The 115,343-nt window shown below is 34.8% G+C and carries 80 protein-coding genes, 2 tRNA genes, 3 rRNA genes and 8 pseudogenes (1 of these 93 running past the window's edge); 44 read left to right on the top strand and 49 right to left on the bottom strand.

Translation table 11 applies throughout. The annotated features are described in order from the left end of the window. Nucleotides 1–706: 706 nt before the first annotated feature. The 11 genes from ACPWTF_RS18840 to ACPWTF_RS18790 all read left to right on the top strand — a co-directional run bounded on the left by ACPWTF_RS18840 (nucleotide 707) and on the right by ACPWTF_RS18790 (nucleotide 9,722). Nucleotides 707–1,189, top strand: coding sequence for a M15 family metallopeptidase (locus ACPWTF_RS18840; protein WP_201999889.1), 483 nt, complete (start codon nucleotides 707–709; stop codon nucleotides 1,187–1,189). A gap of 4 nt (nucleotides 1,190–1,193) precedes the next feature. Continuing rightward, entirely contained in the window at nucleotides 1,194–1,655 is a 462-nt protein-coding gene (locus ACPWTF_RS18835; protein WP_427872495.1) for a hypothetical protein, read from the top strand. A gap of 12 nt (nucleotides 1,656–1,667) precedes the next feature. Beyond that, nucleotides 1,668–2,000, top strand: coding sequence for a hypothetical protein (locus ACPWTF_RS18830; protein WP_427872494.1), 333 nt, complete (start codon nucleotides 1,668–1,670; stop codon nucleotides 1,998–2,000). A 221-nt stretch (nucleotides 2,001–2,221) separates the two neighbouring features. Further along, nucleotides 2,222–2,524, top strand: a complete 303-nt coding sequence (locus ACPWTF_RS18825; RefSeq protein WP_201999883.1) for a hypothetical protein — start codon at nucleotides 2,222–2,224, stop codon at nucleotides 2,522–2,524. Further along, nucleotides 2,511–2,813 carry a hypothetical protein gene (locus ACPWTF_RS18820; protein ID WP_427872493.1) on the top strand — a complete coding sequence of 101 codons (303 nt, stop codon included), beginning with the start codon at nucleotides 2,511–2,513 and terminating at the stop codon, nucleotides 2,811–2,813. Before ACPWTF_RS18825 ends, ACPWTF_RS18820 begins: the two co-directional genes overlap by 14 nt. A 198-nt stretch (nucleotides 2,814–3,011) precedes the next feature. Beyond that, on the top strand, nucleotides 3,012–3,155 hold the full coding sequence (locus ACPWTF_RS18815; RefSeq protein ID WP_427872492.1) for a hypothetical protein: 144 nt from the start codon (nucleotides 3,012–3,014) through the stop codon (nucleotides 3,153–3,155). Then, complete coding sequence (locus ACPWTF_RS18810) at nucleotides 3,130–4,065, top strand: hypothetical protein (RefSeq protein WP_427872491.1); 936 nt, start codon at nucleotides 3,130–3,132, stop codon at nucleotides 4,063–4,065. The genes ACPWTF_RS18815 and ACPWTF_RS18810 overlap by 26 nt, the downstream gene beginning before the upstream one ends. A 15-nt stretch (nucleotides 4,066–4,080) precedes the next feature. Further along, complete coding sequence (locus ACPWTF_RS18805; RefSeq protein WP_427872490.1) at nucleotides 4,081–4,743, top strand: hypothetical protein; 663 nt, start codon at nucleotides 4,081–4,083, stop codon at nucleotides 4,741–4,743. Nucleotides 4,744–4,778: 35 nt separating this feature from the next. Beyond that, entirely contained in the window at nucleotides 4,779–7,268 is a 2,490-nt protein-coding gene (locus tag ACPWTF_RS18800) for a fibronectin type III domain-containing protein (RefSeq protein WP_427872489.1), read from the top strand. A 355-nt stretch (nucleotides 7,269–7,623) separates the two neighbouring features. Further along, a complete protein-coding gene (locus tag ACPWTF_RS18795; RefSeq protein ID WP_427872488.1) occupies nucleotides 7,624–8,094 on the top strand; it encodes a phage holin family protein in 471 nt (156 codons plus the stop codon). An 86-nt stretch (nucleotides 8,095–8,180) separates the two neighbouring features. Continuing rightward, nucleotides 8,181–9,722 carry a hypothetical protein gene (locus ACPWTF_RS18790; RefSeq protein WP_427872487.1) on the top strand — a complete coding sequence of 514 codons (1,542 nt, stop codon included), beginning with the start codon at nucleotides 8,181–8,183 and terminating at the stop codon, nucleotides 9,720–9,722. 134 nt (nucleotides 9,723–9,856) lie between these two features. Here the strand turns inward: ACPWTF_RS18790 and ACPWTF_RS18785 are convergent. From ACPWTF_RS18785 to ACPWTF_RS18745, 9 genes and pseudogenes are all read right to left on the bottom strand, one after another. Next, nucleotides 9,857–11,867 (bottom strand): annotated as a pseudogene (locus tag ACPWTF_RS18785) (cytochrome c biogenesis protein CcdA). 245 nt (nucleotides 11,868–12,112) lie between these two features. Beyond that, complete coding sequence (locus ACPWTF_RS18780; RefSeq protein ID WP_427872486.1) at nucleotides 12,113–13,009, bottom strand: M16 family metallopeptidase; 897 nt, start codon at nucleotides 13,007–13,009, stop codon at nucleotides 12,113–12,115. Next, nucleotides 12,981–14,903, bottom strand: coding sequence for an insulinase family protein (locus tag ACPWTF_RS18775; protein WP_427872485.1), 1,923 nt, complete (start codon nucleotides 14,901–14,903; stop codon nucleotides 12,981–12,983). Before ACPWTF_RS18775 ends, ACPWTF_RS18780 begins: the two co-directional genes overlap by 29 nt. Nucleotides 14,904–14,993: 90 nt before the next feature. Beyond that, nucleotides 14,994–15,719: a peroxiredoxin family protein gene (locus ACPWTF_RS18770; RefSeq protein WP_427875773.1), complete on the bottom strand. Its 726-nt coding sequence runs from the start codon at nucleotides 15,717–15,719 to the stop codon at nucleotides 14,994–14,996. Further along, a complete protein-coding gene (locus ACPWTF_RS18765; RefSeq protein ID WP_427872484.1) occupies nucleotides 15,697–16,128 on the bottom strand; it encodes a DUF4369 domain-containing protein in 432 nt (143 codons plus the stop codon). Before ACPWTF_RS18765 ends, ACPWTF_RS18770 begins: the two co-directional genes overlap by 23 nt. Before the next feature lie 105 nt (nucleotides 16,129–16,233). Beyond that, nucleotides 16,234–17,439 carry a redoxin domain-containing protein gene (locus ACPWTF_RS18760; RefSeq protein ID WP_427872483.1) on the bottom strand — a complete coding sequence of 402 codons (1,206 nt, stop codon included), beginning with the start codon at nucleotides 17,437–17,439 and terminating at the stop codon, nucleotides 16,234–16,236. Nucleotides 17,440–17,503: 64 nt separating this feature from the next. Next, entirely contained in the window at nucleotides 17,504–18,907 is a 1,404-nt protein-coding gene (locus ACPWTF_RS18755; RefSeq protein WP_427872482.1) for a RagB/SusD family nutrient uptake outer membrane protein, read from the bottom strand. Between the two features lie 17 nt (nucleotides 18,908–18,924). Continuing rightward, nucleotides 18,925–22,515: a SusC/RagA family TonB-linked outer membrane protein gene (locus tag ACPWTF_RS18750; protein WP_427872481.1), complete on the bottom strand. Its 3,591-nt coding sequence runs from the start codon at nucleotides 22,513–22,515 to the stop codon at nucleotides 18,925–18,927. Nucleotides 22,516–22,735: 220 nt separating this feature from the next. Further along, a complete protein-coding gene (locus ACPWTF_RS18745; protein ID WP_427872480.1) occupies nucleotides 22,736–23,887 on the bottom strand; it encodes a FecR family protein in 1,152 nt (383 codons plus the stop codon). 280 nt (nucleotides 23,888–24,167) lie between these two features. Between ACPWTF_RS18745 and ACPWTF_RS18740 the strand changes: the two genes are divergently transcribed. The 3 genes from ACPWTF_RS18740 (at nucleotide 24,168) to ACPWTF_RS18730 (ending at nucleotide 25,504) form a co-directional block, all read left to right on the top strand. After that, entirely contained in the window at nucleotides 24,168–24,785 is a 618-nt protein-coding gene (locus ACPWTF_RS18740; protein WP_427872479.1) for an RNA polymerase sigma factor, read from the top strand. A 101-nt stretch (nucleotides 24,786–24,886) separates the two neighbouring features. Then, nucleotides 24,887–25,024, top strand: coding sequence for a hypothetical protein (locus ACPWTF_RS18735; RefSeq protein ID WP_379797128.1), 138 nt, complete (start codon nucleotides 24,887–24,889; stop codon nucleotides 25,022–25,024). Nucleotides 25,025–25,036: 12 nt separating this feature from the next. Next, nucleotides 25,037–25,504, top strand: coding sequence for a hypothetical protein (locus tag ACPWTF_RS18730; RefSeq protein WP_427872478.1), 468 nt, complete (start codon nucleotides 25,037–25,039; stop codon nucleotides 25,502–25,504). Nucleotides 25,505–25,517: 13 nt separating this feature from the next. Here ACPWTF_RS18730 and ACPWTF_RS18725 read toward each other — a convergent pair whose 3' ends face one another. Together ACPWTF_RS18725 and ACPWTF_RS18720 are read right to left on the bottom strand one after the other, a co-directional pair. Further along, a complete protein-coding gene (locus ACPWTF_RS18725; protein ID WP_427872477.1) occupies nucleotides 25,518–25,871 on the bottom strand; it encodes a gamma-glutamylcyclotransferase family protein in 354 nt (117 codons plus the stop codon). A 38-nt stretch (nucleotides 25,872–25,909) separates the two neighbouring features. After that, nucleotides 25,910–26,692, bottom strand: a complete 783-nt coding sequence (locus ACPWTF_RS18720; RefSeq protein WP_427872476.1) for an MBL fold metallo-hydrolase — start codon at nucleotides 26,690–26,692, stop codon at nucleotides 25,910–25,912. Between the two features lie 104 nt (nucleotides 26,693–26,796). Here ACPWTF_RS18720 and ACPWTF_RS18715 point away from each other — a divergent pair, with 104 nt between their 5' ends. Next, a complete protein-coding gene (locus ACPWTF_RS18715) occupies nucleotides 26,797–27,672 on the top strand; it encodes a LysR substrate-binding domain-containing protein (protein ID WP_427872475.1) in 876 nt (291 codons plus the stop codon). 252 nt (nucleotides 27,673–27,924) lie between these two features. On the opposite strand, the gene ACPWTF_RS18710 is transcribed toward ACPWTF_RS18715, so the two are convergent. The 30 genes and pseudogenes from ACPWTF_RS18710 to ACPWTF_RS18565 form a co-directional block, all read right to left on the bottom strand. Beyond that, nucleotides 27,925–29,832: a sialate O-acetylesterase gene (locus ACPWTF_RS18710; protein WP_427872474.1), complete on the bottom strand. Its 1,908-nt coding sequence runs from the start codon at nucleotides 29,830–29,832 to the stop codon at nucleotides 27,925–27,927. A 124-nt stretch (nucleotides 29,833–29,956) separates the two neighbouring features. Beyond that, a complete protein-coding gene (locus tag ACPWTF_RS18705; protein ID WP_427872473.1) occupies nucleotides 29,957–30,643 on the bottom strand; it encodes a DUF5597 domain-containing protein in 687 nt (228 codons plus the stop codon). A 15-nt stretch (nucleotides 30,644–30,658) separates the two neighbouring features. Continuing rightward, nucleotides 30,659–31,579: a beta-galactosidase gene (locus ACPWTF_RS18700; RefSeq protein WP_427872472.1), complete on the bottom strand. Its 921-nt coding sequence runs from the start codon at nucleotides 31,577–31,579 to the stop codon at nucleotides 30,659–30,661. Between the two features lie 177 nt (nucleotides 31,580–31,756). Next, nucleotides 31,757–33,964, bottom strand: coding sequence for an endo-1,4-beta-xylanase (locus ACPWTF_RS18695; protein ID WP_427872471.1), 2,208 nt, complete (start codon nucleotides 33,962–33,964; stop codon nucleotides 31,757–31,759). A 15-nt stretch (nucleotides 33,965–33,979) separates the two neighbouring features. Further along, nucleotides 33,980–35,344: a glycan-binding surface protein gene (locus ACPWTF_RS18690; RefSeq protein WP_427872470.1), complete on the bottom strand. Its 1,365-nt coding sequence runs from the start codon at nucleotides 35,342–35,344 to the stop codon at nucleotides 33,980–33,982. A 31-nt stretch (nucleotides 35,345–35,375) separates the two neighbouring features. Beyond that, nucleotides 35,376–37,007 (bottom strand): RagB/SusD family nutrient uptake outer membrane protein, encoded by a 1,632-nt coding sequence (locus tag ACPWTF_RS18685; RefSeq protein WP_427872469.1) that lies wholly within the window; start codon nucleotides 37,005–37,007, stop codon nucleotides 35,376–35,378. Between the two features lie 10 nt (nucleotides 37,008–37,017). After that, entirely contained in the window at nucleotides 37,018–37,362 is a 345-nt protein-coding gene (locus tag ACPWTF_RS18680; RefSeq protein WP_427872468.1) for a hypothetical protein, read from the bottom strand. Between the two features lies 1 nt (nucleotide 37,363). Further along, entirely contained in the window at nucleotides 37,364–40,030 is a 2,667-nt protein-coding gene (locus tag ACPWTF_RS18675) for a SusC/RagA family TonB-linked outer membrane protein (protein ID WP_427875772.1), read from the bottom strand. Nucleotides 40,031–40,051: 21 nt separating this feature from the next. Beyond that, nucleotides 40,052–40,186: a hypothetical protein gene (locus ACPWTF_RS18670; protein WP_427872467.1), complete on the bottom strand. Its 135-nt coding sequence runs from the start codon at nucleotides 40,184–40,186 to the stop codon at nucleotides 40,052–40,054. Between the two features lie 578 nt (nucleotides 40,187–40,764). Further along, a complete protein-coding gene (fsa, locus tag ACPWTF_RS18665; RefSeq protein WP_427872466.1) occupies nucleotides 40,765–41,421 on the bottom strand; it encodes a fructose-6-phosphate aldolase in 657 nt (218 codons plus the stop codon). Between the two features lie 429 nt (nucleotides 41,422–41,850). Further along, entirely contained in the window at nucleotides 41,851–43,176 is a 1,326-nt protein-coding gene (gene xylA / locus ACPWTF_RS18660; RefSeq protein ID WP_129024207.1) for a xylose isomerase, read from the bottom strand. Nucleotides 43,177–43,185: 9 nt separating this feature from the next. Beyond that, on the bottom strand, nucleotides 43,186–44,667 hold the full coding sequence (locus ACPWTF_RS18655; RefSeq protein WP_427872465.1) for a xylulokinase: 1,482 nt from the start codon (nucleotides 44,665–44,667) through the stop codon (nucleotides 43,186–43,188). 2 nt (nucleotides 44,668–44,669) lie between these two features. Next, nucleotides 44,670–45,677: a GntR family transcriptional regulator gene (locus ACPWTF_RS18650; protein WP_427872464.1), complete on the bottom strand. Its 1,008-nt coding sequence runs from the start codon at nucleotides 45,675–45,677 to the stop codon at nucleotides 44,670–44,672. Between the two features lie 541 nt (nucleotides 45,678–46,218). After that, nucleotides 46,219–47,252 (bottom strand): annotated as a pseudogene (locus ACPWTF_RS18645) (glycoside hydrolase family 43 protein). Nucleotides 47,253–47,274: 22 nt separating this feature from the next. Continuing rightward, the gene (locus tag ACPWTF_RS18640; protein ID WP_427872463.1) at nucleotides 47,275–48,708 is read right to left on the bottom strand and encodes an MFS transporter; all 1,434 of its coding nucleotides are present in this window, start codon (nucleotides 48,706–48,708) and stop codon (nucleotides 47,275–47,277) included. A 269-nt stretch (nucleotides 48,709–48,977) separates the two neighbouring features. Next, entirely contained in the window at nucleotides 48,978–50,087 is a 1,110-nt protein-coding gene (locus ACPWTF_RS18635; RefSeq protein WP_427872462.1) for an endo-1,4-beta-xylanase, read from the bottom strand. Between the two features lie 155 nt (nucleotides 50,088–50,242). Next, nucleotides 50,243–52,846, bottom strand: coding sequence for a glycosyl hydrolase 115 family protein (locus ACPWTF_RS18630; protein ID WP_427872461.1), 2,604 nt, complete (start codon nucleotides 52,844–52,846; stop codon nucleotides 50,243–50,245). A 128-nt stretch (nucleotides 52,847–52,974) separates the two neighbouring features. Continuing rightward, nucleotides 52,975–54,060, bottom strand: a complete 1,086-nt coding sequence (uxuA, locus tag ACPWTF_RS18625) for a mannonate dehydratase (RefSeq protein WP_427875771.1) — start codon at nucleotides 54,058–54,060, stop codon at nucleotides 52,975–52,977. A gap of 192 nt (nucleotides 54,061–54,252) precedes the next feature. Next, nucleotides 54,253–54,990, bottom strand: a complete 738-nt coding sequence (locus tag ACPWTF_RS18620) for an SDR family NAD(P)-dependent oxidoreductase (protein ID WP_427872460.1) — start codon at nucleotides 54,988–54,990, stop codon at nucleotides 54,253–54,255. Nucleotides 54,991–55,156: 166 nt separating this feature from the next. After that, nucleotides 55,157–57,308 (bottom strand): annotated as a pseudogene (locus ACPWTF_RS18615) (alpha-glucuronidase family glycosyl hydrolase). A 300-nt stretch (nucleotides 57,309–57,608) separates the two neighbouring features. Beyond that, nucleotides 57,609–58,152, bottom strand: a pseudogene (locus ACPWTF_RS18610) (YbhB/YbcL family Raf kinase inhibitor-like protein). An 86-nt stretch (nucleotides 58,153–58,238) separates the two neighbouring features. Continuing rightward, a complete protein-coding gene (locus tag ACPWTF_RS18605) occupies nucleotides 58,239–59,075 on the bottom strand; it encodes a helix-turn-helix domain-containing protein (protein WP_427872459.1) in 837 nt (278 codons plus the stop codon). 61 nt (nucleotides 59,076–59,136) lie between these two features. Next, entirely contained in the window at nucleotides 59,137–60,168 is a 1,032-nt protein-coding gene (locus ACPWTF_RS18600; RefSeq protein ID WP_427872458.1) for a LacI family DNA-binding transcriptional regulator, read from the bottom strand. Between the two features lie 273 nt (nucleotides 60,169–60,441). Continuing rightward, entirely contained in the window at nucleotides 60,442–60,888 is a 447-nt protein-coding gene (locus tag ACPWTF_RS18595) for a PepSY-like domain-containing protein (RefSeq protein ID WP_427872457.1), read from the bottom strand. A gap of 621 nt (nucleotides 60,889–61,509) precedes the next feature. Continuing rightward, nucleotides 61,510–61,619: ribosomal RNA gene (gene rrf / locus ACPWTF_RS18590) — 5S ribosomal RNA — on the bottom strand. A 181-nt stretch (nucleotides 61,620–61,800) separates the two neighbouring features. After that, nucleotides 61,801–64,684: ribosomal RNA gene (locus ACPWTF_RS18585) — 23S ribosomal RNA — on the bottom strand. A 191-nt stretch (nucleotides 64,685–64,875) separates the two neighbouring features. Further along, a tRNA-Ala gene (locus tag ACPWTF_RS18580) sits at nucleotides 64,876–64,949 on the bottom strand. A gap of 90 nt (nucleotides 64,950–65,039) precedes the next feature. Then, nucleotides 65,040–65,113 (bottom strand) — tRNA-Ile (locus ACPWTF_RS18575). Between the two features lie 126 nt (nucleotides 65,114–65,239). Beyond that, nucleotides 65,240–66,751 (bottom strand): 16S ribosomal RNA (locus ACPWTF_RS18570). The 16S, 23S and 5S rRNA genes sit together here with 2 tRNA genes alongside, the layout of an rRNA operon. Nucleotides 66,752–67,784: 1,033 nt before the next feature. Continuing rightward, entirely contained in the window at nucleotides 67,785–68,801 is a 1,017-nt protein-coding gene (locus tag ACPWTF_RS18565) for an LLM class flavin-dependent oxidoreductase (RefSeq protein WP_427872456.1), read from the bottom strand. Nucleotides 68,802–68,975: 174 nt separating this feature from the next. Between ACPWTF_RS18565 and ACPWTF_RS18560 the strand changes: the two genes are divergently transcribed. The 4 genes from ACPWTF_RS18560 to ACPWTF_RS18545 all read left to right on the top strand — a co-directional run bounded on the left by ACPWTF_RS18560 (nucleotide 68,976) and on the right by ACPWTF_RS18545 (nucleotide 74,244). Continuing rightward, complete coding sequence (locus ACPWTF_RS18560) at nucleotides 68,976–69,491, top strand: DUF2975 domain-containing protein (protein WP_427872455.1); 516 nt, start codon at nucleotides 68,976–68,978, stop codon at nucleotides 69,489–69,491. 2 nt (nucleotides 69,492–69,493) lie between these two features. Next, on the top strand, nucleotides 69,494–69,700 hold the full coding sequence (locus ACPWTF_RS18555) for a helix-turn-helix domain-containing protein (RefSeq protein ID WP_012024053.1): 207 nt from the start codon (nucleotides 69,494–69,496) through the stop codon (nucleotides 69,698–69,700). A gap of 115 nt (nucleotides 69,701–69,815) precedes the next feature. Further along, the gene (locus ACPWTF_RS18550) at nucleotides 69,816–70,700 is read left to right on the top strand and encodes an ABC transporter ATP-binding protein (RefSeq protein ID WP_427872454.1); all 885 of its coding nucleotides are present in this window, start codon (nucleotides 69,816–69,818) and stop codon (nucleotides 70,698–70,700) included. Between the two features lie 4 nt (nucleotides 70,701–70,704). After that, nucleotides 70,705–74,244 carry a M1 family aminopeptidase gene (locus tag ACPWTF_RS18545; protein WP_427872453.1) on the top strand — a complete coding sequence of 1,180 codons (3,540 nt, stop codon included), beginning with the start codon at nucleotides 70,705–70,707 and terminating at the stop codon, nucleotides 74,242–74,244. Between the two features lie 252 nt (nucleotides 74,245–74,496). On the opposite strand, the gene ACPWTF_RS18540 is transcribed toward ACPWTF_RS18545, so the two are convergent. Then, nucleotides 74,497–75,708 (bottom strand): polysaccharide deacetylase family protein, encoded by a 1,212-nt coding sequence (locus ACPWTF_RS18540; protein ID WP_427872452.1) that lies wholly within the window; start codon nucleotides 75,706–75,708, stop codon nucleotides 74,497–74,499. 167 nt (nucleotides 75,709–75,875) lie between these two features. On the opposite strand from ACPWTF_RS18540, the gene ACPWTF_RS18535 reads away from it, so the two are divergent. The 11 genes and pseudogenes from ACPWTF_RS18535 (at nucleotide 75,876) to ACPWTF_RS18485 (ending at nucleotide 89,265) form a co-directional block, all read left to right on the top strand. Further along, entirely contained in the window at nucleotides 75,876–77,219 is a 1,344-nt protein-coding gene (locus ACPWTF_RS18535; RefSeq protein WP_427872451.1) for a sigma-54-dependent transcriptional regulator, read from the top strand. Nucleotides 77,220–77,600: 381 nt separating this feature from the next. Then, entirely contained in the window at nucleotides 77,601–77,882 is a 282-nt protein-coding gene (locus ACPWTF_RS18530) for a DUF7674 family protein (protein WP_427872450.1), read from the top strand. Between the two features lie 160 nt (nucleotides 77,883–78,042). Then, a complete protein-coding gene (gene kdpF / locus ACPWTF_RS18525) occupies nucleotides 78,043–78,120 on the top strand; it encodes a K(+)-transporting ATPase subunit F (protein ID WP_081909388.1) in 78 nt (25 codons plus the stop codon). Between the two features lie 75 nt (nucleotides 78,121–78,195). Beyond that, nucleotides 78,196–79,918 (top strand): annotated as a pseudogene (gene kdpA / locus ACPWTF_RS18520) (potassium-transporting ATPase subunit KdpA). A 272-nt stretch (nucleotides 79,919–80,190) separates the two neighbouring features. After that, on the top strand, nucleotides 80,191–82,248 hold the full coding sequence (kdpB, locus tag ACPWTF_RS18515) for a potassium-transporting ATPase subunit KdpB (RefSeq protein WP_427872449.1): 2,058 nt from the start codon (nucleotides 80,191–80,193) through the stop codon (nucleotides 82,246–82,248). Between the two features lie 123 nt (nucleotides 82,249–82,371). Beyond that, nucleotides 82,372–82,924, top strand: a pseudogene (locus ACPWTF_RS18510) (K(+)-transporting ATPase subunit C). 448 nt (nucleotides 82,925–83,372) lie between these two features. Beyond that, the gene (locus tag ACPWTF_RS18505; RefSeq protein ID WP_427872448.1) at nucleotides 83,373–84,452 is read left to right on the top strand and encodes a porin; all 1,080 of its coding nucleotides are present in this window, start codon (nucleotides 83,373–83,375) and stop codon (nucleotides 84,450–84,452) included. Nucleotides 84,453–84,600: 148 nt separating this feature from the next. Further along, nucleotides 84,601–85,725, top strand: a complete 1,125-nt coding sequence (locus ACPWTF_RS18500; RefSeq protein ID WP_177210613.1) for a sensor protein KdpD — start codon at nucleotides 84,601–84,603, stop codon at nucleotides 85,723–85,725. A gap of 137 nt (nucleotides 85,726–85,862) precedes the next feature. After that, nucleotides 85,863–87,578 carry an ATP-binding protein gene (locus ACPWTF_RS18495; protein ID WP_427872447.1) on the top strand — a complete coding sequence of 572 codons (1,716 nt, stop codon included), beginning with the start codon at nucleotides 85,863–85,865 and terminating at the stop codon, nucleotides 87,576–87,578. 327 nt (nucleotides 87,579–87,905) lie between these two features. Next, on the top strand, nucleotides 87,906–88,667 hold the full coding sequence (locus tag ACPWTF_RS18490) for a phosphatase PAP2 family protein (protein ID WP_250833848.1): 762 nt from the start codon (nucleotides 87,906–87,908) through the stop codon (nucleotides 88,665–88,667). Between the two features lie 76 nt (nucleotides 88,668–88,743). Further along, the gene (locus tag ACPWTF_RS18485; protein WP_427872446.1) at nucleotides 88,744–89,265 is read left to right on the top strand and encodes an exonuclease; all 522 of its coding nucleotides are present in this window, start codon (nucleotides 88,744–88,746) and stop codon (nucleotides 89,263–89,265) included. Between the two features lie 9 nt (nucleotides 89,266–89,274). On the opposite strand, the gene ACPWTF_RS18480 is transcribed toward ACPWTF_RS18485, so the two are convergent. Genes ACPWTF_RS18480 through ACPWTF_RS18470 form a run of 3 tightly spaced genes read right to left on the bottom strand, consistent with a single transcriptional unit; the run spans nucleotide 89,275 to nucleotide 91,062 of the window. Further along, complete coding sequence (locus ACPWTF_RS18480; protein ID WP_427872445.1) at nucleotides 89,275–89,724, bottom strand: GNAT family N-acetyltransferase; 450 nt, start codon at nucleotides 89,722–89,724, stop codon at nucleotides 89,275–89,277. A 13-nt stretch (nucleotides 89,725–89,737) separates the two neighbouring features. Continuing rightward, entirely contained in the window at nucleotides 89,738–90,265 is a 528-nt protein-coding gene (locus ACPWTF_RS18475; protein ID WP_427872444.1) for a hypothetical protein, read from the bottom strand. A 23-nt stretch (nucleotides 90,266–90,288) separates the two neighbouring features. Beyond that, complete coding sequence (locus ACPWTF_RS18470; RefSeq protein ID WP_427872443.1) at nucleotides 90,289–91,062, bottom strand: XRE family transcriptional regulator; 774 nt, start codon at nucleotides 91,060–91,062, stop codon at nucleotides 90,289–90,291. A 90-nt stretch (nucleotides 91,063–91,152) separates the two neighbouring features. Between ACPWTF_RS18470 and dinB the strand changes: the two genes are divergently transcribed. The 6 genes from dinB (at nucleotide 91,153) to ACPWTF_RS18440 (ending at nucleotide 98,992) form a co-directional block, all read left to right on the top strand. Continuing rightward, on the top strand, nucleotides 91,153–92,334 hold the full coding sequence (dinB, locus tag ACPWTF_RS18465) for a DNA polymerase IV (RefSeq protein ID WP_427872442.1): 1,182 nt from the start codon (nucleotides 91,153–91,155) through the stop codon (nucleotides 92,332–92,334). Beyond that, nucleotides 92,334–95,387 carry a DNA polymerase III subunit alpha gene (locus tag ACPWTF_RS18460; RefSeq protein WP_427872441.1) on the top strand — a complete coding sequence of 1,018 codons (3,054 nt, stop codon included), beginning with the start codon at nucleotides 92,334–92,336 and terminating at the stop codon, nucleotides 95,385–95,387. Before dinB ends, ACPWTF_RS18460 begins: the two co-directional genes overlap by 1 nt. 373 nt (nucleotides 95,388–95,760) lie before the next feature. Further along, nucleotides 95,761–97,143 (top strand): exonuclease domain-containing protein, encoded by a 1,383-nt coding sequence (locus tag ACPWTF_RS18455; RefSeq protein WP_427872440.1) that lies wholly within the window; start codon nucleotides 95,761–95,763, stop codon nucleotides 97,141–97,143. 39 nt (nucleotides 97,144–97,182) lie between these two features. After that, the gene (locus ACPWTF_RS18450; protein ID WP_250833855.1) at nucleotides 97,183–97,809 is read left to right on the top strand and encodes an alpha-ketoglutarate-dependent dioxygenase AlkB family protein; all 627 of its coding nucleotides are present in this window, start codon (nucleotides 97,183–97,185) and stop codon (nucleotides 97,807–97,809) included. A 161-nt stretch (nucleotides 97,810–97,970) separates the two neighbouring features. After that, nucleotides 97,971–98,432, top strand: coding sequence for a DUF1810 domain-containing protein (locus ACPWTF_RS18445; RefSeq protein ID WP_427872439.1), 462 nt, complete (start codon nucleotides 97,971–97,973; stop codon nucleotides 98,430–98,432). 158 nt (nucleotides 98,433–98,590) lie between these two features. After that, nucleotides 98,591–98,992, top strand: coding sequence for an MFS transporter (locus ACPWTF_RS18440; protein WP_427872438.1), 402 nt, complete (start codon nucleotides 98,591–98,593; stop codon nucleotides 98,990–98,992). 90 nt (nucleotides 98,993–99,082) lie between these two features. Here ACPWTF_RS18440 and ACPWTF_RS18435 read toward each other — a convergent pair whose 3' ends face one another. Further along, a complete protein-coding gene (locus tag ACPWTF_RS18435) occupies nucleotides 99,083–100,492 on the bottom strand; it encodes an APC family permease (RefSeq protein ID WP_427872437.1) in 1,410 nt (469 codons plus the stop codon). Nucleotides 100,493–100,727: 235 nt separating this feature from the next. Here ACPWTF_RS18435 and ACPWTF_RS18430 point away from each other — a divergent pair, with 235 nt between their 5' ends. From ACPWTF_RS18430 to ACPWTF_RS18410, 5 genes are all read left to right on the top strand, one after another. Continuing rightward, nucleotides 100,728–102,494 carry a T9SS type A sorting domain-containing protein gene (locus ACPWTF_RS18430; protein ID WP_427872436.1) on the top strand — a complete coding sequence of 589 codons (1,767 nt, stop codon included), beginning with the start codon at nucleotides 100,728–100,730 and terminating at the stop codon, nucleotides 102,492–102,494. Nucleotides 102,495–102,502: 8 nt separating this feature from the next. Continuing rightward, nucleotides 102,503–102,901 (top strand): DUF5958 family protein, encoded by a 399-nt coding sequence (locus ACPWTF_RS18425; RefSeq protein WP_427872435.1) that lies wholly within the window; start codon nucleotides 102,503–102,505, stop codon nucleotides 102,899–102,901. A 106-nt stretch (nucleotides 102,902–103,007) separates the two neighbouring features. Beyond that, nucleotides 103,008–103,766 (top strand): methyltransferase domain-containing protein, encoded by a 759-nt coding sequence (locus ACPWTF_RS18420; protein WP_427872434.1) that lies wholly within the window; start codon nucleotides 103,008–103,010, stop codon nucleotides 103,764–103,766. Nucleotides 103,767–104,181: 415 nt separating this feature from the next. After that, nucleotides 104,182–105,606, top strand: a complete 1,425-nt coding sequence (locus ACPWTF_RS18415) for a sensor histidine kinase (protein ID WP_427872433.1) — start codon at nucleotides 104,182–104,184, stop codon at nucleotides 105,604–105,606. After that, nucleotides 105,596–105,985, top strand: coding sequence for a response regulator (locus ACPWTF_RS18410; protein WP_379801245.1), 390 nt, complete (start codon nucleotides 105,596–105,598; stop codon nucleotides 105,983–105,985). Before ACPWTF_RS18415 ends, ACPWTF_RS18410 begins: the two co-directional genes overlap by 11 nt. On the opposite strand, the gene ACPWTF_RS18405 is transcribed toward ACPWTF_RS18410, so the two are convergent. Further along, nucleotides 105,982–107,136 (bottom strand): LysM peptidoglycan-binding domain-containing protein, encoded by a 1,155-nt coding sequence (locus ACPWTF_RS18405; protein WP_427872432.1) that lies wholly within the window; start codon nucleotides 107,134–107,136, stop codon nucleotides 105,982–105,984. The two genes, ACPWTF_RS18410 and ACPWTF_RS18405, sit on opposite strands and share 4 nt — an antisense overlap. A gap of 240 nt (nucleotides 107,137–107,376) precedes the next feature. On the opposite strand from ACPWTF_RS18405, the gene ACPWTF_RS18400 reads away from it, so the two are divergent. The 3 genes from ACPWTF_RS18400 (at nucleotide 107,377) to ACPWTF_RS18390 (ending at nucleotide 110,369) form a co-directional block, all read left to right on the top strand. Next, nucleotides 107,377–108,756, top strand: a complete 1,380-nt coding sequence (locus ACPWTF_RS18400) for a Kelch repeat-containing protein (RefSeq protein WP_427872431.1) — start codon at nucleotides 107,377–107,379, stop codon at nucleotides 108,754–108,756. A 210-nt stretch (nucleotides 108,757–108,966) separates the two neighbouring features. Beyond that, nucleotides 108,967–109,683, top strand: coding sequence for a carboxypeptidase-like regulatory domain-containing protein (locus tag ACPWTF_RS18395; protein WP_427872430.1), 717 nt, complete (start codon nucleotides 108,967–108,969; stop codon nucleotides 109,681–109,683). Between the two features lie 137 nt (nucleotides 109,684–109,820). Then, nucleotides 109,821–110,369 (top strand): hypothetical protein, encoded by a 549-nt coding sequence (locus ACPWTF_RS18390; protein ID WP_427872429.1) that lies wholly within the window; start codon nucleotides 109,821–109,823, stop codon nucleotides 110,367–110,369. A gap of 76 nt (nucleotides 110,370–110,445) precedes the next feature. Here the strand turns inward: ACPWTF_RS18390 and ACPWTF_RS18385 are convergent. Continuing rightward, nucleotides 110,446–112,711 (bottom strand): annotated as a pseudogene (locus tag ACPWTF_RS18385) (aconitate hydratase). A 116-nt stretch (nucleotides 112,712–112,827) separates the two neighbouring features. Beyond that, a pseudogene (locus ACPWTF_RS18380) lies at nucleotides 112,828–115,343 on the bottom strand (bifunctional aconitate hydratase 2/2-methylisocitrate dehydratase); it runs 255 nt beyond the window's last position.

The raw sequence follows: 115,343 nt of genomic DNA, 5'->3' as shown, positions 1-115,343 counted from the left end.
TTATTAACCAATACTATGAAAATTTTAATACGAATATTATTTTTTGTTGGACTTTTTCTCTTTCTATTCAGCTATTTTATTGATCCCTATACTGTCCACGATGGAAACGACATCGTAATTGACGCAGATGTTGTCGGATTTCTAAAATTGCTTTATGCTATCACTAGCATTATTTTTGGATGGTTATCTTATTTATTTCTTAGAACTTTTAAAAATAAAGTCTATCTGATTTTCTCGCTAATTTTATTGATAATCAATTTAATATTTTTAAGTAAAATGTTTTTGTACTTTGACAATTTTCTAGAATGAAAACAAAAGTTGATTTTTAATTTGACAGCTGTTATTAGTGCATTAAAACACTCGTTTTTCTTTCATAGAAATGGGTGTTTTTTTTTGAATTTATAGCATTTTAAAACTACAAACCAAAATAAAAAGCTTTTATTTTCCTACTGAAACTACTGATTTACAAAGTTATATTATTTTTCAAAACCATCATTTGGACATATCTTTACACTGTTCTTAGAAGCATCTGTTTTAGCTAAAATAACAAGTTCAAAAAAGAACCTTTCACGATTTTATTTTGGAACTAATTTCAGTTTCCAAAATAATTTCAAAACACAAATTTATCTTATCTCATTATCAATTCCCTTGGTGTTTTTTAATAACCGAGAAAGTCTTCTGTTCTTTAATCATTAATACATACAATATGGATCAAACAACAAAAAAACACATTGATTTGCTTCATCCCTCAGTCAGAGAAGAAGTTACCAAAATTATCGAACAATGCGATATCGCTTTGAGCGGAAGAGCAAAAGTGCGTATTACGCAAGGTCTTAGAACGTTTCAAGAACAGGAAGATCTGTATGCTTTTGGCAGAACCAAACCAGGAAAAAAAGTAACCAATGCCAAAGGCGGACAATCTATTCATAATTATGGTTTTGCCGTAGATATCTGTTTGATTATAGACGGTAAAACGGCTTCATGGGACACAGCAAAAGATTGGGACAATGATCAAATTTCTGACTGGCAGGAATGTGTAGAAATCTTCAAGAAAAATGGCTGGAATTGGGGCGGAGATTGGAAAACCTTTAAAGATCTTCCTCATTTTGATAAAAAGGGATATAGCGACTGGAAAGTGCTAAGCAAACTCAAACGAGACAGAAAGAATTATGTAATCTTATACAAATAAACCAATGGAACATTTAAAATTAAAACTTGCGTTATTTCTAGCTCTTCTTTTTCTATTTACTTCATGTTCTTCAACAAAAACGGCTCTTTACGACCAATACTCTTACCAAAAAACGGCTGAAATAAAAGTTGAAGCTGAAAAATTAATGAGTGAAGCTACTAGTCCTTACGCACTTCATCAAAAAGAAGTTACAATGCTGTTGCTTGAAATAGAAAAATTGGTGGAATATGAAAAAAACAAGCCCAATAACGAAATCACTTTTGCAATGTGGAAGATGTTGACTAATAAAGAAAAAAATCTTTTAGCGGCATTCTTTAAACGTTGGGAAACCAAAGAAACACTATCTCCGGCTTTTCTTGAGGAATCAAAAAAACAAGTTTTAGATGCTTTTGATTTATTGATTCAATATGAAATTAAAAAGGACAAAGAATCCAAAGATGCTCTTTTAGACTTAATCAACCAATAACAGCTAAAAATCATGGATAACGACAAATTATTAAAAGAGTTAGAAAGCAAATTAAAAAACCTAATAACCGAAAATTACAAAGAGATTAAACCTCAATTGGAGAAAGATTTAAATACATTTTTAGAAAAATCTAAAACAAAATTAGAACGTTGGCTCTTTCTTTTTTCTTCTGGAGATTTGACCGAAGAAGAGTTAGAATGGCTCTTAAAAAGCCAATTGGATTTGGTGTCTTTACAAGGACTTCAAACTGCTGGAATATCAAAAATAAAATTGAACACGATTAAAAACAACATTATCAAAATCATTTTAAATGTGATTATGGGGCTGATTATTCCAACGAGATAAAACGAATTAATCCTTAAATAAAAACCATAATCAATCAATTGATTTAAAACAAGTTAACACTAATTTTAACTTACTGAAACTACTGATTCCTAAGCTTCAAAATCTTGTTTAAAGAGTAAGCATAGCGTATTTTTACAGTATCAAATAAAAGGAAATCTTTTGGGTATGGCGCGCAAATTCAAAAGAAAAAATCAATTTAAATAATAACAAAATAACAACATATGAAAGATTTTATCATGGATGACGACTTGTTAATTGTAACAGATGCTTCTGGAAATGGTGATTTTGCCATTAATGTAGCAGATCAACAAAACATCGAGCATTTACTGTTAAGTCAAAAAGGAAGTTATAAAGAGTTTCCGATACTTGGAGTAGGAATTGAAAAATACATTAACAGTCCAGATGCTACATCTAGACTAAGACTAGAAAACGAAATAGATAAACAATTATCGTATGACAACTTTTATGTAAAAACATTAGATGTCAACGATTTACAAAACATTAAAATCGATGGAAACTATTAGACCACAACAAAATCAGAACATTTTAGACATCTCTTTGCAAGAGTATGGAAGCATAGAAACGGTATTTGATCTTTTAGAAGACAATGATCAATTTAATCTTACTGAAGATATTTCGGTATATGAGGATTTAAAAGTTGGCAGAGAAGCTTTTAAAAAAGATATTGTAGAGTATTATACTTCTCGAAACTTAAAACCCGCAACCGAACTTACTGAAGAAGAACAATTTCTACTAGATAACTTCTCTGGAATTGACTACATGATTATTGAAGATGACTTTATCATTTACTAAAAACTATCTTCTCATTTATCGAAATTATTCACTTTTGAATAATTAACCTTACCTGAATTCTACAATTCTATCTGCTTTTTGTAAAGCTCTGAAAAATAAAACTACAGTCTCGTAGTAATACATAACAAAAACATAAAAAACTAACTATAAGCATATTACATATGTCTTACAGGCTAATCTATATCTAAAAATAAAAATATGGCACGTACAATTGCTGAAATACAGAAAGAAATTCTGGATGAAAAAGATAATTACGATTCCCTAAGCGGCTTAACAGATTCAAAAACTGCGATTTGGAAACTTTGGAACCAACATAATGGCTACTGCGATTTGGATTCATGAAAAAATAGTAGAAAAAAATGCTCTAGTCTCGAGACCGCATACTTTAAACTGGTACAGAGAACAAGCATTAAATTTTCATTACGGCACTCCTTTAAATTCAGATTCGAGCAACAGAATGTCTCTAACATGGCAAAACGGTTCCTATCAATTTGACACAACAGGCCTTACAGAATCGGAGATCGAAGAATCTAAAATTATAAAACATTGCGCTGTAAGCGAAATTGATCTTGAAACAGTTCTTAAACCTGAATCAAAAATTGAAGAAATATTCTCTGATTATTTTCATAATAAAGTTGGAGTTGTTTTTATTAAAGTTGCCACTGTAAAAGACAAAAAAATCTCTAGAATTGATGTTCCTAATGAACTTTTTGCATTTAAGGAATACATTGCTAAGATAAAAGATGCAGGAAATCAGGTTTATATCAGTTCTGATCAAGGTGACATCTTAAAATTAAGCCTGAATGTTTATGTTGATCCTTTGAGCATTTATATCAATCCGCAAGATATTGAATATTATCAATCAAAACTTTTAAACGGCTCAAACGAAAATTCCATTATGCCATTAGCCGCGTACAAGCTTGATCCAAAGAATGGTTCATTGATATCAAATAGCGATGCATTTCCTGTGTTAGATGCCATTACAGACCATTTAAAAAACATCGAATTTAATGGCGCTTTCGTTAAAACGTATTTAATTGATGCTGTTCAAAAAGCACAAGGAGTAAAAATTCCAATCTTAACAAAAGTTCAAACTGGTCCTGCAACAAATCCGAGTGATCAGCCAAATCCATCACTTCCAGATGTGACCAAAATTGAATATTTCATTCCAAGAGCAGGCTATTTTGATATGGACACTCTTGAGATTGAGGTAAACTATATTCCTTATACATTTTATCGAGATAAACAATAGTCTAATTTATATACAATGAATAAATACACCATTTTGAAATGGGAAAAGCTATTATTATGGCTCATTCCCCCTATCCTTAGAAAGCGTACACACGCACAATGGCTGCATGTTTTACTTGCTCCTATTCGTTCGATTTACGAAGAAACGCTTTATAAAATGCAGCATACAGGACAAATAATTTATTTAGAAAAGGTTTTGAATGATGCTTTCAATCCCTATACAAATTACGATCCTAACTTAAGCACAGAACAGAAGCGATTAAACGGGCTAATCTATATTGATGAATCTGTAAAACCTACTTTGCAATATGTATATCTCCATAAAGAATATTACGAACCTGATGTCAATTTGCCAGGCGGTGGTATAAAAAAAGGCGAATTATTGATTCCTCAACTGGAAGTATACACACATGATGAATACAAAAACGGATATAAAAAACCAGTTTATCTAGCTCAACGAAAAGATTACACAACAATCGCTTACGCCAACTTCAGAGTCTTTATCCCCGAAAGTTTAATACTAAATGGAGATATCATTATTCAGTCCAACGGAAATAGTCCTCAATCGTCATCGGCAGCAATCAAAATTGCAAACATTGAATATCATAACCTCTTAAACTTCTATAAACTAGCTGGTAAAAGTTATGAAAGCTACGCTTATACATCAAGTTTAAATTAATAGCACCAAAACAATATACACTTAAATTAATAAAAATGAAACAAATAAATTTTAGTAATCCTGGTGGATTTCCGCTTGAGCAGGAAACTTTAGAAAGACTTCAAGCAGCTTATAGATCAGAGCTGTATGATGCTTTAAAAAGGCATTTAAGCATTAACCCTGGTCAGAATTGCATAATTGCTCATGCAACAGACCAAGCAAAAGGTTGGGTAGTTATTCACCAGCAAGATCCTGCAAAATCAGAAAATACGGTCGGAATTTTATATCCTATTGCAATTGGCACTCAAATGAGTTACTTAAAAAGTATCTGTACCGAAACAAATTTAGTCTATGGAACTGGAGAATCTCAAACAGCTTATTATGATTATGAGGCAGAATATAGTTCCTACAAATATGATGATACTATTATTGTTTCTGAAAATGGAGAAGTGCAAACCATCAGATATTATGATTTAGGAAATTTTGAAACGATTACTGATATTAAAACAATTGATGAAATTTTAAAATCTATTCAATCTAATATTGATGCAATTGAAGGAGATGTAAATAACATTAAATCAGACATCAATCTTATCAATCAATCTTATCTTCCAATCAATGGTTCAAAAGCGATGGAAGGAGATTTGAATTTGGGCCTTTATCACTTATCAAAATTAGACACCAAACAAAACTCGCAAGCAAATGTGAGAGCAAGGGATTTCAGGTTTGGTTCAAGTGATGGAAGAGGAAGATTTTATTCTGGAGATTATTTAGGAAGAGCTTTAGTAGATGATAATACATCGGCTTCCACTACTCTGAATTTAAATTATGAGTCAGACTGGCAAAATACTTCTATTGGCGGAAAACTATATTTAGATAATTTAAAAGCAATCACAGAAAATTACAAGGCTCCTGATAGTACTGAGAATTCCTTATTAGTACTAGATACAGCTAATCAAGTTATTAAAAGTAATAACTTATTAAGTTCATTGCTTGATAGAATCACTAAACTTGAAGATCAAAAATCTACCGCAGTGCCAATCGGAATGGTGGCAATTTGGGGAAAACCAGCGCCATTTCCTGAAGGCTGGGAAGAATATGTGCCTCTTTCAGGAAAAATGCCTGTTGGTTTATTTAATCCATCTCCAGAAATACGAACTGTTCAAATTGGTCAAAAAAATTATTATCAAAATTTAACTTTTTACTATAACGAAAATGGTGATTTAATATGGCCTTTTGAAACACTAGGAGATGAAGGTGGCCATGTCGCAAAAAATCTGAATGTTGATGAAATGCCTAAACATAGCCACGGATTAGGCCTTGGAACAGGTGGAGCTAATGCTGATGGTGGTAGTGACTTTGTAAAAAATAGTACCACAGGAACTACATTTACTACAAAAGAAGCTGGTATAGGAAAAGCTTTTCCTCTTATGAGTCCATATAGAGTCGTTCAGTTTATTGAATACACAGGGCGTCCAAGTGATAAAACACCGCCAACACCACCAACTCTAAGTGTGTCCACTATAGGTTCTACAGAGGTAACTTTAAACTGGACAGCATCAAGTGATGAATATGGCGTTACTGATTATATCGTATACGGAAATGCTATTTCGCCAATTTCAGTAGGTAATGTCTTTACTCGAACTATTTATGGATTAAATCCTGGGACACAATATACCTTTTATGTCGTAGCAAAAGATGATGCAGGAAATACATCAGCGCAAAGCAATACAGTAAGCATCACTACATCAGTAATAGTTGCACCAACTATACCTCAAAACGTAACATGTTATTTACAGGACAGAAATGAAATAATGGTTCAGTGGGATAGCTCTACTAATAATGGTGGATCTACTATTTATTATGAAATATGGAGGAGAGTAAATAATGGAACTTTTAACAAACTCCCTACTTCAGTTACTAATAATTATTATAGTGACACTGGTTTATTATACAATACCACATATACTTATTATATAATCGCCAAAGACGCTGCTAACAATCGATCAGATATGTCTGATTACGCTTCAGAAACAACAGAAACTACTTCTTGTTTCGATGTTGAATCTTTAGTAACAATGGCATCAGGCCAATCTAAAAAATTGAAAAATGTTATAGTTGGAGACAAACTGCAAGGATTGACTTTTCCTAACGAAATTGATGAATCTGAGGGAGATTATATGTTGTGGAATGGATTATTAAGTGAAGCTTCTAGAGCAGAAGTAACAGTAGTTAACAAAATAACAAGCATCCAACCAGATTATTATGAAATTAAGACAGAAGATGCTACGATAAAGGCTACTGGCCAACATCCTTTACTAGTTACTGAAGATGGTGAAAACCTGAAATGGGTATGTATAAAAGATATCGTGCAAAGCATGTTATTAATAGATAAAACCGGAAAAACAAAAGTTATCGAATCAATCATTTTCAAAGAAGAACCTTTAGAAGTAGCGCTTTTAGATGTAGAAACTGTAGATAATTATGTTATTTCAGGAATTGTCGCTCATAACAATAAACCATTAGATCCGCCAACAAATCCATAATCTTAATAACAAAAATGGAAATCATTTGGGGTTTTGAACCCCAAATGATTATTCTACAAAATATTATACAAAATCGGACCCTACTTTTACTTGCATCGATTTGTTCTTTAGGATTTTCACTTCTTTGTTTTATATATCCCGGTTTAAGATAAATCAGACTTTTAAATATCTGAGAAAATTTAGCTTAACAAATGATAGTTTAATAATGCCTTGCTCTACAAATCAATTTGGCATCGTTAGAAAAACCACAATCAACAACTTATGAAAAAACGAGAAAAACAATGCATTATCAATGAAAGCATTGATTTTGATCCTACTTAAAATTCTTTAATAAAAGACCAAAAAACAAAAAACTATGATGCCTAAAATCTCAGAATATTCAAATGAACTAAAATTATTCCTTTATGGAATTTTTATGTACTTAGAAATGGATGTAGAAATTGTTAAAATACTTTTTTACTTAATGGTGATGGATACTTTTCTGGGCATAATCAAAACCATAGTATTAAACAATCCCTTTAGCTTTAAAAAATTAGCTTTAGGATTTGTATCCAAATTAGCCGTTTTACTAATCCCAACCGCTTTAGCATTAATGAGCAAAGGGCTTAACTATAACTTTAAATGGTTTGTCACCATTGTCATGGATTTACTAATTGTTAGTGATGGAATTTCAATCATCAGCAATATAATTGCGATAAAAACCAAAAAAGAAGTTGAAAATTTCGATGCCATGACACTAATTCTTAAATCCATAAGAAGCAGATTAATCCAGTTATTTAAAAAATTCCTCATTACTATAGATCCTAAATACCATATGGAAAAATAACTCCTGCAAACCCCACTGCAAAAACATTATTCTTAATTGCCAAATGCCAATCAACTTAAATTATATCAATTTAAAAAACAATCAAAATGACAAAAAACAATAGTAATAAAACTCTCGAAAAAGAGTCTAAACAAGTCGCAAAACCTAAAAATCAAATAATTAATAAACCGCTAAAGTTAGAAACCGTAAATGAAGGCAGTAATGAAGACGATGTACTTGTACGAGGCACTGATAAAACTGTGAAATTTGTGCCAAGAAGTGAGTTTGGAGGAGAAGAAAAATCTCAGAATTTACAACAGACTTTGGATAATGGTCCTATATGGAAAAATCCAGAAGAATCTAGGTTAATTTCCATTTTTTCTGAATTAGCTCCTGATGATATAAACTTTATTTATACTAGTCCAGAGAAAGTCGCTACTTTTGCTTTAGGTGCTTCTACAGGTATAGCTTTAGCTTCTGGAGGATTAGATGCAATAAGCACCATAACTTTTCAAAATAATAAATTAGAACTAGCGGAAAGAGGGAGGATTGATGGAACAGATGATACCTGGTCTAAGCTAGTATTTGACAGGCCAATAGCTCCCTTTTCAGGAGATGCTGCTACATTTCACATACCTGCAAAGGAAACTGGGGATCATATTTTGGCAACTTTAGATGATATTTCTGCATCAGTTTCCGCAACAACTGCAGGTATTGTTAATAATACTGCTCTACAGGAATTAGGAGGTGCTGATAAATTAATTAACGGAATTAGGATTGGTAAAGGGAATAATAATAAATCAGCCAATACAGCTCTAGGTTTATCCGCTTTAGATGCTAATGCTGAAGGAAATTACAATACCGCTTTGGGTTGGAGTTCTTTAAAGGCTAATACTACAGGGGCTAGTAATACAGCTGTAGGTGTAGCTACTTTATTTTCCAATACCGAAGGCAATTATAATACTGCTTTAGGAAGATTTGCATTATACTATAACACTACAGGACAAAGTAATACAGCTATTGGCTACTCCGCTTTAACGTACAACATATCTGGAATTTACAATACAGCAGTAGGAAGTTCAGCCTTATACAAAAATACAGGATCTCTTAATACTGCTTTAGGTTATAGAGCTGGGGGAGAAATAACTACGGGAAGTAATAATATATTACTAGGGTTTCAGGCAGGTAGAGCTCTAACAACAGGAATTAAAAACTTATTAATTGAAAATACCGTAAATGATGGAGTAAAAACAGGAAGTAGAAATACTATTTTAAATCCTTCCCAAAATGTTACTGGAATTATAGATGGAAATAACAATACTATTATTGGAGGAGTTGTTACAGCTGATGTTACCGATCATATAATTTTGGGAACAGGATACGGAATAATTGGATTCATTAGTGACAATACAGGTTTAACACGAGTACCTAGACAAACTAATGCTTTAATAACAGGCGATACGACAGGAAAAGCTATAATCACAAAAGAATATTTAGCTACGAGCTTGCCTTCAATGACAACGGCAAAAGAAGCTCCAACTTCTGCTACAGCTACTGGTATAAAAGGAGAAATTAGAATTGATGAAAATTATATTTATACCTGTACAGCCACAAATACTTGGAAAAGAAGTGCATTAACAACATGGTAGATTAAGCAATCATTTTAAAGCAAAAATCAAAGCCAGCATCAGATGACAAAAAAATCTTCTTATGCTGGCTTTATTATTAGAAAATAAACTGGAAAAACTTTTGATAACAATTCTTTCTAGATGTTTGTAAAAAACTACTTCCTAAACTTCCCAACCCCATTCCGCAGCCAGCCATAATACTCCTCAATATTCGGATTATAAGCTGACGGCTCTGTCAAATTCGTGCTGTTATGATCTACAATGACATAAAACGGCTGTGCATTTGCTTTGTAGGTTTTAATCTGTAAATCGCTCCATTTATTACCGATTGTTTTAATCTTTTTTCCTGTTGTTTCAGAAACATATTGTTCGTTTTCTGGAAGTTCTTTTTTATCGTCTACATAAAGCGAAATCAAGACCACATCATTGTTCAGAACTCCAAGAACTTTAGGATCTGACCAAACCAGTTCTTCCATTTTTCGGCAGTTTACGCAGGCATATCCTGTAAAATCTAGTAAAACCGGTTTTCCGACTTTTTTAGCATATTCCATTCCTTTATCATAATCATGAAAAGTGATGATATTTTGCGGTCCATGCTCTGCTCCTTCTGGCAACGAACCTGTAATTTTTAACTCGGAATTGCCCGAAACTCCAAGTCCGTTTGGAGATTCGCTGTATTGCATTGGAGGCGGGAATCCGCTAATTAATTTCAAAGGCGCGCCCCAAAGTCCTGGAATTAGGTAAATCGTGAAACTTAAAACGATTAACCCAAAACCTAATCGTCCAACAGATATATGGTTCAAAGGAGAATCATGCGGCAACGTAATTTTTCCAAACAAATAAAAAGCCAGCATCCCGAAAACGGCAATCCAAATCGCTAAGAAAACTTCTCTTTCTAGCCAATGCAATTGCAGAACCAAATCGGCATTTGATAAAAATTTAAAAGCCAAAGCCAATTCCAGAAATCCTAAAACCACTTTTACGGTATTCAGCCATCCGCCCGATTTTGGCAATGCATTTAACCAGCCTGGAAAAGCAGCAAATAATGAAAACGGCAATGCAATTGCAATCGAAAATCCTAACATTCCAACAATTGGCGCGATTCCGCCTTTTGAAGCCGCTTCAACCAATAAAGTTCCTACGATTCAGTCCCGTGCAAGAAAATGAAACAATGGCCAAAGCCAAAGCCATAAAGAAAATCCCTATCATCCCTCCTCTATCGGCTTGCGAATCTACTTTGTTGGCTAATGAGCTTGGTAATACAATTTCGAAAGCACCCAAAAATGAACAGGCAAAAACGACCAATAAAATAAAAAATATTAAATTGAACCAAACGTTTGTCGAAAGTGCATTTAGCGAATCGGCACCAAAAACTGCTGTTACAATTGAACCTAATAAAACATAAATAATTACGATTGAGATTCCGTAAATCATGGCGTTTCTAATTCCCGCTGCCTTGCTTTTACTCTGTTTTGTAAAAAAACTTACCGTCATCGGAATCATTGGGAAAACGCAAGGTGTCAACAATGCAGCAAATCCCGATAAAAAAGCTAAAATAAAAATAGTCAGCAATCCTCTCGATTCCATTTTCTTTGGTGAACTCGTAATTTCTTGTTTTGATTTTTTTTCATCCTGCTGAGAAACCGTTTTTTCTTCTTCAATTACAGAATCTTTTTTTACGATTGAAGTTTCTTCGGCAGAAGCCAATTTCTTTTCACTCGGAATTTTAAAAGTTAATTCTTCTGTAGACGGCGGCAAACAGTTACTGTCGTCGCAAACCATAAAATCGACTTCGGCAGCAATATTCGAAATATCTTCTGAAATGAATTTAATTTTTTGAGTGAAAAGCGCTTTATCTTCAAAATATTTAATTTTCATATCGAAAATCTTATCGACTGTTTCATGTCCTTTATCCTCAGTTGTTTTTCCGATTAATTCGAATTTTTTCGGCTGATTTTTAAAAGTAAATGCTGTTGGCGAAGGTTCACCTTCTTCAATATATTGTCCGTATAAATGCCAGCCCGATTGTATTTTCGCCTGTGCTTTTAAAAGGAATTCTTTATCTGAAATTTTTTCTACAGTTGTCGTCCATTTTACCGGATTGTACATTTGTCCAGACATGGAAACTGAGAGCAATAACAGGAATGTAATTATGGTATTTCTCATTGTTTTTTGATTAGATTTTGAAAAAAAAGAGCTGTTGGCAAACAGCTCTTTTGGTCTTTCACAGAAAATGGCTTACTAATTCAGATTCTAAAATGAAATAATGAAAGACGAACTATTAAAATTTTAGATTTTAGATTGCAGATTTTAGATTTTGTCGCAGTATAACTTTGACAAAGTTGAACTATCTACACCGTAAACTGAGACTGAATACTGAGACTGTAAACTGAAACTGAACACTAAAAAAACTACTTCAACGGATTCCCGTCTTTATCAAGAGAACCCGATTTAATGATAATCATTTTATCCAACTGAATATATTTTTTAATCGCATCGTTTACTTGTTGTAAAGTTGCTTTATCAATATCTTTTGGATACTGATCGATGTAATTTGGCTCTAAACCTCTTTCGATAAAACTTAAAATAGTTCTCGCCATTCCGCTTGTAGTTGACATTCCTACTTTAAAACTTCCGATTAAGTTGGTTTTCTTGTTTTCTAATTCTTCAGCTGTGATTCCGTTTTTTACCCATTTATCAACCTGAACCATTGTCGCATCCAAACCTTTTTGAAATAAATTTGGGTTGAAAGAAGCGTTTACAAACCAGTAACCTCCTGTTTCGATATTTCCGCCTAAACCAGAAGAAATATTATAGGTTAAACCATCATTATCACGAACAGTCTGCATTAAACGTCCAGCAAAACCAGCGCCTAAAGTATAGTTTCCAATAAAAAACGGAATATAATCGGCATCGGCTCTTTTTAAACCTGTAAACTGCCCGACGAATAATTCTGCACTTGGCTTTTCAGGAATTGTAACCACTTCTGTTTTTGATGGAGATTTTGCAGCCTCTTCAAATTTTAATTTTTCAGTAACTCCCCCATTCCAATTTTTAAATGATTTTTTTAGAGAAGCATTTAGATTCGCTCCATCGGTGTCACCCACAATTACCAAACGCATAGATGCCGTTCCGAAATATTTTTTGTGGAAAGCTTTCACTTCATCCAAAGTTGCATTTTGGATATTCGCAATATTGTCTTCTACGGTCAAACTGTAATTTGGATTTCCTTTTGGATAAATCGCCTGAGATAAAGCAATGCTTCCTCTTTCGCCTGGATCATTCAAATCCTGCCTGCGTATTTCCAATAAATTGCTGTTTTAAATTTTCAAATTCTTTAGCATCAAACAACGGATTTCTTAATTCTTCTGAAAATAAAGCAATTACCTGATCTAAGTCTTTTTTCAAACATTTAAATCCGATATTAATTTTAAAACTTGAAGCATTTACATTTAATGAAACTCCTAGTTTTTGAAGTTTTTCAGAAAATTTAAACTTGTCATTCAAAGTTGTTCCTTTTGATAAAATTGATGCTGTTAATGCTGGAATTATATCATTTTTAGTCTCACTGGCATAATTCCCTAACGAAATGCTTGCCGCAACGGTTACAAAATCTTTTGCTGATGTTTTTACCGAAACCACATCAATTCCAGATACTTTTTCTCTTTTAAAAGCCGAAGCCGATTTTTCGATTAAAGTTTCTGCAGAAATTAATTCTTCTGTTGCGTTCTTTGTTGAAGTTGGAATAGATGAAGCTTCTTCGTGACTATGTCCTTCTTCTGAATGCCTGTAATAAAACGGACCATTTTCTGGCATATAATTATTCGCTTTCGCTGAATCATTATTCTGGTTTCCAGATTGTTTCGGAATAAAATATCCTGTTGTACTTTGGTCATCAACTAAATATTTTTGAGCCACACGCAAAACATCTGCTGGAGTTACTTTTTTCAATCTATCAACTCCTGTAATATAATCTGTCCAGTCGCCAGAAGCGATTGCTTCGTTTAATGCTGATGCAATTACTCCAGAACCATCGCGTGCTAAAATAGTTTGTGCACTAATTTTTGCTACAACTCTATTTACTTCATCCTGAGTCACGCCTTCCTTCTGAATTTTAGCCACAACTTCACTGATTTTTGCATCAATATCTTCATGTTTTGAAGTCGTCGGAAAACCAACACCAATTGTAAAAAGTCCAACTTCTTTAAAGTTTGTTGCACTTGCATAAGAATAAATTCCTAAACGGGTATCAACAAATGTTTTGTTTAAAATAGCAGTCGGCCCAACGCCAATAATCTGAGCCAAAATACTCAGGGCTGGAAGATCTTCGTGTAAAGCTCCCGGAATTTTATACGCTTTGTTTACAACGCCTAATTCTCCAGGTTTTTTAACTGTAATTTTGCGTGCGCCATATTGCTGAGGTTCTTGTGTGTATGGCTGTGGCATTGCGTTTGGTGCTTTTGTAATTTTACCGAAATACTTTTCGATCAATTCAAAGACATTCTCTTTTTTGAAATCTCCAATAATGGTTAAAGTTGCATTATCTGGCCAATAATACGTATTATAGAAATTTCTCAATACTTCAATTGGAGCGTTTTCAATATCGGATTTCCATCCAATTGTAGAATGATGATACGGATGTGCAATATAAGCCGCTGCCCAGATTTCTTTATCTAATAAACTATTCGGATTGTTTTCTCCACGCTCAAATTCGTTGCGCACAACCGTCATTTCTGCTTCTTTATCTTCTTTTAACAATAAAGAATTACGCATTCTGTCGGCTTCGATTTGAAGCGCCAATTCAATTTTATCACTTGGCAGCGTTTCAAAATAATTTGTACGATCGTACCAAGTTGTAGCATTTAACTGTGCTCCTGTATTTTGCAGAACATCAGTAATTGTGTTTCCGTTTTTCTTATTGAAAGTTGGAGTTCCTTTAAACATTAAATGTTCTAAAAGGTGAGTCGATCCTGTATTTCCTAAAACTTCATGTTTAGAACCTACGCGATATACAATTTGTACAGTTGCAACTGGAGAAGCGTTGTCCTGCAAAAGCAAAACATTCATTCCATTTGGCTGGTATAAATATTCTTCGATTCCGCCTAATTCTTTTATTTTCTTGAAGTTAACCGATTTGTTCTGCGCTGAAATTAGGGCGCAGAAAGCTAATGAGCAATAGCCCAGAAAGATGTATTTTTTCATTTTTTTGTTGATATTATTTAAGCAGTATTCAGTTTTCAGTCGCAGTTTACAGTTTTCACTGAGACTGTAAACTGCGACTGAAAACTAACTTTATGATTTACTAAAAATTTCTTTCAATTTAGATTGCAATTCAGCTTCTCTAAGATTTTTAGCAACGATTTTTCCGTCAGGCCCAATTAAGTAGTTGGTTGGAACCATTTTTACTCCATACAAAACAGCAGCTTCATTTTGCCATCCTTTTAAATCAGAAACATGCGTCCAAGTTAGACCGTCTTTTTCAATTGCTTTTTCCCAAAGTTTCTTTTTATCGTCCAATGAAACTCCCAAAACATCAAATCCTTTATCGTGATACGTTTTGTAAGCCACAACTACATTTGGATTTTCTTTTCGGCATCGACCGCACCAGCTTGCCCAGAAATCTACCAAAACATATTTGCCTTTGTAGTCTGATAATTTTACCACTTTTCCGTTTAAATCAGTTTGAGAAAATTCGGGTGCAGGAGCACCAACAGCGGTTTTATCATTAAGATCAATAGCCGTTTTTAATTTTTTTCCGTAAAATGATTTTTGAATTTCTGGAGTTAAAATTGCGTAATATTCTTTTACTTTTTCTGGAGTTCCATAAGACACAATTCGGTCTTCAATTACTAATGCGCCTCCTAAATTGTCTTTGTTTTTTCTGATGAATTTATCTGTCAAATCATCCGCGAAAGCGCCAAGATCTTTCCATTTTTTATCCATCATTGTTTGCTGTTCTGGAGTCAATTTTACTTTTCCTCCTTGGGTTAGCGAATCAGATAATTTGTAAATAGGCACCTGCAATTGCTTGTATTTTTTTGAATTCGTTATCGTAGTACGATTTGTAGAATCCGTTTTGTGTAGCTCCAGTTACTTTAGCCTTAAAAACCGAATCTTTTTTTGCTTCAATCGTAATATCTTCATTATCTAAAAGAAAATACGCGCCGTACTCTTGCCCTTTAATTTTAATGGTATGAAATAACGGTTCTACTGTTTTTCCTGTAAAAGTAAATACACCTTCTTTTACCTCAGCAGAATCGATTATTTTTTTATCTCCTTTTTCGTCTGCAGATTCCAGATAAACCATTCCTTTATCTAATCCTGCAATTTTTCCATTAATTTTAAATCCTTCTTTCTTTTCACAAGAAGTAAATGCAGTCGCAATTGCTAATGCGAATAGGCTAGATTTTAATACTGTGCTTTTCATGTTATATTTTTTATTTGTTAGATTGCGATGTTTTTTTTGGGTTTCAATCGGAGTTCCAGTTTACCTTTTTCACTGTGACTGAGACTGAATACTGCGACTAAAAATTTAAGATTTCAAAAGCTCTTTTAATTTCGCTTCCAATTCTGCACCTCTTAAATTGTCACCGATGATTACCCCTTTACTATCCACTAAATAAGTTGCCGGAATTGCTTTTACATTAAATGCTTTACTCACTTTATCATCATCTAGAAGATTGTGCCATTGCATGTTTTCTTGTCCAAGTGCTTTCTGCCAAGCTTTTTCGTCTTTATCAATTGAAACACTTAAAATTTCAAATCCTTTAGGTCCATATTCAGCGTAAGCTGTTTTTAAGTTCGGAATTTCTTTTCGGCATCGACCACACCATGAAGCCCAAAAATCGACCAAAATGTATTTTTTTCCAGCTACAATGTCTTTTGCGCTAGATGATTTTCCATCTTTATCTTTTAAACTGAAATTGGCAATGCTTGTTCCGATTAAAGATTTCGGATTCAAATCTTTATCTAAAATCTGTCCGTAGTAGCTTTTCTTTGCTGCTTCAGAAAACTGATCGTACAAAGGTTTTTGCTCTGGTGTGAAATAACTAAAGTTGGTCATCATGAAAAATGGTCCCCACCAAGTAGCTTTATGTTTTGAGATAACCTCTAATGTTGTTTTTTCTACTTTCGTAAAAAATGCTTTTTCATCAGTCTCAAATTTTTTCCAAACTGGAAGATTTTGAAGTGAGTCTACCGCTTTTGTGTTTTTATCACGTCTTGCGGCACCGATTAATTTACTTAATTCGTCTGAATCTTTGGTATGATAAGCTGCATAATCTTTTTCGAGTTCCTCTCTAAACGCAGTTTCTTTTTTATAATAATCATTTGATTTTGAACCTGTAACCACTACATCTTTAAAAGAAATTCTCTCTCCTTCTTGATCTGAAACCGAACCAGCTGCTGTAATTTTTATTTTTGAATTTTCGACCATTACAGAAATATTTCCTTTGTTTTTACCAAAGACAACATAGAAAAAACGCGGTTCATTTAATTTTCCTGCAAAAGTAAATTTCCCGTCTTTTAAAGTTGTTTCAGCAACTGGCAGTTCAGAAGAATGTGTAGCTCCGGGAATCAATTTTACCTCAGTTCCGTCTGCTAAACCTGTTATTGTTCCTTCAATTGTATAAGAAGAAACTGGTGCTGAAGTTGCTTTTTTCTTTTGTGCCTGAATGTTGATGGAAACTATAAACAGGCACAGACAGAATGCTACTATTTTATTTTGAATTGCTTTCATTTTTGATTGATATTTAGAAAAAGCTTCCCTTTCGGGGAAATCTAATCAGGAAGCTTTTAGATTATTACTTGTCTACATTTTGTGTAATGGTTCCGTTTCCTGGATTTTGCGTTGCTCCTTGTGGGAAAGGCGATGTCCATAAATGAGAATCAGATTTTAATGTGTACGTAATTCCATTTACGACTTTAGTAAAACTAACTTTGTAAATTCCTTCGGCATTTAAACGGCGTGCATCTGCATAAGGAGTAAGGGTTTGCAGCAATTCATTACTTTTTGTTTTGTAAATAGCGTTCAAAGCAGTTGCTTTATCTGTAGTTGCAATATCCTGATAAGATGCTGGAAGAATACGAGTTTTACGAAGCGTATTTAAAATAGCCAATGCTTCAGTAATTTTATTATCACGTGCCAGACATTCCGCCTTAATTAAATAAACCTCAACACTTGTAATTCCGCCAAAATTGTACATTCCTGACAATATCGAATAGTAATACGTATCTGCTCCTACGGTTCTTATTTTCCAACGAGATTTTAATCGTGCATCTCCCGTTTCAAAGCGCGCTGCTCTTTCTACTGGTATGCTTGGCTCTCTCCCTAATGAACGGCTTGAACCGTGTCTAAAAACATAGTTTTCAACGTTGTTATACCCCATTGGCGAAACTGCTGTTGTATAAGAATTTGGCACATCTATAATGGCTTTATTTGCTTCATAGAAAGCTACCCAGTCAAAGAGTTTATTATTTTCTGCTAATGCCAAATCAGCATATTTTAAAGCTTCTGTATAATTATTCATCTGCAGATAAACTCTTGAATAAAAAGCGTAACCAGCTCCTAAATTAGGATGCAAAGCGGTTTGAGCAACCTTAGGCAAATAAGGCAATGCTTCTTTAATATCATTTAGAATAAAATCATACATTTCCTGAATGGTTACTTGTTTACTTGGCGCATTAATATTGGCACTTGTAATTAACGGAACTGATAATTTTGTTGCCGCTGTAGAAGCTACATAAGTATCTGCATAAAAATTAGTTACATAAAAAAAGTTCATCGCACGCATTATTTTTGCTTGTGCCCAAACTGTTCTCTGTTCTTGCTCAGTCGCTTTAGTGGCCGAAAGTGCATTTTCAATAATTAAATTAAAAGCCGAAATTCCGCTATAAGTGGTGTAATAGGTAGATTCGTCTGATACCTTCAATGCAATACGATCTGCATTTTCGTCCCACATATAATTGGCATTATACAACCTATTGCTTGTAAGTGTAGCAGCTGTTACAAATTGATCATTTAGCAAATGTGTAGCTCCTAGGATATCTATTCTTGTATTGTATTCGTCACGCAAAAAAGCTTCATAGTCTGCTAACGTTTCAGGCGATTTTGCTCCTTTTGGCACATCGTTCAAGTAATCATCGCAAGATGCCAAAGTCAATCCTAAAGCCAATAAGCACGCTACTTTTTTATATATATTTTTCATCGTCTAGTCTTTATAAATTAGAAATTAACATTTACACCCATAACAAAGCTTGGAGATATGAAACCGCCTAACATGTATTTGGCATCTCTGCTTTTGGCAAAAGTGTATACGTTTTCTGCGTTCAAATTGAATCGTACTCCGTCTAGTTTTACTCTTTTAATTAGGTCTTTTGGCATTTGATACGCTAGAGAAATGTTGCTTAATCTTAAATTTGATGCATCCAAAATATTAATATCTGCATAAGAATAAATCGTACGAGATTCTGAATTAAAATCTGCTTCATATTCATAAACCGCTCTCGGAACATTAGTAAAAGCCTCATCACCTGGTTGCATCCAACGATTTGCAATATTGTTGTTTACCACTGTAATATCTGTTACATAACCTCCAAGTGCACCATTGTAATTGTTACTCAACATTGGTAAGAATGTATTTCTTACTTTATGTCCTAACTCATAAATGAAAAGAGCCGAAAGTGAGAAGTTTTTGTAATTTGCTGAGGTATTGAAAGAACCGCTGTGTGTCGGAACTGTCGAACCATAATCTTTGATTGCATCTATCTGACCTGGATTGTATTTTACTGCAGTTCCTGAAGCATCATAAACTTGCGGAATTCCTGTATTGCTTAAACCAGCCCATTGGTAACCATAAATGCTGTTAAAACTTGTTCCAACTCTAGGATAAGCCTGTGGATAATCTAACTGTAAATAGTAAACAGGAGCTTTTACATTTACATAATCTACAGTATTTTTATTATAGGCATACAAAATGGCCGCATCCCAAGAGAAAGAAGGCGTTTTTACAATCGTTCCTCTTAAAGTAGCTTCGACACCTCTGTTAGTCATTTCTCCATTATTAAGTGTGTAAGAAGAATATCCGAATCCTTCTGTTGGAATTCCTTGGCTAGTAGCTAACAAATCTTGACCTTTTTTGTTGTATAAATCTAACGTTCCGCTTAATCTACTTTTAAACAAAGAGAAATCAAAACCAATATTGGTTGTTGTTGTTTTTTCCCAAGACAATTCAGGATTTGGACGTTGCCCCACACTTCCATAAGTTCCTCCAACATTCGCATTAGCATAATAATAAGCTGTTAAATAAGGCGCAGAATCTTTGGCAATGTTTCCGGCAATACCATAAGAACCGCGAAGTTTAAGAGCATCAACCCACGCAACATCAAAAAATGATTCATTGTTGATATTCCAGCCCGCACCTACAGACCAAATTGGCTTGTTTTGGTATTTACTGTCTGTTCCCCAAAGGTTAGAACGATCCCAACGAATACTTCCTGATAATGTATATCTTTTGTCATACGTATAACCTCCAGTTGAGTAAACCGAAACGTAACGGTTTTGCAATTCTTTTTCTAATCCAAAGTCGTTTTGTGACATATAACCGCCAAAAACAGATCCATATACTTTTAATAAATCGGCTTGATTTATTGCTGTAAATGTTAAAGCTTGTGAATCGTAACCATAACGAGTGTTATCATTATATTCTTGTTTAGAATGACGGATTTCCATACCTGCAATCGCAGAGAAATCATGCTTTTCTGCGAAAGTCTGATTGAAATTTAATTGCTGACGGAAATTATAAGCATTAGAAAACTGATTGGTTTCTTTGATAATATCTCCATAAGGCAAGTTGTAAACCGCTTTGTTATTCACAATTGTCACCAAACCATTTACTTTGTTTCTCACATAATATGATTCTCTATCAAATAATTGGCTTGCGCGATCTGAAGCAAATTCATATTGGAACATCGCATTATAAGTAAACGCATGGCTGAATTTTACATTGAACTTAGCAAATGTTCTGTTTAAGAAGTTTTTGTTTTCAATTAAGTTTCTTCCTAATTCATCCATTGGCGTAATATCCATGTTGTAAAGACCATAAGTCTGCATAGAATTAAGTGTGAAATTATTGTAGCGAGAAGCAGCAGTCGAAACAAAATTGCTTCCATCAGCATTAACCAACTGATTATAAGGTTGCCATTTATAACCTGGATTGGCTGGTATTGTAGTTGGATTAAGAGGATTATAATATTGAGTATCTCCTATTCCGTAATTCAAATAAGTTCCCAAATCTAAAGACAGCCAGTTGTTAATTTGTGTTGAGTTTTTCAAATTAATTCCAACCGTTTGGTTTTCAGAATACATATCTTCTAACTGATTGTCTTTGTAAGTTATAGACGCATTAAAAGTATTGTTTTGGCTAGCTTTACCTAAACTAAGGTTGTGTTGCATAAAATACTGATCGCGTTTGGCATATTTTGCTACATCATCGTAGTATTTATACCCCTGAGAACCCAGCTGATTCAAACGATTATTCATATCTGCTTGCGAAATATTTCCTGCATACCCATTTAAAATAGTCTGCATTCCTAAACTTTGAAAAACTGCATTATTCAATAAAGACTGCGCATAAGTAGCTGAATTAGCGGTTTTCAAGTTAGGATTTCCTTCTGCCCATCCTCTTTCTAAACCAATAATATCTGCAGAGCTAGTAAGATTGCCCGTATAATTTCGGTAAGGCGTTACAGTTAAATTACTTGAAAACGAAATATTTGTTTTTCCTTCTTTTGCTTTTTTTGTGGTAATTACGACAACTCCATTTGCAGCGCGAGCACCATAAATAGAAGAAGCTGCGGCATCTTTTAAAACTGTAATCGTTTCAATATCTTCTAAGTTCAAACTAGGAAGATTTTCTTCTATAGATGCATAAGGAGTTAATCTTGTATTTTCGACAGGAAAACCGTCAATAACATATAACGGTGCCGTTACCCCTCTCATTGAAGTTGTTCCACGAATTCTTCCATCCTGATATCCAACAACACGTCCTTCTAAAATTTTATCTAAACTGCTTAAACGTTGTTCTTGAAACTCTTTTGCTTTTAAACTTGAGAAAGATCCTGTTGCCTTTTCTGCCGATATATCCTGATAACCAGTCTTCAAAACCAGTCCTTCAAGTTCAAAAATATCTTCTTTCAAAACAACGTTGATAACACTTCTTCCTTCAACTTTTATTTCTTGCCTAACATATCCTAAATAAGCAAAAGCCAAAGTCGTTTCACTGCTTACTGCAATAATCTGATATTCACCATTAAAATCGGTTTCTACACCTCTTCCTGAACCGTTATCAGAAATCGCCGCACCTACCAAAGGCATTCCTTTTTCATCTGTAACTTTACCTTTTACAATAAAATCTGCTACAGGTTTTTTCTCTTCCGTTTTTTCTGTAGAGACTTTTCTAGGCATCAGAATAATGTGGTTTCCCGATACTTTAAAATCGGTACTCGTATTAGTAAAGATTTTATTTAAAATAACTTCTATTGAAGCTTCATATGCATTTACATCTATTACTCTGTTCAAATCTACAGATCTTACATTATAAACAAATCTGTAATCTGTAGTGTATTCAAGTCTTTCAATCACTTTTGCAACAGTCATATTGCTGGCATTAAAAGAAATCTTGTTTTTTTGAGAATAAGTGGTTCCGGCGTGCATTACTGTTAAGGCAGTTAGCAGAAATAATGTGGTCAATTTCATTTTCAAATCAAATTTCAAAAAAGGCTTATCAAACCTGATTCTGTTCAAGAGTTTTTTCATACTTTTAAATGTTTTTTTTAATGTTGGTTGGTTAATTAACTGACCGCATATACTCTACCGGGAAATGTTGGCGCATTTTCCGGTTTTTTTATAACGATCCTTTTCTTTTTGGATTTCTGTTACATAGGCTTGTTGATTTTAGATTTTAGATTGTTGATTTTAGATTTCTCAATCTTGTTTCTTCGCTCTTTCTTCTTTCTTCTATATTCTTTATGCGTCTTTACTTAATCGTTATTTTGTCTCGGTCAATATTGTAATCAATCGCATAACTGTCGCTAAAATATTTCAAGACCACTTCAATGGGTTCATTATCAAAACGAGCGTTGAAAATTTCTTTTCCGAGTGTTTTATTTCTGTTAATGAAAGTCACATTGTATTGGCGTTCTAGTTTTTTGATAATAGCATCAAAAGAAGCATTTTTAAAAACCAGACTTCCTTTTACCCAATCGGTATAATAATCCGTATTGACCTGTTCTATTTTAATTTCGCTCTGTCCCTGTTGAGCCGAACCTTTAAAACCTGGTGTTAAATAAACCTGATTTTGGTTTGTTTTCTGATCCTTATAAAGCGAAACTTTACCTTCGACCAATACAACATCTGTACTGCTATTATTAGTATACGAATCTACATTGAACTTAGTTCCTAAAACCTCAACATTCACTTGTTGCGCATTTACCGTAAACGGATGGCTTTTATCTTTGCTAACTTCGAAATAAGCTTCACCCGTTAAATACACTTCTCTATTTTGTTTTTTGACAAACTGAACTGGATATTTAAATGACGTTCCAGAATTCAAATGCACTAAAGTTCCGTCTGATAGTTGCACCTCAAATTTTTTACCGTACGGAATTTTCAATGTATTGTAAACCAATTCTCCTTCAGCAAAAGCTTTATTATAAACCAATCTGTTTTTCTCTTGTTTTCCAATAATATTTCCGTCTTTGTCCGTAACATTTTTTTCTCCAGAAATATCAATAGTTTCAGATGAACCGTTACCCAATTGTAAAACAATCTCGTCGACTCTAGGCACAATTACATTTTGTTTAACTTGTTCTGCACTAGAATTTTTATAGAAATAAAAACCTCCCAAAGCCACAATTAAAATCGCAGCATATTTATAATAAGATGAAAATCTTCGTTTATAAAAAACATTATTTTCCTTATTGATTCGTTCCGAAAGCTGTTTTCTAACTTCGGTCGAATCAAAAGTGTTCAAAGCAGTATCAATTGCATAATTGGTTTGCACAAAATCCTTAAATACAATTTGATTCTCTTCTTCTTTTAACCACTCGGTAAGCTGCTCAATCTCTTCTTGAGAAGCCTGATTTGTGATAAATTTAACAATTAGTCTCTCTGACTTTTTTACTGTCATTTTAGTCGTTTTTAATATTATTACGAAGCCAAAAAACAAAACCCTAACAATTTGATAAAGTTTTTTTCATTTTACTGATTTTTTTATTTTTCACAAGTGTTTTCTCTCAATAAAACTCGACTAATTTGATAGATATTACAAACTAAAAGATTTATATTTGCATTTTTCTTCCTTTTTTATTTGTAATAATTTTCAAATAGAAAGGCTAAAAAAAGGTCGATTTGAGCAAATTCAGTTTACTTTTTAACCTCAAAACCTATTAATTTATATATTTGTTTTTATGAAGATTGATGATTACAGCGATAATACCATTCTAATTGAGTCTCTACAAAATGGAGATGAAAGTGCATACACGTACCTTATCGACACCTATCATCATAAACTTTGTGTGTATGCCAACAGCTTGGTAAAGAATGTTTATAGTGCCGAAGATATCGTGCAAAATGTTTTTATTAAAGTTTGGGAACAGCGTACAAGACTAAAAGTAGATCATTCGCTCAAAAGCTTTCTTTACAAACTGGTTTATAATGAGTTTATCGATTTGTACCGAAAAAACCAGTCTTTATTTTCTCTAGAAAAATCGTATTATGATGCCTTAAACGGAATTGTTCAAGAAGAAGATTCTGAATCTTTTCAAAGGGTTTTGAATGCGGTAAACAAAGAGATTCAGAATTTACCGCCAAAATGCAAAGAGGTTTTTATTTTAAGTAAAAAAGAAGGTTTAACCAATATTGAAATAGCCGAACATTTGGATGTTTCTATCAAAACCGTTGAAGCGCAGATTACCAAAGCGTTCTCGATTTTACGAACTTCTTTGGAAGAAAAAGTAAAGAGTGTTTTGTTTCTTATGTTTTCAAGAAAAAAAATGCAAACTAAACCTAATCAAGCTATATTGTAATAAAAATCTTTCTTAAAAATAATTAAAACACTAATAAACAAAGACTTACAACACTACTCAAAATTTGTAGTTTTCAAAATAATAATTACCTTTGCATTATTATGAAAACACAACCGTTACATATTACAAAACCATCTAAAGAAACATTAGAGTTTTTTAGAAATCTTCGTACTTCAAAAGAAGAAAACAAAGCAAAATTAATTGCTAAAAAAGACATTTATTTCCCTAAGTCTAAATAATATATACAAATCTTGGAGTTAGATAAGGAAATTCCTTTTATTACTGAAGAAGGTTATCAATATCTTGTAAGTTTTGTCAAATTTTCTGCAAACGGAATAGATTACGGCATTCCAATAATTGATGTTTCAATCACATTGATGAATAATGAAATTGAGTATAATTCAATTAAAACTTTAAACATTTTTGTTGACATAATACATAATTATTTAAATCAACACAATGTTGTTCTTTATTATTACTGTGATACGGCAGTAATTAAGATGAGGATTAATAGAGATGAAAAACTTTTACCACAGGAGTATAGAAGTAAATTGTTTTCGTCAATGTTCAATAAAAAAAGGATTAACGATTATCTATTAGCAGAAATTAGAATAAGTGATCCGGAAAGAGGCGATCACTTTACTTCTTTGATTTCAAGCGTAAATAATGTTGATAAAATTAAGCTTATTGAAGACGACTTAAAAAAATTCAATAAATAAGTAATTATCTATTTTACTTACTTTTCAAAGCATAAATATATCCGCTTCCTTTTTCTCCATTTTCCAGCTCATATTCGGTTTGAATTCGCGTATAGCCATCACCTTCAAATTCATCGAGATAATCCCAATGCGAAGCCAAATCTTCCGAAAATAAAACATACGCCTTTATCGTTTCGGCTTCTTCATTATTCACAGGAATAAAACCATTATACCCTAAAGAAGAGCCCCAACCCCCTTCTTCAAGTTTTCCTTTTATAATTGCTTTTTTCCATTCTCCCTTAATCGGATCCATAACCGAATGATTGGATTCTCCTGGAGCCAATGATCCGTAAATAATTAAAGCCGGAATTGTTTCTATGTTTTTCATCTATAATCTCTCAATATCTTTCGTCTTACTTCTATATTCTATATTCTTGTTTCTCTATTCTTTCTTCTATAAGCATCTTTCATCTCACTTCTTTCTTCAGCAAAATCTAAAACAGGTGTCTTCATATCATGGTATAAAAGCACTTTCCAGTTTTCGTCTTTTGCCTGCTGTTCCCATTTCTTACGAGATTCCATGGCACGTTTTCCGTCGAAATCCGTTTTGTAGGCAACAGGAAATTTTAAATATCTTTTTTGAGGCAAATCATCTGCTCCATAAAAAACAATTTCGTTATCGGCTTTAATCCAAAATACTTGTTGAAATTTGGTATGTCCTGCTGTAACTTCAAAATAAATTTCGTCTGTAATTTGTCCGTTGTCTTCATTTAATAATTCAACATTTGGCAATTCTTTCAGCTCATTTAATAGTTCAGGAACGTACGACGGATTTTGCAATTGTTCTAAAGCAAAATCTATTTCTCGTTCTTGAATATAAATCCTCGCATTTGGGAAATTTTGAACAAATTGATTATTTTCAAAATAACCGATTCCTTCTATATGATCTTTATGTAGATGCGAAACCAGAATTTTAGTAATCTGTTGAGGTTCGATATCATTTTTTCTCAGCATTTCGTAAATAAATGGAACGCCATTATTGACAAATCCTAAACCGAAATCTATTAAAATAACATCATGATCTGTAATAACAACAAAAGGCTGAATCGCCATTTTTAAACCAGAATCGATTGTATGCTCTGTTAAAAGCTGAAACTCTTTTTGAGAATTAACAATATAATTTCCTTCTTGTAATGCTATAATTTTCATGTTGCTTTTGTTTGTAATGGTATAACAAAGCAAAGTTCTTAAGAATTTCTATATTTGTAAAACCTTATTTTTCGATATAATCAATCGATAAAACCGATTTAGAAATGGAACTTCGTCAGCTTAAATATTTTCTGAAAGCAAAAGAATTACTGAATTTTACCGAAGCAGCTTCGGCACTTTATATCAGTCAGAGTACTTTATCGCAACAAATTAAACAATTGGAAGACGAACTTCAAGTTCCGCTTTTTAACCGAATTGGAAAACGAATTACATTGACAGAAGCTGGAGAATTATTTTCGGTTTACGCGCAGCAATCGGTCAACAAAGCTTCTGACGGACTTCAATTATTAAAAGATTTAAACAAACTCGAAACTGGAAAAATTGCCATTGGCGTTACCTACGCTTTGCGACATGTCGTTACAAAAGCTTTAATTTTGTTTAGTTCCGAATATCCTAAAATTCAATTCGAAATTATCTTTGGAACTTCGCAGGAACTCATTCAAAAACTAAATCATTTTCAGCTCGATGTTATTCTAACTTTTGAGGAAATTGCTTCTGAAGCGCATTTTAAGTATCTAGAATTGTTTACTTCGCCAATGGCTCTGGTTACGTCTTCTGAAACTTCTTTAAAAAATAAAAAGACCATTTCTCTAGAAGAAATTAGTACGTTGCCTCTTGCCATGCCTGCTGGTGGTTTTAGCACCACTCAATTTATCAGCAAGGCCTTTGAAAAAAACAATTTATATCCGAATGTTACGATAGAAATAAATGATATTCCAACATTGCTTGAATTAATTAAAACGGGAAAATGGCACACGATCTTAACGAAAACTACAATTGAAGACGAAAAAGATTTGTACGCCATACCAATAAAAGGAGAAAATATGACCCGAACTGCAATGCTGATTTCTTTGAAAGAAGTATATGAGAAAAAAGCAGTTAAGGCTTTTTTGAAAATGCTCGTAGAGAATTTGAAATAGTTTTTAAATATCGGATTTTTAAAACAAGTCCCAGCGGGACGGCATATTTATAGAAACAATTATTCCCATTTCAAAAGAGCCCCAGCGGGGTGAAATATTAATTTTAGAATTATGTCGCTCCTCTGGAGCTTTTGCTAACCATGTATCAAATAATCTATAAATATTTCATTCCTCCGGAATTTTGTCTAAAAATTGTTTGTAGCAAACTTTGTCAAAGTTTTAAACTTTGACAAAGTTGTCATTATTAAAAATTTATTTCAACTCTGCTTCAAAAGGCGAAGCAGGCAAATTTTCTTTATTGTATAAATTGGCTTCAACTGGATTATCTGCCCAAGCATAACGCACTTTTACAGGATTTAAAACGGCATCATTCCAAACTACGATTTTATCGCCTTCAATAATTGCTTTTGCCCAAACAAACTTTCCATCTGTTCCTGCAATGGCAAATTCTTTTAACTCATTTCCGTTTTTGCTTTGCAATCCTGTACCCATATCTGAAAAGCTTAAAATCAGTTTATTGCCATTTTGTTTCATCGATTGAAAAATCGGACCAGAAGCAGTTAAGTTTTTTTCTCCGTAAACCAATTTTCTTGCTTGCAACGCTAATCTTTTTCCAACATCATATTTGTCTAAAGGATGAATATCATTCCATTCGCCCAAATCTATTGTTATCGCCAAACCTGTATTTGGAACTTTCAACGTATTTAATTGCTGCTGTCTTAAAGCTGCCCAATTACTTTCTGTTGGTTCTGTTTTGGGTTCCATAAAATTAGGCAGCTGCACCAATAAAAATGGCAGTTTTTCCTGTTTCCATTGCGCACGCCAATTAGAAATTAAAACTTCCATTAAAGGTCCATATTCCAATGGTTTTCTAGTATTGGCTTCGCCCTGATACCATAAAACCCCTTTTATTGGATAATCTTTTAGTGGTGCAATCATAGCATTATAAAGTCCGACAGGTTTCCAACGCACAAAAGTTTGCCCTGGTAACGGTTCCATTTTTGAACCTAATTTGTATTTCCAAGTTCCTTTTAAATCAATAGTTTTATCGCCTACAATTAACTCGTAAGGTTTATCGATTACAAAACCTCCTTTTCCAGAATTGTTGATGATGCGAACCGTGATTTCATTTTTTCCTTCTTTTAAAACATTAGAATTAAAAGAATAAATTCTTGGCGGATATTGGTACGAAGTTGTTCCAACGAAATGTCCGTTTACAAAAACGGAGTCAGCATCAACAATTCGCCCTAAAATTAATTTTGCTTGATTTTCCTTTACTTTTTCCAGAACAAAATCCTTTTTAAACCAAACCGAACCATTTATTTTCCCGAGTTCACCATCGGCCCAATAACCTGGAACATTCATTTCCTTCCAATCTGAAGTTTCGATCGAATTTCTCCATTTATCTTTCAATCCAAGATCGGTTTCATTGAGTAATTTATACCAATTTGAACTAACTTTTCTATCGTTTTCATCGATTTGTTTTTCGAGTTTTCCGTCTTTGAATTTTAGATATTCCTGCTCATATTCGGGGAATTTTTTAATGCTTTCTTCGCTAATCCACGATTCTGCAGGAGAACCGCCCAAAGCACTGTTGATTAATCCAATTGGAATTTTATACTTCTCGTATATTTCTAAAGCGAAGAAATATCCAACTCCTGTAAACTGCAAAACATTTAGAGGATTTGCTTCAACCCAAGAACCAGATGAAAAATCATTTCTTTCTTTCGCAAAATAATATTCATCGGGAACTAAAAATTGTCGAATATTCGGATTGGCAGATTTTGCAATTTCTTCTTTGTATTTGTCTTTCAGTCGATCCATTGGAAGTTCCATGTTGGATTGTCCTGAACACAACCACACATCTCCAAATAGAATGTTTTTTAATACAATTGTATTGGATGCTTTTAAAGTCATTTCATAAGGTTCGCCTGCTTTTTGAGATGGAAGCTGGATCGACCATTTTCCGTCTTGAGCTGTTGTTGTGTCGTATTTTTTTCCTTTAAAATCAAGTTCGATTTTCTCGTTTGGCGATGCCCAGCCCCAAATATTGACTTTTGTATCACGCTGTAAAATCATTCCGTCACTAATTAATCTCGGAAGTTTTATTTGCGCGTTTATGCTAACTGTTATTAAAAATGCTAGAAGTATCTTTTTCATTGTATTATGTTTTTTTGCCACAGATTAAAAGGATTAAAAGATTTTTTTTTATTAATCTGTGTTAATCTTTTTAATCTGTGGCTAAAATAATTAGTGAAATTCGTGAATTCGTGGCGAAAAAAACCTATTCATAAGTATATAATTTTATTTTTTGAATTTCGTAATCGCCAACTGAAATTCTCAAATGCCTCCCTTGATGGGTTTGATCTCCGTTGAAATGTCTGATGGTTTTCCATTTTTCATTTTCAAATCGGCCTTGATCGGTTTTTAGAATTCCTGCGTTTACATTTTCCTTCAATGGTTTAAAAGTAACCACAATTCCTGATCCAGAAATATAAAATTCATCTTTGGCAATTTCTATAATAATCGCACTAGACATTGGCCAAGTTTCAGCTTTTGCTCCATCAGACCAATTTAAGGTATAATCGTGTTTGAAAGTGAATTCGTAATCGCCCATTTTGATGATTTGCGTATTATTTTCTTTGTCTAATAAAACACCGTCAATTTTTCCTTGTCCTTTATTGGCTTCAATTGTCGGAGTTAACTGTTGCACTAAATCATATATTTTACCTAATGGTTCTTTTTTGCCATCGGCAACAGATTCTATAGAAAATGGCGAAAAACCAATTGCTTCGTAATGCCCTATAGCGTATAAACCTTTGAAAGGTGCAGTTTCATCAAAACGGTGTTCTGGAATAAATAACGGATCGCCTTGACGGGTAAACAAATCGTTCCATTGTTTGAATGACGGATTGTAAAAATCGGGCGCTAAAAAGTCAATCGAATTTCCTGCGGCTTTCCAAACGTCCATAATATGAGGCAACGGTCATGCACTTGGATATTGTCCTGGCTTTTTTTCTGGAGCGTTCAACGCTGCATTGACAAACATCGGAATTGGATAAGCGTCTTTTCCTGCCTTAGCAACAATATTGGTGAACTTAGAAAAATACCAAGCCATAAAAATTTCGTCGGTATGTAATCCTTTTCCAAAAATTCCTTCCCAGTTTCCTTTTGTTTTGAATCCGTTTTTCTTCCAGATTTCTAAAAATTCAGGAACTAATTTTTGTTTGTTTTTTTCTAAATATTGGATCAATTCCTCTGGAACCGGCTTCTGAAATGCAGCATTCGCTAAAGCGTGATAATCACGAGCGGTTGGCAGCATTCCGATTTCGTTTTCAACCTGAACCATAATTACGGTTTGGTCTTTTTGGTCGAAATCTTTGATATGCGCCATCAGTTTTTTGAAAGCATTCAAATCGGCCTGAAGATTATTTTCGCTGAAAGGCGTTAAAATTTCGTGACTTTTATTTGTATCGTCTTTAACTCTCGGGTATTTTTTCTGGTTGAGTTTTACCCATTCTGGCGCGTGGCTCGACATGCTGTTTTTCCATGATCCAAACCAGAGAAAAACAAGTTTTAAGTTTTCTTTTCGCGCACGAAGAATCAAATCATCTACTAACTGAAAATTAAATTTTCCTTCTTGCGGTTCTATCAATTCCCAATAAATCGGGGTTAAAACCGTGTTGAGGTTCATATCGGTCAATTTAGACCAGATAGGCTCCATACTTTCCATACTGGTTGCAGAGGAATTTCCTAATTCTCCGCCTCGTATTAAGAATGGTTGTTGGTTGACAATTAATTGTGTTTTGTTTCCTGTCTTTTGAAGATGAGGTATGTTTTGACTAAACCCAAACTGTATCGTCAAGAATGCAATGAGAAGAAATTTGTTTCTGAGAATATTAAACATGGCTTATATTTTAATATTAAAAATAACAAAGCAGCTTTGTCAAAGTTTTAAACTTTGACAAAGCTTTTTTGATTCTGATTGAGGAGTTTCTTGCGGAGATTTGCCTCGCCTGTTCGCTACCGCTCGGGTCTCGTTCCTCGAAATGACAAAACTACGCGTATACTCAACTTAAAAAAACTACGGTTTTTGTAATTCTCCTGAGAAACCTAAACTCACATCTTTTCCTGCAAGACCATCTGCTGCGCCTTTGTAAGCGTGTTTACGAACGTAATTTGCATCCCAAAGATTCGGAGATTCATTTGGAAGCCAGTATTCATGTTCTTTAGAATTATCTGATACTCCCCAAATTGTAATTCCGTATTGCTGAGCTGCAGGAATATATTTTTTGTATGAATCAATAACAAATTGATACATTTCTGCCTGAGAAGCTTGCTGTGCAACTGTTGGTGTTGCGGTTCCTAATCTGATGTCTAATTCAGAAATTTTAATCAATTTTCCTGTAGCTGCCAGTTTTTGAAACATCTGGACAATTTTATCTTTCTCTGTAGTTAAACCAATGTGCATCTGTGTTCCGATTCCGTCTACTTTAGCACCTTTCTCTTCAATATATTTTACGTACTCGATTAATCCGTCACATTTATCCAGTCTCGATTCTAAGTTATAATCGTTGATGAAAAGTTTATCTGTTTCATTTCCGTACTGACGTGCTAGTTTGAAAGCCGTTACAGCATAATCTTTTCCAAGATATTTAATCCATGAGAAATAATCTGAAGCCGTATCGCCTTCTGTCCCGTTTCTTAAAGTTCCATCTTCTTTCATTGGTTCGTTTACCACATCCCAAGAGAAAACGCTTGTTTTATAATGTGTCATCATTTTAGAAATCCAATCTGTCATAGCATCGCTAATAATTTTAGTTTTCTCTGCATCTGTTTTCTCAATTGTAACTGGAGCTGTTGCGCCTCCACCAGTTGCTGTACCATCGGTCACCAAAACATTATCGATATAATAGGTTCCTGCCGCTCCTCCTAAATCGAAACCAAAACCTGTTTCACCGCCTTTTGCTGCGATTTTCCACTCGATTTGTTTCCAAGTTGTAGTCGTTGCCTGATCGCCTTGGTAACTTGCTACACCCGATGGAGTTGTCGAACATCTTACAGAACCTGCAGCCTCAGAACGAATCATATACGAAATGGTATAGTTTTTTCCTGCTACTAATGGAGAAGTAAAAGTGGTTTGAATCTGAGTTTTCCATTGGTTTCCAGCATCAGATGTTGCATTGACTACTTTCATAGCTCCACTTCCTTCGTAAGCATTTGAAGCTCCTGCTGTGCTTAATGCATCAGCTGCTCCATTGGCTTTGCTCCATCCTGTTATTCCAGAATTAAATGTTCCGTTAGAAACTAAATTAACTGGCCCTGTCGCAGCATCCAAATCGACAACTGCTAGCGTATTAGCATCAATCAGATACGTTACATTTGGAAGATATCCTAAATCTAAATTAAACTGAAAAGTTGTGCTTCCTGCTTTAAAATCGCCTGGCGCTAATTTAATTTTAACTTGTTGCCAAGAAGAAGTGGTTGCAAAAGCTTCTGTCCATGTTCCGCCTGTGCTAAACCAATCTTTGTATGGATATTGATTTGCTAATGAAGCATTGAATGAAATACGTCCTTTTCCTGTTACATCAGATTTGATATAAAATGAGATTTCGTAATTATGCCCGCCAACAATTGGTACATTCGGAGAGGTAACCTGAAGACTATAAGCCGCCGAAGAACTTGCGCTAGAAGCTAGCTGAATTGCCGCAGATGTACTTGTTAATCCAGCATTAGCAACTGTTGTAATGCCTTTTCCTGGGTTATTTCTAGCCCATCCTGTAAAAGTTCCGTTTTTAATAGGCGTTAGATCCAAGACATTTGTTCCGCTTGAACCTGGAATTACTGTAGGGGCAATAATACTGTTTAGGTAACTTGCGTTCTGGTTGGAATGCCAAATTAAAGTGTGTCCGAAAACTTTTAATCCTGCGCTTTTTGTTGCAGTAATAAAAGCATCTACATTAGCAAAATCAATTTCTCCTTTGGAGTTTACCATTGCCCCATGCTTCATTTCGTAACCTGGCGTTACTTCATCAAAATTTTCGTTTACGATTTTTCTATAATTAGCATCGCTCATGTACAAACTTATTCCGATTCCGTTTCCTAAAGGAAAATCAGAATAGTTTTTTAAGGGTTCGTAACGGCTTATTTTTTCTACTAAAGCTAACGGAAGTTCGGCTCCTGTAACTTCTCCGTGCTCTGGGTCTTTTCCCCACTCCATCAAATTATCATCGCATGATGACAAAATCATTAGTGATGAAGCAATTATTGGTATGATATATTTAGATTTCATTTTGTGGCTGTTGGGTTAGTTAAAATCATTGTATACTGGCGTATCTAATGGTACAATTCTCCAATTGTCTGTGTAGACTTTTACAGAAGTTGCTTTTGAAGGAAATTCTACTTCGCTTGCGCTTCCTGTTACATTAGATAGTTTTACATCAGAATTTTCGAAGTAAATTCCAAAGTTTTGATACGTTGCCGCTTCGCGAAAAGCTAGAACTGTTTCGAAAGTAAATGCTTCTTTAGACCAAGCGTAGAATTTATTTAATGGAATGGTAACGGTAATCCATCCCGTTGTATTTACTCCAATTGACTTACCATCTTTAATCCAAGGAACATAGTTGTAACAAGCTCCTGTCCATTCTCCACCATTAAAATTATTGATCATACAAATTTTTAAGAAACCTGAATCTCTCCAAACATCTGGCACATAGATATCAAATTGAAATCCTACTTTATCCAATGGCGTACTTGCTGGAATGTATGGCGTTAATTGCGCTCTCCAATTGTCTACTCCATTTCCTGCTGTCCAAACTTCAGTACAACGGTTTTTTGCTGCATCAAAAGAAGCAATGCGAGCTGGACGATGAGGTACGTATTTTCCTTGAGATGTATTTATGGTTCCTAAAGCTGCCGACTCTAAATCTGCTGGCTGGATCATGCTTGTTGAACTTCCCCAATATCCGTGTGAACCTTGTCCGTCAAAATTAAGCAGTAAACCTTTTTTGAAATTAAAATACGCTGGAGAGTAAACGCCTCCGTTTGATGTTTCGGCATAAATTGAACCTCCTAAATCTGAGATTCCGCTTGGTACCACAACGGTAAATGATTCTCCTTCTTCATCTGAAGTGATTCCTGTTGTTACTTCAACATTTCCAGGGAAAACTACTTTGCTCACTTCTGTCAAACCTGTTCCTGAAACAATAATTGTCTCTCCGGGATTTGGCATTGTATTCGACATGCTTAAAATAGCTGGTTTTCCTGAACGGATTTGAAAAGGAAATGTCACTTCGTTTGAATCATTTACAAAACGAATTGTATTTCTTACCGATGGATCTGCATCTGTAAGGGGTGTATCTGCAGAAATGCTTACCAACATTGAATTGTTGGAAACAAAAACCACATTGAAGTAGGTCGAATATCCGTTAATATAAACTTTTTTCAGTCCTTCAAATCCAGAACCTTCGATACGCAATAGCTGTCCTAAACGGGCAAAACTAACTTCTCTATCTGGTACGGTCGAATTTACATCTTCTAAAAACACTTTTGTAATGGTCATTGCGCGTCCTTCAGAATCGTTGTTGTCGCAAGAAGTAAATAGCATACCGAAAACCATCATGCTTAATAGTGCAATAGGTGCCCAATACTTTTTATTTAAAATATATTTCATATTTATGTCTTTTAGTTTTTTATTTCTGAAACTAGAATAAGTCTTTTATTTTCTCTTCTGTAAACTGATACGGAACAGGATTTTCTCTCAATAACGGATTCTGAACCAATTCAGATTCTGGATAAGGAAGTGTGAAAATTGTTGCATCGATTACCCCAATTGCTCTCGGACTTGTCGCTTTTGTAGCATCAACCGTAACGGTATTGGTAGCAGTGTCGTACAAAATTGGAGTTATTGTTCCTCTATTTTGCGCAGTCACATAGTTGATTACTTCCTGCTGTTTGTAGTAAGCCCTGCGAACTAGATCGTACCAATATTGCCCTTCCATACATAATTCTACTCTTCTTTCGTGCGCAAGATCTGCATAAGTCAGTGTTGTTTTAGGATCTAAACCTGCACGTGTGCGAAGTCTGTTTACAACCGAAATAGCTGTTGCATCTGCAGTTGTAGCATTGTTTCCTAAAGCTGCTTCTGCGTAATTTAAATACACTTCTGCCAGACGTAACATGTAAGTATTTAAAGCAGAATTCATACGCGTAATTTTAGAATTGTCTTTGGTAGAACCTACAACTCCTTTTTTAATGGTTAAGAAATCAGCACTGTGATCTACTGTATAACCGCCATTTGCTTTATTGATTTCTGCATAATGATCACCATCTCCCATAAAAGTCGCTCTACGACGAAGATCTTTTGATTCATATTCTTGTAAAACATTATAAGAAGCTCTTGTCCAATATCCCCAAGCGGCATCGTCTCCTGTAATATCAGAACCTAATGCAAAATAAGCCTGTTGTGTATTGTTTACTCCATAATCTCCGTTTGGAACCCATTGCAGTGCAAACATCGATTCGGTATTGTTGTTATTGTCAATCATGAAAAGATCTTCATAATTGGTCATTAAGCTGTAAGGTCCTGAACTCATTACTTTTTCTGCCGCTTTTTTGGCCAAATCAAGGTATTCTTGATTGCGTGTTCCGCTGTTTGGGTTATCACTAACTCCTGAAAATGATAAATAAACACGAGACAGCATTCCGTAAGCGCTGTATTTTGTTAAACGCCCAGCCTGACCAGCAGTTTCTGGAAGGTATTTTGCAGCAAATTCTAAATCACGCATCGAGAATTCGTAAACATCTTTCATTGGATTTTTGTTTACGATTGGATTTTTTACCAATTCTCTCGGATCTGTAGAAATAATTACATCTCCCCATAATGAAGCCAAATACCAATAAGCTGTTCCTCTCATAAAACGAGCTTCAGCAATATATTTGTTTTTAACAGTCTCGCTCATTGCGCTTCCAGAAATTCCAATGATGACATTATTAGACTGCTGTATTACATTATACAAAGATGCCCAAGCCGAAACCAAAGGCCCTGTTAGTCCCGTTTCTGTTAAATCTGTAAACGGATAAACATAATCTGAGAAAGGCGCATACATGTTTGCGGCACGTCCGTCTCCTAATCCGTAGTAGAATTTATCATTAAAATCAAACCATACTTTATTGTATAATGGCCCTGTTGCGGCCTGAAAATCAGATTCCGTTTTATAAAAGTTCTCTTTTGTAATTACATCATTCGGTTCAACGTCCAAAATATCGCTGCAACTCGTCCAAACAAATGGCAATGCAATCATTAAAGCCGTGTAAAATATTTTCTTTGTTTTCATTGTGCGTTTTTTAGAAATTAACAGTTAATCCAAGCGTAGTTACCATAGGTGAAGGATAACGTCCGTTATCGATACCATTTAAAAGTTGGTTTTGGTACATTGCACCTACTTCAGGATCATATCCTTTATATTTGGTAAAGGTTAAAACATTCTGCATGTTTGAATATACTTTGATGTTTGAAATTCCATATTTAGAATATAAATCTTTAGGAAGATTATACCCAATCGAAATATTCTTAAGTCTTACATAAGACCCGTCTTCAACAAATCTGTTGCTTAAACGATAATTAGAAGCTGAAGCTGCTGATGACGCTGCAATTCTAGGCATGTAAGGATCTCCGCCCACAATTTGCACATTACGATAATCGTTTGGTCCGGTTCGGATCGATTAGTTCTAATTGCGCGTATCCTAAAGCTGATTTCAATAAATTGGTATTCTCGCGTGGGTTTTCAAGCCATCTTCTTTGGTAATTTAAAACATCATTTCCGTAAGAACCTGTAAATAAAATACTCACATCAAATCCTTTGAATGAAAAACTGTTATTGAAACCGAAAGTGAAATCTGGATTAGGATCTCCAATATAACCTGCATCTTTTTCGTTGATTACTCCATCTTTATTTACGTCTTCAAACATATAATCTCCAATCCAAACGCCATTTTCACCAATTACCATTCCTTCCGGCAATGCTGTTGGTTTTACTGTTCCTGTAGCATCTTTATAATAGAAATCTGTTGCTTTTTCAAAACGTCCGATTACTTTATAACCATAAAATTGTCCTAATGGCTGTCCAACTGCAGTACGTGTAACCACTGTTACGTCTGAACCTTGTTGCAAAGTCTGATCGTAAACTCCAGATTCTGAATTCAATTTCAATACTTTAAATCTGTTCATCGAGATATTGAAATTTGATTTCCAAAGAAAATCTTTTCTCTGCATGTTTATGGTGTTTATCGTAAACTCGAAACCTTTGTTTTCAAGAGATCCGATATTAGCAAAAGGTGGCGTTGTAGCTCCTTGACCCGTTGTTCCTACATAAGCTGGAAGTGATAATCTTAGTAATAAATCATCTGTCTTTTTATAATAAACATCTGTTGTAATTTCAATTCTATTGTCTAGAAGTCCGATATCTAAACCAATATTAGTCTGGTTTGATTTTTCCCATTTAAGGTCTGGATTTGCTGTATTAGTTGCAATTTGCCCGCTTCCCCAATTGGTTGCCGAAGTGCCATAAACAGAAGTATAAGCATTATTTGGTACGCTTGAATTACCTGTAACTCCCCATCCTGCACGTAATTTTAAATTGCTAATAGTCTGATTTTCTTTTAAAAATGATTCGTTTGAAACTTTCCACGCTAATGAAGCAGATGGAAACCAATCCCATTTATTGCCTTCAGCAAATTGCGAAGATCCGTCTCTTCTGATTGTTCCTGTTAAAATGTATCGATCATCAAATGTATACGTTGCTCTTGCAAAATAAGAACTAAGCGATTTTGTAGAACTTGCATTTGAGTTTCTAGCCGTTGTTGGGTCTCCAGCGTTTAAATCTGTAGCTCCATTGGTTAAATAACCTGAACGGTACCCATAAAGATTTTCCCAATTTTGCTCTTGAAATTCTTGAGCTACCAGTGCATTAACATTATGTTTTCCGAATGCTTTATTATAAGTCAAAGTATTAGTCCACATCCAGTTTTCGCTCGTAGATTTTGTTCTTGACCCTTCTCTAACTTCATTTGATAATGCTCCAAAAGTATAAGATGGATTAAAAGTATATCGGTTTCCAAAACCATAATCTATAGAATATTGGGTTCTCAATTTTAAATCTTTTGTGAAACCAATTTCGGCATACACATTTCCTCTAATTCCGTAGTCTTTACCATGATTATCTTTCAGCATTGCAATTCCTAACGGATTAGTTTGAACGAATTCAGTAGTATCTGGCCCGTCAAAAGTACCGTCAGCATTTCTAGCTGCTACGTTTGGAGTCTGTTTTAGTGCCGTTAAAATAACCGAATCATCATTTACTGTAGTGACCTGATTGGTTTTGTAAGCATTTAAATTCACTCCAACTTTCATCCATTTCTTTACTTGCGAGTCTACAACTGCACGAATGGTCATACGATCAAAAGAAGAACCGATGATCGTTCCTTCCTGATCAAAATAAGACATTCCTAATGCATAAGTAGTAGTATCAGATCCGCCTGACGCAGATAAATTGTAGCTCTGAATTAAACCTGTTTGAAACAATTCATCTTGCCAGTTTGTTCCTTCTCCTAATAGATCAGGACGAATAAAATAAGGATCTCTTTGAACGATTCCTAAATCTGATCTCGTGTTTTTCAGCGTTCCATATTCTCTTAAATTAAGCACCTGCAATTCTTTAGGCATTTGCTGCCACCCTACATAACTGTCAAAATTTAAAGTCAAATCTCCTTTTCTACCTGTTTTAGTAGTCACCATAATTACCCCGTTTGCCGCTCTAGAACCATAAATAGCAGTTGCAGAAGCATCTTTCAAAATATCTATAGAAGCAATATCATTAGGGTTAATTCCTGAAAGCGGATTTGTATTTAAAGAACCTGAATTACCATCTATAATAACACCATCAATTACATAAATAGGTTCATTAGAACCTGTAATAGAGCTTATACCACGAATACGTACCGAAGAACTTCCTCCAGGCGTACCGCTATTTTGCTGTATCTGCACCCCAGCCGCTCGGCCTTGCAGTACCTGATCGATAGTTGTAGAAACAGATTGTGTTACCGCAGAACTAGATATCGAAGAAATTGCTCCTGTTAAATCTGCTCTTTTTGCAGTTCCGTATCCAATAACAACAACTTCTTTTAAGTCGTTTAAATTCTCTTCTAGTACAGCATCAATTTTAGTTTTATTATTCACTGCAACTTCATACGGTTTGTATCCAATAAAGCTAAAGACCAAAATACTATTATTGGGAATAGCTTGAAGGGTGTAAGTCCCGTCAAAATTAGATACGGTACTTGTTTTGGCTCCTTTTACAATAATGTTGACACCTGGTATTGGTCATACACCATCAGATACTGTACCTGTAACAGTAATTTGTGCATTTACTGCAGCAGAAAATACCAGCATCAGGATTAAGAACCCCCAATTCTTAAAGTATTTAGATCTGCTTTTAGTAATTAAAAAGTTAGTCATAAATAATTGGTTTAATGAGTTAATAGTATGGTTTAGTTAGTTTTCTTTTTAGATGACTTTTTTACTCGATTTCATTTTAACATTTCAAACAAATAACTAGCTTATAGTCAAAACAAATATATGCAAAAAACAACAATACGCAATCGGTTGTGTTAATTTTTATTCCTAATTTCAAAAAAATAAAGCTAAAAAAAAGAATTATCTGTATTAATAATTAAAAAATATTAAACAATCATTAAAAACAGCATTTAATATCACGAAAACGTTAGAGATAATAAATCATTTGATTCAAAATCTTAAAAAAAATATAAAATGTTAAAAAATGAGATTTTTTCAAAAAAAACTAAAACGTTGTAGTAACTGTCTAAAAATTCATCATAAATTAAATCTTTCGCCATCCCTTATAAAAGCTCACTTAATAAATGTTATAAACTGAAAACCAAAACTATATTGTTAAAATATTATAATTCTTACAAAACCAAAAGGGTTGACAATCGGTTGCTTTTATTTCATAAAAAAACTCCCTTCCAAATAACTGGAAGAGAGTTTTAAAACTATAAAAAAGGAAATGAAAAAGGTTATAAATTCATCTTTTTCGCGTCTTCTACAAATTGCTTTAATCCGATATCGGTTAAAGGATGTTTCAGAAGACCTTTTATCGCAGAAAGCGGTTCAGTCATTACATCTGATCCAATTTTGGCACAATTGATAATATGCATGGTATGTCGCACAGAAGCTGACAAGATTTGAGTTTGATAATTGTAATTATCGTAGATTTCTCTAATTTCAGCAATTAAATGCATTCCATCAGTAGAAACATCATCTAATCTTCCTAAAAATGGCGAAACATAAGTTGCTCCTGCTTTAGCGGCAAGTAAAGCCTGACCCGCCGAAAATACTAAAGTAACATTGGTGCGAATTCCTTTTGAAGAAAAGTATTTACACGCTTTTATACCATCACCAATCATGGGCAGTTTCACTACAATCTGAGGATGTAAATCAGCTAATTCTTCTCCTTCTTTTATCATTCCTTGAAATTCGGTCGAGATTACCTCAGCCGAAACATCGCCATCAACGATATTACAAATATTAAGATAATGTTTCAGGATATTTTCTTTTCCTGTAATGCCTTCTTTTGCCATTAAAGACGGATTGGTGGTTACACCGTCTAAAACACCTAAAGCCTGCGCCTCTTCAATGTCTTGAAGATTGGCGGTGTCAATAAAAAATTTCATAAGTTTTTTGGTTTGTGGTTAATTGTAGTCTGATTTCTAGTAAAAAAAACTTTGTCAAAGTTTTAAAACTTTGACAAAGTTCTCAGCATATTCTAGTAAGTGAAAAATGTGCATTTCGATTGATTTTGCTCTTCAAAAAACCTTCAATAAAAAATACTCACTATTATTTTATCAAACTGACCTTTTATTCGTTTCGATTTTCAAAAAATAGTAACTAAACCTTCAATCTATTTTTCTTAAATCTTAATGTAAAAAAAGCCATAATCTTAATGCACATTTTCGAAGTTTCTATCTAAAAACACTTTTAACTTTTTACGACTATCATATTCAAAGTTAAATTCTTTTCAGATATTTTTTCTCTCACTAAATATTTTATAGAAACCTAACAGGTTTTAAAAACCTGTTAGGTTTGCTGTAGAAGTTTACCAATTAAATGTATTGGTTAATGATATTTTCAAACAATTCTTGTTTACCGCTTTGAAGATTTAATTCTCCATTTTCGTGAGCGATAGTATAAAGATCTTTAAGGTTTAATTTTCCGTCAGCAAAATCTTTTCCTTTTCCAGAATCGAAAGAACTGTATCTTTCTGTTCTTAATTTTTCGTAAGGAGAAGAAGTAATAATTTTGTCAGCAGTCAATAACGCTCTTGCAAAAGTATCAGCACCGCCAATGTGAGCTAAGAAAACATCTTCTAAGTCTGTAGAGTTTCTTCTAATTTTAGCATCAAAGTTAACTCCACCACCTTGTAATCCACCAGCTTTTAAGAAAACTAACATCGCTTCTGTTGTCTCTTGAATGTTATTTGGGAATTGGTCTGTATCCCATCCGTTTTGGTAATCTCCTCTGTTCGCATCAATGCTTCCTAACATTCCTGCTTTTGCAGCAACTTCTAATTCATGTTGAAAAGTGTGCTGCGCCAATGTAGCGTGATTTACCTCAATATTGATTTTGAAATCTTTGTCTAAACCATAATTTTTCAAGAATCCAATTGCCGTTGCAGAGTCAAAATCATATTGGTGTTTAGACGGCTCCATTGGTTTTGGCTCAATAAAGAAAGTTCCTTTAAAACCTTGTGCTCTTGCATAATCTCTAGACATTGCTAAGAATTGTGCCATATGGTCTAATTCTCTTCCCATGTCTGTATTTAAAAGAGACATATAACCTTCTCTTCCTCCCCAGAATACATAGTTTTCTCCGCCTAAAGCGATTGTTGCATCCAAAGCTAATTTTACTTGTCCACCTGCTCTTGCAACTACATTAAAATCTGGATTTGTAGCGGCTCCGTTCATAAATCTTGGATTTGAGAAACAGTTTGAAGTTCCCCAAAGCAATTTAATTCCAGAATCCGCTTTTTTCTGTTTTAAATAATCTGTAATAAAAGCCAAACGTTTTTCTGATTCTGCGAAAGTTGCTCCTTCAGCAATTAAATCGTAATCGTGGAAACAGAAATAATCGAATCCCATTTTGCTGATAAATTCGAAAGCAGCATCAGCTTTATCTTTTGCAGCCTGATACGGATCTGATGAAGCATCCCAAGCAAATTGCTGTGTTCCAGGTCCGAATGGATCGCTACCTTGTCCACAGAATGTATGCCAATATGCGATAGCAAATTTAAAGTGCTCGCGCATTGTTTTTCCAGCTACAACTTGGTCTGGATTGTAATATTTAAATGCCAACGGATTATCAGATTCTTTTCCTTCAAATTTAATTTGGCCAATACCTTTGTAGTATTCTTTATCTCCTAAAACTATCATTTGATTTTTTTATTTATTTGTTAATATTAATTCTAATTCTTGTTTCCATTTTTTATAAGCCGTTTCGTATTCCTCTTTATTTTTTAGAGGCAAAAAGGTCATTACGTGGTCGTTTGTTGTAATTCCCGAACCAAATTTTTCAAAGTCACCATCTGTCAAGCCTACTGCTCTCGCCGCTCCTACTGCTCCGGTTGTATTGTAAATTTCTATTTCATGTCCAATTAATGTTGCAACTGTATTAGAGAAAATTTCGGAACGGAATAAATTATCATTTCCAGCTCTAATTACATTAATAGTTGCATTATCATCTTTCAAGCATTCCATTCCATACACAAAAGAAAACGCAATTGCTTCCAAAGATGCTCTGAATAAATGTGCATTGGTATGAATATTAAAATTCAGATTTAAAATATGAGATCCAATATTTTTATTATTGAACATTCTTTCAGCACCATTTCCAAACGGAATAACAACCAATCCTTGCGAACCTACATTTATCTGAGATGCTTTTTCATTCATTTCTTCATAGGATTCATTTCCGATATTGTTTCGCATCCATCGGTATTGGATTCCTGCTCCGTTTATATTCAGCAATTTTCCAACTCTCGGATTTGATTCCGTATAATTTACATGAACGAAGTTGTTTACACGAGTACTTTTTCCTGAATTTGTTTCTGTCACAGCATAGAAAACGCCTGATGTACCACCTGTTGCAGCAACTTCTCCCGGACGAAGCACATTTAATGACAAAGCATTATTTGGCTGATCTCCTGCTCTATACACAATCGGAATTCCAGCTGGAAGACCTGATTCAGCAGAAGCTTTTTCAGTAACAACACCTTGATTCGTAAAGTTTTCAACGATTTTTGGCGTTAATGATTGTTCGATTCCGTAGTAATCCAAAAGCCAATCGGCTACTTTATTTTCTTTATAATCCCAAAGCATTCCTTCAGACAAACCGTTTTTAGTTGTTGTTACTTCACCTGTCAGTTTCAAAGCGATGTAATCTCCCGGAAGCATGTACTTAGAGATTTTATTGTAAACTTCAGGTTCATTTTCTTTAACCCATTTCAGTTTTGAAGCCGTAAAATTTCCTGGCGAATTCAATAAATGCGACATGCATTTTTCTTCTCCAATTTCGGCGAAAGCCTTATTGCCAATCTCAACCGCACGGCTGTCGCACCAGATAATAGAATTTCGAAGCGCCTTTCCAGCTTCATCCACAATTACTAATCCATGCATTTGGTAAGAAATACCAATTCCCTGAATTTTCGATGCGTCGATATTAGCCTCTTTAATCGCTCTTTTAGTTGCTGTACAAATGTGCTGCCACCAAATTTCAGGATCCTGTTCTGCCCAGTCTGGGTGAATCGAAAGGATTTCCATTTCGTTTTGCGGTTCATTCAAAACGATTACTTTTTTGCCCGTTTCTGCTTCTACCAAGGCTGCCTTGACAGAAGAACTTCCAATATCATATCCGATATAATACATACTTACAATGATTCTCTTATTATTAATTTTGTCGGCACATAACACTGAGTATCTTCGTCATGCGTAATAAATGCCGCTGCTTTGGTTCCCATTTCTTTAAAATCAGTTGAAACAACCGAAATTCCTTTGTATATAAATTTTTTCATAGGGGTTTCGTTGTACGATAAAAACCCAACATCTTTCCCTGGTTCAAAATCCTTCTCTTTGCATTGCTCTAAAAAGTGCCCTAAAATCCTATCGCTTACACTGATATAAGCAATCCCTTTTTCGATGCTGAATTTCTTTGGATCTGTAAGCACTTCATATTCAAAACCAAAATCCGCACAGAATTTTTTAAAAAACTCCACTGTTTCCCACGGGTGATTGGTAAAATCTGGATACACAAACTGTATCTTTTTATACTTTTTAAACAAATCACCTGCCTCTCTCAATGATTCATAAAACGCCTTTCCAAAATCCTGAAAAACATAATTACTCGTTTTATCAGCTCTGATGTTCCAGTCAATCAAAAGCAGCTTATCTTTTGAAATCGCTGATAATGCCGGAGCAATAGCCGCGTGATCAAAATTCATCACTACATATTTGTAATACTTGCCTATTCCGTTGTTAATGATCGTTTTAAAAACATCAATATTATAATGATGAAACTGCACATCAATAATCACATTATCTGGGAGATTATTTACAACCGAATGATATAAAACCTCTTTATAAGCCTTAAACGTATCTAAAACCAAAAGCACTTTCCTCGTTTCTCCTGCTACATAATAGCCTTTGTTCGGCACAGAATCAATTACTTTTTGGTCTTTCAGAATAGAATACGCCTTAAAAACCGTATCCCTCGAAAGCTGATAGGTCTTGCAGATTACATTCACAGACGGAAGCAAATCTCCCTTTTGCAAAATGTTCTCCGCAATTGCATTCGTAATTCCGTCCACCAATTGCTGATACTTCGGAATATCACTTTCGTGATTCATTATAAACTCAAATTTTTCTTCTTCTTTTAGCATACCGTTCTGTTCCGTTCTGTTATGCTAAAGTAGCTAAAAAACTTTTATAAAAAATTATTTTTCACATGAAATATGTTATTTTTTTTAAGCTCTTTTTTATTCTAATAATTTGGGCGTGTGCTTGTCCCGATAACTATCGGGAGGCTATCCGTTGCAAGTCCTCGCCTGTTCGTCCCTCACGGCTGTGGGCTTTCCACTGCTATCCCTCACGCAAAACCGTTTCAGAAGAACTTTTTCCGTAATCTTTATCATCCTTCTTTGCATAGCTCTGGAAGAGCTTAATTTTTATAGAAAATTCCAAATCTAACAGATTAGAAGCTCCAGAGGAGCGATACATTTACCACAAATAATATATCGCCCCGCTGGAGCTTTTACAATCGGATGTTCTAAAAATTCTATAAATATTTCGTCCCTCCATGACTTTTCTTTGCAACTTTTAATATGCATCTTCATTTCCTCTGTAATCTAAGCAATAAAAAGAAACATAATCGACTCACACAACCGATTGTAATTTTTATGAAATTTTTTTATACAAAAAATCTTAATCAATTAATCTTCTTATCCCATAAGGATCAATCGTAATAATCGAACCGTCTTCTAAATAATCGATTTTGGTTACTTTCATGCTACGCAAATGCGTCACCCCTTTTGACAAACTCGAATCGTGATAAAACAAATACCACTCGTCTTCTACCTCGCAAATCGAATGATGTGATGTCCAACCCACAACAGGATTCAAAATTCTTCCCTGATACGTAAACGGCCCATAAGGATTATCGCCAATGGCATAACAGATAAAATGAGTATCGCCTGTAGAATACGAGAAATAATATTTTCCGTTGTATTTATGAACCCAAGAAGCTTCAAAAAAACGACGGTCATGATCGCCTGCCAGAATCTCATTTCCATTTTCATCCAAAATTTTAATTTCTTTTGGTTCTTCAGCAAATTCGAGCATATCATCTCTCAACAAAGCTACAATTGGCCCTAAAGCTTTTTCTTTTGCCAGAGGTTCTTCATTATCTTGATCGTATTGATTGTTTCGATATTTTTGAAGCTGTCCGCCCCAAATTCCTCCAAAATAGATATAATGTCTACCATCTTCATCTTCAAAAACGGCTGGATCAATACTGTAACTTCCTTTTATGGCATCTTTTTCGGGAACAAAAGGCCCAACTGGCGAATCTGATATGGCAACCCCAATCTGGAAAATTCCGTTGGCACGTTTAGCAGGGAAATACAAATAATACTTTCCGTTTTTATGCGCTGCATCTGGCGCCCACATTTGCTTTTCGGCCAAGCCACATCATCTACATGCAATGCAACACCATTATCGACTACTTCTGATGAAATGTCTTCCATAGAAAAAACATGATAATCTTCCATCCCGAAATGATCGCCGTTATCGTTAAACGGAATTCCAGCATCAATATCATGAGATGGGTAAATGTAAATTTTTCCGTTGAATACATGTGCCGAAGGATTGGCTGTGTACATATGGGATACTAAAGGCTTTGAAATCGCCAGGTCATTAATTTCTTCAAAATTAATGTGTTCAATGCTATCTTCAGGCATACTTCTATTTTGTTTTAAATAATTAAGCTCTTCTTTCTTTTAATTCTGTTTCAATCTGCACTTCCATTTCTTTATTGATTTTATAGAAAAACAACAATCCAGCTCCAATTAAAAAAGGGATTGCAGGGAAAATACTCACTAGTAATTTGATTCCATTTATGGCTGTTTGAGATTGTTCTGGCGCATTGGGAACGTAGTGAAAATAACCTAAAAATAAAGTGGTTAAAGCACCTCCCACGCTCAGTCCTGTTTTTAGTCCAACCATCATTGCAGAGAATATAATCGCAGTTGCACGGCGGTTATTTAACCATTCTGAATAATCGGCCACATCGGCAATCATTGCCCAAAGAATTGGGATCGTTATTCCATAGAAAAATCCGTGTAAAATCTGGGAGAAAAACATCAGACTAATTGATGTTGGAGGATAAAAATAGAATGCTATAATGAACAAAGTCGAAATGAATAAAAATACGCCGAAAACATTTCGTTTTCCATATTTGTCTGCGAGATTTTTGGACAAGGTAATACCAACAATCATAAAGATAATTCCGCCTGCATTGAATAAACCAAAACCTGCTGAAACGGGATCATTCCCAAAATGATTCAATCCGATATTTGATAAAGCATCTAAAATAGGCTGAATAAAAATGGCTAATTGTTCTTTATCAACATAATTCTCAAAATAATACACATACGAACCGCCTTTCATTGCCAAAGTCACAAAAACCAAAGTCGTCAGCGAAAGCATAATAACCCAAGGCCTGTTTTTGATTAAATCGCTTAAATCTTCTTTTACGCTTGACTTTTGTTCGGGTTTCGGAATAATTCTTTCCTTGGTCGTTAAAAACGTAATTAAAAGCATAATCGTTCCAATAATCGCTAATGCAGTCATGACTTTTTCAATTCCAATTGCTTTATCACCGTTTCCAGCACTTTTGATAATGCCAAGCATGAAAACCTGAACAAAAAACTGAGCAAACATCACCGCCACAAAACGGTACGACGACATACTATTTCTTTCTTTCATATCGCCCGTAATAACACCGCTCAAAGCAGAATAAGGCAGATTGTTTCCAGCATAAAAAAGCAATAATAAAGTATAAGTTACAACGGCATAAATTACTTTTCCTTTATAAGAGAAATCGGGAGTTGAAAAGGCTAATAGCGCCACTACTCCAAGTGGAATTGCCGTTATTAAAATCCAAGGTCTAAATTTTCCCCATTTGGTACTGGTTCTGTCTGCCAAAACCCCAATAATCGGATTAAAAATAAAAGCAGCAATTAATCCAACAATCAGCATAATGATCGAAGAATCTGTTGGTGATAATCCGTAAATGTCGGTATAGAAATACGCCAAATAGGTCATCAAAGTTTGAAAAACGAGGTTAGCAGCAAGATCTCCTAAGCTGTATCCAATTTTTTCTTTGATGGATAGTTTTTGTGAAATGTTAGTCATTCGTGGGTTTGTGGTCATTTTTGATTAGTTAGTTTTATTCCTGCAAAGTTTGTCAAACCTTGTGGGTTTCAATTGTTTTTTTACAACTCTTAAATCAGCCTAACAAGGTTTTGGAAACCTTGCAGGAAAACGAATTACAATTTAAACAATCGGTTGTGTAAAATTAGTTAAAAAAACATATTATGCAAATTTAGTTTACTTTATTTAAGATATTTTTCAAACCACAACCGATTGTTGGTTATTTTCTCAAAACTTACGCTTTTTAGTATTTATTCTTTAGTTTCTTTCAGCTTTAAAATACTATCGTAAGCTGATTTATGTTGCAAATTTTTATCAAACGGTAACGGATAATTGGTTCTTCCTTTAATCGGCCAATCGTTTAGCCACGATTGCCCGTCATGAACACCCCAAAATGTAACTCTGCTGATTTTATCTTTATGTTTTAAAAATAGTTTAAAAATCGATGCGTAACGCTCTGCTACTTGTGTTTGAACTGAATCGGGTAATTTTTCTGGATATGGATTCATTTTAGGATTTCCTTCGAATTTCTGATTTACATCGGCGCCTTTCAAATCCCACGGATTTGGTAAAACGGTAATATCCAATTCTGTAAAAGCCACTTTGATTCCTAAAGCCGAATATTCCAAAATACTTTTCTCAATTTCTTCAATGGATGGACTTTGCAATCTCCAGTGTCCTTGAATACCTACTCCATCCACTTTTCCGCCTTCAGCTTTTATTTTTTTGATTAATGCAATTGCTCCAGCTCTTTTTGCGGGTTCTTCGATATTATAATCGTTATAATATAACTCCGCTTTTGGGTCTGCTTTTTCTGCGAGTTTGAAAGCATCAACTAAGTATTTTTCGCCAAGCATATTCAAAAAAACGGATTTTCGTAAAGTTCCATCTTCGTTTAATGCTTCATTTACCACATCCCATGAATTGATTCTTCCCTTATATTTGGAAACTATTGTCGTGATATGATCTTTCATAAAGGCCTTCATTTCGGTACTGTCGGCAATTTTTTCCATCCAAGGTGCCAATTGGCTATGCCAAATCAAGGTATGTCCATGAATAAACATTTTATTCTTTTGTCCATACGCCACAAATTTATCTGACAAAGTAAAATCATATTTGTCTTTCTGTGGATGCGTGTACATGGATTTCATGATATTTTCTGCTGTACTCGCATTAAATTCTTTTTTAATCAAAGAATCTACTTTTTTGTCTTTTTGTTCAATTTGGTCAGCGCTTAAAGCTGTTCCAATATAGAAATCATCTTTGTAAGCATCTTTTAACGAAGCAGTTTCTTTTTGCGATGTACAGCTAACAGCCAGCAAAGTCGTGACGGCAACTAAACAAGGTTTAATAAATTTCATATCTTTTGGTTTAAATAGTTAATTGTTTTTTATTCGTTTAGTTATGTCATTCAGAGGAACGAGGAATCAAACTTGGGAATCGACAAAGATTGGCTACATTCTTCACAGAATATCTAGTGTGATTCCTCATTCCTCGGAATGACAAACTTTGCGTATCATTCTTTCCTAAAACTTTCTGGCGGCTCCAAATACGACTCCAAAACTTTTCCTGCTTCCGTTTCTATTACAATTTTCTGAAGCACCAAAGCTGGATCAATGGCATAAAATTTCAAAACATGATTTCCTGATTTTTCGATTTCATGCGTTGAGGTTATTATCTTAATATTATTGGCCACCGATTCTGCCCAAGCTTTCTCTGAAGAATCTGCGTTGAGGTTCATGATTTGAGGTTTTTCATTATCAAAGCCAATTCCGTATTTTAATCCGTCGCCTATTTTAAAATTGATTGTCGGTGAAAAATACGCTTTTACTTTTATTTTTCCTTTACTGAAAAAATGAACATTATATTCCAATCTTGGTGATTGTTCTGAAATTCCAATTGGATGAATATTTGAAGGCTTTATTGTTATTCCAGAATTTGTTTTACCAAGATTTGGAATTATAGTCCATTTTACTGAATCAGAATTGATTGCTTTAGAATAATTTTTACTTTCTATTGAAATGTAACCGTCATTTTCAACAAAACCTAAAACATTATCTAGATTTTTATTTATTGCTGTCTCAACTTTCGATGAATTATCCTTAGTAGAAATTCTCGCTTTAGCATTATGGGGAATTTCAATTGTTCTTGTTTTCGGAATCACATTTTTATCTGGCTGCTGCCAATTATCATAACCTATATGTGTTTGTGACATCATATGATTCCATTTGCCATTTGCCAATTGAGTGTGATAATAATTAGTAAGCTTGGCATCTTTTTCAAATAACTCCTTTACTTTTTCAGCACATTCATTTGCAATGGCTTTGCCTTGATCTGCATACAAATGATTTTTAGCTGTTGCAACATACATTTCATTTAAATTTGCACTTGCCAAAACAGGAAATAAAACGAGCTGATAAAAAGCATCCTTATATTCTGGTTTTAATTTTTCGTTTATCGAATTGGCTTTTTCAACCAATTTCTGATACTCCGCCACAATTCGGTCTGCTTCATTATAATTGATAACACTAAACGTTTTGGCATCTAATAATTCGGGTTTTCTTCTTGAATTATATTTGGTGTATAATTTCAAAATGGTCGCAATTTCTTCTGCAAATTGATTGTCAAAATTCTCTTTTGCCCAATTCACATAATAATCTTGTAAATTTCCTGCATTAAACTTTTCAGGATTCCACGCCATATCTAAGAAAAACTCAATCGGAAACTCCATTGGTTTAATGTCTCCAACATTTACAATCCAGATTTTATCGACGCCATATTGGTACGCCAAATCCATCTGTTCCCAAGTTCGCTCGATTTGATTGGTGTTAATCCATTTGTAATTTCGTGGCCCGCCCACATAATCATAATGATAATAAATGCCATAACCGCCCTTTCTTGGTTTTGCGTCGAGTTCAGGAAGTTTTCGAATATTTCCCCAATTATCATCGCACAATAAAAGGGTTACGTCGTCCGGAACGGTCATTCCTTTGTCATAATAATCCTGAACTTCTTTGTAAAGCGCCCACATTTGAGGTGTTGCTTCGGCAGGTTTTTTGGTTACTTCTGCAATAATATTTCTTTGAGTTTTTACAATATTTTCTAATAATTCAATCGCAGTTCCTTCCGTCATGGGTTCGTCACCGTCGCCACGCATTCCCACCGTAACAATAGTTTCTTTATTTCCCATTCGCCTGATTCCGTCTTTCCAAAATTTAATTAGGGCTTCTGAATTGGTATTAAAATCCCATTTCCCGTTAGATTTTCCCCATTCAGCATGCGCTCTTGTTAACGGCTCATGATGCGAAGTTCCCATTACAATTCCATATTCATCGGCCAAAACAGCATTCTGAGGATCTTCAACATAAAACATTCTTCCCCACATCGCCGGCCATAAATAGTTGCCTTTCATTCGCAGAATTAATTCAAAAACCTTATCGTAGAATTTCGAATTGAATCCGCCAAATTTCTCAAATGCCCAACCTGACAAAGCAGGAGCTTCATCGTTTATAAAAATTCCTCTGTATTTTACTTTTGGCTCTCCCTGAGAATGAGTTCCGGGTAAAACATGCAATTCCGATTGTTTTTTCACAGGAACATCTGCCCAATAATACCAAGGCGAAATGCCAATTTGATTCGATAAATCGTAGATTCCGTAAATCGTTCCCCGTTTATCTGAACCTGCAATTACCAACGCTTTTTTAATTCCTTTAAACGGATTTTCAACAATTTGGGTTGTAAATTTTTCCCATTTTCCCTGAAGTTCTATGGTAGTAATTTTTCCTTGTTTAGCTAATTGATTAATGATTTTACTTTTTCCTAATGTCCCAATAATGACAACAAAATCTTCTGCTTCAGCAATCTTTTTAATTCTTTTCGGATGTAAATCAGAAACTTGAAAAATATCATTTTCTAAATGTGCTGCTACTTTTAAAACTCCCACATAATCTTTATCATCAACTAAAATCGAAGCTGTTTTTCCTTTACTTATTAAAGGAAAGTTTCCAGCAGAAGCCTGATTGACCACATATTTCTCTGGATTTATGGCATACGAATTTGTACTTAATCCGATTAGGAAAAGTAGTAGAACTAGATATGAAGTTTTAATTTTAAAAAACATAAAGTCACAAACTTTTTTATTTAATCTCGCAAAGTCGCTGAGTCGCTAAGATTTTTTACTTCTTTTAGAGCTTAAAAAACTTTGCGTCTTTGCGAGAAACTATCAACGTAAAAACTTAGAAACTTTGACTATAAACCCAATTTATAAGCAATTCCCATTTCCAGACCTCTCAACTCAGCCAAACCTTTTAATCTTCCTGTTAAAGAATAACCAGGATAAGTTTCTGTCGCTTCATCAATTCTGTGAAGAAAACCGTGATCCGGACGCATTGGCAGACTTACTTTGACTTTATTCATTAACAACAATACTTTCTCAACGATGGCTTCCATTTTAACATCGCCATTTAAATGTTCCGATTCTCTAAAAATGGTTTCGCTTTCGCGGATGGTATTTCTCAGATGCAAAAAATGAATTCTATCTCCATGATCGTCTATAATTTTCTCTAGATTATTTTTTGGATCGGCACTTAATGATCCTGTGCAATAGCACAATCCGTTTGCTACTGACGGAACGGCACTGAAAATCGCTTTCAAGTCGGCTTCTGTTGAAACAATTCTTGGAAGTCCTAAAACCGAAAATGGCGGATCGTCGGGATGAATCGCTAATTTTTGTTCGTTTTTTTCCGCAATCGGCGTTACTTCTGATAAAAAATAAATCAGATTTTCTCTTAATTTTTGATTATCAACTTCAGCATAATTCTCTAAAAGAGACAAAATCTGCTCTGCCGTAAAATGGATTTTACTTCCTGGTAATCCTAATAAGACATTTTTAAACAGCAATGCTTTTTCACCTTCAGACAGTAGATTTCCAAATAACAATGCTTTTTCCTTTTCAATCTCTGAATAATCATTTTCTGAGTTTGGCCTTTTTAAAAGAAAAACATCAAAATAAGTAAATGCATCCTGATTGTACAGTAAAGCTCTGCTCCCGTCTTCGTTTATAAAATTATGATTGGTTCTTACCCAATCCAAAATCGGCATGAAATTGTAGGTAATGATTTTGATTCCGCATTCGGCCAGATTTTGCAAGCTGATTTTATAATTTTCAATGTATTGCAGATAATTTCCAGAAGCTCGTTTGATTTCTTCATGAACAGGAAGGCTCTCAACCACAGTCCATTCCAAACCAGCATTTCTAATCATCTGCTGTCTTTCGTGAATATCTTTAACAGACCAGATTTCTCCAACAGGAATTTGATGCAATGCGGTTACAATTCCAGTTGCGCCAGCTTGTTTAATGTCGATTAGTTTTACGTTGTCCTGAGGTTCCGAACCAACGCATAGTTTGCTGCATTTTTATCATACTTCTTTTTTTATGCCACGAAGGCGCTAAGTCGCAAAGTTTTATTTTAAAATACTTTGAAGAGAAAAACTTTGTATCTTAGAGACTTTGTGGCATCTTCACAATTAAAACCCAATACTATTCCCTCCATCAACTGGCAATACTGTACCGGTAGTATATTTTGATTCGCTTAAAGCGAAATAATAAACCGCATCTGCAATGTCTGATGGTTCTCCTAAATACCCCATTGGCGTTCTTCCTAACACTTTATTTTTTCTTTCTGGATCATTATCAAGTGCTGTTGACGACATTTTGGTCTTAATAAATCCCGGAGCAATACAATTTACACGAATTCCTGAAGGTGCCAATTCTGTTGCCATTGCACGAGTCATTGACTCAATTGCACCTTTGCTTGACGAATAGGCAATTACTTTTGGAATTCCATACTGCGATGCCATCGAACTGATATTGATAATGCTTCCGCCTCCGTTTACTTTCATATTTTTCACAACCTCTCTACTCACAGCAAAAACGCTTAAAAGATTGGTATGGATAATCGAAAGAAAATCTTCATCGGATACCTTTGGAATTTCTTTTTTCATATTGATTCCAGCGTTATTTACTAAAATATCAATTGCATTTTCTTTTGTAATACTTTCAATCATCGCAGGAATACCTTTCAAATCGTTTAAATCGAAAATTACTGGAATAGCATTTTTTCCAATTTCTCTACAGGCATCTTCTGTTTTATCTTTTGTTCTTCCAATAATGTAGGTTGTAATTCCGTTGTCACATAATTTCTTTGCTGTTGCAAATCCTAAACCCGAATTTCCTCCGGTTACTATTGCTGTTTTTTTGCTCATAATTTTTTTAAATATATTTTCGGTACGCTGATAAAACGGGTTCACTACCGTGAAATCGCTGATTTACACAGATTCTTCATTTTCATTTTTATTAAAAAAATCCGCCTTTTTCCGTGTCTTTGCGATAGCAAATCCGTTTTATCCGCGTTACAATTACTCAAATTTATTATCCATTCCCTGGTGCAAATGGGAATTTTAATGATTTAAAATACTCTAAAGTCTGTGTTGGCCTTTCAACTCCATCAGGAAGTTCTTTTCCCGAAAACTGCTGAAAGTACAGCAAACATGCATCACGCCACCATTTTGCTTCTTTATACTGAATTTCCAACAACATTTCAACTTCATTAAAACGTTCGCTGTCCATATATTTTTCAGTTTTCTTCCAGACATTCTGCATTGCAGCAACCTGATTTACACCTTCCTGATATTTTAATGCCAGACCATTCCAAAGCGTCAGACCGTTTTTCAGTTTATAATCCCACGAAACATGATGAAACCACAAAAGATCTTTTTCGGGACAGGTTTCTAGATTATCAAAAAGATTTCCAACTTCTGGCGCATATTGCGAGACGGCATTTGTTCCTGATTTTGATCGATCAAAACCCACTCCGTTTTTATCTGCCTTATGATAATATGTCGGATTCCATTCTGGTCTTGACAAATTCGAAACCCAAGCTCATCGCCCATAATGATGTCCAGTATCCATGATATGATGCAAACCCAGCGGAGTCATATAATTGACAACCGCTTCACGCGATTCGATCATCATATTTTTTATTAGTTTAATGAAATTTTCGTCATTAGAAAAAGTACTTCTTAGCCATTCATCAGCAATGGTTTCAGAATCTAGATAAGGATTCCAAGCCAATCTTCCGAAACCATACCAATTCGCCTGTGCAAAAGGATGTCCTGTCCAGTTTAAATCGTTCCCTATATTGGCAACGCCAGCAATTCCTGTTAATTTATTTGGATATAAAGTGCCGTCAACAACTTTAGCAACAGTTGAACCTTTTCCTTTTTGATAGGTATCGGACTCTAAAACTTCTTGAAATAATTTTGGCAGAAAAACCAAATGCGTGCTGAAGCCTAAATATTCCTGCGTGATTTGAAACTCCATCATTAAAGGAGTTTTCGGCATAGCTCCGAATAACGGATGAAAAGGTTCTCGTGGCTGAAAATCAATTGCTCCATTTTTGACCTGAACAATTACATTTTTTTTGAATTTTCCGTCATAAGGCTGAAATTCGGCGTAAGCCTGTTTAGCACGATCATTCGCATCATGTTCTGAATATACAAACGCCCGCCACATAATTATTCCCCCAAAAGGGGCAACGGCATCAGCCAGCATATTCGCACCATCAACATGGTCTCGTCCGTAATTTTGCGGCCCAGGCTGACCTTCCGAATTGGCTTTTACTAAAAATCCGCCAAAATCTGGAATTCGTTTATAGATTTCAGCCGACTTATTTTTCCACCAATTAATAACTTCATGATCTTTTGGATCGGCAGTTTTTAGGTTTCCAATTTCGATTGGCCGAAAATCTTGCAGTTAAATAAACTTTTATTCCGTAAGGTCTAAAAACATTGGCTAAAGCTTCAACTTTTTCTAAATACTGCGGAGTTAGAATTAAAGCGTTTGCGTTTACGTTGGTCAAAACCGTTCCGTTAATCCCTATTGAGGCATTCGCTCTAGCGTAATCAATGTATCGTTGATCTATAAAATCTGGCAATTTCTGCCAGTTCCAAAGTGAAAATCCGGCGTAACCTCTTTCTACAGTTCTGTCAAGATTATCCCAATGATTCAGTATTCTGATATTTATTTTAGGAGAATCGACAATATTTAAATTTTTAACCGATTTATTCGTCTGTAATATTCTCAAGAAATTAAAAACTCCGTATAAAACGGCAATGTCATTTTTTCCTGTAATAATGATTTGCTTTTTGTTTTTAATGGAAATCGTTTTGATAATAAAACCTTCATCATTTATTTTTTCAAAATCAGATTTCAACTCCTTTTTGATTTCGGCACTTATGCTTGATTGCGAACCAACGATTAGATTATTTTCTCCTTTTATATCTGATTTGATTTCGGGAATATTTCCCAACATATCTGAAAATCCTGTTTTAATTTCTTTCTCAGCAATTTTAATAGTTTCGGAATTTCCTAAAACAACAATGCGTCTAAGATTGCTTTTGTATTCTGAAGCCATTACAGAATTGCTAACGGCATTATACTGAAGCCACAATTTATAATCCTTTTGTGCCAAAGCCGAAAAGGAAATCAAGAGAAACAGGAAAAGAAATCGTAGTAAAGCCATGGTTTTAATTTATTCTTTATAATTTCATTTTAACAACATCAATATTTCACAAGCAATTAAAAGTATTTGATAAAAATTTAATCTAAAAAATACATTATCTTAAATAAAACAAGCAATGCAATCGGTTGCGTAAAAATATAAGATTGTTGTTTAAGAAAAAAATTTTAAGTTGCTTTTTTTCAAAAAAATATATTTCCATAACAAATAAAAGCAGGATAATTATAAAAACTATCCTGCCTATAGTGTGATAAAATTCAAGAATTAAAACTCTTCGTTACTACTTCTTATTCTTTTTTAGTATTATCTTTTGTAGTAAGCAATAATACTGGCTTTTGCCAAAGTCTGGCTCCAAAGGTTAAACCCTACTACTGCTGGATTTGTGTTTTCATCTGTTCCCAATTTATCGGATTTTAATGCATAAACGGTGATGATATATTGATGATATCCGTGACCAACCGGCGGACAAGGCCCATCCAAATCTTTTAATCCCATAATCGGTAACACTTTGGATCGCTCCTTTTGGAACAAGATTTTTAGTTCCTGCATTGGTTACCAATTCATTTACATTTGCTGGAATATCCACTACAACCCAATGCCAGAATCCACTTCCTGTAGGCGCATCAGGATCATACATGGTTATAGCAAAACTTTTGGTTCCTTCTGGAGCATTTTTCCATGATAACTGTGGAGACTGGTTTTCGCCTGAACATCCAAATCCGTTGAATTCCTGAATTTTAGTAGTTTCTCCTCCTAAATCCTTACTAGTTAATGTAAACGTTTTTTGTGCAAAAATAGATGTCGAGAAAATTGCTGACATCGCCAAAATTAAACTTAGCTTTTTCATTTTATCTGTTTTAAAATTTTAAGCAAAGTTAGATTTGGAACCGTTTAATAATTTTAGGCAAAGGCTCAAAAACTGTTGCTAAAAGCTCAAATCGTTTTATGATGTTTGGGTGTTACACCATATTTGATTTTATATGCCTGACTGAAGCTTGAAAGGTTTTCGTAGCCGGCTTCAAAAAAAACTTCAGAAGGGCTTTTTTCTTGACTTAGCAAATAATGGGCATGTTCTAATCTTTTATTTTGAAACCATTTTATAGGTGATTCTGAATAGTATTTTTCGAATTCTCTTTTAAAAGTAGAAACACTCATATTGCATAAAAATGCCAATTCTTTTAAAGTTAGTTTGCTTAAATGACTATTTTCGATAGTCCGAATGAATTTTTGTGCGGCATCATCGCTATTTGTGATTAAGGAATAAAGAAAATCTGTTCCGTATTTATCAGTCAAATAAAGCATAATTTCTTCAAACTTCACTTCTAATAATTTTGACTGAACTGCTTTTGAAAGATTAGAAATATCGGCTAAACTTTCTACAAAACGTTTCAGAAAATCATCATAATCAAACGCATAAACTGATTTTGGTTCAATTGCTTCAGATCTTTCAGATTCCATTTTTCTAATGAAATTATGAAGCATTTCATTAGAAAAAAACAAAAGAACACTTTTATAAAGAGACGTTTCAGAAATTCTTTTTTCTGTCATTAAACAATTTCCAGATCTCATTACAATAAATTTCGAAGGCGTTATAGACAATGCTTCATTATTAAAAATGACTTCTTTTGTGCCTTCAATCAAAAAACTGATGATATTTTTATTTAAAATAATCTGCTGTTTCGAAACGTCTTTAGAACTGCTATAACCAACAACATGAACTTGTTGTGATTTTTCTAAATTCATCTCGTCTGGAAGTGTAATTGTTTTCATAAAAATTATGGCTTATCAAACGAATCGATAAACCTTTATTATATATAAAATGCTCTTGATTTTATTTTTGCGTCGATTCTCTTGCCAATACTTCCGTATTTAAGAATGTAATTTCTTTGGCATCATCATCATTTTTAGATGATTTCAAATTCTTTATAATAATATCAGCTGCTGCTTTTCCCATCTTTTCGGCAGGATGCGTAATAGTGGATAAATTCGGATCTATAATCTGCGAAATCGGGTCGTTGTTAAAACCAATTACTTTAAATTCTTCTGGGACTTTAATTCCACGTTTTTTAGCAGTTTGAACAGCACTTACTGCCAAAATATCCCCAGGTGCAAATAAACCGTCTGGAATTGGGTTTAAATCGAATAAAGCATTACTGGCTTTTACTCCGTCTTCATAAGTAACAGAATTTAGATTAATAATCAATTCTTCTTCTACTTCAATATTATGATCTTTTAAGGCTTCTATGTACCCTCTTTTTCTTTCGTTGTACAAATTTCCTAATTCTGAGCCAGCCGTTAAATGCGCAATACGAATACATCCTTGCTCAATAAGATGTTTGGTAGCTTTGTAACCTGCTGTATAATTATCAATTACAACTCTAAAAGTATTATAATCTTTCGGAACCCTATCAACAAAAACCAATGGAATATTATTGTTAGAAAACTGATGAAAATGTGCTGTATCTCTAGTTTCCATTGCAAGCGAACAAATTACTCCACTCACACGATTGGAGTACAAAGATTTAGCCATATTAACTTCTTCTTCATACGAATCATGCGACTGCATAATGATTACAGTATAATCTGATTTTTGAGCTGTAATTTCTATACCGCTGATTAATGATGACAAAAAGGGCTGTGTAACGGTGGGAATTAAAACACCAATGGTTCTAGTTTTATTTCCACGCAAACCTGCTGCTAAAGTATTGGGAACAAATCCCATTTCTTCAGCGGTTTTTTTCACCTTTTTAATTGTCTTATCACTTATGGTGTGATGATCTTTTAAAGCTCGTGAAATAGTAGATGTTGCCAGATTAAGTCTCTCGGCAATATCGTAGATCGTTACATGTTTATTTTCTTCCATGAAATAAAAAATAAAGATGTAAATATAAACTATTTTCGTTCAAGATGTCCTATCGTAAAAATTGACATTAAATAAAAAAACGGTATGAAAAGCAATAGCAAACTTATTCATTTTAATAAATAAGCCACAGAGTGACAGGATACTTATAAAATACGCTACGATAAATTACGCATTTCCTAAGCTAATATCTTCAAATATAATGTCTACTATATATTTTCTTTCACACAAACATTTGACAAAAAACTTTCAAATAGTATCTCTCTTTTAAAACTATTACTTTTTTACATCATTATTTTTGTCTTTTAAAATTTTACCATCTTTGGTAAATTCTAGATCGATTTTGTTTGTCAAATCAACATCAAGGTCTTTGTGCCCATAGTCGATGTGCGTTATTTTTTCATTCGGATGATTCTTGGCTACATAAGCTTTAATATTATCTGGAATAAAATCAGTAGGAATTGGATTATCTCCACCGTCAACTTCACGGTACGAACCGTCTTTCCAAAATTCCACTTCTGTTCCATCTTTGAGCTTTACTTCATAACCTTTTTCTCCATGTTCAGGATCCTTCTGCACATTTTCTATTAAAGCATGACTAAAATGCTTCTTTAAAAATTCCTGAGCTGGTTTTGGCAATTCGGTTACTTCAATTTTCTTCTGTGCGCTGGCCGAGATTGTTACGATTAACAATGCTATGGCCATAAATAGCCTCATTTTCATAATTCATTTATTTAATTATAGCATTACTAATTTACTACTTCAAAAAATACATTCAAATGATTTTAAGAAACTTTTAATTTTTTCAACTATTACAACCATTTGATTTACAATCATTTTAAATCACATTTCTATCTAAAATATATCGCAACTTTGTCTAAAAAATTTATTTTAAAATAAAAAGAAAGTCTTTGCTAACAAAATCTTCGTCACTAAATAAGATCAAAAAAGATTAGCTCTTTATGATTTGTATAATAAAGAAAAATAGAAAAAGGTACACCAAAATGCAGATTTAATATCAAAAGCAGACAATAACTCTATTACAAGCATAAATCTTCTTCTTCCTTATTATTTTAACAAAAGAGCCATAATTCTCTTTTATTTACCGCATAAATCACACTTTTAAATACAACTCGTTTACATTGCCACTTTAATTTTATTTTTTTTTCATCTAAACATTTCAAAAAACCAAACCCTTTAAAAAGCAGAAAATCCCTGCCGAGGGATTGGGAGGAATTCTTAAAGAAAAAGCAGCGGCTCCCGATAAGCATGGGAGTCCCGCACAGTTTCCCTATTTCCCTAAAAACAAAAAACCCCATCCGGTTTGGATAGGGTTTTTCAAAAGAAAGGCGACGACATACTCTCCCACAAAACTGCAGTACCATCTGCGCAGGCGGGCTTAACTTCTCTGTTCGGGATGGGAAGAGGTGAGCCCCGCCGCAATAACCACCTTAAGAAGTTGCAATTGCTTTGGGCAATCTTTCCAATTAATAATTAGCTTCGCTCCGTTCGGCTATCGCCTCGGGTGGAAATCTGCAATTAATAATTAAAATAATATTTTAACATACTGAGATAAAGAAACAAACAAGCTTTTTTTAGAAAGTTTCCTCCCCCGATTGCTCGGGGGAAAAGTTTGTGCATAAGCTTACGGATTATTAGTACTACTCGACTATGACATTACTGCCTTTACATCTGTAGCCTATCAACGTGGTCATCTTCCACGATCCTTAAAAGAAATCTCATCTTGTGGTGGGTTTCGCGCTTATATGCTTTCAGCGCTTATCCCTTCCAAACGTAGCTACTCTGCGGTGCCCCTGGCGGGACAACAGATACACTAGAGGTTTGTCCAATTCGGTCCTCTCGTACTAGAATCAGATCCACTCAAATTTCTAACGCCCGCAGTAGATAGAGACCGAACTGTCTCACGACGTTCTGAACCCAGCTCGCGTGCCACTTTAATGGGCGAACAGCCCAACCCTTGGGACCTTCTCCAGCCCCAGGATGTGACGAGCCGACATCGAGGTGCCAAACCCCCCCGTCGATATGAGCTCTTGGGGGAGATCAGCCTGTTATCCCCGGCGTACCTTTTATCCTTTGAGCGATGGCCCTTCCATGCGGAACCACCGGATCACTATGCTCTACTTTCGTACCTGATCGACCTGTATGTCTCTCAGTCAAGCTCCCTTATGCCATTGCACTCTACGCACGGTTACCAAGCGTACTGAGGGAACCTTTAGAAGCCTCCGTTACTCTTTTGGAGGCGACCACCCCAGTCAAACTACCCACCAAGCACTGTCCCCCACATTGCGGGGTTAGGCCTCAGATAAACAAAGGGTTGTATTTCAACAATGACTCCACAACGCCTGGCGACGCCGCTTCATAGTCTCCAACCTATCCTACACATCATTTATCCAAGGTCAATACTAAGCTATAGTAAAGGTGCACAGGGTCTTTTCGTCCCACTGCGGGTAAACGGCATCTTCACCGTTACTACAATTTCACCGAGCTCATGGCTGAGACAGTGTCCAGATCGTTACACCATTCGTGCAGGTCGGAACTTACCCGACAAGGAATTTCGCTACCTTCAGCCGTTATAGTTACGGCCGCCGTTTACTGGGGCTTCAATTCAATGCTTCTCCGAAGATAACATCTCCTCTTAACCTTCCAGCACCGGGCAGGTGTCAGGCCCTATACTTCATCTTACGATTTTGCAGAGCCCTGTGTTTTTGATAAACAGTCGCCTGGACACTCTTCACTGCGGCCCGATTGCTCGGGGCGACCTTTCTCCCGAAGTTACAGGTCTATTTTGCCTAATTCCTTAGCCATGAATCTCTCGAGCACCTTAGGATTCTCTCCTCAACTACCTGTGTCGGTTTACGGTACTGGTTCTTACTGCCTGAAGTTTAGAGGTTTTTCTTGGAAGCCCTTAGGCGCACTATCTCTTTGTCCGAAGACTCCGAGTACTATCGCATTTCACCAAGATCTCCGGATTTGCCTAGAGACCCTATAGCTAGGTGCTTTAACGAACTATTCCGTCAGTTCGCGGCGCTTTCATCACTCCGTCACCCCATCACAGCAATAAGAAGTACGGGAATATTAACCCGTTGGCCATCGACTGTCCCTTTCGGGTTCGCCTTAGGTTCAGACTAACCCACAGCTGATTAGCATAGCTGTGGAAACCTTAGTTTTTCGGTGTGCGGGTTTCTCGCCCGCATTATCGTTACTTATGCCTACATTTTCTTTTCTGACCGGCTCAGCATCCCTTACGATACACCTTCAGCCCTGTCAGAATGCTCCCCTACCACTTGCAATTGCTTGCAAATCCATAGCTTCGGTAATATGCTTATGCCCGATTATTATCCATGCTCGTCCGCTCGACTAGTGAGCTGTTACGCACTCTTTAAATGAATGGCTGCTTCCAAGCCAACATCCTAGCTGTCTGGGCAGACAAACCTCGTTCTTTCAACTTAGCATATATTTGGGGACCTTAGCTGATGGTCTGGGTTCTTTCCCTCTCGGACTTGGACAGCTTAGCACCCAAGCCCTCACTGTTATCAATCATTATATAGCATTCGGAGTTTGTCAGGAATTGGTAGGCGGTGAAGCCCCCGCATCCAATCAGTAGCTCTACCTCTATATAACTAAAATAACGCTGCACCTAAATGCATTTCGGGGAGTACGAGCTATTTCCGAGTTTGATTGGCCTTTCACCCCTACCCACAGGTCATCCGAAGACTTTTCAACGTCAACCGGTTCGGCTCATCCACTGTGTGTTACCACAGCTTCAACCTGCCCATGGGTAGATCACACGGTTTCGCGTCTAACACTACTGACTAAAGCGCCCTATTCAGACTCGCTTTCGCTGCGGATCCATGGCTTAACCACTTATCCTTGCCAGCAGCGTTAACTCGTAGGCTCATTATGCAAAAGGCACGCCGTCACCCCACGAAAGGGCTCCGACCGCTTGTAAGCGCATGGTTTCAGGATCTATTTCACTCCGTTATTCACGGTTCTTTTCACCTTTCCCTCACGGTACTGGTTCACTATCGGTCTCTCAGGAGTATTTAGCCTTAGCGGATGGTCCCGCCAAATTCAGACAGGGTTTCACGTGCCCCGCCCTACTCAGGATACCGCTATCCATTATGCTCGTTACCCATACGGGGCTGTCACCCTCTGTGGCGCTCCTTTCCAGAAGCTTCCGGTTCCTTGCACATGAAATGTCGCGGTCGTACAACCCCACCTATGCCGTAACATAAATGGTTTGGGCTAATCCGCGTTCGCTCGCCACTACTTACGGAATCACTTTTGTTTTCTTCTCCTCCGCCTACTTAGATGTTTCAGTTCAGCGGGTTTGCCCACCTATCGGTGTGCTATGTCTTCAACATAGCGGGTTGCCCCATTCGGATATCTGCGGATCAATCTGTGTGTGCCAGTCCCCGCAGCTTTTCGCAGCTTATCACGTCCTTCATCGCCTCTGAGAGCCTAGGCATTCCCCATGCGCCCTTATTTTGCTTATTGCACCAATCTTGCCAATTAAAACAAGACCGTTTTTGTTTTGTCTTTTGCAATAAATTGCAAAAAACGCTTTCTACTTTCTTATTATTTTCTTATCTCAATATGTCAATGAACTTTAATAAGTATTAAGATTTTTGTATGAAGTATTAAGACTACTGTCTTGATACTTTGTACTATCATCTTTGTACTTTTTTGTGGAGAATAACGGAGTCGAACCGTTGACCTCCTGCGTGCAAGGCAGGCGCTCTAGCCAGCTGAGCTAATCCCCCATTTTTTAGTGATGAGTTATTAGTTATGAGTTATGAATTATTTCTCATAAGGCCTCAACCTCTAAAATTTCCTTTTTTTAAGTCAAATAGTAGTCCCGGGCAGACTCGAACTGCCGACCCCTACATTATCAGTGTAGTACTCTAACCAGCTGAGCTACGAGACTCTGTTTTACTTAATTTTTATCATTTTTTTAAATTAACAGCAAGAGCAATACAATCTCAGATTCCAAACCTCTAGTCCGGCATCTTATTTCCCCAGCGTGCTTTTCAGCTAACACTTGGGGCTCTAGAAAGGAGGTGTTCCAGCCGCACCTTCCGGTACGGCTACCTTGTTACGACTTAGCCCTAGTTACCAGTTTTACCCTAGGCAGCTCCTTGCGGTCACCGACTTCAGGCACCCCCAGCTTCCATGGCTTGACGGGCGGTGTGTACAAGGCCCGGGAACGTATTCACCGGATCATGGCTGATATCCGATTACTAGCGATTCCAGCTTCACGGAGTCGAGTTGCAGACTCCGATCCGAACTGTGACCGGCTTTATAGATTCGCTCCCCCTCGCGAGGTGGCTGCTCTCTGTACCGGCCATTGTAGCACGTGTGTAGCCCAAGGCGTAAGGGCCGTGATGATTTGACGTCATCCCCACCTTCCTCACAGTTTGCACTGGCAGTCTTGTTAGAGTTCCCGACTTGACTCGCTGGCAACTAACAACAGGGGTTGCGCTCGTTATAGGACTTAACCTGACACCTCACGGCACGAGCTGACGACAACCATGCAGCACCTTGTAAACTGTCTTGCGAAAGATCTGTTTCCAAATCGGTCAGTCTGCATTTAAGCCTTGGTAAGGTTCCTCGCGTATCATCGAATTAAACCACATGCTCCACCGCTTGTGCGCCCCGTCAATTCCTTTGAGTTTCAAACTTGCGTTCGTACTCCCCAGGTGGGATACTTATCACTTTCGCTTAGCCACTGAGATTGCTCCCAACAGCTAGTATCCATCGTTTACGGCGTGGACTACCAGGGTATCTAATCCTGTTCGCTACCCACGCTTTCGTCCATCAGCGTCAATCCATTGGTAGTAACCTGCCTTCGCAATTGGTATTCCATGTAATCTCTAAGCATTTCACCGCTACACTACATATTCTAGTTACTTCCCAATAATTCAAGTCCTGCAGTATCAATGGCCGTTCCACCGTTGAGCGATGGGCTTTCACCACTGACTTACAAGACCGCCTACGGGCCGCTTTAAACCCAATGATTCCGGATAACGCTTGGATCCTCCGTATTACCGCGGCTGCTGGCACGGAGTTAGCCGATCCTTATTCTCACAGTACCGTCAAGCTCCGACACGTCGGAGTGTTTCTTCCTGTGCAAAAGCAGTTTACAATCCATAGCGACCGTCATCCTGCACGCGGCATGGCTGGTTCAGGCTTGCGCCCATTGACCAATATTCCTCACTGCTGCCTCCCGTAGGAGTCTGGTCCGTGTCTCAGTACCAGTGTGGGGGATCTCCCTCTCAGGCCCCTACCCATCGTCGCCTTGGTAAGCCGTTACCTTACCAACTAGCTAATGGGACGCATGCTCATCTTTCACCGTTGTGACTTTAATAACCAAACCATGCGGTCTGGTTATGCTATGAGGTATTAATCCAAATTTCTCTGGGCTATCCCTCTGTGAAAGGCAGATTGCATACGCGTTACGCACCCGTGCGCCGGTCTCAAGGCCCGAAAGCCTCTACCCCTCGACTTGCATGTGTTAAGCCTGCCGCTAGCGTTCATCCTGAGCCAGGATCAAACTCTTCATCGTATATTTTAATATTATATAATCGATGCTTTTCCTATCGGTTCTTTTCGAATCTTCCGATTCTACCGCTCTTATTCCTTTTGTTTTAAGATCTCTCTTAAAACGGCTGTCAATTCAATATGTCTACGAACGTGTCTTCTTTTGTTTTCGCTTATCTCTCAAAGCGGGTGCAAAACTAAAACTTCTTTTTGTTTCCTGCAAGAAAAATTTAAAGTTTTTTTTTGAGATTTTTTCAATCCCGTTTTCTTTAATCTCCCTTCCAATCTATCAATGAACTTTCCGTGTTTTGCGGGGTGCAAATGTAGAAAGCATTTTCAAATCTCGCAAGCTTTTTCGAATCTTTTTTTTGAAAATTTCTTTCCGTCTGATTCTCCTTTCCTGCCAGTATTTCGATGAACGCCTTCGCTGTTGCGGGTGCAAAAGTAGAACCTTTATTTACATTTCCAAGCCTTTTTTTTATATAATTTCAATCTTTTTTATAAACGGCTGGTTATGCGTTTTTTACAAGGCGAAGTTTTTTTCATGATTTTGGAATTACTGGGGCTTTTAGCCGTTTTACTCTGTTTTGTCTGGCTTTACCGAAAAGGCAATAAGATGCAAACCTTCGTTTTTTCGCAGTTTTTTTAATCTCGAAAAGGCATTAAGATGCAAAGGTTTCTTTTTTTTCTTCTTTTTTTCTTCTAAAATGGTCTTTTATTGCCGATTTTTTCTTCTGAAAACTGATGGCCCTAGCCCCGATAGAAGCGGAAATCCTTTTTGTGGCGGGGTTCGCCGCAAAAAGATTGCAGCGGATAGCGCGAATAGCTTCTAATTAAATTGCAAATAGAAAGGCTTCGACTTCGATCAGCGAGACAATTGATATATTATAGCTATTGGTAACTAGATAATGTTACGGATAAGACGCACTGCTGCGCGTCTCTACGGAAAACTGGATCTTTAATTTATTCTATACATATATATGTATAAAAATAAACCCGACACGTTTTGGAAACCTGTCGGGTTGTATGAATAAAATCTACTCTTATATATAGTATACTTATATATGTATACTTTGGTTTAAAGTGTCGATTGCTTCTTTGGTGATTTGAATACTTTTTAGTTTTGCCTGATGATCGAAGATTGGGCTTGTTACCATTAGTTCGTCGATTCTTGCGTAGTCGATAAACTTTTTCAAATCGGTTACTAATTGTTCTTTGTTTCCTGTGAAAGTTCCAGCTGTCATTTGATTGACATGGAAACGTTCCTGTTCGTTCATAATGTCGTCTAATGACGAAACTGGCGGCTGTAAACCTTTGCGGTCGTTTCTAATTAAATTCAAGAACATTTGATACAGACTTGTAGACAATAGTTCTGCTTCTTCGTTTGTGTCTGCTGCAATGATATTCACACAAGCCATTGTTTTTGGTTTGTCTAAATATTCTGAAGGCTGGAAATTTTCGCGGTAGAACTCAAATGCCTGAATCATTAGTTTTGGCGCAAAGTGTCCGGCAAAAGCATACGGCAATCCGTAAGCTGCTGCCAAAGCCGCACTGTCCATACTTGATCCTAAAATCCAAATTGGGACTTTCAAGCCTTCGGCTGGGAACGCACGTACTTTTCCTGTTTCATTTTCGCTTGAAAAATATTCTTGAAGTTTACTTACGTTTTGCGGGAAACGCTGAGCCTGCTCAAAAAAGTCTTTTCGGATTGCTTCGGCGGTTGGCTGATCTGTTCCTGGTGCTCTTCCTAAACCTAAATCGATTCGGTTGGGATAAAGCGTTTCCAAGGTTCCAAATTGTTCGGCAACTACTAAAGGAGAATGATTCGGCAACATAATACCGCCAGAACCTACACGGATATTTTTTGTCTGACTTGCCACATAACCAATTAAAACCACTGTTGCCGTACTTGCAACGTGTGCCATATTGTGATGTTCTGCAAGCCAAAATCGCTTGTATCCTAAAGTATCTGCTAATTGCGCTATGTCTTTTGTTTTTTGAAATGTTTCTGTGGCATTGCTATCCTGAGTAATGATAGCGAGCTCTAATAATGAGACTGAAATTGGGTTTTTCATATAAAAAAATGCTAATATGCAAAATTAAGCCTTTTATATGGATGCCTTTTGTTTTCTAATGTTAATAGATTTATAATATTTCTAAAACCATCTAAAAGTTTATTTTACAATAATTAATTATTGTTTTACAATAATTAATTATATATTTGCAATATCAATCTAATTTTTCATTATATGAAGACAACTCATATTGTATCTAGAATATTATTTTACTTTACCCGATTTTTGTCTGTGGTTTATTTCTTTTTGGCCGGATATTCTGTTTTTACTTTACTAACGGGATTGTTTTTGACTTTTAAGGACAACGGAAAGTATTTTCAAGTTTGTTATCCGTTTACAACTCATCCAATAATGTTAGGTGATTATAATCTGCCGTATATTCTTTTTGATTTTTTGGCTCCGCTGAGTTTGTACGGGCTTTTCTTTTTATTAAGCAGTAATGTATTCAAAATATTTTTTCAGCCTAAATTGTTTACTCTTAACGGAATTTCTCATTTAAGGCGTTTCTATTTATCCAATTTATTAATTCCAGGTATTGTAATATTTGTGGCTTTCTTTTTTGTTCCGCTGGATAATGAAGTTTCACTTTTTATATTATTACACGGAATGCTGGGTGTTTTCGCTTACTTTTTAGCCGCCATTTTTAAACAAGGTTTAAACCTTCAGAACGAACAAGACTTATTTATATAACTATGCCAATAATTGTAAATGTTGATGTAATGCTTGCCAAACGCAAGATGCAGAGTAAAGAATTGGCAGAAAAACTAGATATTACGCCTGCCAATTTATCGATCCTGAAAACTGGAAAAGCAAAAGGAATTCGGTTTGATACTCTCGAAGCTATTTGTAAAATATTGGATTGCCAGCCTGGCGATATTTTAGAATACGTAGCAGAATAGCTTTCTTTTAAATCTTATTTCACTCTTAATAAATCGGTTTTTGAAGCCGACACGCAGTCTATTGCCTAAATTTTTCAAATCATAGTTTAATTCAATCATCAAAATCAATCAAAAAATGAACAGTTTATCAATCAAAAATCTCAGCAAAACGTACGAGAACGGCACAAAAGCGATTGACGATTTATCGCTTGAAATTACAAATGGAATGTTTGGTTTACTTGGCCCAAATGGCGCAGGAAAATCAACTTTAATGCGGACTATTGCCGCTTTGCAGGAACCTACCTCGGGAATTATTGAATTTAACGGAATTAATATTCTGGAAAATCCAATGTTTATCAGGCAAAATCTAGGCTATCTGCCTCAGGAATTTGGTGTTTATCCTAAAATTTCTGCTTATCGTCTGCTCGATCATCTGGCAGTTTTAAAAGGAATTGTTAATAAAAAGGAACGACACGATCAAATCTTGTATTTGTTGCAGCAGACGAATTTACTGCAGCATAAAGACAAAGCGGTTCATTCTTTTTCGGGAGGCATGCGTCAAAGGTTTGGAATTGCTCAGGCTTTGCTGGGAAATCCGAAGATTATTATTGTGGATGAACCTACTGCGGGACTTGATCCCGAGGAAAGAAACCGTTTCAATAATCTATTGAGTGAAATTGGCGAAAGCATTATTGTAGTTCTATCAACGCATATTGTCGAAGATGTTCGAGATCTGTGCACCAAAATGGCAATTATTTCCAATGGGAAATTGATTTTGGAAGGAAAACCAAACGAAGCGATTGATTCTTTGAAAGATAAAATCTGGATGAAAGCGATTCAAAAAACAGAACTGAAGGATCATCAATCAAACTTTAATATCATTTCGTCCAACTTAAATTCAGGGAAAATCAATATTCATGTTTTCTCTGATCAACGTCCAGATTCTGGTTTCGAATTAATATCGCCAGATTTAAGCGATGTTTATTTTAGTGTTTTAGCTCAAAATCAACTTAAAAATTAGTGTTATGCTTTCTAAATTAATTCAATTTGAATGGCATAACAATACCAGAAGCTGGACTTTTTATGCCGCGTTTATTATTTATTTGGTTTTAGGATTTTTTGTGAGTGCTTTTGCCAATTTCTCTTTTTCGGGTGCTTACAAAAATAGTCCGTATGTGCTTACGTATGCGATTGGCCTGATTTCGCTGATGACGATATTTTCGATTACACTTCAGGTCGCGCAGAGTTTTTTAAAGGAATATGAAACGAAATTCGATTCGATTATTTTCTCCTCTCCTATTTCTAAGCTTCATTATTTAGCTCCAAAATTTATTACAGCATTTATAATCGCTGTAGTTTCTTTTGGAATGTTTATCGTCGGAATGATTGTTGGACATCAAATGTCTTGGATTCCGAAAAGCGAGATTGGTCCTTTTGAAATTATAAATTATCTCTGGCCGTATTTTGTAATTGTGATTCCGAATATTTTCTTGTGCCTTGCAATATTGACGGCTTTGGCCTGGCTTACGCGAAGTAAGCTTTTCATTTACGTTGGGGGTTTATTAATTTACATCTTATATATAGCGAGTTCCATTTTTTCTAATTCGCCCATCTTTGCAAATGCTTCTCCGTCTTCGGCGAAAGCCATGTCTTTGGCAGCTAAAATAGATCCTTTTGGTTTGGCAGCGTTTTTAGAACAAACGAGATATTGGACTTCGATTGAAAAAAACACGGAACTGGTTTCGCTTTCGGGGAACTTTTTGTTCAACAGAATACTGTGGATTTCGGTTTCATTGCTTTTACTTTTTGTTTCGTATCGATTGTTTTCCTTCCGAAAAACAAAAACTAAAAAGATAAAAACACCAAAAACTATTTCGAAAGAAGCAAAAATCTTTTCTTCGGAAATTCCAAAAAGCATCGAGTTCAAAACTTTCAAACATAATATTGCTGTTTTTAAAAGCAATATCAAGTTAGATATTTTTTTAGTTCTAAAAGGAATTCCATTTTTAGTGATTGTTCTTCTATTTTCGGGATTATTGGCAATCGAAATTTCGGATGAAATTGACGGCGGAATCCGATTAGCCGAAAAAATTACGGATACGGCTTTGATGATTACGACAATAATGGATCGTCTGCCTTTTATTCTGATCTTGATTCTCCTTTTTTACAGCAGTGAATTATTAAACCGAAGCGAAAATTCGAGATTTGAAATGCTCGAAAATACCGCACCGTGTTCTCAATTTGTAGTTTTACTATCAAAGTTGACGGCACTTTTTATCATTCCATTAATCCTTATTAGTATCAGTATTTTAATTGGATGCAGTTTTCAAATTATGAATGCCAATGCTCCAATCGAAATTGATCTTTATCTTTCTTTGTTTTATTATCTCGGATTTCCGTTGCTGCTGATTTCGATTTTGGTAATCTCAATTCAGACTTTTATTAAAAATAAATATATCGGACTTTCGGTTGCTGCTTTTGTCTGTATTTTGTTTTGTACGGGAATTGGAGAACAATTGGGAATTTCGCATCCTTTACTGCGATTTGGAAATGCGTTTAAAAGAGAATATTTTGATTTGAATGGTTTCGGAAAATATACTTTTCCGTTTCATATTTCGATGCTGTACAATTTCGCATTGGCTTTACTGCTTCTTACTTTGACAGGAATTTTGTGGAAAAGAAATGCTTCAGTTGTAAAAACCTTTAAAAGAAATTCGTGCAACGCCGTTCAAAAAGGAACTATCTTATCGGGGGTTATTCTTTTTATTGGTTTTGGGAGTTATCTTTTTTACAAAACCAATATCGAATATCCGTATTTGACAGAAGACGATCAGAATAATTGGAGCGAGAAATATGAAACTCAATTTAAAAAATATACTAATCTTGCGCAGCCCACGATTGTTTCTGTAAAAAGTAAAGTCGATTTATTTCCTGAGGAAGATCGTTATGAGGTAAAAGGCGTTTATGAATTGATCAATAATACTGAAAAACCTATTGATAGTTTACTCCTATATATAGATCGAAATTCGAAACTGACTTCGGTTGAGATTTCGAATTCGAAAAAGCTAGATGATGTTTCGGCATTTCATCATTATTGGTATCGATTGGAAAAGCCTTTGTTACCTCAACAGAAAATGAAAATGAATTTTTCTTTTGAGTCGTCGTGGTCGCCATTTAAAGGACATACTGCTTTTAATTCTATAATCGAAAATGGTTCGTTTATGCGAATAAGCCGTTACTTTCCGCTTTTTGGTTATCAGGAATCGAATGAAATCAGCAGTAAAAAAGAGAGGGCAAAAAGACATTTGAAACCTCAGACGCCTCTTAAAAAGCTAGAAGACAAATCGGAAATTAAATATGATTTTGTTGATTATGATGCTGTGGTTTCAACTTCTAAAAATCAGACGGCGATTGGTGTTGGAGATTTAATTGGGAATTGGAAAAAAGACAACCGTAATTATTTTCATTATAAATCTAACGGTAAGATTCCGTTTCGATTTGCTTTTTCTTCTGCTGAATATAGAATCCAAAAAACGAATTATAAAGGTATTTCGATTGAAGTTTTTTATGATAAAAGACATTCAAGAAACATTAAAAAACTAATTCAGGATATAAAAAATACTTTAGATTATTGCCAGAATAATTTTGGCAAATATCCGTATAAAACAATTCGTTATGCCGAAGTTTCTGCTTTCGCCGATGGATTTGCTGCGACTTCGTATCCGTCGACGGTTTTTATGAAAGAGAATTTTGGTTTTTACAGCAACCTCAAAAATAAGGATAAGGAAGATGTAATTAATCAATTAACAGCGCATGAATTGTCGCATGAATGGTGGGGAAATTCACAAATAAGTCCGGAACAAAAAGAAGGAAGCTGGATTTTGACTGAAACTTTGGCGCAATACACGGAATTGATGTTGTATGAAAAAGAACATGGCTTGGAAAAAGCGCTCGAAACTTTAAAAATTCATCTGGATTTATATCTGAGCAGCCGAAGTTATGATCCTGAAACACCTTTGTATAAAACGAATTATGACACACCACATTTACCTTATGATAAAGGAATGCTAGTGATGCATCAGCTTCGAGTTTTAATTGGTGAAGAAAAAGTAAATCTGGTTTTGAAAAATTTTCTGAATCATTATAAATATCCAAATCCGTTTCCTGATTCTGAGGCTTTATTAAAAGAAATTTATGCTGTAACGGATAAAAAGCTGCATTCTAAACTGGACGAAATGTTTAAGCAGATTATTACCTATTCCTCAAAAATAGAAGCTGTTTCAAGTATTAAAAAGAATGGTTTTTATGAGGTTTCATTTAAAGCGTTTTCTCAGAAATATAAAGAAAATGCAACAGGACAAAGAAAACAAATCGCAAACGATGCCTCTATAAATATTGGCATTTATGATGAAAACGGAAAGTTGTTTCTTTATCCTTTTAGCATCAAAAACAATAAAATTGAAGGAAAATTAAAACTCAAAACAAAACCTCAACGTATTGTTATTGATCCCTATTTAATGAATATTGATACTTTTATAAAGGACAATGAGAAAGAAATTGATTAGTTTTTTTGCCACTAATTCCACGAATTTCCACTAATTTTTAATTTTAGTTTTTCACAAATGCTCAAAATATAGCTCGCGGTTTCAACCGCGGGAAACGTTACGAATTGGGTATAATTAGATATTGTGTACCCGTGGTTGAAACCACGGGCTATGTTTGAAATAAAAATCAGTCAAAAATAGGAATTAGAGAAATTCGTGAATTCGTGACAAAAAAAAATCATTAAATTCCTTTTAATCTGTGGCAAAAACCTTTTATTTCAATTGAATGAAAATCTGTTTATGAGTTGTTTTTCCATCGTCTTTAATTTTCAAATCTTTGTTTGATTCGATTTGAAATTTTGATGTAGTTTCTACATTCAAAGAAATGTCACGATTTCTAAATGTTTCTGGAATTTCGGGAAGTTTAATTGTAACTATTACTTCTTTATTTTTCTGCTGAAAATCGACTTTTATTCGGTCTCTTAACCAAATGTATTCGTAAACTTCCTGCCACGGCGCCATCCAGATAGAATCGTTTCCTTTTGCGCCGTATTTATTGGCAAGCGTTGTCATATAATACTTAAAATCAGGAAAACGCATGCTTAGATTCCACAAATTTGTATTTCCGGTTCCGTGTGTGAATTCGTTAAACCAAACCGGTTCTGGCTGTTTTATAATTGAATCTATGGTTTTTAAATAACGATCCATTGTTTTAAAAGTGATTGTATCTTTTGAACTTTGGACAAAAGTTCGAGCAGAAATCATTTTATCTAAATCTACTTTTGAATCAACTTTAAAAACTGAACCGACACCGTAATAAGAAGCAACTGATAAATTTCCATTGGCCAAAGCTTCTTTTTCATATTCCAAATAATATTTCTCATCACCTTCTCCGCCAGGAACCACAAAATGCGACATTGTAAAATCTAGATTTTGCTTTATTGAAGCGGTATTTTCGGTTACTTCTGTCAAGTACTTAGTTCCATGTTTTGTTGCATGATGAAAACTGTGATTTAAAATATCCCAACCAGCATTGTATATTTCTTTAATTTCAGCCCACGAAAGATGTCCGCGGTTTTCTGGCAGATCTCGAATTGAACCACCGTTAACCGCCAAAGCCAATTTAAAAGGAATTTTATTTCCCATTCCGTCCGAATAAAAAAGCCCTTCTGAAACTGTTCCATCTCCACCTTGATCAATTTTCCATTCGTTAATGGATGAATTACTGATTTTTCCTCCATTCAATAAAGGAAAAGCCGTTAAATAAGCCGATCTGTAACCATCGTCAAGCGTAAAACTATAAGCGAAATGTTTTTTGTATTTTAATGAAGCAACGGCAATTTTTACTTTATCGGCAGATTTCAGTTTTATTTTGAATGAAATTGTTTTCGTTTTCGAAGAATCTTTTTCAATAATTCCTTTTGAAAAACTATTAAAGCTTCCGAAGATTACAATAAATATTATAAGTAGAATTCGTTTTGGCATAAATTTTAGGGATTCGTTTTCGACTTAAAAGTACATTTCTTTTTCAAAAAAATATTTTAAAACTGATTCTACTGATTAAAATAATTTCTGTCGATTCAAAAAAGTGAACAGATTTTAAACCTAACTTTGTACATCAATTACCAAAATTTGATTTAGCATCTCTGCAAATGACACACAAAATTTTAATTATAGACGACGAAGAAAAACTGAGAAGTCTACTGGTTCGCATTATAAAATCGGAAGGATTTGAAGTTTTTGAAGCAAAAGATTTAAAGTCTGGTTTTAAAAAACTGGAGCAAACGGATATTGATGTTGTTTTATGTGATGTGAAACTGCCTGACGGAAATGGCGTTGATTTTCTACAAAACATAAAAGGAAGTTTTCCTTTAACAGAAGTTATTCTTTTAACCGCTTTCGGGAATATTCCTGATGGCGTTCAAGCAATGAAAAATGGTGCTTTTGATTATATTGTAAAAGGTGATGATAACGATAAAATAATTCCGCTTCTTTATAAAGCGGTTGAAAAAGTGCATTTGCAAAAGAAAGTGCTGCATCTTGAAAAACGCATTAATGACAAATATTCTTTTAGTACCATTATCGGAAAATCAAAAGGAATTGAACAAGTTATTGATCTTGCTCAAAAAGTTGCCAAAACAGATTCTACGGTTTTATTGACAGGTGAAACGGGAACTGGAAAAGAAGTTTTTGCACAGGCCATTCATGAAAATAGTAATCGTGTTGGGAAATCTTTTGTGGCATTAAACTGCAGTACTTTTACAAAAGAAATTTTAGAAAGCGAACTTTTCGGTCATAAACAAGGTGCTTTTACGGGAGCTGTAAAAGACAAAAAAGGTTTTATTGAAGAAGCAAATGGCGGAACTTTATTTCTTGATGAAATTGGTGAAATGCCAATTGATCTTCAGGCCAAATTATTGCGTGTTTTAGAAACCAGCGAATATATTCCTGTTGGCGACACAACTCCAAAAAAATCAAATTTCAGATTAATTGCCGCTACAAATCGAGATTTAAAAACAGAAAGTGACGAACATCGTTTCCGTTCTGATTTGTATTTCCGTTTAAATATCTTCGAAATCAAATTGCCTTCTTTACGAGAAAGAATCAAAGATATATCGGTATTGACTCATTATTTCGTTAAACAGTTTTCTGAAAAAACGAATAAAAAAACATTACATATCTCTGATGATTTTCTGCAGAAATTAGAAAATTATTCGTGGCCAGGAAATATCCGCGAACTTAAAAACATTATCGAAAGATCGGTTATTTTGAGTAATGGCGATACTTTAACTTCGGATGTTCTGCCTTATGAAATGCAACATCAAGCTGAAAATAATTCTAAGCCAATGTCGGCTTTCTCGATGCAGAGTGTTGAAAAACTACATATTCAAAAGGTTTTAAATTATACTAAAGGGAATAAAGCAGAAACGGCAAGATTGCTGGAAATTGGTATTGCGACTTTGTACCGCAAGTTAGAAGAGTATCAAATTCAATAACAATAACAATAACAATTGCAAAATTCAATTTCAATATCAATTACAATTCTCAAAGCTTCGGAGAAGCATCATATTTATAGATTATTTTATTGCCAATGAGAAAAAGCTCGAGAGGAGCGACACCTACGCAATCTGAAAAATATGTCACCTCGCTGGGGCTCTGATAAATGTGGATTCATCATTTCTATAAATATTTCGCTCCTCTGGAGCTTGACAATAACATATCAAAACGAGAAAAGCTTATCAAAATGATAGGCTTTTTTTATGCCTAATTTTTGGCACAAAACTACATTCCTTTTATTGACAGCACTTTAGCTATAACTTGATTTTTTCGGAACATATTTTGGCATAAGGAGGGAGAACATTAAAAATTCATTCCAAATGAAAACTCAAGTTACCTCAATCTACAAACAAGCTGAACGCTTTGCCGAAATCACCAAAAAATCGATTATTTCCGGCAGTATCGTGAGAGCAAAGAAATGTCTGGCTCTTGCCGAACGTTTGTTTATAACCGGAAGCATCGAAACTAAAAATGCCATTTCTAATGTGTATGTTTTTTCGGTTTCTTCTTTTATGGAAGTGCGTCACTGCAATATTTCGCACCTGTTTCCGCAAACACTTAAAGCGGAATATATCAAGCAAGTTAATGCCTCTGGCGTTTAATCGGTTAACTGTTTAATCGTTTAATCGCTTCAAAACAATCTAAAATCTGAATTTTAAAATCTAAAATAATCTTATGATCACTTTTCTTTTACTCGGGCTTGCCGTTGTGCTATTTGCCATTTGTTTTCTCTCTGTTGAATTTTTTGAAAAAATCTAAATCATGACCGCACTATTTATTATTTCAATCGCCGTTTTCGTGTATTTGGTTTATGTATTAATCAAACCCGAAAAATTTTAAAAAATGAATTTTTAGAATTTAAGATTGTTTCAAAGAAATCTAAAATTCTAAAATCAACAATCTAATATTAAATATATGAACACAGAATTATTAGGCGTCATTGGTATTTTTCTCCTCACCATTGTTTTAGCTATTCCTTTAGGAAAATATATTGCTAAAGTTTATTTAGGAGATAAAACACTTCTTGATCCGATTTTCAATCCAATTGAAAAATTTATTTTTAAAATCAGCGGCATTAATTCGGCTGAAGAAATGAACTGGAAACAACACTTAAAAGCACTTTTAAGTATCAATATGGTTTGGTTCTTTCTTTGCTTTTTTGTCTTATTGTTTCAAGGTTCTTTACCTCTAAACCCAGACAACAATCCTTCGATGACGCCTGATTTGGCATTTAACACTGCTATTTCATTTTTGGTCAATTGCAACTTACAGCATTACTCAGGCGAAAGCGGGGTTTCTTACCTTTCGCAAATCGTCCTGATGTTCCTTCAATTTGTTTCTGCCGGTATCGGAATGGCTGCTGCCGCAATGATTTTTACAGCAATGAAAGAAAGAACTACAGAAAAACTGGGTAATTTTTATAATTATTTCATCAAAAGCTGTACTCGTATTTTATTACCACTTTCAGCAATTGTAGCTGTAGCACTAGTATTTAGCGGTACTCCTATGACATTTGAAGGTAAAGATGCTATTACAACGCTTCAAGGCGATCATGTAGAAGTTTCTCGCGGGCCGCTGCTGCCTTTATTGCTATTAAACATATTGGTACAAATGGTGGTGGATTTTTTGGAGCCAACTCAGCACATCCATTAGAAAATCCAACTTATTTTACGAATGGAGTTGAGCTTTGGGCTCAGATGATTATTCCGTTTGCAATGATTTTTGCTCTTGGATTTTACCTCAACAAAAGAAAATTATCAAATATCATATTTGGTGTAATGACAGTTGGATTTTTACTCTTGGTTGTTCCAACCGTTATGAGTGAAATCAATGGAAATCCAGCTATCGAAAAAATGGGTATTGCACAAGCAACCGGAGCGATGGAAGGAAAAGAAGTTCGGTTTGGGCCAGCAATGTCAGGTTTCTGGAGTATTGCTACAACGGTAATTTCTACAGGTTCTGTAAACAGTATGCACGATAGTTCGATGCCTGTTTCTGGCGCTATGCAATTATTATCTATGATGGTAAATGCCTTTTACGGAGGATGCGGTGTTGGTATTCTAAACTATTACATTTTCATTATTCTGGCTGTTTTTATCTCCGGATTAATGGTAGGTCGTACCCCTGAATTTTTAGGGAAGAAAATCGAAGCGCGTGAAGTTAAAATTGCCGCATTTATAGCCATTCTTCACCCTTTATTAATATTAGCCGGAACTGCTTTAGCTTCTTATTTTGCTGCGCATGATACTGCAATGGGTTATTGGTTTAGCGGAAATGCAACAGGCTGGTTAAACAATCCTAGCAATCACGGATTCTCAGAAATGTTATACGAATATACTTCGAGTGCTGCCAATAATGGTTCTGGTTTTGAAGGTCTGGGAGATAATAATCCGTTCTGGAATATCACTACAGGAATTGTATTGCTGTTAAGCCGTTTTATTCCAATCATTGGTTCGATTGGCAATTGCTGGTTTACTGGCAGGTAAAAAATACATTCCAGAGAGTGCAGGAACTTTAAAAACCGATACTTCAATTTTCGGAATCATGACTTTTGCCGTAATCGCAATTATCGCTGCTTTATCGTTCTTTCCTGCGTTGGCTCTTGCAACCTTTAGCGGAATTCTTTACACTAAAATAAAAATGCTGGATATTTTAAACACATAGGAACATAGAATTTTAATCTATAAAAAAGAATAAAAAGAAAACTCGTTTTCACACATAGTTAGAATAACGATTTTACCATTCGCATTTCAATATAGCCCGTGGTTTCAACCACGGGAAACGAATTACAGGGACAAAGATTGTGATATACGTTGCGTCCCAGCGGTTGAAACCGCTGGCTATATTCTATAATCTATGTGTTTTTAGCGCATAACATTTTACAAATAACATTTAACTTTTTACAAGAAAATGACAACTAATAAATCCACATCATTGTTTGAAAGTAAACAGGTAAAAGAAGCCTTAGCGCAGTCTTTTGTCAAGCTTAATCCAAAGTTGATGATCAAAAATCCGGTAATGTTTACCGTAGAAATTGGAACAGCCATTATGTTTGCTGTCTGCATTTCAATATTAATGGGTGCAAATGATCAGGGAAGTTTTACTTATAACCTAATTGTATTTTTAATTTTACTGGCAACGCTTTTATTTGCCAATTTCGCCGAAGCTATTGCCGAAGCAAGAGGAAAAGCACAAGCCGACAGTTTAAGAAAAACAAGAGAAGAAACTCCTGCAAAACAAATTTTACCTAACGGAGAAATTAGAAACATTAGTTCTTCGGCATTAAAAAAAGACGATATTTTCGTTTGCGAAGCCGGTGATTTAATTGCTGCCGATGGTGAGATTATCGAAGGTCTGGCTACAATCGATGAAAGTGCCATTACTGGAGAAAGTGCTCCTGTAATCAGGGAATCTGGCGGAGATAAATCTTCAGTTACCGGAGGAACAAAAGTATTATCTGATAAAATTAAAGTAAAAGTAACTTCCGAACCTGGCGAAAGCTTTTTGGATAAAATGATTGCTTTGGTTGAAGGTGCGAGCCGTCAGAAAACACCAAACGAAATTGCCTTAACCATTTTATTAGCCGCATTTACTTTAATCTTCGTGATTGTTTGCGTTACGCTAAAACCGTTTGCCGACTATGCCAACGCACCCATCACGATTGCGGCTTTCATTGCTTTGTTTGTGTGTTTGATTCCAACTACAATTGGTGGTTTGCTTTCTGCAATTGGTATTGCGGGAATGGACAGAGCTTTACGAGCTAACGTAATTACAAAATCTGGTAAAGCGGTTGAAACTGCTGGGGATATTGATGTACTGCTTTTGGATAAAACAGGAACCATCACCATTGGAAACAGAAAAGCAACCAATTTTTATCCAACAAAAGGAATTTCTTTTGATGACTTTGTTAAATCTGCTGTTTTGAGTTCTCTTGCAGATGATACTCCAGAAGGGAAAAGTATCTTGGAGTTGAGTGAAATGTTAGATGTAAAAAGTGAAACGAAAGCCAGCTTTTTACAAACTACCTCTGATATTTCACATACCATCAAATTTACTGCCGAAACCAGAACTTCTGGGGTAGTATTAAAAGACGGAACTAATATTAGAAAAGGTGCTCAGGATGCTGCAAAAAACATTGCACAGCAAGCCGGAAATTCTTTCCCCGAAGATACTGCCCAACAAGTAATCACGATTTCGTCTAACGGAGGAACTCCATTAGTTGTAATCAAAAATAATGAAGTTCAAGGTGTTATCGAACTTCAGGATATTATTAAAACCGGAATGAAAGAACGTTTTGAGCGTTTGCGCAGAATGGGAATCAAAACGGTTATGGTTACTGGTGACAATCCGCTTACAGCAAAATTTATTGCCGAAGCTGCTGGTGTTGATGATTTTATTGCCGAAGCGAAACCTGAGGATAAAATGAATTACATTAGAAAAGAGCAGGCCGAAGGAAGACTAGTTGCCATGATGGGTGACGGAACAAATGATGCTCCTGCCCTTGCCCAAGCAAATGTTGGAGTTGCTATGAACAGCGGAACTCAAGCGGCTAAAGAAGCCGGAAACATGGTCGATCTTGACAATGACCCAACGAAACTAATTGAGATTGTTGAAATTGGAAAACAGCTTTTAATGACTCGAGGTACTTTAACTACTTTTTCTATTGCAAATGACGTTGCGAAATATTTTGCTATTGTTCCTGCTCTTTTTATTACTGCGATTCCTGCGCTTCAAGGTTTGAATATCATGCATTTGCATAGTCCTGAAAGTGCGATTTTATCAGCGGTAATTTTCAATGCGATTATCATTCCGATATTGATTCCGCTTGCGCTGAAAGGTGTTGATTATCGACCAATTGGAGCTAGTGCCATCTTAAAAAGAAACCTTTTGATTTATGGTCTTGGCGGATTGATTGTTCCTTTTATCGGAATTAAAGTAATTGATTTGCTAGTAGCATTATTTATGTAAGATGCTAAGGCGCTAAGTTCCTAAGATTCTAAGTTTTTTTTCTTAGAATCTTTTAAAACTTATTTATCACAATTAAAAAAACTTAGAAACTTAGAGACTTAGTCTCTTAGAAACTTTAAAAAAATGAAAAATCTATTTTCTATAATAAAACTTACTGCGATTACATTGATTTTATTTGCGGTTATTTATCCTCTTGCGATTTACGGAATCGCACAAATTGCTCCAAATCAAGGGAAAGGAGAAACGATTTCGGTTAACGGAAAAGTGGTTGGTTATCAAAAAATTGGTCAGAAATTCGATAAGTCGAATTATTTCTGGGGAAGACCTTCGGCTGTTGATTATAATGCTGCCGGAAGTGCCGGAAGTAACAAAGGTCCAAGCAATGCCGAATATCTGGCTTTGGTTCAAAAAAGAATTGATACTCTTTTATTGGTTCATCCTTACTTGAAAAAATCTGATATTCCTGCTGATATGGTTACGGCTTCAGGAAGCGGTTTAGATCCAAATGTTTCTCCTCAAGGCGCTTTGATTCAAGTGAAACGTGTGGCTAAAGAACGAAAATTGGATGAAGCTAAAGTAAAAGCTTTGGTAGAATCTAAAATTAATTCGGCTGTTGTTGCAGCCTAAAACGGTTAATGTTTTGGAGTTGAATGTGGCGCTTGATGCGCTTCGCTAAGATGCTAAGGTTCTAAGATACTGAGGTTCTAAGGTTTTTCTCCTGCAAGGTTTTAAAAACCTTGTGGATATGAGAAGTCTCCATCAAGTATTATCATGAAGTAACCGCTTAGTTTGTCATCCTGAGGAATGAAGGATCACACAAAAAACTCCGTCCGCATGATCGTCAATCTTTGTCGAGCTCCTAGTGTGATCCTTCGTTCCTCAGGATGACAAAAAAAGGGCGAGAATTGGAATCGAAAAACTAAACTTACAATAATACCTAATAGGTTTCGGAAACCTGTTAGGATATAAAACCTATTATAATACAAAACGCCTTTTTACCCCAAATGCCCTAGCCCCGATAGAAACGAAAATCCTTTTGTTTGGGGGTTCCAAACAAAAGATTGTAGTGGATAGCGGGATTAGCTCCTAAAAAATCTACTAATAAATAATAGAATACCACAAAAATGAAAAAAATAATACTTACTGCTTTAATCGCTTTTGGTTATAGCAATTTACATGCACAAGAAGAATCCAAAAGTCCACTGACATTTTCAGGATATGTAGACGCTTACTATAGTTATGATTTCGGGAAACCAGAAAATCATACTCGGCCAAACTTTTTTTACAGTTATAATAAAAGTAATGAGGTAAACCTAAATTTAGGAATGGCGAAAGTGAATTATTCGAAAGAAAATATTCGGGGAAATTTCGCTTTAATGGCGGGAACTTATGCCGAGTATAATATGTCTGCCGAACAAGGTTTATTGAAAAATGTTTATGAGGCGAATGTTGGTGTAAAGATTTCGAAAAACCATAATTTATGGATTGATGCGGGAATTATGCCTTCGCATCTTGGCTTTGAAAGCGCAATTGGAAAAGATTGCCAGACTTTAACGAGAAGTATTATGGCTGAAAATTCTCCATATTATGAGACAGGAGTTAAAATTGGTTATACATCTGAATCTGGAGAATGGTATTTAGCCGGAATGTACTTAAATGGCTGGCAGAGGATTGAGAAAGTAGAAGGTAATCAGACGCCTGCTTTTGGAACTCAGGTTACTTACAAACCTTCTGATCGGGTTGTTTTGAACTGGAGTACGTATGTTGGAAATGAACAGCCAGATATTGACAAAAAATGGCGTTATTTCAACAACTTTTACGGACAATTTAAAGTAACGGAAAAGACAAATATTACGGCTGGTTTTGATATTGGATCTCAGCAATCTGCTAAAAACAGTAACAAATACGATACTTGGTTTTCGCCTGTTTTGATTCTGCAATACAAACCAGTTGACAAAATTCAGCTTGCAGTACGCGGTGAATATTATAGTGATGAAAAGGGTGTAATTATCGCAACTGAAACGCCAAACGGATTTAAAACATACGGATTTTCAGCTAACTTTGATTACTTAGTTACTGATAATGTTATGTTTAGAATTGAAGCGCGAAATCTTTCAAGTAAAGACGAAATTTTTACAAATAAAGACAATCTTCCAACGGATAAGAATACGTTTGTAACGACTTCGCTGGCGATTTCTTTCTAAACATTAAAAGATTTTTTACCATTAAGAGATTAAGAAAATTAAGTTTTAGCACCTCATTTAAATCTAGAATACAGAACATTAAGCTTAATGTTCTGTAGACTAAGAAAAGCTTAACTTCCTTAATCTCTTAATGGTTAAACCAAAAAATATGGAAAACGAAAATAATAACGCTCAGCACTTTCTAGATTTAATTCAGAAATCACGAAAGGGAAAGTTTAAAATCTACATTGGGATGAGTGCCGGTGTGGGCAAAACTTTTCGTATGCTTCAGGAAGCGCATTCGTTATTGAAAAACGGAATCGATGTCAAAATTGGCTACATCGAAACGCACATGCGGAAGGAAACGCATGAATTATTAGCGGGTTTGCCGATTATTCCAAGACGAACCATTTTTTATAAAGGAAAGGAATTGGAAGAACTCGATGTCCAGGCAATTATCAATCTTCGTCCAGAAGTGGTTATTGTCGATGAATTGGCGCATACGAACGTTGAAGGAAGTAAAAACGAAAAACGCTGGCAGGATGTTTTAGAGATTCTGGAAGCGGGAATAAATGTAATTTCAGCTGTCAATATTCAGCATATTGAAAGTTTAAATGAAGACGTAAAAAGGATTACCAATATTGATGTTCAGGAACGCATTCCCGACAATGTTTTGCGATTGGCTGATGAGGTTGTAAATATCGATTTGACATCAGAAGATTTGATTGCACGTCTGAAAGAAGGAAAAATTTATACGGCAGATAAAATTCCGACTGCTTTAGCGAACTTTTTTAAATCTGAACAAATTCTGCAATTGCGTGAATTGGCTTTGAAAGAAGTAGCAAGTCAGGTGGTTCGAAAAGTTGAAAATGAAGTTCCTAATCTGCATGCTTTACGACATGAAAAATTACTGGCGTGCATAAGCAGTAATGATAAAACAGCCAAAATTATAATTAGAAAAGCAGCAAGATTAGCCAGTTATTATAATGGTTCTTGGTATGTTTTGTATGTAGAAACTCCACAAGAAAGCAGCAATAGGATTGCACTTGATAAACAAAGACATTTAATTAATAACTTTAAACTCGCTGTGCAGTTAGGTGCGGAAGTTATTAAACTGGAAAATTCAAATATTACAGATGCTATTTTAACAACGGTAGAAGAAAAACAAATTACAACTGTGTGTATTGGGAAACCACATTTTAATTTGTTTAAAGTAATTTTGTCTACAACAATTTTTAGACGTTTACTAAACAAACTGTCTTTGTCAAATGTTGATCTTGTTATACTGTCGTAATTTTTCTAACCATTAAGATATTAAGAAAATAAAAGCTATACTTAATTTTCTCTTTGTAAGCTTCATTAAGTTCAAAGCTTAATTTCCTTAATATCTTAATGGTTCAAATAAAAAAAACTTGTTTTTAAATAAACGTCATGAGAATTAAAACCAAATTGAATCTGGGTGTTGGATTGTTATTTTTAATGATCATCATTCTCTCGTTAGTGAGTGCTTATTCTGTTTTTTTGATTAAGCAAGACACCGAGAATATTCTGAAATCCAATTATAATACTTTGGAATATTCCCGAAATATGATTTTTGCTTTAGACGGAATCAAATCGGGTTCAAAAGAGACGATTCAGAATTTTGAGGAAAATCTCGAAAAGCAGACTCAAAATATTACAGAACCAGGCGAAAAACAAGCCACTGAAAAACTGAAAGCGAGTTTTGCTCTTTTAGACAAAAACAATGCTGATGAATCTGTAAAAGCTCAGATTCGTCAGGATATTTTTGCGATTATGAAACTGAATCTGGACGCCATAAAACAGAAAAGCGATATCGCTAAACATTCGGCTGAAACGGCTAATTTGTCGATTGCCATTGTGGGAACTTTATGCTTTCTGATTGCTTTTAATTTATTGGTTAATCTACCCAATAATATTGCCAATCCGATTAGAGAATTAACGCAGAGTATTAAGGAAATTGCCAATAAAAACTATTCAGAACGTGTTCATTTTACGAGTCACAGCGAATTTGGAGATCTTGCGAAATCATTCAATACCATGGCGCAAAAGCTGGAAGAATATCATGATAGTAATGTTTATAAACTTCTTTTTGAGAAGAAACGACTGGAAACGCTGATCAATAATATGAATGATCCTATTATTGGTTTGGATAACGAAGGAATTGTTTTGTTTGTGAATGATGAAGCGCTGAAAATTATCGGTCTAAAATCGGAAGATATTATTGGAAAACCTGCATCTAAATTAGCCGTTTCCAATGATTTAATTCGTTCTTTGATTCTGAAAGAAACTGAAACTACTAAAAAACAGGCTCTCAAAATTTTTGCTCACGGAAAAGAAAGTTATTTCGAAAAAGAAATTCATAATATCACGATAACGCCAACAGGAGAAGAAAAAGAAATCAATATTGGTGATGTCATTATTCTTCGAAATATTACGCTTTTTAAAGAATTGGATTTTGCTAAAACGAACTTTATTGCCACCGTTTCGCACGAATTAAAAACACCAATTGCTTCTATAAAATTAAGTCTTCAATTGCTTGAAAATGCTAAAACGGGCAATATGAACGACGACCAAAAACAATTGGTTGAAAGTATAAAAGATGACAGTCAGCGTTTGTTGAAAATTACAGGGGAATTACTGAATTTATCACAATTGGAAACTGGAAATATTCAGCTAAATATTGGAAAAAGCAATCCACAGGAAATTGTGAAATATGCCGTAGAAGCTGTAAAAGTTCAAGCAGATCAAAAACAGATTCTGTTAGTTGTTGATGCCAATGAAAATCTCAAAAACGTAAAAGCAGATGCTGAAAAAACAGGCTGGGTTTTAATTAATTATTTATCGAATGCCATTAGATATTCGTCTGAAAAAAGCACAATTCTTATTAAATTAAAAGAAGAAAATAATCAAATGTTTTTTCAGGTTATTGATACCGGAAAAGGAATTGATACAAGATATAAAGACAAAGTTTTTGATAAATATTTTCAAGTTCCGGGAAGTCAAAAATCAGGAACCGGATTGGGATTAGCCATTAGCAAAGAATTTATTGAAGCCCAAAACGGAAGTGTTGGCGTAGAAAGTAATTTAGGATTGGGAAGCACATTTTGGTTTTCGTTGAAAGTTTAGATTTTTTTGCCACAAAGACACTAAGTCGCAAAGTTTTTTTTAAGCCACAGATTGCATAGATTAAAAGGATTTTTAATGGCTTTGTCTAAATTTAATTATTTGTATCAATTTATTGCATCTGTCAGTCTGAGCGAAGTCGAAGACCTTTTGTACTGTAAAGCCCTTCGACTTCGCTCAGGGTGACACTCAGAATAATAAAAAATAAGCCAATCTTAATTCAACTACCTCATTTAAAACCAACAAATTAATATTCCCTTAAGGTTCAATTAAGCCCAAAATACCTGCATCGAACATTCGTTAATTTTGTACAATATAACGACTAAGAAAATGTTCCACAAAACGATTTCCCTACTATTTCTATTCGGATTATTTTCTGTAAATGCACAGCAAAACGATTCGATTACAAAAATTGACAGTACTTCGCATCAGCTAAAATTCAATTACAAACAATTGATTATTCCTGGTGTATTAATTGGGTATGGTGTTATTGGACTTGAAAGCGATCAGCTGTTAAGCTTCAATTCGCAAATAAAAAAAGAAGTTACTGAAGACATTGACGAGAAAGTTACAATTGATGATTTTTCTCAGTATGCGCCTGCTGCATCGGTGTATGCGTTGAATGCTTTTGGCGTAAAAGGCAAAAACAATATGCGTGACCGCTCTGTAATATTGGTGACTTCGTATGCAATTATGGCTACAACGGTTTTAGGTTTAAAATCAATTTCACATGTAGAAAGGCCAGACGGAAGTTCAAACAACTCCTTCCCTTCCGGACATACTGCAACTGCGTTTATGGGTGCCGAATTTTTGTATCAAGAATACAAAGACAAATCAATTTGGTACGGAATTGCAGGTTACGCCGTTGCAACAGGAACTGGCCTGTTCAGAATTTACAACAACCGCCATTGGCTAACAGACGTCGCTGCCGGAGCTGGAATCGGGATTTTGAGTACCAAAATTGCTTATTGGATTAATCCGTATATCACTAAAAAATTGTTCAAATCATCAGCCGAAAATAAATCTACTTCTATGATAATGCCCTTTTATAATGGACAGCAATATGGTTTGGGATTTGCGAAGGTTTTTTAATTTATAATTTGTCATAAAATGCTATTATTCTTTATTTAATATTTTAAGTTTGTTAGAAAAACAAATCAAAAATTAAATGAGTTATATAGTTGTAGACATAGAATCAGACGGACCAATTCCTGGAGATTATTCCATGATATGCTTTGGTGCTGTGCTTGTAAATGACAAGTTAGATAAAACTTTTTATGGAAAATTAAAACCTATTTCTGATAAGTTTGATCCGCAAGCTTTAGCAATTTCAGGTTTCGACAGAGAAACAACTTTAGAATTTGATGATCCAAAAGAGGTAATGCTAAATTTTGAAGAATGGATAAAAGAAAATTCAAAAGGAAGGCCAATATTTATTAGCGATAATAATGGTTTTGACTGGATGTTCATTTGCTGGTATTTTCATCATTTTTTGAATAGAAATCCTTTTGGATATTCATCAAGAAGAATAGGTGATTTATACTGTGGTTTAGTAAATGATACTTTCGCTCAATGGAAACATCTTCGAAAAACGGAACATACGCATAATCCCGTTGATGATGCCATGGGAAATGCTGAAGCATTATTGCATATGAAAAATGAAATGCAACTGAAAATTGATTTAAAATAAACTCCAGAATTAAAGATTCATTTCCATAATCGGCATAAATCTATTTTTTATGGAAGTTTCAAATTCGCCGATTTTTGTAAATCCGATTTTCTGGTAAAATTGTTCGGCATTTGGTTCTGAATCTAAAATGATTTTCTGGCATTTTTCATTTCGCATTCTTTCCAAAAAATCATTCATTAGAAAAGAACCAAATCCTTTTCCTATATATTCAGGTAAAATAAATAAGTTATCCAATTTTACCTGATTACTTTCTAATCTTAAATAAGAATAATAGCCAACAATCTGATTCTCATCAACCAAATTAAAAGCAGGATTTGTTTCGATATAATCTATCGTGATCGTTAGACTATTACTCCATTTCTCCATTTGCTCATCCGAATATCCCCAATACGCTTTTGACTTTTTGGTGATTTCCGTTAAACGGATATGATCTTCGATTTTGGCTTTTTGGATGTTCATTTAAAATATCGTTTTAAAGTAATTTTCTATTTTCGACAATTGCTTTTTCATATTCGATTGAATCCTTTTTCTGTAAATTATCAATCAAATAATCTATTTGTGCTAAACCAATTTCTTTATATCTTTTGATATCCTCTTCGCTTAATTTAATTTCTCTTTGAACATCTGCTATTCCGCCTAAAAAGCACCACAGAAAATATTCTTCATTAAACACTCGAAATATAAAATTCCAATCTTCAAAATACAAAATCTGTCCTTCTATAGCTGTAAAATCTAAATAATTTTCAGCATATCTAAAACCTTCAAAAGCTTTGTTTGTAATTCGAATACTGATAAAACTCTTTTTACTGATTATTTCATTAATCTCTTCAACAGTCTTATCGTCAACACGATATAAAAATCGGAGTTCGTCCAGAAATTCTTCATCACTAATAAAACCAATAACTCTTAGAAACTTGTGAAATCGTTTATCCCATTCTGCAAGTGTTAATTCTGTTCTTGTTATAAAACTCACTGTGCCTGTATAAACAATAAATATCATTACTCTTAATTTCTATAGAACCTCTAGGTATTCGAAGTGTTATTCTTAATCTCTCGAACTTCACGTTTCAATTCTAAAAGCAAATCTTTCATTGCTCCGGTTTCTGTCATTTCTTGTTTTTTATCCGAACGGCCAATATTACATTCATATTCCCAAATCTCCAAAATATCAGAAGCTTTCACTTCATAATTCGGATAAAAGCTGTTATCAGATTCTAAAACCAAAGAGTTCTTTTTGTTTTTATTGAGACGTTTGTACACCATTCCTTCATTTTTAGTAATCAGAATATAGGTTTTACCATCCATCACCTCTCCTAGTTTTTCTACATAACGGCCAATAATGATAGAACCGTCTTCGTGTGGAGGCATTGAATCGCCTTCAACGGGAAATCCGCGATGTTTTCCAGCTGCTAAAAACGGAAGTGTAATTTGCTGTAAACTTTCAATATATTCAGGATCAGCATATCCGTTCAAATATCCTGCTTTTGCTTTTTGAGATACAATTTCAATAAAATTTTCTCCAAAACTATCCACTTGAATGGGCAAAATAAGTCGATTGCCTTCCAGTTTTATCAAATTTTGCACATCAATTTTACGGATATCGACAGATAATATCAAGTCAATACTCATGTGAAAATATAATGCAATCTTCTTTAGAATATCATACGGTGCTTCCGAAGTTCCGTCTTCGTATTTCACGTATCTTCCTCTTGTAATACTAAGGTTTTCAGCTAATTTCTCCTGTGATATTTTATGCTTAACCCTTAACGCTCTGATGTTGTCTGAAAATAAGGACATAATAAATTTGTTATAATTTGGAACAGCAAATATACAAAAAAATGTTACCACCTGTACTAATTTTGTTTCATACAAAAACAATAAGGAAAAATGGCACGGGCAATTGTACATATGGATTTGGATACCTTTTTTGTATCCTGCGAACGACTCACCAATTCTGAACTTAATGATATTCCGCTTATTATTGGCGGAGGCGATCGTGGCGTTGTGGCTTCTTGTTCGTATGAAGCCCGCAAATTTGGTGTGCGTTCTGCAATGCCTATTGCAATGGCAATGAAACTTTGCCCACAGGCAAAAGTCATGAAAGGAGATATGGAATTGTATTCGCGATTATCTCACGATGTCACAGAGATTCTCCAAGAAAAAGCACCTGTTTTAGAAAAAGCAAGTGTCGACGAATTTTATCTGGATATTACAGGAATGGATAAATTTCATGGAAGCTATAAATGGACAGATGAATTGGCACAAAAGGTAATTAAGGAAACTGGACTTCCGATCAGTTTTTCGTTATCGATCAACAAAACCGTTTCTAAAATCGCTACAGGCGAAGGTAAACCGGTAGGAAATCTTGAAATTCCAGAACATAAGGTACAGACTTTTTTGAATCCGCTTTCGATTCAGAAAATACCAATGGTCGGAACCGTAACTTTCCAACTCTTGTCCCGAATTGGTGTTCGTAAAATTCAGACTTTGGCCGAAATGCCTGCTGAGGTTTTACAGCAAATGATTGGAAAAAACGGCCTTGATATTTGGAAAAAAGCGAACGGAATCGATCATACACCTGTAGAACCATATAGCGAAAGAAAATCTATTTCTACAGAACATACTTTTTCTCAAGATACCATTGATATTGCAAAACTCAAAAGAGTGCTTTTGGGAATGGTCGAAAAACTGGCTTTTCAATTGCGTTCAGAACAATGGCTGACTTCAACAGTTACAGTTAAAATTCGTTATGCCAATTTTGATACCGAAACCAAACAATGCCGAGTTGCTTATACTTCAGCCGATCATATTTTGACTAAAAATGTAATAGAGCTTTTTGAGAAAGTGTATCAGCGCCGTATGCGTCTGCGTCTAATTGGCGTTCGCTTCAGCGGATTGGTGCGCGGAACGTATCAAATTGATCTTTTTGAAGACACTCAGGAAATGCTTTCACTTTATGAAGCGATGGATAAAATGAAAAGCCGTTATGGTTTTGATGCCGTAATGCGCTGTGCCGGAGCTCATTTTAAACCAAATACTAAAGACGAAATTTTAAAACGTAAGAAATAATGTATCTCAATTGTCATTCTTATCATTCTCTGCGCTACGGCACGATTCCGCTTAAGGATTTGATTGCCGAAGCTGTTTTGCATGGAGTAAAATCAATGGCATTGACGGATATAAATACCGTTACCGGAATTTACGATTTTATAAAAGCGTGTCAGGAAAAAGAAATCAAACCTTTGATTGGAATGGAATTTCGATGCAATCATGAATTCCGATATATTGGTCTGGCGCAAAATACAGAAGGTTTAGCAGAAATGAACAGATTCTTAACTGACCATAATTTCAGCGGAGAAACTTTGCCTTTACGTGCTCCAAAATTCAAATCGGTTTTTGTGATCTATACTTTAGAAAATGCTCCAGAAACGCTTTTTGAAAATGAATTTATCGGAGTTCGCCCTGAAGAAGTTTCAAGTCTTTTGACTTCAAAACATAAAAATAAAATCTCCAAAATGGTGATTTTACAGCCTGTAACTTTTAGAAGTAAAAAAGAATACAACCTGCATAAAGTGCTTCGTGCTATTGATACGAATATTATTTTATCGAAACTTACGGAAGCTGATTATTGCAAAGTTTCTGATGTGATGAAACCTGTAGAATCGATTCTACCATTCTATGAAAAATATCCTGAAATCATTTTAAATACACAGCGCATCATTGACGATTGTAATTTTCAATATGATTTTTCAGCTAAAAGAAATAAAAAATTCTATACAGAAAACCGTCAAAAAGATTTAGAAAAACTGACCGAATTGGCTTGGGAAGGATTTGAAAAACGTTATGGAAACGAAAATATTGAAGCGAAAGCTCGTGTAGAAAAAGAATTAAAAGTTATTGACGAATTAGAATTCAGTGGTTATTTTTTAATTACTTGGGATATTATTCAATATAGCAATAGTCAAGGTTTTATGCACATTGGTCGCGGAAGCGGTGCCAACAGTATCATTGCCTATTGTCTCGGAATTACCGATATCTGCCCTATTGAACTCGATCTCTATTTTGAACGTTTTTTAAATCTAAATCGTAAAACACCACCTGATTTTGATATCGATTGGAGCTGGCAGGAACGTAATGTAATTTTAGAATATATCTTCAGAAAATACGGTAAAGATCACGTTGCTTTTTGTGGAACGAATGTCGAATTTAAATACAGATCTATTTTTAGAGAAGTTGGAAAAGTTTTCGGTCTTCCTAAAGAAGAATTAGATCTTTTGGCAAAAAATCCGGAAGAACTTCATCCAACCAATAAAATTGTAAAATTGGTTCAGGAATATGGACAAATGATGGGAAAATATCCCAATCAACGAAGCATGCATGCGTGTGGAATTCTGATTTCTGAAGAACCAATTACCAATTATACTCCTTTGGAAATGCCTCCAAAAGGTTTTCCAATTGTACTTTTTGACATGCATATTGCCGAAGAAATCGGTTTTGACAAATTCGATATTCTAAGCCAGCGTGGTATCGGACATATTGATGATAGCGTAAAATTGATTGAAAAAAATAGAGGTATAAAAGTAGACATTCGCAATACTCCTATTTCTAAAGATGAAGCGGTTTGCAATTCTTATTTGGCAAAAGGAGACACAATTGGCTGTTTTTATATCGAAAGCCCTGCGATGCGCGGGTTATTACGCCGATTGAATTGTGATAATTATAAAATTCTGGTGGCGGCTTCGTCTATTATTCGTCCTGGAGTTGCACAATCTGGAATGATGAAAGAGTATATTTTTCGTCATAATAATCCAAATCAGTTTGAATATTTTCATGAGGTTTTTAGAGAACATCTTGGCGAAACATATGGCATTATGGTGTATCAGGAAGATGTGATAAAAATTGCCCAGCATTACGGCGGACTTCCTGCTCCTGATGGTGATATTCTTCGTCGCGCCATGTCAGGAAAAGGAAGATCTCTAGAAGCACTTCAGAAAGTAAAAGATAATTTCTTTGCAAGCTGCGCGCAAAAAGGGCATCCAGAAGCTTTGAGTCAGGAAATTTACCGCCAGATTGAATCTTTTGCGGGCTATTCTTTCTGCAAGGCGCACTCGGCTTCTTATGCCGTTGAGAGCTATCAGAGTTTGTATTTGAAAGTTAATTATCCTGTAGAATTTATGACAGCGGTAATCAATAACCAAGGCGGATTTTATAGAACCGAAGTTTATGTACACGAAGCTAGAATGTCGGGCGGAACTGTCCATAATCCGTGTGTGAATAAAAGCGAATATCAAACGACTTTGTACGGAACCGATATTTATTTAGGGTTTATGCACTTGCAGAGTTTAGAATCTAAAATTGCGAATTTAATAGCATCAGAAAGAGAGAAAAACGGCGATTATCTTTCTCTGGAAAATTTCATCAATCGCATTCCAATTGGAATTGAAGGCGTTAAAGTTCTAATTTTTATTGGTGCTTTTCGCTTTACAGGAAAAACAAAAAATCAGCTTTTGATTAGTGCGAGTTTGCTTTTAAACAATTTTAAACCCGAAAATCGAAATTTGATGCTTTTGCAAGAACCGGTAAAAGAATTCAAATTACCTGTTTTAGAACGTTCTATTTTTGAAGATGCTTTTGATGAAATCGAATTGCTGAGTTTTCCTGTTTCTTGTACGGTTTTCGATCTTTTACAAACCAAACATAGAGGTGATATTATGGCAAAAGATTTAGTAAAATACCATAAAAGACAAGTTAGAATGCTTGCCTATCTCATTTCCAGAAAACATGTCCCGACCAAAAAAGGTTCGATGTATTTTGGAACTTGGATTGATCATGAAGGCACTTATTTTGATACGGCACATTTTCCAGATAGTCTTGCAAAACATCCTTTTCAGGGTGGAGGCTGTTATCTTTTGTTAGGAAATGTTGAGGTCGACTATCATTTTCCGACCATTACGATTCTCAAAATGGCCAAAATGCCTTTTATTCCAGATCCACGATATATGGATTCTAAAGATCAATACAAAACACAAAATCAGATAAAGGAAGATGTTAGTTTGACGCATCGAGCGCCTTATCCGCAAGGACATGAAATTAATCTTCCGAGACATCGAATGAAGTTTTAGTCTTCAGTGTTCAGAATTTAGTGTTCAGTCACAGTCTCAGTTTTCAGTCGCGGTATTCAGAATACTGAACATTTTTGACTGAATACTAATTTTTACTAAACGCCAAAAATTGCTCGCAAAGACGCAAAATCGCAAAGTTTAATTTAAAAAAACTTAAAAAAGAAAATGCTTTGCGACTTTGCGAGATTAAAAAATAGAAATAACTAAAGAAAAACTTAAGTTATACACATAATGAAGAAAGGATAAGCCTTATCCGTAAGGACATGAAGTCACGGTATTCAGAATACTGAACATTGTGACTGAAAACTGAACACTAAATTCTGAACACTGAACACAAAAAAAATAACTAAAGAACAACTTACGTTATACACAAATGAAGAAGCAAGAATATGCCATAGTCGATATTGAAACCACAGGCGGAAATGCCAGTGGAAGCCGTATTACAGAAATTGCCATTATTATTCATGACGGTACAAATGTATTGGATCGTTATGAAACACTTGTAAATCCTGAACAGGACATACCTCCTTCTATTTTTGGATTGACAGGAATTAACAATGAAATGGTAGCCAATGCGCCCATTTTTGATGATATTTCAGAGAAAGTTTTGGAAATGCTTACCGATCGTGTCTTTGTTGCCCACAACGTGAACTTTGATTATTCATTCGTTCATCATCAACTGGAGCAAGCGGGTTTTAAATGGTCGGCAAAAAAGCTTTGTACAGTGCGTGCAGCTCGAAAAATCAAACCTGGACTGGGTTCGTATAGTTTAGGAAATCTGTGCAATTCTTTAAATATATCTTTAGAAAACAGACACCGTGCCGGCGGAGATGCCGATGCGACTGCTCTTTTATTTTCGCTTTTATTGGAATGGGACGATGCAGGAGAAATTGATAAAATGATCAAGAAAACAGCGCAAGATCAGCGTTTGCCACCCAATTTACCACAAGAAGATTTTAATAATTTACCTGACAAACCAGGAGTCTATTATTTTTATAATCAGGCAAAAAAAGTGATTTATGTTGGAAAAGCAATCAACTTAAAAAAGCGTGTCACTTCTCATTTTACAGGAAACAATATCAAACCGCAAAGACAGCATTTTTTAAGAGATATTCACGGAATTTCTTTTGAAGTCTGCGCGACCGAACTCATGGCGCTTCTTTTAGAATGTACCGAAATCAAAAAACTTTGGCCCACTTACAACAGAGCTTTAAAACGTTTTGAAGCCAAATTTGGCATTTATCAATACGAAGCTCGAAACGGCTATAAATATTTGGCAGTTGGTAAATTGAGCAAATTTCAGACTTGTATTCATGAATTTAATAGCCAATACGATGGCATTAATTTATTGCGAACTCTAGCCGAGCATTTTGAAATCGATCATCGTTTTTGTAAATATACAAGACCCGAAGAAGGCGAATTTTTCCAAAATAATGATACAAGAGATTTGCCTGACGTTTCATTTCATAACGAACAAGTCGACAATGCTATTGAATTTTTATTGAATAACAGACCAAGTTTTGCCATTATAGACAAAGGACGTTCTAGAGACGAAAGAAGCTGTATTTGGATTGAAAATGGTCATTTTCATGGAATGGGCTACATTCCGAGAGATGTTGCCATCAACGATTCTGATGAAGTAAAAAATTATGTTACGCCTTATAAAAGCAATCAATATATTGAACAGTTAATTTTTGCTTACGCAGAAAAACATCCGAGAAAAATATTCTTTAACAAACAACTTTTCATTTCCTAAACCAATAAAAAATAGAGCTGTAAAACTAAAATCTGAATTATGACACTATTTAGCGACACCGAATTATTTACCACAGGTTTGGGAGGAAAAAAAATATTTGACATTCCAGATTCTGAATTAATTTTAATCGATAACTTTTTCACCAAAGAAGAATCGGATGCTTTTTACGAGAGAATACTTCGCAAAACCAAATGGAGAGAGTATGAAATGGAAATTTACGATAAAACTTATACCGTTCCGCGAATGATTTCTTGGTATGAAGATAAAGATAATCCTGGCGCAGATCCAAACGGACCAGATTGGACTTATGAATTGTTAAAAATTAGAGGCCGTGTAGAAAAAGAAACACAACTTGATTTTAATACCGTATTATTGAATTTATACCGAGACGGAAATGATGGCGTAGGTTGGCATAGCGACAAAGAACATAATACAGGACCAAATCCCATTATTGCTTCCGTCACTTTTGGAGAAACGAGAATGTTTAAACTTCGCCATAAATTCAGAAAAGAAATTCCGCCAATTGAGATTCCGCTTCATCATGGATCTTTTTTATTGATGGCTGGAACTACTAATAGTTTTTGGCAACATCAAGTTCCAAAAACGGCTCGCGATGTTTTGCCAAGGATCAATCTTACCTTTAGAAGAACCAATCGAAATCTTTGATTTTTATAGCATTGAATCTTTAAAAAGAAGTAATTTTTACTTAAAACAACGTAAGATATTCCTTCTTTAAAAAGTTAAAACATGCACTATATGAACCTTTTACTAGGCAAAACCTATCTTTTTTACTATTTTTGCAACCTTTTTTAAAATACAATACCGTAATGGCTTATTCGAACAATGATTTAGCGCGTTTCTTAGACGCACAGAACAAACTTTATCTTACCGCTCTTTCTGAAATCAGTAAAGGGAAAAAAGAAACACACTGGATGTGGTTCATTTTCCCGCAAATAAAAGGCTTAGGAAAAAGCGATACTGCAAATCTTTATGCCATTAATGATTTAAAAGAAGCTACAGATTATTTGGAGCATCCAATTTTGGGAAAACATTTAATAGAAATTTCAGAGTTGTTTTTGACTTTTAAAATGAAATCGGCTGACGGAATTTTAGGAGATTTAGATGCTCGAAAATTGCGTTCCTGTATGACTTTGTTTTCTTTGGTTGAAAATGCAAATCCGATATTTCAAGAAATTTTGGACGCTTTCTTCTCTGGAGAAACCGATCCGCTTACTTTGTCTATTATTAATTCAACTATAAAATCTGTTGATGAACCAGTTACCATATAACTAGAGTTTTCGACGATTATTTACATTTAAAAGACACTAATTATAGTGTCTTTTTTTTGTTTGCAAACTTAGGAGTTTAGTAAAACTCAAACATAAATCATTCATTTAAAAAGAATTAATCTTAAATTGCATAATTAACCTCAAATCTAAACCAAATTATGACCGAAAAAATCAAAGCTTTACAAATTATCCATCTTGGCATTTGCGCAGGAACCATTATCGCTTATTTTATTGTGGGCGATATTTCGCTAGAAACACTACAAGTTCCTACTGTTGATTCTGCTTCCATAATATATCTTGCAATTCCTGTTCTAGCCTTTGTTTTGAGTAGTATATTATTTAAAGCGCAATTAAAACAGATTGACCCAAAGCTAAAACTTGAAGATAAATTGCCTATCTATCAAACAGCTTCAATTATGCGATGGGCAGTTTTGGAAGGCGCAGCTTTTATTATTTTATTTCTTAAACCTGATTTTATACTATTCGGAATTCTTCTCATTATCTATCTTATTTTTCTAAGACCAACAGAAGAAAAAATTAATAACGATTTATCCAATTAGTAAACCGCACATACCTTAAATAAAAAAGCATCTTGAAATAGATCAAGATGCTTTTTTATTTAGTAGTTTTTCAACTTCAAATAGAAAATATTATTCGCTTGGTTTTGTTAAATAGTAAACTGGAATTCCAGTTAGCATAATTAATACTCCCCAGCCACAGGTTGAAAATTTTGTAATTAATAACGAAACGCAAATTGCTGATGCTACAATAATATATACCATTGGCAAAAACGGATATCCAAAAGCTTTATAAGGTCTTTCTACATCTGGCATTTTTTTTCTTAGAATAAAAATTCCGTAAATAGTCAAAATGTAAAAAATCAGTACAATGATAATTACGAAATCTAATAAATCGCCATATTTCCCTGTTAGACATAAAGCCGAAGCCCAAACACATTGCGCCCAAAGTGCCCAAGCAGGAACACTCGAACTATTTAAAACAGCTGCTTTTTTGAAAAACAAACCATCTTTTGCCATTGTATAATATACTCTTGCTCCAGCCATAATTAATCCGTTGTTGCAGGCAAAAGTCGAAATCATAATCATAATTGCGATAATCAAAGCTCCGATATTTCCAAAAATATAATCTGAAGCCACAACTGCAACACGATCAAACTTTGCTGTTGCAATTTCGTCAAACGGAATTACAGCCAAATACATCAGATTTGTCACAACATAAAGACAAGTAACAATAAACGTTCCTAGAAACAGGCTAAGACCAACATTTCGTTTCGGATTTTTAATTTCACCCGCGATAAAAGTCACACCGTTCCACGCATCGCTAGAAAACAATGATCCAACCATTGCTGCCGAAATTCCAGAAATTAGAGCCGTTCCACTAATTGGAAGCCATGAACCGCTTTCTTTGTCAAATGTTCTTGTACTCCATCCGTCTGCCCAGTTTGCATCCCAAACAGAAGCTTTCGCGGCAAGCGTTAATCCAAAAATGACTAAACCAAGAAGCGATAAAATTTTAATTATGGTTAAAACGGTTTGTAGAATTTTTCCGTTTTTTACTCCACGACTATTAATAAAAGTCAGAATGATAATGGTTAAAATCGAAACTAGCTGCGCTGCATTCAGTTTAAAAGCGCCCAATTCGTAAAGAATATTTTCATCACTTAACGGCTCATACAAATAAGCTGCAAATTTTGAAAAAGCCACTCCTACTGCCGCGATAGTTCCAGTCTGAATAACCGCAAAAAAACTCCAGCCGTATAAAAAGGCAATCAGCTTATTATAAGCTTCTTTCAGGTACACATATTGTCCTCCTGCTTTTGGGAACATCGCACTCAATTCGCCGTAACTAACTGCTGCGACAACAGTAATAAATCCAGACAAAAGCCAGATCAAGGTAAGCCATCCCGCCGAGCCCACTTGTCTGGCTATATCGGCGCTTACAATAAATATCCCAGATCCGATCATAGAGCCAACCACAAGCATGGTTCCGTCTAAGAGGCCGAGTTCTCTTTTAAAATGTTCTTGGTCGTTTTCTTGCATTTTTATTGGTTTAGGTTGGCTAAAGATATACTTTTTTTGGAAATTTCAATTAAAGAAAACGATTTCATGATATTTATTGCATTAGGAAACTTTTAGTCTATTTAGTAAAAAAATTAGAGACTTTTCTTGTTTAAAATTTATTTGTCTTTGAACATTATATTGACTTATATTTATCACGAAACTAACTAACCTTTGAATTATACATTTAGACAATGTGTTAAAATTAGCATTCCCCATGAAATTACAAATTTTTACATTTTTATTCTTTTTACTTACTACTATTTCCCATTCACAAATACCTGTCGCTGGCGAACTTGATACTAGCTTTGGAGATTCTGGAACCTTAACTCTTGATGAAAAAACGTATCTTTTGCCTTATTCAATTAAGGTTCAACCCAAAACAGGGGATATACTTATTGCCGGTTGTTATGAAAAGACCGAAGGGCATTTTGTTGGATTTGTAAGAAAGTATGATTTTTATGGCAATCCTAAAAAAGATTTCGGAACAAACGGCTTTCTCGAAATATCTGATTTAGTTTATAAAAGCTATGTACTATACAGAACATATTTTGAATCTTCTGATAATGATTCTCGTATTTATATACGAGGAGGACGCTCTAATTTAGATGGTTCATCTGTTTATTTTATCAGTAGATATTTGTCAAATGGAACCCTAGACACAAGTTATGGAACAAATGGTTCAATTAATGTTCATGGCCAAATACATGGAAATTATATTTACTCTCTCCTATTAAACCCTATTACTCAACATCAAACTCTTAATCGTTATAATTTATCCGATGGATCCTTAGATTCGTCATTTAATAATGGAGATCTTCCTTTTTCAAATTCAGAAATTACATTATATCGAAACCAATATGACCAAATAAACTTTCAAGATGATGGAAAAATGATTTTATCTGGATATGAAGGTCAAAGAGGTATTATTGTGTGTTTTGACAATACTGGCCATATCGATACAGGTTTTGGCGTTAATGGATTTTATAGAGCCGATCCGAATTATGTTAAAGATATTTTTTTTACTAAAATTCAATCTGATGGGAAAATTATTTTCCTAAATCGACAATTTACGACAAACAATCCTGCAACTATTTTAGGACGATTAAACAAAGATGGAAGTCTAGATACGAGCTATGGCGATTCTGGTTATTTCAGACATAGGCTATATGGCTCAATCTTTTTTGCAGACATAGCTCTACAATCCGACGACAAAATAATTTTTTGTGGTAGTTACAATTTCGAGAATAATGACGATAATTTTTTATATACTACAAGAGTATCTAAAGAAGGTAAACTTGATTTTTGGAAAAATGATTTACCAAGTATCTACTCTGAAAATTGGTCTCTTGCTTTAGTAAAAGATTCTTATTTATTTTCATTAGGACTTAAAAGCCCTAATGTATTCGAAAAAAATTTTCCTCTTATTAGGAAAATGTTTTTAAAAGAACCTGAAATTTCAATTAACGGAAGTAGTCTTCCAGATAATGCAACAGATATAGTTCTACCTACAAATGATGGTATTTTGTACACTATAGATAATGTGGTATTATCTCAAGGCGATATTAAATTTCGCTTAGACAAGTCAGATAATTTATATTGGGGTAAATCAGAATCAGCGCCATTTCTTTCTGGAATATCTACTATGGGAGCTGAAACTATTAAAATAGACACACCAGGAACCTACAAAATCAATTTTAATATAAAAACTGGTGCTTATAGTCTTATTAATAATACATTGGGAATAGAAGATTTTAACAATCAAAAATTGAAATTTGTTTTTTATCCAAATCCTTCAAAAGAAAAAATAACTTTTAATGAGAACTTGAAATCAATAAAAGTTTATGCTACAGATGGAAAATTAATAAATAGTAATTTGGTTAATAACGAAATCAATATTAGCAGTTTTCCAAAAGGAGTTTATTATTTTCAAGTCGTAACAGAAACCGGTATTGTAATTGGCGATAAATTCATTAAAGAGTAAAAAACATATTGAACAAGACAGAAGAAATAATCAATAAGATCGCCCAAGATAAAGTAAATTTTCATCTTGGATTGCATATTTTGCTAGAAGAAGAGTACAATTTTAAAGAGCTTTTTAATACTCTACATAACTATATTATTAATTCTATTCCAAACAAAACAGATTATAATTTAGAAGCGTATCAAAGAGCAATAAATAGTACTCCACTAAAACCAACTTTCACGCCAATTATAATCTTAAAAAGTTTCTCCACCAAAATGGCTTTCAATAAATTGGCTTCATTGCCAGAAAATGAAAATAAAAAAGTAATAACCTCTTTACTTTGGATATTTAAAATTACAGATAAAGAAAGAAGAAATACAGAATGCAAAAACGGTTGCGGTCATCTTTGGCATGAATTAGAATAACTTTAAATAAGTTTTTCAATTTTAAATTGAAAAACAACAGAACGATCTTTTTCCCTTGGTTTTGAAGCATTAGAATTTTTCATTAATTTTAAATAAAAACAGCATCATGACTTGGGATCCAAAAAAATACAACGAATTTAAAGAAGAACGTTCTAAACCTTTTCATGATCTTACAAGTCATATTGTTGACAAACCCAATCTGAAAGTTATAGACCTGGGGTGTGGAACGGGTGAACTTACCCAAAAATTATATCAAAAACTTACCAATCCATTTGTTTTGGGTATCGATAATTCTGCTGAAATGTTGACGAAAGCTCCAATACAAGAAAATCTTGAGTTTAAAGATAAAACCATTTTAGAACAGATTGCTGACGAAACCAAATGGGATTTGATTTTTTCAAATGCCGCATTACAATGGATTGATAATCATTACGAGCTTTTCTCCAAAATTATATCGCGCATTAATTCAGGCGGACAGCTAGCGGTTCAGATGCCTCAGCAAAATGAAAATATCCTCAATAAAATACTTTTCCAATTGGTGCAGGAAGAGCCCTTTGCATCGTATCTTAAAAATTGGACACGTCCTTCACCAGTATTGACTTTAGATGAATATGCCAAAATCCTTTTCGAAAATGGCGGTACAGATTTGGTTCTGTATGAGAAAGTTTATCCTATTATTTCTACTAAAAAAGATGACTTTTTTGAGTTCATTTCGGGTTCTGCCTTAACTGTTTATCAAGAAAGATTGAATGAGCAGGAATTTACTGCTTTAACAACAGAATTTAAGAAAAGAATAGATGCTTATTTCCCTTCAGTTCCTTCAATCTACGCATTTAGACGATTGATTATTTACGCTAAATTTTAAAGAGACGATTCATTGAATCAGCCTTTAATCTTTAAACAAAAACAATTCTTGTTTTTGTTTATTTTAATGCCTCATAAATTCCTTTTTCACTTCAAAATTGAAATCAAAAGTTGCTTTCTTTCAACAATATTCCAATAAAAAAACCCCAAAAAAAGCACAACGGATTAACCATCAAACACTTAAACAAAATTATTTAGAATGGAAATATTTTTGTTTCGTATCTATTTTTTTTCTTAAAACCATAAGATAAATTTTACTATATTTGAGATTATCATTATAAAAGCATTTAAAAAGAGCGAAATACCTTAACAAGTGTTTAATGTTTAATATAAATTAATTTTCCCAAATAATTATTTATTCATACTGACAAAAAACGCAAAAGGCACTTTTTCATTAACCTACTAATTTTAAGATTATGTCTAAACTGCAAGCTTTAAAAAACTTTCGTTTCCCAAATGTTTTCATCCTTATTTTAATCGTTTTTATTTCGTGTGCATTGCTAATCTGCATCAATTTTTTTACAATTAAAATCTTATCTGCCAATAGAGCTTATGTAAACGGGGAATCACATTATTCGAAAGGACAAAAAGATGCATCAAGACATTTAATTACCTATTTATTCACCAAAAACCATACACAATGGAAATTGTTTCTTGAAGAATTAAAGGTGCCCCAAGGAGATGGTATTGCAAGAATCACGCTTTTGAAAGCTGGAGACAATAAAGTTGCTCGCAATGGATTTTTAATTGGCCGAAATCACGAAGATGATCTAGATGATCTTATCTGGCTATTCGAAAATTTTAAAAATGTCAGCTTTTTATCTAAAGCCATAAAAGAATGGGGAGAAGGAGACAAATTAATCTTTGATTTATTTGTTATCGGCCAGCAGATTAATGCAAAAATCGAACATAATATTTTAACCTCAACAGATCAGAAAAAACACTTAAAGCAAATTAGCTCAATAAGTGACCAATTAACTATTAACCAACGTAATTTTTCTAATACGCTTGGTGAAGGAACCCGAAAAATAAAGGATTTACTAATTATTACAAACATCTTTTTTATTCTGGTTATAATCTGCAGCGTTTGTCTTTATTATTCGATAATGGTCAAAAGACTACTGATTTCGAAGAAAGAAACGGAAGTGAAAAATGAAAATCTGATTATTGTAAATCGCGAATTGGATCGATTTGTTTACAGTGCCTCTCACGACTTGAGATCTCCAATTACTTCTTTAAAAGGCCTTATCGAAATAACAGCATTGGAGGACGATGCACAACAGGTTCGAAACTATCTAGAAATGATGCATCAAAGTCTTGAAAGGCAGGATCAATTTATTAGCGACATTATTGATTATTCTAAAAACAAAAGAAAAGAAATAATCTTGGAACCCGTAAGCCTGAAAGAGTTGTGCAATGAAGCCATCCTTCAATTAATGCATATTGAAAATGCAAACAGAATTAAATTTACGCAAGAACTTTTAGTAGATCAGATTGAAAGTGATGGTCTTCGGTTAAAAATAATCATCAATAACCTACTCTCGAATGCTATAAAGTATGCAGATTGCAGCAAACAAGAAATGTTTATTACAATAAAGACATACTTTAGCGAAGGCCTAAATAAAATTGAAGTAACAGATAACGGAATTGGAATTCATGACGATCATAAAGCCAATATTTTTGATATGTATTTTGGAACAAACAAAAATAAAGGTTCAGGATTAGGCCTATATATTGTAAAAGAAGCTGTTGAAAATATTAAAGGAGATATTTCTGTTTTTTCAGAAAGCAGTGTTGGAAGTAAATTTATAGTAACAATACCAAGTTCATATGCCGTATAAATCTCAATTTATAATTATAGAAGACAATTTGATTGATCAATTTGTCACTAAAAAATTACTTAAAAAAGGGCTCGACATTAATCCTATCTACATAGCTAATAACGGACGAGAAGGAATTAATTGGATACTAAAGCATCAGCCACAAAACCCTTTGATTATTCTTTTAGACATTCAAATGCCTATTATGAATGGTTTTGAATTTTTGGAAGAATTTGACAGATTACCAGAAGATTTAAAAGAAAGAACCGAAATTTTCGTGCTTTCTTCGACTTTAGATATCGATGAAATTAAAAAAGTCAAAGAGAACAAATATGTGTCTGACTTTTGGACTAAACCTTTTAGATTAGAAATATTGAAAAATGCTTTTCTAGAAGCTTAATTTAAAACGCGATTTACTTGAGAGAAAGCTCTTGTGTAATATGGTTCTTTTGTAGAAGAAATCATAACCCCGCCATGAGTTGATGAATGTACAAATTTAATCTCACCATCAACATTTTCAACAACCATACCTACATGATTTATATGACGTCTGCCGTTGGTTCTAAAGAAAATCAAATCGCCTTTTTGAGCTTCCTCCGACGCTACTTTTGTTCCTATTCGAGATTGCTCTATTGAGCTTCTCGGCAATTTAATATCAAAATTACCAAAAGTACAGAACATTAATCCCGAACAGTCGAAACCTGCTTTTGTTGTTCCGCCTGATCTATATCTAATACCTATATTTTCAGTTGCACTTGCTATTATCTGATCAATTAATCCAGAATAATCTCCTGTCCTTACAACAGTTGAATCTCTTTTTATTTCTGGAGCAGCTTGAGCTACTTGATTAGAAGGAGTATCTATTTGTGAATTATTATCTTGTAATGCTTTTGCAGACTGAATCGCATCTGCTTTTTCTTTTGGAACTCGAATCTTCAACAAATACCCAACAGGAACTTTTCCTTTAATTGACGGATTCTGACGTTCTAATTCTGCAACTGTAATACCATATTCTTTAGAAATGCCGTATTTTGTTTCTTTAGCTTTTACTTCTCTATAAAGTTCTACATCTGTCGAAACCGCTTCAGCAACTGCTTCTACTGGCTTTTCATTAATTGAAACTATATTATTAGAAGGAATAATAATTTGCTGTCCTATTTTTAAGCCTTCGGTTTCCAGAGATGGATTTGCTTTCTTTAGATCATCAACAGAAACATTATATTTTTTAGAAATTCCCCAAAGCGTTTCTTTTGAGGCTACTTCATGAGTTCCAGAAGTATTAAGAGGAGTATCGTTTACTGCAATTTCTTCATTTTTTGACTTTGTCTTTGCAGTACTTTTGTTTTTATTCGGAATTAAAAGTGTCGAGTTTAGTTTTAATACCTTGGGAGCATTCGGGTTTGCATCTGCAATATCCTTTACTTTTACTCCGTATTTTTTAGCAATAACAGAAAGATTTTCCCCTTTTGAGATCTTATGCTTAATGAAATTATCCTGCGCAAAAGCTCCAACACTGAAAAAAAACAACACTATTATTAACCGATAAATCATACTCTCTTATTAAAGTTTTTACACTTTTTTAAATTATACATTTATTTCAACTCAAAAAAAGCAAATATATTGCCTAAAAAGCGAATTTAACTTTTTAAAGTAAAAAAATCGGTATTTTTAACAATTATTTTACCTCAAATTAACAGCCTCGGCATAAAAATTGAGCCAAATTTTTGAAAAGCAGTTTTTTATAAAAAACAGCCTTTTTAAAAATTTCTAACCAAACTAAAGCCTAATATTGTGAAAAAACTACTCTACATTGTCATTTTACTGCCTTTTATTACAAATGCGCAAACAATAAGCGGAATTGTTAAATCTGAAACTACCAATTTACCAATTGAAGATGCAAACATATATGCATTACGAGCTCAAATAGGAACCATAACCAATGACATTGGAGGGTTTTCATTAAGCAAAGCAAAAGCAAGTGACACGCTTCAGATATCACATGTTGGCTACCTAACAGCAAAAATTGCAATTGCCGATTTTAAAAAGTCAAATTTTATCATAGTGCTTAAAGAAGACATTGAAACTCTTAATAATGTAGAGATCACCAATCGTCAGGCGAAATTAAAATCTAAACTTGACTTTACTAAGCTTAAATCTTTAGATAATGTTCTGTATTCTTTTGGTTCGGCAGTTGTAAATGACAAAATTTATATTATAGGTGGTGATATCAGCGAAGAAGAGAATGTATTAAAGATTTTAAAAGAAAGAAGCATAAGCTCTGACAACAATCCTAACTTCCAAAAAAAATATCTACAATTACTTCAAATGCAAGTAGCCAAAAAATTTTACAGGGAAGACTTGCTTATTTACAATCCTAAAACAGATGTATGGGAGAAATCAAATACAAAATTCAAGAGAAGAGCTTATCATAACGTAAATTGCTACAACAATACGCTTTATGTTTTAGGAGGTAAAAGAATGTCTACAAACCAAAGATTTGAATATCTGGAAAACGAAATTGAAGTTTTTGACCTTAATAAAAACTCGATTAACATTGACAAAACCAATCCTCATATGGCTGCAGACTTTGCTTCTTTTGTCTATAAAGACAATATTATTGTCATGGGCGGCTCTACAAAAAAGACTGAAAAAGGAGAAAAAACTTTTACAGACAAAGTGCATATGTACAACATCACTTCTGGATTATGGTATGAGCTAGAAAAAATGCCGGTTGCCAAAGAAGTAAAAGGAGTTTTGATTGGCGATAAAATTTTTACTGTCGGAAATAATGACAACAAAAGCTTATCTGAGATTCAGAGTTTTGATTTAACAAATGAAACTTGGAAAAATGAAGCAACTCTAATTTCTCATTTAGAAAATCCAGCAATTGCTTACAATGTTGATGATATTTACCTTTTTGAAGATGGGAAGCTTTCAATCTACAATACAAAATCAAAACAAATTAAAGAATACTTTGTTGATCTTCAATTAAGAGATGCCACCATGCATCTTATAGACAACAAATTGTATATTCTTGGAGGCTATTCATTTGGTTCGTTCATGAAGATTCCATCATCAAAAGTGTATAGCATTTCTATTGATGAATTTGATACTACTGCGCCAAACCGTATTAGAATTTTGTCTCAAAATAATGTAGCTCAAAGAAACTAACTCATGATAAAAATGCTCTGCAAAAAACAGGGCATTTTTTCATGTATTAATTTTAAAAATAGAAATAAACTTTGATTTTTAACTGAAAGTCTATTTTATTTCATTGGAACTCAAAAAATTTAATACTAAATTTACTTCAAATAAGTCACTACAATCCTCAGTTTTAAGAGACTTTTTAAAAGAATTTAATCCAAGACAAACTTATTTACCGTGAAAAAACTACTGTATATTATCGTTTTACTACCTTTTATTACAAATGCGCAAACAGTAAGCGGAATTGTTAAATCTCAATCGACAAACTTACCGATAGAAGATACCAATATCTATTTATTGCGTACTCATATTGGAACTTTAACCAATGGAAAAGGAGAATTTTCATTGAATAATAAAATAAATCCAAATGACACTCTTCAGGTTTCTCATATCGGATTCATCACAACAAAAATTGCGATTACAGATTTAAAAAAGTCAAATTATATTATCTCTCTTGAAGAAGATGTTGAAACTTTAAAAAATGTAACTGTAACTGATAATAGGTGGTCTAAATTAAAATCGAAACTTGACTTCACCAAATTATCACCTTTAGAGTACGGCATTTATTCTTTTGGCTCTGTGGTAGCAAATGGCAAAATTTATGTTGTTGGAGGTGATAATAGTGAACAATGGAATGTTTTAACTAATATAAAATCAAAAGATATTGGTGGCGGTGATCCTACTAGATTTAATGATCCTATTTTTTTAAACAAATATCTTCAAGAGATTGGAGGCGATCAAGGTAAAGTTTTTTACAAGGGAGATCTCCTTATTTATGATCCAAAAACAGATGTATGGGAGAAATCAAATCAGAAATTAAAAAAACGAGCTTACCATAGTATAAATTTTTACATTAACACACTGTATGTTTTGGGAGGAAAAGAGGGCCTCTAGGCAATAAAAAACATGAATTTCTAGATAATGAAATTGAAGTTTTTGACCTTAACACAAATCAAATTGCAATTGACAAAACAAATCCACATAAAGCCGTAAACTTTGCTTCCTTCAGCTACAAGGACAACATTATTGTTATGGGTGGATCAATAAAATCAACTGTAAGAGGTGCAAAAATTTTTACAGATAAAGTACATCTGTACAATTTAACTTCTGGCCTTTGGTATGAGTTAGCAAAAATGCCAGTAGCCCAAGAAGTAAGCGGAGTTTTGATTGAGGACAAAATTTTTACAATTGGCAATTCCGACAATAGAAGTTTTTCTGAGATTCAGAGTTTCGATTTAACAAATGAAAGCTGGAAAAAGGAAGCAACTTTACTTTGCCGACTCGAAAATCCTGCAGTTACATACAATGACGACACTATTTACCTATTTGAAGACGGAAAACTGTTTGTTTATAATACAAAATCAAAACTAATTAAAGAATTTTATATTAATCTTGAACTAAAATGTGCTGCAATGCACTTTATTAATGACAAATTATATATCATTGGAGGATACGATTTCAGCAATTACTACGCATCTCCTTCATCAAAAACATACAGCATTTCTATAGATGAATTTGAGACCACAAGACCTTACCGAATTAGAGTTCTATCACAAGATAGTTTAGCAAACAAAAACTAATCGCATCAACATATTGTTTGTAAAAAATAAAAGCCCTGTTTTCACAGGGCTTTTACATTATATTAAATTTAAAATATTAAGCTTTTCCAGCTGCAATTAAATTTAATGCAGAACCCGCAACAAACCAGCCAATTTGACCTGCGTTGTAGGTATGGTTTGCCAAGATAATATCTTTTGTACCATCTGCATGAACAAATTCTAATGTTAATGGTTTGCCTGGAGCAAATTCTGTTAAATCTAAGAAGTTAATGGTATCATCTTCTTGGATTTTATCGTAATCCGCTTCGTTTGCAAATGTCAATCCTAAAAGACCTTGTTTTTTAAGATTTGTTTCATGAATACGAGCGAAAGATTTCACCAATACCGCTTTAACTCCTAAGAAACGTGGTTCCATAGCCGCATGCTCACGAGAAGAACCTTCTCCGTAGTTATGATCTCCCACTACGATAGATGGAACTCCAGCCGCTTTATATGAACGAGCTACAGCAGGCACAGCATCATATTCGCCAGTCAATTGGTTTTTAACCGAATTTGTTTTTTGATTGTAAGCATTTACTGCTCCAATCAACATATTGTTTGAAATATTATCTAAGTGTCCACGGAAACGCAACCAAGGTCCAGCCATAGAAATGTGGTCTGTAGTACATTTTCCGAATGCTTTAATTAACAATTTAGCACCAGTAATATTTTTACCATCCCAAGCATCAAATTGAGCTAATAATTGCAAACGCTCTGAAGCTGGATTAACCACTACTTGAACACTTGAACCATCTTCCGCTGGAGCTTGAAAACCTGGATCTTCAGCATAGAAGCCTTTAGCAGGAAGTTCGTCTCCTGTTGGCTCGTCAAGCATTACTTCTTCTCCATCTTCGTTGATTAATTTATCTGTCAACGGATTAAAACTTAAATCACCTGCAATAGCTAAAGCTGTCACCAATTCTGGCGATCCTACAAAGGCCAAAGTATTTGGGTTACCATCTGCACGTTTTGAGAAGTTACGATTGAAAGAGTGTACAATGGTGTTTCTTTCTTCTTTTTCTGCTCCTTCTCTATCCCACATACCAATACATGGTCCGCAGGCATTTGCAAAAACTGTTGCGCCAATTTTATGGAAAGTATCAATAAATCCATCTCTTTCGATTGTAGAACGAACTACTTCAGAACCTGGAGTGATTGTAAACTGTGATTTTGTTTTTAAATTTTTATCGGCAACTTGTCTTGCCAATGAAGCTGCACGAGAAATATCTTCATAAGAAGAGTTTGTACAAGAACCTATTAGACCAACTTGAATTTGTAATGGCCAATTATTTTTAACTGCTTCTTCTTTCATTTTAGAAATTGGAGTCGCTAAATCCGGAGTAAAAGTGACCATTTAAATGCGGTTCTAATGTAGATAAGTTTATTTCGATAACTTGGTCAAAATATTTTTCTGGATCTGCATATACCTCTGGATCTCCTGTTAAGTAAGAAGCAATTTTATCTGCAGCATCAGCCACTTCTGCCCTATTTGTCGAACGTAAGTAACGGCTCATTGAATCATCGTAACCAAAAGTTGAGGTTGTAGCTCCAATCTCAGCTCCCATATTACAAATTGTTCCTTTACCTGTACAAGACATAGCTGTTGCACCTTCACCAAAATATTCTACAATAGCTCCAGTACCACCTTTTACAGTAAGAATCCCTGCAACTTTAAGAATAACATCTTTTGGAGCCGTCCATCCCGATAATTTACCGGTTAATTTAACTCCGATCAATTTAGGAAACTTAAGTTCCCAAGCCATTCCAGACATAACATCTACAGCATCTGCTCCACCAACACCAATTGCCACCATTCCTAAACCACCTGCATTTACAGTATGAGAATCGGTACCAATCATCATTCCGCCCGGAAATGCATAATTTTCAAGTACAACTTGGTGAATAATTCCAGCTCCTGGCTTCCAGAAACCAATTCCGTATTTATTAGAAACAGAAGACAAGAAGTCAAAAACCTCATTACTCTGTGTTTTTGCTCTTGCCAAATCGGTTACAGCATCCACTTTTGCCTGAATTAAGTGATCACAGTGAACCGTTGTTGGAACTGCCACTTTAGATTTACCAGCGTGCATAAACTGTAATAATGCCATTTGTGCAGTTGCATCTTGACAAGCTACGCGATCGGGTGCAAAATCAACGTAATCAATTCCTCTTCCAAACGCCTTAGTAGGATTTCCATCCCAAAGGTGATTGTATAAAATTTTCTCTGTTAAAGTAAGCGGACGACCAACAATCTCGCGCGCTTTATCAACGCGACCTGGCATGTTCTCGTACACTTTTTTAATCATTTCGATATCAAAAGCCATAGATTTTTTGTTTTTATTATTCTTTTTTGAACATGACAAGTTACAAAAAATAGGAGAGTTAAAAGAAAAAGCCCGAGTTTATCGCTCGGGCTTTTGATATATTAATAATCGTAAGATTACATTACTAACGATTTATTAGAAGGTGCAAATTTAGTCAAGTTAATACCTTCAACCGCAGTTGTATATTCTGCTAATGTTGGAGTTCTTCCTAAAATTGTAGACAAAACTACAACTGGTGTAGAAGAAAGCAATGATTCTCCTTTTTTACCTTCTTTGTCTTCTACAACTCTACCTTGAAAAAGACGAGTTGAAGTTGCCATTACAGTATCTCCTTTTGCTGCTTTTCTTGATTACCCATACAAAGGTTACATCCTGGACGCTCTAAATACAGCATGTTTTCGTATTCTGTACGTGCTGCACCTTTTGGCGCATTATCGTCAAACTCGAAACCAGAATATCTTTGTAGAACTTCCCAGTCACCTTCTGCTTTCAACTCATCAACAATGTTATAAGTTGGAGGAGCAACTACAAGAGGAGCATTAAATTCTACTTTTCCTGTTTGTGCCTCTACGTTTTTCAACATTTGAGCAAGGATTTTCATATCCCCTTTGTGAACCATACAAGAACCAATAAATCCAAGATCTACTTTTTTCTCTCCACCATAGAAAGATAATGGTCTGATTGTATCGTGAGTATAACGTTTAGAAACATCAGCATTATTTACGTCTGGATCGGCGATCATTGGCTCAGCAATTTGATCAAGATCAACTACAACTTCAGCATAATATTTAGCATTTGCATCTGGAGTTAAAGCTGGTTTCTCTGCCGATTTAATTTCAGCAATTCTCTTATCAGCTTTATTAATCAATCCTTGAAGAACGTGTTTCTCGTTATCCATTCCTTTGTCGATCATAATTTGGATTCTGCCTTTAGCAATTTCCAATGATTCGATTAAAGTATCATCTTCAGAAATACAGATAGAAGCCTTCGCTTTCATCTCTGCAGTCCAGTCTGTAAAGGTAAAGGCTTGGTCAGCAGTTAATGTTCCAATGTGAACCTCAATGATTCTTCCTTGGAAAACATTTTCTCCTCCAAATTGGTGAAGCATTTGAGCTTGAGTAGCATGAACAACATCACGGAAATCCATATACCCTTTCATATCTCCTTTGAAAGTAACTTTTACAGATTCTGGAATTGGCATTGAAGCTTCTCCAGTAGCCAATGCAAGAGCAACAGTTCCTGAATCAGCACCAAAAGCAACACCTTTTGACATTCTTGTATGAGAGTCACCACCAATGATGATAGCCCACTCGTCAATAGTAATATCGTTAAGTACTTTGTGGATAACGTCAGTCATTGCATGATAAACGCCTTTTGGGTCACGAGCTGTGATCAAACCAAAATCGTTCATAAATTTCATCAATTTAGGAATATTAGCTTGTGCTTTTTTATCCCAAACTGAAGCAGTATGACAACCTGATTGGTAAGCACCGTCAACGATTGGCGAAATCACAGTAGCCGCCATAGATTCTAATTCCTGAGCAGTCATTAAACCTGTAGTATCTTGAGACCCAACAATGTTAACTTCTACACGAACATCAGAACCAGCGTGCAATACTTTACCTGGAGCAATACCAACAGCATTTTTGTTGAAGATTTTTTCTACTGCCGTAAGACCTTGTCCTTCGTGAGAAACCTCTTTTGAAGGAGCATACACTAACGGAGCTTCAACGTCTAAAACTTTAGCAGCTAATGTTTGAAGTTTTTTACCAAATACGATAGCATAAGAACCACCTGCTTTGATAAATTCCATTTTTTGAGGAGTAAATGCTTTAGAAATGTCGATCAACTCCTGATCTCCATTATAAAGTTTTTTCTCTTTAATATTGATCGTTAAAACAGTCCCCGTAGCGACAGAATAAGTTTGCTCAAGAATTGGTTCGTCGTTTTCGTTACGAATAACATTTCCTTCCGCATCAACTTTTTTAACCCAGTTTTTAAGGTCTAAACCAATACCACCAGTAACGTCTACAGTTGTTAGGAAAATTGGAGAAATTCCGTTTGTTCCACCAACAATTGGAGCAATATTTACGAATGGAATATAAGGACTTGCTTGTTTTCCTGTCCAAAGTGCCACGTTATTAACACCTGACATTCTAGAAGAACCAACTCCCATTGTTCCTTTTTCAGCAATTAACATTACGCTTTTATCAGGATGTTGTGCTTGTAACGCCTTAATTTCTTGTTGCGCTTGAGGAGTAATCATACACTGACCATGAAGTTCACGATCTGAACGAGAGTGAGCTTGATTTCCTGGAGAAAGTAAATCTGTTGAAATGTCACCTTCACCAGCAATAAAAGTAACCACTTTAATTTCGTCTGCTACTTCTGGAAGTTTTGTAAAAAACTCAGCTTGAGCATAACTTTCAAGGATTTCTTTTGCAATTGCATTATCATTTTTGAATGCCTCTACCAAACGATCTGTATCTGCTTCGTAAAGGAAAACTTGGGTCTTCAATACTTTCGCCGCTTCTTTTGCAATTGCAGCGTCACTACCTAAAGCTAAATCAAGTAATACTTCGATAGATGGTTCACCTTTCATGTGTGAAAGCAACTCAAAAGCAAAAGCTGG

Origin of the sequence: Flavobacterium sp. MMS24-S5 (assembly GCF_050320125.1) — a bacterium.
Lineage (GTDB): Bacteria > Bacteroidota > Bacteroidia > Flavobacteriales > Flavobacteriaceae > Flavobacterium > Flavobacterium tyrosinilyticum.
This window is presented reverse-complemented; position numbering and strand designations above follow the sequence as displayed.

Excerpts from the sequence above, each read along its gene's own strand:
- ACPWTF_RS18750 (WP_427872481.1), bottom strand. The coding sequence starts at position 22,515 with ATGAAAAAACTCTTGAACAGAATCAGGTTTGATAAGCCTTTTTTGAAA.
- ACPWTF_RS18555 (WP_012024053.1), top strand. The coding sequence starts at position 69,494 with ATGCCAATAATTGTAAATGTTGATGTAATGCTTGCCAAACGCAAGATG.
- ACPWTF_RS18765 (WP_427872484.1), bottom strand. The coding sequence starts at position 16,128 with ATGAAAAGCACAGTATTAAAATCTAGCCTATTCGCATTAGCAATTGCG.
- ACPWTF_RS18820 (WP_427872493.1), top strand. The coding sequence starts at position 2,511 with ATGGAAACTATTAGACCACAACAAAATCAGAACATTTTAGACATCTCT.
- ACPWTF_RS18755 (WP_427872482.1), bottom strand. The coding sequence starts at position 18,907 with ATGAAAAATATATATAAAAAAGTAGCGTGCTTATTGGCTTTAGGATTG.
- ACPWTF_RS18725 (WP_427872477.1), bottom strand. The coding sequence starts at position 25,871 with ATGAAAAACATAGAAACAATTCCGGCTTTAATTATTTACGGATCATTG.
- ACPWTF_RS18530 (WP_427872450.1), top strand. The coding sequence starts at position 77,601 with ATGAAAACTCAAGTTACCTCAATCTACAAACAAGCTGAACGCTTTGCC.
- ACPWTF_RS18595 (WP_427872457.1), bottom strand. The coding sequence starts at position 60,888 with ATGAAAATGAGGCTATTTATGGCCATAGCATTGTTAATCGTAACAATC.
- ACPWTF_RS18485 (WP_427872446.1), top strand. The coding sequence starts at position 88,744 with ATGAGTTATATAGTTGTAGACATAGAATCAGACGGACCAATTCCTGGA.
- ACPWTF_RS18470 (WP_427872443.1), bottom strand. The coding sequence starts at position 91,062 with ATGTCCTTATTTTCAGACAACATCAGAGCGTTAAGGGTTAAGCATAAA.
- ACPWTF_RS18435 (WP_427872437.1), bottom strand. The coding sequence starts at position 100,492 with ATGCAAGAAAACGACCAAGAACATTTTAAAAGAGAACTCGGCCTCTTA.
- kdpF (WP_081909388.1), top strand. The coding sequence starts at position 78,043 with ATGACCGCACTATTTATTATTTCAATCGCCGTTTTCGTGTATTTGGTT.
- ACPWTF_RS18810 (WP_427872491.1), top strand. The coding sequence starts at position 3,130 with ATGGCTACTGCGATTTGGATTCATGAAAAAATAGTAGAAAAAAATGCT.
- ACPWTF_RS18630 (WP_427872461.1), bottom strand. The coding sequence starts at position 52,846 with ATGTTTTTTAAAATTAAAACTTCATATCTAGTTCTACTACTTTTCCTA.
- ACPWTF_RS18500 (WP_177210613.1), top strand. The coding sequence starts at position 84,601 with ATGGAAAACGAAAATAATAACGCTCAGCACTTTCTAGATTTAATTCAG.
- ACPWTF_RS18480 (WP_427872445.1), bottom strand. The coding sequence starts at position 89,724 with ATGAACATCCAAAAAGCCAAAATCGAAGATCATATCCGTTTAACGGAA.
- ACPWTF_RS18650 (WP_427872464.1), bottom strand. The coding sequence starts at position 45,677 with ATGCTAAAAGAAGAAGAAAAATTTGAGTTTATAATGAATCACGAAAGT.
- ACPWTF_RS18740 (WP_427872479.1), top strand. The coding sequence starts at position 24,168 with ATGAAGATTGATGATTACAGCGATAATACCATTCTAATTGAGTCTCTA.
- ACPWTF_RS18760 (WP_427872483.1), bottom strand. The coding sequence starts at position 17,439 with ATGAAAGCAATTCAAAATAAAATAGTAGCATTCTGTCTGTGCCTGTTT.
- dinB (WP_427872442.1), top strand. The coding sequence starts at position 91,153 with ATGGCACGGGCAATTGTACATATGGATTTGGATACCTTTTTTGTATCC.
- ACPWTF_RS18655 (WP_427872465.1), bottom strand. The coding sequence starts at position 44,667 with ATGTATTATATCGGATATGATATTGGAAGTTCTTCTGTCAAGGCAGCC.
- ACPWTF_RS18390 (WP_427872429.1), top strand. The coding sequence starts at position 109,821 with ATGGGTGGATCAATAAAATCAACTGTAAGAGGTGCAAAAATTTTTACA.
- kdpB (WP_427872449.1), top strand. The coding sequence starts at position 80,191 with ATGACAACTAATAAATCCACATCATTGTTTGAAAGTAAACAGGTAAAA.
- ACPWTF_RS18405 (WP_427872432.1), bottom strand. The coding sequence starts at position 107,136 with ATGATTTATCGGTTAATAATAGTGTTGTTTTTTTTCAGTGTTGGAGCT.
- ACPWTF_RS18695 (WP_427872471.1), bottom strand. The coding sequence starts at position 33,964 with ATGAAATCTAAATATATCATACCAATAATTGCTTCATCACTAATGATT.
- ACPWTF_RS18670 (WP_427872467.1), bottom strand. The coding sequence starts at position 40,186 with ATGACTAACTTTTTAATTACTAAAAGCAGATCTAAATACTTTAAGAAT.
- ACPWTF_RS18545 (WP_427872453.1), top strand. The coding sequence starts at position 70,705 with ATGCTTTCTAAATTAATTCAATTTGAATGGCATAACAATACCAGAAGC.
- xylA (WP_129024207.1), bottom strand. The coding sequence starts at position 43,176 with ATGATAGTTTTAGGAGATAAAGAATACTACAAAGGTATTGGCCAAATT.
- ACPWTF_RS18430 (WP_427872436.1), top strand. The coding sequence starts at position 100,728 with ATGAAATTACAAATTTTTACATTTTTATTCTTTTTACTTACTACTATT.
- ACPWTF_RS18475 (WP_427872444.1), bottom strand. The coding sequence starts at position 90,265 with ATGATATTTATTGTTTATACAGGCACAGTGAGTTTTATAACAAGAACA.
- ACPWTF_RS18560 (WP_427872455.1), top strand. The coding sequence starts at position 68,976 with ATGAAGACAACTCATATTGTATCTAGAATATTATTTTACTTTACCCGA.
- ACPWTF_RS18685 (WP_427872469.1), bottom strand. The coding sequence starts at position 37,007 with ATGAAAACAAAGAAAATATTTTACACGGCTTTAATGATTGCATTGCCA.
- ACPWTF_RS18620 (WP_427872460.1), bottom strand. The coding sequence starts at position 54,990 with ATGAGCAAAAAAACAGCAATAGTAACCGGAGGAAATTCGGGTTTAGGA.
- ACPWTF_RS18535 (WP_427872451.1), top strand. The coding sequence starts at position 75,876 with ATGACACACAAAATTTTAATTATAGACGACGAAGAAAAACTGAGAAGT.
- ACPWTF_RS18540 (WP_427872452.1), bottom strand. The coding sequence starts at position 75,708 with ATGCCAAAACGAATTCTACTTATAATATTTATTGTAATCTTCGGAAGC.
- ACPWTF_RS18450 (WP_250833855.1), top strand. The coding sequence starts at position 97,183 with ATGACACTATTTAGCGACACCGAATTATTTACCACAGGTTTGGGAGGA.
- ACPWTF_RS18775 (WP_427872485.1), bottom strand. The coding sequence starts at position 14,903 with ATGAAAAAATACATCTTTCTGGGCTATTGCTCATTAGCTTTCTGCGCC.
- ACPWTF_RS18805 (WP_427872490.1), top strand. The coding sequence starts at position 4,081 with ATGAATAAATACACCATTTTGAAATGGGAAAAGCTATTATTATGGCTC.
- fsa (WP_427872466.1), bottom strand. The coding sequence starts at position 41,421 with ATGAAATTTTTTATTGACACCGCCAATCTTCAAGACATTGAAGAGGCG.
- ACPWTF_RS18420 (WP_427872434.1), top strand. The coding sequence starts at position 103,008 with ATGACTTGGGATCCAAAAAAATACAACGAATTTAAAGAAGAACGTTCT.
- ACPWTF_RS18410 (WP_379801245.1), top strand. The coding sequence starts at position 105,596 with ATGCCGTATAAATCTCAATTTATAATTATAGAAGACAATTTGATTGAT.
- ACPWTF_RS18690 (WP_427872470.1), bottom strand. The coding sequence starts at position 35,344 with ATGAAATATATTTTAAATAAAAAGTATTGGGCACCTATTGCACTATTA.
- ACPWTF_RS18455 (WP_427872440.1), top strand. The coding sequence starts at position 95,761 with ATGAAGAAGCAAGAATATGCCATAGTCGATATTGAAACCACAGGCGGA.
- ACPWTF_RS18825 (WP_201999883.1), top strand. The coding sequence starts at position 2,222 with ATGAAAGATTTTATCATGGATGACGACTTGTTAATTGTAACAGATGCT.
- ACPWTF_RS18840 (WP_201999889.1), top strand. The coding sequence starts at position 707 with ATGGATCAAACAACAAAAAAACACATTGATTTGCTTCATCCCTCAGTC.
- ACPWTF_RS18715 (WP_427872475.1), top strand. The coding sequence starts at position 26,797 with ATGGAACTTCGTCAGCTTAAATATTTTCTGAAAGCAAAAGAATTACTG.
- ACPWTF_RS18710 (WP_427872474.1), bottom strand. The coding sequence starts at position 29,832 with ATGAAAAAGATACTTCTAGCATTTTTAATAACAGTTAGCATAAACGCG.
- ACPWTF_RS18415 (WP_427872433.1), top strand. The coding sequence starts at position 104,182 with ATGTCTAAACTGCAAGCTTTAAAAAACTTTCGTTTCCCAAATGTTTTC.
- ACPWTF_RS18705 (WP_427872473.1), bottom strand. The coding sequence starts at position 30,643 with ATGGACGTTTGGAAAGCCGCAGGAAATTCGATTGACTTTTTAGCGCCC.
- ACPWTF_RS18490 (WP_250833848.1), top strand. The coding sequence starts at position 87,906 with ATGTTCCACAAAACGATTTCCCTACTATTTCTATTCGGATTATTTTCT.
- ACPWTF_RS18640 (WP_427872463.1), bottom strand. The coding sequence starts at position 48,708 with ATGACTAACATTTCACAAAAACTATCCATCAAAGAAAAAATTGGATAC.
- ACPWTF_RS18505 (WP_427872448.1), top strand. The coding sequence starts at position 83,373 with ATGAAAAAAATAATACTTACTGCTTTAATCGCTTTTGGTTATAGCAAT.
- ACPWTF_RS18745 (WP_427872480.1), bottom strand. The coding sequence starts at position 23,887 with ATGACAGTAAAAAAGTCAGAGAGACTAATTGTTAAATTTATCACAAAT.
- ACPWTF_RS18800 (WP_427872489.1), top strand. The coding sequence starts at position 4,779 with ATGAAACAAATAAATTTTAGTAATCCTGGTGGATTTCCGCTTGAGCAG.
- ACPWTF_RS18835 (WP_427872495.1), top strand. The coding sequence starts at position 1,194 with ATGGAACATTTAAAATTAAAACTTGCGTTATTTCTAGCTCTTCTTTTT.
- ACPWTF_RS18700 (WP_427872472.1), bottom strand. The coding sequence starts at position 31,579 with ATGTTTAATATTCTCAGAAACAAATTTCTTCTCATTGCATTCTTGACG.
- ACPWTF_RS18440 (WP_427872438.1), top strand. The coding sequence starts at position 98,591 with ATGACCGAAAAAATCAAAGCTTTACAAATTATCCATCTTGGCATTTGC.
- ACPWTF_RS18795 (WP_427872488.1), top strand. The coding sequence starts at position 7,624 with ATGATGCCTAAAATCTCAGAATATTCAAATGAACTAAAATTATTCCTT.
- ACPWTF_RS18605 (WP_427872459.1), bottom strand. The coding sequence starts at position 59,075 with ATGAAAACAATTACACTTCCAGACGAGATGAATTTAGAAAAATCACAA.
- ACPWTF_RS18720 (WP_427872476.1), bottom strand. The coding sequence starts at position 26,692 with ATGAAAATTATAGCATTACAAGAAGGAAATTATATTGTTAATTCTCAA.
- ACPWTF_RS18495 (WP_427872447.1), top strand. The coding sequence starts at position 85,863 with ATGAGAATTAAAACCAAATTGAATCTGGGTGTTGGATTGTTATTTTTA.
- ACPWTF_RS18445 (WP_427872439.1), top strand. The coding sequence starts at position 97,971 with ATGGCTTATTCGAACAATGATTTAGCGCGTTTCTTAGACGCACAGAAC.
- ACPWTF_RS18600 (WP_427872458.1), bottom strand. The coding sequence starts at position 60,168 with ATGGAAGAAAATAAACATGTAACGATCTACGATATTGCCGAGAGACTT.
- ACPWTF_RS18550 (WP_427872454.1), top strand. The coding sequence starts at position 69,816 with ATGAACAGTTTATCAATCAAAAATCTCAGCAAAACGTACGAGAACGGC.
- ACPWTF_RS18830 (WP_427872494.1), top strand. The coding sequence starts at position 1,668 with ATGGATAACGACAAATTATTAAAAGAGTTAGAAAGCAAATTAAAAAAC.
- ACPWTF_RS18735 (WP_379797128.1), top strand. The coding sequence starts at position 24,887 with ATGAAAACACAACCGTTACATATTACAAAACCATCTAAAGAAACATTA.
- ACPWTF_RS18635 (WP_427872462.1), bottom strand. The coding sequence starts at position 50,087 with ATGAAATTTATTAAACCTTGTTTAGTTGCCGTCACGACTTTGCTGGCT.
- ACPWTF_RS18790 (WP_427872487.1), top strand. The coding sequence starts at position 8,181 with ATGACAAAAAACAATAGTAATAAAACTCTCGAAAAAGAGTCTAAACAA.
- ACPWTF_RS18565 (WP_427872456.1), bottom strand. The coding sequence starts at position 68,801 with ATGAAAAACCCAATTTCAGTCTCATTATTAGAGCTCGCTATCATTACT.
- ACPWTF_RS18460 (WP_427872441.1), top strand. The coding sequence starts at position 92,334 with ATGTATCTCAATTGTCATTCTTATCATTCTCTGCGCTACGGCACGATT.
- ACPWTF_RS18815 (WP_427872492.1), top strand. The coding sequence starts at position 3,012 with ATGGCACGTACAATTGCTGAAATACAGAAAGAAATTCTGGATGAAAAA.